81 protein-coding genes and 3 tRNA genes are annotated in these 89,224 nt (G+C 64.0%); 27 read left to right on the top strand and 57 right to left on the bottom strand.

The genetic code is table 11. The annotated features are described in order from the left end of the window. Positions 1–73: 73 nt before the first annotated feature. From QXZ85_RS32025 to QXZ85_RS31985, 9 genes are all read right to left on the bottom strand, one after another. Positions 74–775 (bottom strand): ABC transporter ATP-binding protein, encoded by a 702-nt coding sequence (locus tag QXZ85_RS32025; protein WP_315703483.1) that lies wholly within the window; start codon positions 773–775, stop codon positions 74–76. Between the two features lie 7 nt (positions 776–782). Then, positions 783–2,063, bottom strand: a complete 1,281-nt coding sequence (locus tag QXZ85_RS32020; RefSeq protein ID WP_315703482.1) for a lipoprotein-releasing ABC transporter permease subunit — start codon at positions 2,061–2,063, stop codon at positions 783–785. A gap of 97 nt (positions 2,064–2,160) precedes the next feature. Further along, on the bottom strand, positions 2,161–3,480 hold the full coding sequence (gene proS / locus QXZ85_RS32015) for a proline--tRNA ligase (protein WP_315703481.1): 1,320 nt from the start codon (positions 3,478–3,480) through the stop codon (positions 2,161–2,163). 187 nt (positions 3,481–3,667) lie between these two features. After that, complete coding sequence (locus tag QXZ85_RS32010; protein WP_316175517.1) at positions 3,668–4,177, bottom strand: TlpA disulfide reductase family protein; 510 nt, start codon at positions 4,175–4,177, stop codon at positions 3,668–3,670. After that, positions 4,174–5,397, bottom strand: coding sequence for a sialidase family protein (locus QXZ85_RS32005; RefSeq protein ID WP_315703479.1), 1,224 nt, complete (start codon positions 5,395–5,397; stop codon positions 4,174–4,176). The genes QXZ85_RS32010 and QXZ85_RS32005 overlap by 4 nt, the downstream gene beginning before the upstream one ends. 11 nt (positions 5,398–5,408) lie before the next feature. Beyond that, a complete protein-coding gene (locus tag QXZ85_RS32000; protein ID WP_316166709.1) occupies positions 5,409–7,811 on the bottom strand; it encodes a TonB-dependent receptor in 2,403 nt (800 codons plus the stop codon). 97 nt (positions 7,812–7,908) lie between these two features. Then, positions 7,909–8,361 (bottom strand): DUF2946 family protein, encoded by a 453-nt coding sequence (locus QXZ85_RS31995; RefSeq protein ID WP_315703477.1) that lies wholly within the window; start codon positions 8,359–8,361, stop codon positions 7,909–7,911. Between the two features lie 34 nt (positions 8,362–8,395). After that, positions 8,396–8,917: a copper chaperone PCu(A)C gene (locus QXZ85_RS31990; protein WP_316175519.1), complete on the bottom strand. Its 522-nt coding sequence runs from the start codon at positions 8,915–8,917 to the stop codon at positions 8,396–8,398. 129 nt (positions 8,918–9,046) lie between these two features. Continuing rightward, complete coding sequence (locus tag QXZ85_RS31985) at positions 9,047–9,421, bottom strand: DUF2946 family protein (protein ID WP_316175521.1); 375 nt, start codon at positions 9,419–9,421, stop codon at positions 9,047–9,049. A gap of 886 nt (positions 9,422–10,307) precedes the next feature. On the opposite strand from QXZ85_RS31985, the gene QXZ85_RS31980 reads away from it, so the two are divergent. The 3 genes from QXZ85_RS31980 to QXZ85_RS31970 are packed head-to-tail and all read left to right on the top strand — an operon-like array spanning position 10,308 to position 13,903. Continuing rightward, a complete protein-coding gene (locus QXZ85_RS31980; RefSeq protein WP_315703474.1) occupies positions 10,308–11,330 on the top strand; it encodes a sugar ABC transporter substrate-binding protein in 1,023 nt (340 codons plus the stop codon). 10 nt (positions 11,331–11,340) lie between these two features. After that, a complete protein-coding gene (locus QXZ85_RS31975; protein ID WP_316175523.1) occupies positions 11,341–12,858 on the top strand; it encodes a sugar ABC transporter ATP-binding protein in 1,518 nt (505 codons plus the stop codon). Between the two features lie 10 nt (positions 12,859–12,868). Further along, on the top strand, positions 12,869–13,903 hold the full coding sequence (locus QXZ85_RS31970) for an ABC transporter permease (RefSeq protein ID WP_410052723.1): 1,035 nt from the start codon (positions 12,869–12,871) through the stop codon (positions 13,901–13,903). A 154-nt stretch (positions 13,904–14,057) separates the two neighbouring features. On the opposite strand, the gene mtnK is transcribed toward QXZ85_RS31970, so the two are convergent. The 22 genes from mtnK to QXZ85_RS31860 form a co-directional block, all read right to left on the bottom strand. After that, on the bottom strand, positions 14,058–15,356 hold the full coding sequence (mtnK, locus tag QXZ85_RS31965) for an S-methyl-5-thioribose kinase (protein ID WP_316175525.1): 1,299 nt from the start codon (positions 15,354–15,356) through the stop codon (positions 14,058–14,060). Positions 15,357–15,454: 98 nt separating this feature from the next. Next, complete coding sequence (locus QXZ85_RS31960; RefSeq protein ID WP_315703471.1) at positions 15,455–15,730, bottom strand: DUF1467 family protein; 276 nt, start codon at positions 15,728–15,730, stop codon at positions 15,455–15,457. Between the two features lie 13 nt (positions 15,731–15,743). Further along, on the bottom strand, positions 15,744–16,148 hold the full coding sequence (mce, locus tag QXZ85_RS31955; RefSeq protein WP_316175527.1) for a methylmalonyl-CoA epimerase: 405 nt from the start codon (positions 16,146–16,148) through the stop codon (positions 15,744–15,746). A gap of 101 nt (positions 16,149–16,249) precedes the next feature. Then, on the bottom strand, positions 16,250–17,920 hold the full coding sequence (locus tag QXZ85_RS31950) for a ribonuclease J (RefSeq protein WP_315703469.1): 1,671 nt from the start codon (positions 17,918–17,920) through the stop codon (positions 16,250–16,252). Next, positions 17,921–18,727 carry a biotin--[acetyl-CoA-carboxylase] ligase gene (locus QXZ85_RS31945; RefSeq protein ID WP_315703468.1) on the bottom strand — a complete coding sequence of 269 codons (807 nt, stop codon included), beginning with the start codon at positions 18,725–18,727 and terminating at the stop codon, positions 17,921–17,923. It lies immediately after the preceding gene. After that, complete coding sequence (gene nuoN, locus QXZ85_RS31940; protein ID WP_315703467.1) at positions 18,728–20,155, bottom strand: NADH-quinone oxidoreductase subunit NuoN; 1,428 nt, start codon at positions 20,153–20,155, stop codon at positions 18,728–18,730. A 30-nt stretch (positions 20,156–20,185) separates the two neighbouring features. Next, on the bottom strand, positions 20,186–21,694 hold the full coding sequence (locus QXZ85_RS31935) for an NADH-quinone oxidoreductase subunit M (RefSeq protein WP_315703466.1): 1,509 nt from the start codon (positions 21,692–21,694) through the stop codon (positions 20,186–20,188). Then, positions 21,691–23,805, bottom strand: a complete 2,115-nt coding sequence (nuoL, locus tag QXZ85_RS31930) for an NADH-quinone oxidoreductase subunit L (protein ID WP_315743331.1) — start codon at positions 23,803–23,805, stop codon at positions 21,691–21,693. Before nuoL ends, QXZ85_RS31935 begins: the two co-directional genes overlap by 4 nt. Positions 23,806–23,868: 63 nt before the next feature. Next, positions 23,869–24,177, bottom strand: coding sequence for an NADH-quinone oxidoreductase subunit NuoK (gene nuoK, locus QXZ85_RS31925; RefSeq protein ID WP_231324758.1), 309 nt, complete (start codon positions 24,175–24,177; stop codon positions 23,869–23,871). Beyond that, on the bottom strand, positions 24,174–24,812 hold the full coding sequence (locus tag QXZ85_RS31920) for an NADH-quinone oxidoreductase subunit J (protein WP_315703464.1): 639 nt from the start codon (positions 24,810–24,812) through the stop codon (positions 24,174–24,176). The genes nuoK and QXZ85_RS31920 overlap by 4 nt, the downstream gene beginning before the upstream one ends. A gap of 9 nt (positions 24,813–24,821) precedes the next feature. Continuing rightward, the gene (gene nuoI, locus QXZ85_RS31915; protein WP_315703463.1) at positions 24,822–25,310 is read right to left on the bottom strand and encodes an NADH-quinone oxidoreductase subunit NuoI; all 489 of its coding nucleotides are present in this window, start codon (positions 25,308–25,310) and stop codon (positions 24,822–24,824) included. A 7-nt stretch (positions 25,311–25,317) separates the two neighbouring features. Continuing rightward, the gene (nuoH, locus tag QXZ85_RS31910) at positions 25,318–26,388 is read right to left on the bottom strand and encodes an NADH-quinone oxidoreductase subunit NuoH (RefSeq protein ID WP_315703462.1); all 1,071 of its coding nucleotides are present in this window, start codon (positions 26,386–26,388) and stop codon (positions 25,318–25,320) included. Between the two features lie 10 nt (positions 26,389–26,398). After that, entirely contained in the window at positions 26,399–27,118 is a 720-nt protein-coding gene (locus QXZ85_RS31905; protein ID WP_315703461.1) for an aspartate/glutamate racemase family protein, read from the bottom strand. A gap of 4 nt (positions 27,119–27,122) precedes the next feature. Continuing rightward, positions 27,123–29,192 (bottom strand): NADH-quinone oxidoreductase subunit NuoG, encoded by a 2,070-nt coding sequence (gene nuoG, locus QXZ85_RS31900; RefSeq protein ID WP_316175530.1) that lies wholly within the window; start codon positions 29,190–29,192, stop codon positions 27,123–27,125. Positions 29,193–29,288: 96 nt separating this feature from the next. Next, entirely contained in the window at positions 29,289–30,614 is a 1,326-nt protein-coding gene (gene nuoF / locus QXZ85_RS31895) for an NADH-quinone oxidoreductase subunit NuoF (RefSeq protein WP_316175532.1), read from the bottom strand. 22 nt (positions 30,615–30,636) lie between these two features. Continuing rightward, the gene (locus QXZ85_RS31890; RefSeq protein ID WP_315703458.1) at positions 30,637–30,849 is read right to left on the bottom strand and encodes a hypothetical protein; all 213 of its coding nucleotides are present in this window, start codon (positions 30,847–30,849) and stop codon (positions 30,637–30,639) included. Next, positions 30,846–31,457, bottom strand: a complete 612-nt coding sequence (gene nuoE, locus QXZ85_RS31885; RefSeq protein WP_315703457.1) for an NADH-quinone oxidoreductase subunit NuoE — start codon at positions 31,455–31,457, stop codon at positions 30,846–30,848. Before nuoE ends, QXZ85_RS31890 begins: the two co-directional genes overlap by 4 nt. Before the next feature lie 14 nt (positions 31,458–31,471). Then, positions 31,472–32,431: an FkbM family methyltransferase gene (locus QXZ85_RS31880; RefSeq protein WP_315743458.1), complete on the bottom strand. Its 960-nt coding sequence runs from the start codon at positions 32,429–32,431 to the stop codon at positions 31,472–31,474. Continuing rightward, a complete protein-coding gene (locus tag QXZ85_RS31875; RefSeq protein ID WP_315703456.1) occupies positions 32,431–33,627 on the bottom strand; it encodes an NADH-quinone oxidoreductase subunit D in 1,197 nt (398 codons plus the stop codon). Before QXZ85_RS31875 ends, QXZ85_RS31880 begins: the two co-directional genes overlap by 1 nt. A gap of 14 nt (positions 33,628–33,641) precedes the next feature. Beyond that, entirely contained in the window at positions 33,642–34,247 is a 606-nt protein-coding gene (locus QXZ85_RS31870) for an NADH-quinone oxidoreductase subunit C (protein ID WP_315703455.1), read from the bottom strand. Between the two features lie 11 nt (positions 34,248–34,258). Next, entirely contained in the window at positions 34,259–34,843 is a 585-nt protein-coding gene (locus QXZ85_RS31865; RefSeq protein WP_315806621.1) for an NADH-quinone oxidoreductase subunit B family protein, read from the bottom strand. Next, a complete protein-coding gene (locus QXZ85_RS31860; protein WP_315703454.1) occupies positions 34,840–35,205 on the bottom strand; it encodes an NADH-quinone oxidoreductase subunit A in 366 nt (121 codons plus the stop codon). The genes QXZ85_RS31865 and QXZ85_RS31860 overlap by 4 nt, the downstream gene beginning before the upstream one ends. Positions 35,206–35,823: 618 nt before the next feature. On the opposite strand from QXZ85_RS31860, the gene QXZ85_RS31855 reads away from it, so the two are divergent. Further along, positions 35,824–36,021, top strand: coding sequence for a hypothetical protein (locus QXZ85_RS31855; protein ID WP_315769195.1), 198 nt, complete (start codon positions 35,824–35,826; stop codon positions 36,019–36,021). A 195-nt stretch (positions 36,022–36,216) separates the two neighbouring features. On the opposite strand, the gene QXZ85_RS31850 is transcribed toward QXZ85_RS31855, so the two are convergent. Further along, positions 36,217–36,293 (bottom strand) — tRNA-Asp (locus QXZ85_RS31850). Positions 36,294–36,639: 346 nt separating this feature from the next. Between QXZ85_RS31850 and pepT the strand changes: the two genes are divergently transcribed. Together pepT and QXZ85_RS31840 are read left to right on the top strand one after the other, a co-directional pair. After that, positions 36,640–37,896, top strand: a complete 1,257-nt coding sequence (gene pepT, locus QXZ85_RS31845; protein WP_315762950.1) for a peptidase T — start codon at positions 36,640–36,642, stop codon at positions 37,894–37,896. Positions 37,897–37,988: 92 nt separating this feature from the next. Further along, positions 37,989–38,150, top strand: a complete 162-nt coding sequence (locus QXZ85_RS31840) for a hypothetical protein (protein ID WP_316175533.1) — start codon at positions 37,989–37,991, stop codon at positions 38,148–38,150. A 47-nt stretch (positions 38,151–38,197) separates the two neighbouring features. Here the strand turns inward: QXZ85_RS31840 and QXZ85_RS31835 are convergent, their stop codons facing one another. After that, a complete protein-coding gene (locus QXZ85_RS31835; RefSeq protein WP_316184934.1) occupies positions 38,198–39,217 on the bottom strand; it encodes an FUSC family protein in 1,020 nt (339 codons plus the stop codon). A 210-nt stretch (positions 39,218–39,427) separates the two neighbouring features. On the opposite strand from QXZ85_RS31835, the gene QXZ85_RS31830 reads away from it, so the two are divergent. Beyond that, positions 39,428–40,330 carry a LysR family transcriptional regulator gene (locus QXZ85_RS31830; protein WP_315703449.1) on the top strand — a complete coding sequence of 301 codons (903 nt, stop codon included), beginning with the start codon at positions 39,428–39,430 and terminating at the stop codon, positions 40,328–40,330. Positions 40,331–40,422: 92 nt separating this feature from the next. Further along, entirely contained in the window at positions 40,423–41,613 is a 1,191-nt protein-coding gene (gene lldD / locus QXZ85_RS31825) for an FMN-dependent L-lactate dehydrogenase LldD (RefSeq protein ID WP_316175536.1), read from the top strand. Positions 41,614–41,691: 78 nt separating this feature from the next. Here lldD and QXZ85_RS31820 read toward each other — a convergent pair whose 3' ends face one another. Both QXZ85_RS31820 and QXZ85_RS31815 read right to left on the bottom strand, forming a co-directional pair. Beyond that, complete coding sequence (locus QXZ85_RS31820) at positions 41,692–42,549, bottom strand: class I SAM-dependent methyltransferase (RefSeq protein ID WP_315769189.1); 858 nt, start codon at positions 42,547–42,549, stop codon at positions 41,692–41,694. A 96-nt stretch (positions 42,550–42,645) separates the two neighbouring features. Further along, on the bottom strand, positions 42,646–43,896 hold the full coding sequence (locus QXZ85_RS31815; RefSeq protein ID WP_315769187.1) for a cytochrome P450: 1,251 nt from the start codon (positions 43,894–43,896) through the stop codon (positions 42,646–42,648). Between the two features lie 323 nt (positions 43,897–44,219). Here QXZ85_RS31815 and QXZ85_RS31810 point away from each other — a divergent pair, with 323 nt between their 5' ends. After that, complete coding sequence (locus QXZ85_RS31810) at positions 44,220–44,666, top strand: hypothetical protein (protein ID WP_315703445.1); 447 nt, start codon at positions 44,220–44,222, stop codon at positions 44,664–44,666. 81 nt (positions 44,667–44,747) lie between these two features. On the opposite strand, the gene QXZ85_RS31805 is transcribed toward QXZ85_RS31810, so the two are convergent. The 6 genes from QXZ85_RS31805 to QXZ85_RS31780 form a co-directional block, all read right to left on the bottom strand. Then, positions 44,748–44,824, bottom strand: a tRNA-Val gene (locus QXZ85_RS31805). 141 nt (positions 44,825–44,965) lie between these two features. Continuing rightward, positions 44,966–47,392, bottom strand: coding sequence for an endopeptidase La (gene lon, locus QXZ85_RS31800; protein ID WP_315703444.1), 2,427 nt, complete (start codon positions 47,390–47,392; stop codon positions 44,966–44,968). 324 nt (positions 47,393–47,716) lie between these two features. Then, a complete protein-coding gene (gene clpX / locus QXZ85_RS31795; RefSeq protein ID WP_315703443.1) occupies positions 47,717–48,991 on the bottom strand; it encodes an ATP-dependent Clp protease ATP-binding subunit ClpX in 1,275 nt (424 codons plus the stop codon). Between the two features lie 383 nt (positions 48,992–49,374). Beyond that, positions 49,375–50,013, bottom strand: coding sequence for an ATP-dependent Clp protease proteolytic subunit (locus QXZ85_RS31790; protein ID WP_315703442.1), 639 nt, complete (start codon positions 50,011–50,013; stop codon positions 49,375–49,377). A 329-nt stretch (positions 50,014–50,342) separates the two neighbouring features. Continuing rightward, on the bottom strand, positions 50,343–51,701 hold the full coding sequence (gene tig, locus QXZ85_RS31785; protein ID WP_315703441.1) for a trigger factor: 1,359 nt from the start codon (positions 51,699–51,701) through the stop codon (positions 50,343–50,345). Positions 51,702–51,867: 166 nt separating this feature from the next. Next, positions 51,868–51,952: transfer RNA gene (locus QXZ85_RS31780), tRNA-Leu, on the bottom strand. A gap of 261 nt (positions 51,953–52,213) precedes the next feature. Here QXZ85_RS31780 and QXZ85_RS31775 point away from each other — a divergent pair. After that, the gene (locus QXZ85_RS31775) at positions 52,214–53,461 is read left to right on the top strand and encodes a multicopper oxidase domain-containing protein (RefSeq protein WP_315769185.1); all 1,248 of its coding nucleotides are present in this window, start codon (positions 52,214–52,216) and stop codon (positions 53,459–53,461) included. Between the two features lie 37 nt (positions 53,462–53,498). Then, the gene (locus QXZ85_RS31770; protein ID WP_315769183.1) at positions 53,499–54,581 is read left to right on the top strand and encodes an enolase C-terminal domain-like protein; all 1,083 of its coding nucleotides are present in this window, start codon (positions 53,499–53,501) and stop codon (positions 54,579–54,581) included. 4 nt (positions 54,582–54,585) lie between these two features. Here the strand turns inward: QXZ85_RS31770 and QXZ85_RS31765 are convergent, their stop codons facing one another. After that, complete coding sequence (locus tag QXZ85_RS31765) at positions 54,586–54,996, bottom strand: GNAT family N-acetyltransferase (RefSeq protein WP_315730954.1); 411 nt, start codon at positions 54,994–54,996, stop codon at positions 54,586–54,588. 35 nt (positions 54,997–55,031) lie between these two features. Beyond that, a complete protein-coding gene (locus QXZ85_RS31760; protein WP_315769181.1) occupies positions 55,032–56,531 on the bottom strand; it encodes an NAD(P)H-hydrate dehydratase in 1,500 nt (499 codons plus the stop codon). Between the two features lie 516 nt (positions 56,532–57,047). On the opposite strand from QXZ85_RS31760, the gene QXZ85_RS31755 reads away from it, so the two are divergent. The 3 genes from QXZ85_RS31755 to QXZ85_RS31745 all read left to right on the top strand — a co-directional run bounded on the left by QXZ85_RS31755 (position 57,048) and on the right by QXZ85_RS31745 (position 59,720). Next, the gene (locus QXZ85_RS31755) at positions 57,048–57,386 is read left to right on the top strand and encodes a P-II family nitrogen regulator (protein ID WP_009027873.1); all 339 of its coding nucleotides are present in this window, start codon (positions 57,048–57,050) and stop codon (positions 57,384–57,386) included. A gap of 327 nt (positions 57,387–57,713) precedes the next feature. Further along, entirely contained in the window at positions 57,714–59,123 is a 1,410-nt protein-coding gene (gene glnA / locus QXZ85_RS31750; protein WP_315703435.1) for a type I glutamate--ammonia ligase, read from the top strand. A 207-nt stretch (positions 59,124–59,330) separates the two neighbouring features. Beyond that, on the top strand, positions 59,331–59,720 hold the full coding sequence (locus QXZ85_RS31745) for a hypothetical protein (RefSeq protein WP_315703434.1): 390 nt from the start codon (positions 59,331–59,333) through the stop codon (positions 59,718–59,720). 194 nt (positions 59,721–59,914) lie between these two features. Here the strand turns inward: QXZ85_RS31745 and QXZ85_RS31740 are convergent, their stop codons facing one another. Both QXZ85_RS31740 and QXZ85_RS31735 read right to left on the bottom strand, forming a co-directional pair. After that, positions 59,915–60,532 (bottom strand): hypothetical protein, encoded by a 618-nt coding sequence (locus tag QXZ85_RS31740; RefSeq protein WP_315769179.1) that lies wholly within the window; start codon positions 60,530–60,532, stop codon positions 59,915–59,917. Between the two features lie 231 nt (positions 60,533–60,763). After that, complete coding sequence (locus QXZ85_RS31735) at positions 60,764–61,540, bottom strand: gamma-glutamyl-gamma-aminobutyrate hydrolase family protein (protein ID WP_315769177.1); 777 nt, start codon at positions 61,538–61,540, stop codon at positions 60,764–60,766. Positions 61,541–61,747: 207 nt separating this feature from the next. Between QXZ85_RS31735 and QXZ85_RS31730 the strand changes: the two genes are divergently transcribed. Next, a complete protein-coding gene (locus QXZ85_RS31730; RefSeq protein WP_315769175.1) occupies positions 61,748–62,884 on the top strand; it encodes an AI-2E family transporter in 1,137 nt (378 codons plus the stop codon). 12 nt (positions 62,885–62,896) lie between these two features. Here the strand turns inward: QXZ85_RS31730 and QXZ85_RS31725 are convergent, their stop codons facing one another. From QXZ85_RS31725 to QXZ85_RS31715, 3 genes are all read right to left on the bottom strand, one after another. Continuing rightward, on the bottom strand, positions 62,897–63,199 hold the full coding sequence (locus QXZ85_RS31725; protein WP_316175540.1) for an antibiotic biosynthesis monooxygenase family protein: 303 nt from the start codon (positions 63,197–63,199) through the stop codon (positions 62,897–62,899). Positions 63,200–63,284: 85 nt separating this feature from the next. Further along, entirely contained in the window at positions 63,285–63,509 is a 225-nt protein-coding gene (locus QXZ85_RS31720) for a hypothetical protein (RefSeq protein ID WP_315703429.1), read from the bottom strand. 59 nt (positions 63,510–63,568) lie between these two features. Further along, a complete protein-coding gene (locus QXZ85_RS31715; protein ID WP_315769171.1) occupies positions 63,569–64,789 on the bottom strand; it encodes a GGDEF domain-containing protein in 1,221 nt (406 codons plus the stop codon). 389 nt (positions 64,790–65,178) lie between these two features. Between QXZ85_RS31715 and QXZ85_RS31710 the strand changes: the two genes are divergently transcribed. After that, positions 65,179–67,314 (top strand): LamG-like jellyroll fold domain-containing protein, encoded by a 2,136-nt coding sequence (locus tag QXZ85_RS31710; RefSeq protein ID WP_316175542.1) that lies wholly within the window; start codon positions 65,179–65,181, stop codon positions 67,312–67,314. Positions 67,315–67,410: 96 nt separating this feature from the next. Here QXZ85_RS31710 and rpsI read toward each other — a convergent pair whose 3' ends face one another. The 3 genes from rpsI to QXZ85_RS31695 all read right to left on the bottom strand — a co-directional run bounded on the left by rpsI (position 67,411) and on the right by QXZ85_RS31695 (position 68,957). Continuing rightward, positions 67,411–67,899 (bottom strand): 30S ribosomal protein S9, encoded by a 489-nt coding sequence (gene rpsI, locus QXZ85_RS31705; protein WP_315703426.1) that lies wholly within the window; start codon positions 67,897–67,899, stop codon positions 67,411–67,413. 1 nt (position 67,900) lies between these two features. Continuing rightward, positions 67,901–68,365 carry a 50S ribosomal protein L13 gene (gene rplM / locus QXZ85_RS31700; protein ID WP_315703425.1) on the bottom strand — a complete coding sequence of 155 codons (465 nt, stop codon included), beginning with the start codon at positions 68,363–68,365 and terminating at the stop codon, positions 67,901–67,903. A 160-nt stretch (positions 68,366–68,525) separates the two neighbouring features. Next, the gene (locus QXZ85_RS31695) at positions 68,526–68,957 is read right to left on the bottom strand and encodes a PaaI family thioesterase (RefSeq protein WP_316175544.1); all 432 of its coding nucleotides are present in this window, start codon (positions 68,955–68,957) and stop codon (positions 68,526–68,528) included. Positions 68,958–69,025: 68 nt separating this feature from the next. On the opposite strand from QXZ85_RS31695, the gene QXZ85_RS31690 reads away from it, so the two are divergent. The 5 genes from QXZ85_RS31690 to QXZ85_RS31670 all read left to right on the top strand — a co-directional run bounded on the left by QXZ85_RS31690 (position 69,026) and on the right by QXZ85_RS31670 (position 73,329). Beyond that, entirely contained in the window at positions 69,026–69,862 is an 837-nt protein-coding gene (locus tag QXZ85_RS31690) for an enoyl-CoA hydratase (protein ID WP_316175546.1), read from the top strand. A 142-nt stretch (positions 69,863–70,004) separates the two neighbouring features. Next, the gene (locus QXZ85_RS31685) at positions 70,005–70,589 is read left to right on the top strand and encodes a CoA-binding protein (protein ID WP_316175548.1); all 585 of its coding nucleotides are present in this window, start codon (positions 70,005–70,007) and stop codon (positions 70,587–70,589) included. Positions 70,590–70,817: 228 nt separating this feature from the next. After that, positions 70,818–72,101 (top strand): O-acetylhomoserine aminocarboxypropyltransferase, encoded by a 1,284-nt coding sequence (locus tag QXZ85_RS31680; RefSeq protein WP_315766244.1) that lies wholly within the window; start codon positions 70,818–70,820, stop codon positions 72,099–72,101. A 279-nt stretch (positions 72,102–72,380) separates the two neighbouring features. After that, entirely contained in the window at positions 72,381–72,710 is a 330-nt protein-coding gene (locus QXZ85_RS31675; protein WP_316175551.1) for a hypothetical protein, read from the top strand. Between the two features lie 268 nt (positions 72,711–72,978). Then, positions 72,979–73,329 (top strand): DUF3147 family protein, encoded by a 351-nt coding sequence (locus tag QXZ85_RS31670; protein ID WP_315703419.1) that lies wholly within the window; start codon positions 72,979–72,981, stop codon positions 73,327–73,329. Positions 73,330–74,075: 746 nt separating this feature from the next. Here the strand turns inward: QXZ85_RS31670 and QXZ85_RS31665 are convergent. Then, complete coding sequence (locus tag QXZ85_RS31665) at positions 74,076–75,161, bottom strand: COX15/CtaA family protein (protein WP_316175552.1); 1,086 nt, start codon at positions 75,159–75,161, stop codon at positions 74,076–74,078. Positions 75,162–75,262: 101 nt separating this feature from the next. Between QXZ85_RS31665 and QXZ85_RS31660 the strand changes: the two genes are divergently transcribed. Next, complete coding sequence (locus QXZ85_RS31660; RefSeq protein ID WP_315703417.1) at positions 75,263–75,481, top strand: DUF2842 domain-containing protein; 219 nt, start codon at positions 75,263–75,265, stop codon at positions 75,479–75,481. Here the strand turns inward: QXZ85_RS31660 and QXZ85_RS31655 are convergent. Beyond that, entirely contained in the window at positions 75,478–76,539 is a 1,062-nt protein-coding gene (locus QXZ85_RS31655; protein WP_315806603.1) for a polysaccharide deacetylase family protein, read from the bottom strand. The genes QXZ85_RS31660 and QXZ85_RS31655 overlap by 4 nt on opposite strands. A 254-nt stretch (positions 76,540–76,793) precedes the next feature. Between QXZ85_RS31655 and QXZ85_RS31650 the strand changes: the two genes are divergently transcribed. Next, positions 76,794–77,981 (top strand): GNAT family N-acetyltransferase, encoded by a 1,188-nt coding sequence (locus QXZ85_RS31650; RefSeq protein WP_315730192.1) that lies wholly within the window; start codon positions 76,794–76,796, stop codon positions 77,979–77,981. A gap of 16 nt (positions 77,982–77,997) precedes the next feature. On the opposite strand, the gene QXZ85_RS31645 is transcribed toward QXZ85_RS31650, so the two are convergent. After that, entirely contained in the window at positions 77,998–80,274 is a 2,277-nt protein-coding gene (locus QXZ85_RS31645) for a lipopolysaccharide biosynthesis protein (RefSeq protein WP_316175555.1), read from the bottom strand. A gap of 338 nt (positions 80,275–80,612) precedes the next feature. On the opposite strand from QXZ85_RS31645, the gene QXZ85_RS31640 reads away from it, so the two are divergent. The 3 genes from QXZ85_RS31640 to QXZ85_RS31630 all read left to right on the top strand — a co-directional run bounded on the left by QXZ85_RS31640 (position 80,613) and on the right by QXZ85_RS31630 (position 84,746). Continuing rightward, positions 80,613–81,743, top strand: coding sequence for a glycosyltransferase (locus QXZ85_RS31640; protein WP_315704257.1), 1,131 nt, complete (start codon positions 80,613–80,615; stop codon positions 81,741–81,743). A 144-nt stretch (positions 81,744–81,887) separates the two neighbouring features. After that, a complete protein-coding gene (locus QXZ85_RS31635; RefSeq protein ID WP_315703413.1) occupies positions 81,888–83,414 on the top strand; it encodes an undecaprenyl-phosphate glucose phosphotransferase in 1,527 nt (508 codons plus the stop codon). A 66-nt stretch (positions 83,415–83,480) separates the two neighbouring features. Then, positions 83,481–84,746 (top strand): O-antigen ligase family protein, encoded by a 1,266-nt coding sequence (locus QXZ85_RS31630; protein ID WP_316175557.1) that lies wholly within the window; start codon positions 83,481–83,483, stop codon positions 84,744–84,746. A 7-nt stretch (positions 84,747–84,753) separates the two neighbouring features. Here QXZ85_RS31630 and QXZ85_RS31625 read toward each other — a convergent pair whose 3' ends face one another. The 3 genes from QXZ85_RS31625 to QXZ85_RS31615 all read right to left on the bottom strand — a co-directional run bounded on the left by QXZ85_RS31625 (position 84,754) and on the right by QXZ85_RS31615 (position 87,765). Further along, positions 84,754–85,935 (bottom strand): saccharopine dehydrogenase family protein, encoded by a 1,182-nt coding sequence (locus QXZ85_RS31625; protein ID WP_315703411.1) that lies wholly within the window; start codon positions 85,933–85,935, stop codon positions 84,754–84,756. Between the two features lie 117 nt (positions 85,936–86,052). Then, a complete protein-coding gene (locus tag QXZ85_RS31620) occupies positions 86,053–86,838 on the bottom strand; it encodes a DUF169 domain-containing protein (protein ID WP_315769156.1) in 786 nt (261 codons plus the stop codon). A 123-nt stretch (positions 86,839–86,961) separates the two neighbouring features. After that, positions 86,962–87,765 carry a YdcF family protein gene (locus tag QXZ85_RS31615; RefSeq protein ID WP_315769154.1) on the bottom strand — a complete coding sequence of 268 codons (804 nt, stop codon included), beginning with the start codon at positions 87,763–87,765 and terminating at the stop codon, positions 86,962–86,964. Between the two features lie 154 nt (positions 87,766–87,919). Here QXZ85_RS31615 and QXZ85_RS31610 point away from each other — a divergent pair, with 154 nt between their 5' ends. Then, a complete protein-coding gene (locus QXZ85_RS31610) occupies positions 87,920–88,861 on the top strand; it encodes an acetamidase/formamidase family protein (RefSeq protein ID WP_315703408.1) in 942 nt (313 codons plus the stop codon). The last annotated feature ends 363 nt before the right edge of the window (positions 88,862–89,224 follow it).

Here is an 89,224-nt window from a genome sequence, read left to right as displayed (position 1 = left end):
TCCCACCCCCCAAATCTCTGCGGGAGTGAATCACTGTTCGCCAGCTAACGGAATCCCTTTATGAGTACAGAACCTAGTCCAGCTCGACCACCTTGCCGCCGACCAGCGAAACGCGGCGGTCCATCCGACCGGCAAGCTCCATATTGTGGGTCGCGATCAGCATCGCGACCCGGGTCGCCTTGATCAGCTGCATCAGGGCTTTGAAGACGTGATCGGCGGTGGCGGGATCGAGATTGCCGGTCGGCTCGTCCGCGAGCAGGACGCGCGGCGCGTTTGCAACCGCACGCGCGATCGCGACGCGCTGCTGCTCACCGCCCGACAGCTCGGCCGGACGATGCTTGATGCGATCGCCAAGCCCGAGATAAGCGAGAATTTCCGTGGCGCGCTTCACCGTCTCGGCCCGCTTCAGGCCGCGGATCATCTGCGGCAGCATCACGTTCTCGAGCGCCGAGAACTCCGGCAACAGCCGATGCGACTGATAGACGAAGCCGATATCGGTGCGGCGAAGCTGCGTCCGCTCGACGTCGGTGAGCTGCGAGGTCGGCGTGCCCGCGACGTAGACCTCGCCTTCGTCGGGACTCTCGAGCAAGCCGGCGATGTGGAGCAGCGTCGACTTGCCCGAGCCGGATGGCGCCACCAGCGCCACCGATTGTCCGGCCCAGAGCGCGAGCTTGGCGCCGTCGAGAATGGTCAGCGGCACCTCTCCCTGCATGTACCGACGCTTGATCTCATGCAGATAGATGACCGGAACATCCTGCGCCCCCTCTTCAGCCATCGGCGCCTCACTCGTAGCGGAGCGCTTCGACCGGGTCTAACCGTGCGGCGCGCCAAGAGGGATAAAGTGTCGCCAGAAAAGACAAGGTCAGCGCCATGATGACGACGGCCGCGGTCTCGCCGAAATCCACCTCGGCCGGCAGCTTGGAAAGAAAATAGAGCGTGGGATCGAACAGTTCGGTGGCGGTGATCCAGGACAGGAACTGCCGGATCGACTCGATATTCGCGCAGATCACCAATCCCACCGCAAACCCCGTCAGGGTACCGACCACGCCGATCGAGGCGCCCGTGATCAGGAAGATGCGCATGATCGCGCCTTGCGAGGCGCCCATCGTACGCAGGATGGCGATATCCTGGCCCTTGTCCTTCACCAGCATGATCAGGCCGGAGACGATGTTGAGCGCGGCGACCAGCACGATCAAGGTGAGGATCAAAAACATCACATTGCGTTCGACCTGCAGCGCATTGAAGAAGGTCGAATTACGCTGCCGCCAGTCGACCAGGAACACCGGCCGGCCGGCGGCTTCGGTGACGGTCTTGCGAAACGCTTCGATGCGATCGGGGTTGCTGGTGAACACCTCGATCGCCGTGACGTCGCTGTTGCGGTTGAAATACGCCTGCGCTTCGGTGAGCGGCATGAACACGAAACCGGAGTCGTATTCGGACATGCCGATCTCGAACACGGCCGCGATCCGGTAGGGCTTGATGCGCGGCGTCGTCCCCATCGGGGTCACGGCGCCCTTCGGCGACACCAGCGTGATCATGTCGCCGGCATGCAACGAGAGCTGGTCGGCAAGGCGCCGGCCGATCGCAACCCCCTGCCCCTCGTCAAAACCTTCCAGCGAGCCCTGCTTGATGTTCTTGGCGATGGAAGGAAGATTGGCGAGGTCCTGGGCGCGGATGCCCCGGATGAACACCCCGGCGGCGTTGAACGGCGAGGAGCCGAGCCCTTGCCCGTCCACCACGGGCACGGCGAGGCGCACGCCCTGAACCTGGCTGATGCGGTCGGACACGTCCTTCCAGTCGGTGAGCGGCGACTCCAAGGGCTGCACCAGAAGATGCCCGTTGAGCCCGAGGATCTTGTCCAGCAGCTCCTTGCGGAAGCCGTTCATGACCGCCATGACGATGATCAGCGTGGCGACCCCCAGCATGATGCCGAGGAACGAGAAGCCCGCGATCACGGAGATGAAGCCTTCGCGCCGCCGCGCGCGCAAGTATCGCCCCGACAGCATCCATTCGAATGGCGCAAAGGGCGGCGTTTGCGAGAGTTGGGTCATGGTCTCATCCATCGCTCGATAATCCCATGATTCGGGCCAATTGTGGCTGGATTGGCCTGAGGTTTGGCGGCACCCTGGTGGATATCTCCAAGCCTCGGATCCAGCCCGCTCAGCCGGCCAACCGCCCCACCAGCTCGGCTGGCGACATCATCTCGCGCGATCCGTCGCTGCGCTTCTTGACCTCGACCTTGCCCTCGGCGAGGCTTTTCGGCCCAACCATGATCTGCCAGGGAATGCCGATCAGATCGGCGGTCGCGAATTTCGCGCCGGCGCGCTGCTCGGTGTCGTCGTAGAGCACGTCGACCCCCTTGGCCGAAAGTTCCCGATAGAGCTGCTCGCAGGCCGCATCGGTATCGGTGCCACCCTGCTTCAGATTCAGGATCACCGCCCGGAACGGCGCCACCGCCTCCGGCCATTTGATGCCGGCCTCGTCATGGCAGGCCTCGATGATCGCACCCACGAGGCGCGACACGCCAACCCCGTACGAGCCGCCATGGATCGGCACCTCGGCGCCATCGGGTCCGGCCACGAGCGCCTGCATCGCTTCCGAATATTTGGTGCCGAAATAGAAGATCTGGCCGACCTCGATGCCGCGGGTGTGCACGCGACGCTCGGCCGGCACCTCGCTCTCGAACCGCGCCCCGTCGTGCACGTCTTCGGTGGCCGCATAAAGCGAGGTCCACTCCTTGATGATCGGCGTCAGGTCGCCTTCGTAGTCCACGTCCTCGGGCGGGATCGGCAGGTCGAGCACGTTGCGGTCGCAATAGACCCCGGACTCCCCGGTCTCGGCGAGCACGATGAACTCATGGCTGAGATCGCCGCCGATCGGCCCGGTCTCAGCGCGCATCGGAATGCCCTTCAAACCCATCCGCGCAAAGGTGCGCAAATAGGCGACGAACATCTTGTTGTAAGCGCGCCGCGCCCCCGCCTCGTCGAGATCGAACGAATAGGCATCCTTCATCAAGAATTCGCGGCCGCGCATCACGCCGAAGCGCGGACGCTGCTCGTCGCGGAATTTCCACTGAATGTGATAGAGATTGAGCGGCAGGTTACGGTAAGACTTCACATAGGCACGGAAGATCTCCGTGATCATTTCCTCGTTGGTCGGCCCGTACAGGAGCTCGCGCTTGTGCCGGTCGCTGATGCGCAGCATCTCCGGGCCGTAGGCATCGTAGCGGCCGCTCTCGCGCCAGAGGTCGGCAAGCTGCAGCGTCGGCATCAACAGTTCCAGCGCACCGGCGCGGTTCTGCTCCTCGCGCACGATCTGCTCGATCTTCTTCAGCACACGAAAACCGAGCGGCAGCCACGCATAGATGCCGGCCGCCTCCTGCCGCAACATGCCGGCGCGCAGCATCAGCCGGTGCGAGACGATCTCCGCTTCCTTCGGATTCTCTTTCAGGATGGGCAGGAAGAACCGCGTCAGACGCATGGGATCAAGCCTTGAAGATTCGCTTTGGGCCCGCGCAGTCAAACCGGATCACGCGGCAAAACACAAGGCCACACCCGAGAAAATCCGGCTAAGACACCGGATTTTCAATCATTTTACCGGTTTGCCTGAGGCGAAGGTTCAGCTCCCGTTCAGGACCCCGCGCTGCCGCAATGCCACCCGGCTCACGCTAATGGCGCGAGGCGGCCGTCGATTGCTCCGCCGACCACTGGTCCAATTCTGTGACGTCCGCAGCCCCCTCGATCGTGGAAATCTTGCCGTCGCGGCCGATCAACATCGTGCGCGGAATGTCGCCCTGCCAGGAGGGATCGATCTCGAAGCGCAGGCGCTCGGCATAGCCATCGTTGAAGATGAAATTCTCGGCCGCCGCCAGGCCGGCTTTGTCGAGCATGGCTTCCGTTGCCGCCGGCAGGTTGGGAACAAGGTCGGCGCTGACCGTCACCACGTCGATCCCTGGATGCGCCTTCATGAACTCGCCGAGTTGCGGCAGCTCCACCTTGCAGGGGCCGCAGGTGACGCCCCAGAAATGAACCAGCGTCGGGCGGCCGGCATGTGCGCGCAACATCTCCCGCCAGCTGCCGCGCTCGAACGGCTTCAACGGGGATGGTGCGGCGATGATTGCGGACAGGCCGAGCAGCGTGCCGCCCAGCACGAGAAGTCCCACAATGATGCGCTTCATGACTGATCTCCGATCGCCTGAAAGCGATAGCCATCCGCCTTCGTCATCCAGGACAGAAAGACGTGCTCGCCGTCGGCGACGAGCAGCGGATGATCCGACGTATCCTTGGTGCTGGCGATGGCGCTCGGCTTCGACCACGTCTCACCGTCATCCCGGGACTGCATGACCATCACCGTCGTGGTCTCGCCGTCGAACTCCTTCCAGACCAGCGTCGTCGCGGCCCTTGTCGCCAGGACGTAGGGGCGCGTCGGACTTCTGTCCGCCTGCCCGACCGGCATCGGGTCGGAGAAGGTGCGGCCGCCATCGCGCGAATGGGCGTAGAACAATCCTTTGCGCGCCTTGCCGTTCGTGTACCAGGCGACGTGATAGGCGCCGGCCGGCGAGACCGACAGGCTCGGGCCGTGATGCGGGCAGGCCTTGATCTGCCAGTCGTCGTTGCTGACGCGGTAGACCTCCCCGGGCGTCGAAAGATCGTTGAAGGTCACGATCGCATGGTCGCGGACGCCGCCATCGAAGATGTTGCGGAACACCACCACCGGCCGGCCCGGGCCGGCAAAGGCGAGGCCGAGCCGGCAGCATTCGCAGGTGTTGTCCTGGGCGAGCTTGGCTTCGCTGTAGCTCGCACCGCCGTCGCGCGAGGATGCGAAGAACAGCCCTGCCCCGTCATAGCTCTTGCCGGCCTCCTTGGCGGGGACGCGGTTGCGCTTGTCGAGCCAGGCCGCGAACACCGTCCCGTCCTGGTCGAGCGCCAGCGCTTCGAAACGCTGGCTCTCTTGGTTGGAGGTGATCGGCTTCACCGGCGCAAATGTCTTCCCGCCGTCGTCGGAGCGCGTATAAAACACCTCGCCGTTGAAGGCCTGGTCGCGGAAAGTCGCGAACGCGACTGCGATCCCGCCCTTGCGGTCGACGACCAGCGCCGGGCGAGCATCCGGCCCCCAGTCGAGGTTGAGCTGCTGCGTCGTTACCGGCACCGGCGGAGAGAGCGTGCGGCCGGCATCCTTGGAGTTCGCGACGGAGACGAGCCCGCCCGCCATCCAGGTCAGCCACAGCGTCCCGTCGGCCGCGAAGAACGGCGTCACCTTGGTGGCGCATCGCAGCTCGGTCCCCTCGCAGGCGGCTTCGGAGGCATGCTGGTGGCTCATCTGTGCCGAAGCCGGCGATGGCCACGTCGCGGCAGTGATGGCGCCAGCGAATCCTGCAGCAAGGATCGTTCGGATCATGGGAAGCGTCCTCATCTGAATGCCACCTTCATGCCCGCTACGAAGGCGCGCGGCGAGCCTGCGTAGATCGACCCCGTCGTGTAGGCGAGAACGCTTGCGGAGTTCTGCACGCCGGCCTTGGCGACGGAGTCCGTGATGTTGTTCGCTGAAGCGATGTAGGTGCGGTCGAACAAATTCCTGACCTCGAAGAATAGGTCGAGCGACCTGAACGTGTCGGACGCGAGCTCGGTCTTGTAGTGAACATTGAGATTGACCAGTTCGTAACCCGGTGCCTTCAGCAAATTCGCGTTATCCATGTAGAAGGCGTCCTTCCACTGAACCTCGACAAAGCCGCCGAGGCCGGCGAATGGACCGCCCTCCTGATCATAACCTGCACGTGCGGTCAGCTCGTTCGGCGAGATGCCGGGAATCTTGTTGCCGGCGCGGTTGAAGTTGGACAGCGTCGCACCGCTGCCAAGGCTCTCAGTGTATTCCGTATAGACCTCATCCAGATAGGTGTAGGCGGCCGTGAAGCGCCAGCCGGGCAGGAAATTCCAATCCGCCGCCAATTCAACACCACGATGCTCGGAGCGAGGAGCATTGAACCAATAGGTCACGCCGGCGATCGGGGTTGCCTGGGTGAGCAGCTCATTACGGAAGAACTCGTAGAAGCCGGTGGCGCTCAGGGTCAGCGTGCGGTTCGGAGTCCAGTCGACTCCGAGGTCGTAGCCGAGGTTGGTCTGGCTCTGCAGCTGAGTGTTGTTGCCCGACAAGCCGGTCGGCAGGACGAACAGGTTGGAGACCTGCGGCGTGCCGTAGCCGGTGGCGACGCGGGCATGCAACAGCCAATCGCTGTTCACCTTGTAGAGCAGCGCCAGCTCGGGTGCGGTGTTCTGGAATTCGCGGTCGGCCGACGTCAGCGCAGTCGTGGTGATCCCAGCCAGTCCGGTGTAGGTGTAGGCCGTGTTGGTCCCGCGCAGATGCGTGGTTTCCCAGCCGATGCCTGCAACGGCGGTCAGCGCCTCCGTCAGCTTGAGCTCCTCGCGGGCGCGCAGGCCGTAATTCGTGGTCACGCTGAACAGGTTGCTCGACAGGCTCCCGAGCGTAGCGTTGCCGCCTGGCATCACGTTGCGGTTGTCGCCGGATGACGTCAGCGTATTGTAGAAGGCGCCGAACAACGCCGTCGACTCCAAGCCGAAGATCTCACCGCGCTTGGTAACGTCGCTCATGTAGTTGTAGGATGGATAATCGCCGATCGCACTGGTTTGGCCAGTGGGCTGACTGATATTGCGATCGTCGAATACGAACTGGTTGCGCCAGGTCGTGTTGTTGTCGAAATCATGCTCCCAGCGACCGCCGACGATGGTGCGGCGATCGTTGCGGCCAAGCCCCGCTTGCAGCGCGGTCTCCGTGTCGGTGCCGGCGGATGCGTTGAATCCGTTGTTGAACAGCTTGACGGTGCCGCAGCCGGCTGCGAGCGACGTTCCGGTCGTACAGCCCTGCTGATAGGGATTCTGATAATATTGATTTAGTGACACGCGGAGCGGCAACCGTGAGACCAGATCATTGTTGATGATCTTCACGGTGAAGCGGTCGTCCGGCGTCGCCTTGTAGGTCCCGAGGAAATTGACCGTCTGGGTGTTGAACCAGCTGTTGCCGAGAAATCCGTCGCCCCGGGCGTCGCTGGCGAACAGCGAGGCCTCGAAATTGCCGATCTTCTTGCCGGCTGTGAGGTAATTGGTGAGATAGCCGAAGCTGCCGCCCTCGCTGCCGATCTCGACACCGTCGATGCTGCCGCCCGGCCGGGTGCGGAAATTGATCGCGCCCCCGGTGGCATAGTTGCCGTACAGCGCCGAGGACGGTCCCCTGATCACGTCGATCGCGCCATAAGCGTGCGGGTCGATCAGGTCGGTCCGCGACAGGCCGTCGGGCTGGGTGACAGGAAAGCCGTCGTCGAACACGACGATGTTGCGGATGGCAAATCCGTTGCGCGCATTGGAGCCGCGGATCGAGATGCCGAAGTCGCGCGGGCCATTGCCCTGCTTCAACGAGACGCCGGGGCTGTCGCGCAGGATATCGTTCACCGAGAACACCGGCCTGTCCTCGAAACGGCTGCGGTCGATCGTGGTTGCGGTCTGGCCGGATGGAGCCTGATCGAGCCTGGCGCGCGCGGCACTCGCCGTTTCCGGCTCGCCACGGCTCGAAGCCCCAGCATTGGAGGCGGCAACGGCCGGCTGTGCCGGTCGGCGGCCGACGCTTGCTTGCAGCCGCGGTTGCGCCGGCTTGCGCGCGGCACGCTGCGATGCCGCGCGCGGCGCATCGACGGTGACCGCCGGCAGCTCCCTATTGTCCTGAGCGAACACCGCGGCCGACGGCAGGAGCACGAGCTCCATGGCAATGACGCTCGCGCCACCGAGCGCATGACGACGAAACATAATAGAACCTTCCCCGATGCCGGCACGACGGCCGGTCTTCCTGTTCAACGATTGATGAGAGTGACAGCGCGGGCCGAGCCTGCGCCGCCGACAACGATCAAATCAGGAAGGGGATTGGAGGCCCGCGTGCCTGGGCACCCGAGCCGGGCTTGCCAAGGACGAGACCGAGATCGGCGTCATGCCATAAGACAGGGATCGTCTGCCGCCACGGTGCAGCGACAGCAGCCGTGCCCGGCATGTCGATGGCGCTGCCGGCGTGCAGCACGCAACACAACAAACAACTGATGCCGCAGGCATCACGGTCGCTACCCTGACCGGGCGCGACAGGACCAGCGTCGGAATGGCAGATTTCCACGCCGACGAGTGGATCGGCAGCGGCGGCTGCCGCCATCCAGGATGCCCCGACGGGCGCGAGCAGTTGCAGCAGCAGCGCAAGCAACGCAACCGGCAGCAGGCGCTCGGCATATCGGCGCATCGTGGCAACGCCGCCCACGCGACGACGACTGCCATGGGCAGCATCGGCAGTACGCGCGGCGACGTTGAGTTTCATGGAGCCCTCGGTTCTCGAGGAGAGAACGGACGAGCTACATTTTCATTCCCGAATGGTCCGGCATTTTCTTCATCATGCTGCCGCCCTCGCCGCCCGGGCCCTTCGCACCCACGCCCTGAACGTCGAGCGTGACCGAGACCTTGCCGGCCTTCTCGAATTGCAGCGTAAGCGGCACCTTGTCGCCCTGCTTCAGCGGGCTGTTCAGATCCATCAGCATCAGGTGATAGCCGCCGGGCGCCAGCGCCACCGTCTTGCCGGGCTCGATCGCGAGCCCCTGATCCAGCGGCCGCATCGTCATGACGCCGTTGGTGACCGCCATCTCGTGGATTTCGACCTTGCCGGCGATATCGCCCGAGACTGCGACCAGCCGATCGGGCGCGCTGCCCTTGTTCTCGATGGTGAGATAGCCGCCGCCGATCTTGGCGCCGCCGGGTGTCGCCCGGCTCCACGCCTGGCTGATCACGAGATCGCCGGCCTTCACCTCGGCGGCGAAGCAACCCGATGCACTACTGATGGCGACAACGACGGCAAGCAGCGCCTGCTTGAAAACGGTCATAAGTGATTCCTTTCAATGATGGTTGCGCCAGCAACAGGTCTGGCGTGTTCGCGAGATGAAGCGGCGGCAGCGGTCGGCCATCCGGCAATTCGATCAGGAGATTTGCAAAGGCGTCTTGCGCCGGTGCAATCAGATTGCTGACGGCGGCGCGCGGGCCTGCGTGTTCGAGCCTGCGCGCAGCACGGCCAGGACGAGCGCAGGCCGGTGCCACGTCACGCTCGCGGCTGGACGACACGGCAGATCGAGCAGCATGGGCTGCGGCGTATCGAGCGCCGCAGCGGCCTGCCCCACGCAGCAGAGTGTACAGGCGTCGTGAACGCCCTGGCTGGTCGAATCATCTTGTTGGGAGGGGAAGCCCGCCGGGGCGCTGTGGCAGATCTCGACCGAACGCAACGGGTCCGATGCGGCAATGGCGGCCGCCCAGCTCGCACCAATGGGTGCCAGGATCTGCACCGTCAATGCGATCAGCAGAATCGGAACATACGCCTGCAGCCGCTGCCGCATCAAAGCCCACCAAATCAACGCTGGGACTATCCCGCAGCAGCGGCCGGAAGTCGAGGTCACAGCGCCGCGACAGCGCACATTTCATTGGCGACGAAACGGCCCGCCCGGTCTCGACCGGCCGGGAATGCACCATCCGGCCCAGCACAAATCTGGCATCTAAATACCACCAATTGAAATTTATGCTTGCATCTGCAGGAAGATGCAGAAGTTCTCAATCGTTTCGCCAAGTGCGTGAAATTTGAACAATCGTTGCCGAAAAGGGTGACAAAGGCTCAAAGATCGTCTACGAATTTGGGCTCAGGCTGACGGTTACGGAAGTCTGGTGGTCCAAGTCTCGGGAGGAGCCCTGGCGCGCAACAAGCTGCGTCAACCCGCCAATAAGATCAAATCTGAGTTTGCGGGATACGAAAGGGTCGACACAATTCCGAGCAGGGCCCGTGCCCTGCTCATTTTTTTGAGCAGACGTAAGCCACACGGCATGAACGCAGTCTGAATGAGCTATCCTCTCGTTCCCGCTCTTGCATTCTCAGGTCGGTGCCAAGGCCGCTGATTAGCCCTTCACCACTACGATCATTCTCTCACCGTCCATCCAGGAAACATTGATCTCGATCATATCCTTGATCTTGATCTCATCGGGCAGCTCTGGCGCCATGAATAGAGATGCATGATCGAGATGAGGGTCTCAACGCGATCTCGCTTTTGACGACCATGCTGATTGAACACCGCCTCGACACGGCCGGCATTGCCGTACGTGCATTGCGGCGAACTCACGAATGCACCGCACAACATCCGGCTGTAGCGGGATGCTCTCGGTTGTGAAACACTCCCCATCCTGGCAGCGCGATCAATGACGCTGCCGAGCAAACAATGGGACAGGGAGTGAGTGATGTCCGGGACTACAAAATCCTCCACGACCAGACGCGATCTCCTGCAGACGGCAGCCGCTGCGGGCTCGGCGGCGGCGTTGCTCGCCGGCTTCGGCATCGACCCGGCCATGGCCGCGGAAATGGGACGTTCGGAGAAGCCGCTGAAAGCGGCCTTCTCCAATGCCGGCCTGCAGGCCACCTGGTGCGCGCAAGGCAAGCAGGCCGCGGAATGGTGGGGCAAGCTGTTCAACGTCGAAGTCACCTGGTTCGATGGTCAGCTCGATGCGGTGAAACAGCGCGCGGCCATCGACAACATGGCATCGCAAAAATGGGACTTCGTCGCGATCCAGGCGTTCGGCATCGGCACCTTGACCCAGCCGGTGCAGAAGATGATCGACGCGGGCATCCCCGTGATCGACATGGACACGCTGATCGCGCCGCTCGATCAGATCAACGTGCACTCCTTCCTTGCGCCCGACAATGAGTTCATGGGCGCCTCCGTCACGCAGGCGCTGGTGAATGCGCTGGGCGGCAAGGGCAAGATCATCATGACCCAGGGCGCGCTCGGCCATACCGGTGCGCAAGGCCGCGCCAAGGGCTTCAACTCCGTGATCAAGCAGTATCCGAACATCGAAGTGCTCGACACCCAGCCCGCGGACTGGGACGTCTCAAAGACCGCACGGTTGTGGGAGACCTATCTCACCAAATATCCGCAGATCGATGCGGCGTTCTTCCACAATGACGATATGGCGCTCGCCGCCTACAACATCATGAAGGCGCGCAACCGCACCAACATCCTGATCGGCGGGGTCGACGCGATGCCGCCGGCGATCCAGGCCGTCAGCGAGGGGCGGATGTTCGCCACCGTCCGCAATCCGTCCTGCCGCATCCATGGCGGCGCCATCGTGGCCGGTGTCGCCGCCGTGACCGCGGGTGAGAAGAGCGGCAAGGGCATTCCAAAAAGCGTTGTGACCGACGGCCCTGTCGTGACGAAGAATAATGCCGCGGGCATGCAGTGGATGGAGGATCACTTCCTGATCTGAGTCTGCTCCAATGTCGGACAGCCGCCGTCCCCTTCTCGAATTGCAGGACATCACTAAGTCGTTCGGCGGCGTCACCGCGCTGCGCGGCGTCGACTTCACGCTTCTCCCCGGCGAGATCCACGGTCTCGTCGGGGAGAACGGCGCCGGCAAGAGCACGCTGATGAAGATCATCGCCGGCGTACACCCGGAGTTCTCCGGCCGTTTCCTGCTCGACGGACACGAGGTGCACTTCCGCTCCGCGCGTGACGCACGGGCCGCCGGCATCGCTATGGTGCATCAGGAGCTCAGTGTCGCGCCGGACCTCACAGTCGCGGAGAACGTGTTCTTCGGCACCCAGCCGACCAACCGCTTTGGCCTGGTGCAATGGCGGCGGATGGCACGCGATGCCGCCGAGCAACTCAGGAAGCTCGGCATCCATGCCGACCCGATGGCACGGCTCGGGGACCTGCCGATCGGCCTGCAGCAGCTGATCGAGATTGCCCGCGTCCTGTTCTCCGGGGCGCGCATCATCATCCTGGACGAGCCGACCTCGGCGCTGTCGCCGCCCGAGGTCGAGCGCCTGTTTGCGACCCTGCGCCGGCTCCGCAGCCAGGGCACGGGCATCATCTTCATTTCGCATTTCATCGAGGACATTCTCCTGATCTCCGACGAGGTCACCGTGTTCCGCAACGGCCGCAAGGTCATGCAGACGAGTGCCGCCGAGACCGACAAGGCCGCGCTGATCGAGGCCATGATCGGAAAAGGACTCGGCAAGGGACGCGAGGCGTTGGAAGAGACCTACATACACGACATCACCCTTCCGGCGCCGGCACTGGAAAATCCGGTCGTGGTCGAAGCCGATGGCCTCTCTCTGGCGCGCAGCCTGACCCGCGTGTCGTTCGCGGTGCGCGCCGGCGAAGTGCTCGGCGTGTACGGCTTCATGGGTTGCGGACAATTGGAGCTGGCGCGGATCCTGTTCGGCAAGCTCGCGCCCGACGCCGGCGAACTGCGCGTGGCGGGACATCGCAAGACGTTCGGCAACACCGCCGATGCTCGCCGGGCCGGCATCGCTTTCGTGCCCGAGAGCCGCCGCGACATGCTGTTCCACCAGGAGCCGGTCTACAAGAATGTCTCGGTCAGCATTCTCGACCGCATCGGCGCCGTGCTCTTGAAGCCCGCGCGTGAACGCGTCCTGGCCCAGCGCCAGGTCGAGCAGCTGCAGATTCGCCCCGCTGACGTCGAGATCGATCTCGGTCTCTTATCCGGCGGCAACCAGCAAAAGGTGGCGCTGGCGAAATGGCTCAGCCATCCGCCCCGGCTGCTCGTGCTGTGCGAGCCGACCCGCGGCATGGATGTGGGCGCCAAGAGCGACGTGATCCAGATCGTCCGTCAGCTACGCGAGCGCGGCATCGCCGTGATCGTGCTCTCGACCGAGCCCGAAACCGTGCTGTCGCTCGCCGACCGCATCATCGTGCTCAAGCGCGGCGAAGTCGTGCGCGAATTCGCCGGTGAAACCATCAGCAAGGACCGCCTGCTCGAAGCGGCTTAAGGAGACGGCGATGGCGAGTAAAGGCGTCCCGATGTCCGAGACCCATGTGCGCCATGGCGGCGGCACTGTCGCGCTGCTGCGCTCACAGATGCGCAACATTGCACCGTTCCTGACCCTGATCTTCCTCACCGTCTTCTTCGCCGTCGCAAGCCCGTCATTTGCGACCGTCGACAATCTCGGCAACATCCTGACCCAGGTCTCGGTCACCGGGATCATCGCGGTCGGGCTGACCTTCGTGATCCTGTGCGCCGAGATCGATCTGTCGATCGCCAGCATCGCCAATGTGACGGGCATCGCGGTCGCCTATTTCACGATGCAGGAGTCCTACGTCAACATCGCCAATCTGCCCTTGCCGGGATGGGCGGCGATCCTGCTTGCGCTCGCGCTGTGCGCGCTGCTCGGCCTGGTCAACGCCTTCGGCCTGACGGTGATCGGCATCCCCTCGTTCATCATGACCTTGGCGATGATGCAGATCGCGGCCGGCATCTCCGCGCTCCTGGTGCGCGGCCAAATCGCCTACAAGGTGCCGGACCTCATTGCGACGCTCGGCTCGAATTCGGTGGCTGGCGTGCCCTGGATCGTGATCGTGGCCGCCCTGATGCTGCTCGCCGGTCATCTGGTGCTGACCTACACGCGGTTCGGCCGCTACGTCTATATGGTCGGCGGCAACCGCGAGGCGGCGGAATATTCCGGACTGAACGTCAAGCTGATCCTCGGCAGCGTCATGGTGATCTCGGCCGTATGTTCGGGAATCGGCGGCATGCTCGGCGTGGCGCATTTCGGCAGCGCGCAGCAGAACGAGTTCGATACCTATCTGCTCGACTCGATCGCCGCCGTCGTGGTCGGCGGCACCAGCCTGTTCGGCGGCCGCGGCGGCATCGGCAACACCATCATCGGCCTGTTCGTGCTCGGCGTCCTCAACAACGGCCTCGATCACGTCAACATCGACAGCTTCCTGAAGATCCTGATCCGCGGCCTGATCCTGCTCGCCGCGCTGGTCATCAATGTCTACGCGCAGCGGTTGCGCGCCAAGGCGGCGGATTGAGGCCGCCGCCGTAGGGAAAGCAAAGCGCCGCCGCAGGCGGCGCGTGCCCACCATGGTCGACGCAGTCCATATCGGTGGGCACGGCGCATCTGCCAGCGTGAACGCAGAAGCAGCCTTGGACGCGCCTCTGCCCCCTACGCTCGTCGCAGCGGCTTCAAAACTCCGGCTGCCAGTCGCGGAAGCGCCGCGCAGCTTCCGTGACTGCGGCGATCGACCGAAACGACTCTGTCTCCACCATCATTGCTCGCGCCAGCCGCAGGCTGCGTGCCTCGCAGGTCGCCCGCACTCTGGAATCCTCGATCAGCTCGAAATCGATATTGTGGGCGAGCCCGAGGATGCGGCGGATGATCTTCGCGGCCGTAAAGTCGATCGTATCCTGAAACAGCCGGGCCATGTAGGCTTGGCGCTCCGCCTCCAGTCGCGCCGCGCCCGCCTGCCCCTCGAACAACGAAAGCGGATAGGCATCGCCCGTCGCGTTCTCCCGCCACAGATCTACGAACTTGCGCGCGAACTCGGTCCACACCTGCTCGACGGTCGCCAGCACCCAGGCCTCGAAATCGCGCCGCTCGCCAGGCGTCCGTTCATGGCCGGCTGACGCCAGGTAGGCCATCAGGAGGTTGGCGATGACAGCGCCGATATCGAACCCCATCGGACCGTAGAAGGCGAATTCGGGATCGATCACCTTGGTGTCGTCAGCAGTCACCATGATCGATCCGGTATGCAGGTCACCATGGATCAGCGCCTCGGCGCTGCTCAGGAACTCCAGCTTGAGCCTGGAGATCGCAACATGCAAATCGAGATCGGCGCGGATGTCGGCCGCTGTCAGGTCCAGCCATGGGGTGGTCCAACGGTTCTGCTCGGCAACGCGATAGGGATCGGTGAAGATCAGGTCCTCGGTGATCTTGCAGAGCGCATGATTGCCGGCGAATGCGGCAATCCGCTCCTTCTTCTCGGCGGCCGTCAGCGCCAGGTCGGAGGAGAAGAACAGGGTGCGCGCCAGGAAGGTCGTGATGTGATCGACGAAGCCGGGATAGATGGTCCCGGCCACCAGCCCCTTGCGCATGATGATATGCGGCTCGAGCAGATCCATCGCTGTCAGCGCAAGCTGCTCGTCGTGATGCAGCACCGCAGGCACCAGCTCCGGCGCGAGGCGCGCCTGATGGGTTAGCGCCAGATATTCGTAATGGGCGCGCGACAACGGCAGCGGCCAGCTCTCGCCGACCAGCCGCACGTAAGGCAGGGCCTGCTTCACCGCGAGGCCACCGGTCGCGCCGCGCACGATGAAGACCAGGTTGAGATTGCCGTCGCCGACCTCGTCGATCGTCCATGATTGCGGCGAACCGCCGAGCCGGGCCGCAACGGCAGGTACGCCGGCGAGATAATCGCGCAGATCGGCTTCCCTCAAGATGCGATAGCCTGACGACGCCTGCTGCGGCGTCTGGAGCGCGGTCATGCGCAACCTCCCCTGCTGATTTTGTTTATGATCCTCTCATAGCAAAAAAGCCGATGCACGTCCGCGCATCGGCTCGAAAGTCAGCGCTGCAGCGCAAACTAGAACGGCACGCCCATCAGCTTGGACAGCCGCTCGATGCTGAAATAGCCGGCGTGGTACGCGGCTAGCCCTGCCACGAAGATCACCGCCGACAGCAGCGTATTCCAGAGCAGCCGGCGCCCCATCAGGCTCACGGTGGGGGCACCGGGATCGGTGCCGGGCGGGCCGCCGCCGTCTTCATGCTGGCTGCGCACGCCGAACGGAAGCGTCACGAACAGCGTGACCCACCACAATACGAAATAGATCGCAAGCCAGGTCGAGATTATATAGGCCATCGCCTGCCCGCCCTTACGCCTGCTCGATCTCGACCAGCGCGCCCGAAAAATCCTTCGGATGCAGGAACAGCACCGGCTTGCCGTGCGCGCCGATCTTGGGCTGGCCATCGCCAAGCACGCGCGCGCCTTCCTTGATCAGGGTGTCGCGAGAGGCGATGATGTCGGGCACTTCATAGCAGACGTGATGGATGCCGCCGTCGGCGTTGCGATCGAGGAATTTGGCGATCGGCGAGGCGTCGCCGATCGGCTGGATGAACTCGATCTTGGTGTTCGGCAAGGTGACGAACACGGTGATGACGCCGTGGTCGGGCAGCGCCACCGGGGAGGAGATCTCGGCACCGAAGGCGGCACCGTAGATCTTGGCCGCCTTCTCAGCATCCTTGACGGCGATGGCGACGTGATTGAGCCGGCCAAGCATTGCGTCCTCCAGATCTTATCTATTACGGCGTCTCGTCTATCGCCGCGACTTATCTAATTCGTTGTCTTGTCTCTTCCGTCGCGACCGCGTCGGGCCGCGCTCTACACTTCCAGAACGTGCACGATGCAGATCGGCTTCTTGCCCCAATGCTCGTTAACGACAGCGCGCACCGCGCGCCGCACCGACTCCGCCGCGGCATCCGGATCGCGCCGGCGCGCGCGCGGCAGGCTTTCGAACGTCGACATCACCGTGTCGAACACGATGTCGTCGATCTCCTCGCCGGCCGCATTCTTTTCGGGGATGCCGACCATCTCGACGTCCGGATCGTCGGCGAGCTCGCCTTTTTCGGTCATCGCGAGCGCGACGAAGACACAGCCCGCAAAGGCCAGCTTGCGCCGCTCCACCACCGCGCGCGACTTGGCCTCCTCGATGATGGTGCCGTCCTTGTAGAAGCGGCCCGTAGGCAGCTCGTCGATGATGCCGGGCTCGCCGGGCCCAAGCTTGACGAGGTCGCCATTGCGGCAGGTGATCACCTTCGGCACGCCGCAGGCCCGCGCCAGCCTGGCATGCTCATGCAGGTGCAGCGCCTCGCCATGGACCGGAATCAACAGCTGCGGCCGGGTCCACGCGATCATGTCGCGCAGCTCGTCGCGGCGTGGGTGGCCGGAGACATGGACGAGATGGGTGCGGTCGGTGATGATCTCGACGCCCTGGTCGACCAGCCCGTTGATGATCGCGCCGACCGCCTTTTCGTTGCCCGGAATGGTGCGGGAGGAAAAGATCACGGTGTCACCGCGGTTCAACGTCACCAGCGGATGGTCATCATTGGCGATGCGCGCGAGCGCGGCGCGCTGCTCGCCCTGGCTGCCGGTACACAGCGCCAGCACCTTGTCCGGCGGGAAATGGCCGTAAAGGTCCATGCCGCGAAAATTCTGCACGCCGTCGAGATAGCCGGTCTCGCGCGCCACCTGCACCACGCGGTCCATCGCGCGGCCAACGACGACCACCTCGCGATCGGCCTCGCGCGCGGCGTCCGCGACTGCGCGAATGCGCGCGACGTTGGAGGCAAAGGTTGTCACCGCGACACGGCCCCTCGCGCCCTTGACCAGTTCGGCGATGGTCTTGGCGACCTCGGCTTCGGAGGGCGAGCGCCCCTCGCGCACTGCGTTGGTGGAATCGCCGATCAGCGCCAGCAGGCCGGCATCGCCGAGCTCACGCAGGCGGCGCTCATCGGTCGGCGCACCGAGGATCGGGGTGGTGTCGATCTTCCAGTCGCCGGTATGCAGGACCGTGCCGACCTCGGTGTGGATGGCCAGCGCATGCGATTCCGGAATCGAATGCGCCACCGGGATGAATTCGACGTTGAACGGTCCGATATCGACGCGACCGCCCGATGGGATCACCGTGACCGGGATTTTCGGCGGGTTGCGCTCGGCTTCGCATTTGGCTTCGAACAGTGCAGCGCTGAACTTGGTGGCGTAGATCGGGCATTTGAGCCGCGGCCACAGATCGATGATGGCCCCGAAGTGGTCTTCGTGGGCATGGGTCAGCACCAGGCCGACCAGATTGTGGCGTTCCTTCTCCAGGAAGCTGATATCCGGCATAATCAGATCGATGCCCGGCAGATGCTCCTCGTCTCCGAAGGAGACGCCGAGATCGACCGCGAGCCAGGAGCGCTGGTGCCGGTTGCCGAGCCCATAGATCGACAGGTTCATGCCGATCTCGCCGACGCCGCCGAGCGGCGCAAAGGTCAGTTCATCGGGGCGCGCCATCTACACCGCCCCCGCCGAGGCGGTCGCGCCGAAATGAACGTCACCCGCCGTGATCGGCACCAATTGCCCTTCCGTGGTCCGGACTACCATGCACCCCTGCTCGTCGATGGTATCAAAAGTTCCCTCGATCATAGCATGTCCGGACCTGATGGCGACCGCTTGGCCGAGGCCGGCAGCCCGCTCGAGCCAGAGCTTGCGGATCTCGGCAAAACCACGGCCATTGTTCCAGATGCCGCGGAATTCGACCCAGCCATCCGACAACGCTGTGAACAGGTCTTCCGCAGCGATCTCGATCCCCATCGCTCTGAGCGAGGTTGCAGGGGTCGGCGTTCCCGTGGGAGCCGCAATCACATTGGTGCCGATGCCCACGACGACTGCAAGGCCGGCTGGCACCTGCTCGGCCTCCAACAGGATCCCGCACAGCTTCTGGCCGTTGGCCAGCACGTCATTGGGCCATTTCAAGGCGAAGTTGAACTGGCCGCCGCCAGACCGAAGTACCGCCTCCAGGCTCACCCGGCGGAGCGCATGTTCGATCGCGAGCCCTGCGGCAAAACCGAGCGTCGCCGCGACCGCCGGCGCCGCATCCATCACCTCGATCACGCTCGAGGCGAGATTGCCTTTAGGTGCGACCCATGGCCGGCTGCGGCGGCCGCGGCCGGCGGTCTGTTCGGATGTGACGAACCAGCACGGTCGGCGCTCGCCTCGACGGGCGTACGCGAGTGCCTCCGCGTTGGTCGAGCCGACCTGCTCGAATACGACGAGCCCGTAACCTGCCTGTGCTGCGCGCGATCCGAGAGCAAACGTCATCTAGAACAGCGACTTCGCCGCAGCCGCGGCCGCGCTCACCAGCGGGCCGGGATAGGCGAAGAACAGGATGTTGAAGAGGCCGGACACCGCGAGCACGGTGCGCAGCTCGACCCTGACGGGATCGAGCGCCGGCAGCGGCTCGTCGAAATACATCGTCTTGACGATCAGCAGATAATAATAGGCGCCGACCACGCTGGTCAGCACGCCGATCACCGACAGCGCGAACAGCCCGGCCTTGATCGCGGCAACGAACACGTACCACTTGGCGAAGAAGCCGGCGAGCGGCGGAACGCCGGCGAGCGAGAACAGCAGCATCGCGAAGAAGAAGGCGAGCAGCGGGTTGGTGCGCGACAGGCCGGCGAAATCGCTGATCTTCTCGAACGGCTGGCCGTTGCGCTTGATCGCTATGATCACGGCGAACGAGCCCAGCGTCATCGCCACATAGATCGCGATGTACATCAGCACGCCCTGCGCGCCCTCGACCGTGCCGGCTGCGAGCCCGACCAGCGCAAAGCCCATATGACCGATCGAGGAATAGGCCATCAGGCGCTTGATGTTGGTCTGGCCGATCGCAGCGAACGAACCCAGCGCCATCGAGGCGATCGACACGAACACCACGATCTGCTGCCACTGGAAGGTGATGCCGGGGAACGCGGTCAGCGCGACGCGCGTGAACACCGCAAGCGCGGCGACCTTCGGCGCGGAGGCGAAGAACGCGGTCACCGGCGTCGGCGCGCCCTCATAGACGTCAGGCGTCCACATGTGGAACGGCACCGCCGATATCTTAAAGCAGAGGCCGGCGAACAGGAACACGAGGCCGAAGATCACGCCGACGCTGCCAGCCTTGGTCGCCGTCGCAATGCCGGCGAAGGCGACCGTGCCGGTGAAGCCATAGATCAGCGAGGCGCCATAGAGCAGCATGCCCGACGACAGCGCACCGAGAACGAAATATTTCAGGCCGGCTTCGGTCGACTTGACGTTATCGCGATGGCTCGCCGCTACGACATAGAGCGCGAGCGACATCAGTTCGAGGCCGAGATAGAGCAAGATCAGGTCGCCGGCCGAGATCAGCACCATCATGCCAAGCGTCGAGAGCAGGACCAGAATAGCGTATTCGAAGATCCGCCGGTCGGGCGAAGACAGGAACTCCGCCGACATGATCAGGGTCGCGAGCGAGCCGATCAGCGCCAGGATCTTCAAAAAGCGGGCGTAATCATCGACAATGAAGCTGCCGCCGAAAGCCTGGCCGGTCGGCTGGCGCAGCTCCAACAGACCGACGACGACCAGCAGGCACGCCGCCAGCCCGGTGACGATCGCCGTCGTCCCCTGCCCACGGAATGCGCCCAGCATCAACAGCGCCATCGCCCCCAAGGCCAGCACCAGCTCCGGCAGCACCACCCCAAGCTGAGCCCCAAGATTCTCGATCATCGTCTTTGTCCCGACCGCCTGAGGGTCATTTCATGGCAGCAGCGCGGCCGCTTTCACGGCCGTCACTGCTGTGTTGTAGTTGTTGACGAGCTGCTGCACCGAGGCCGCCGACATGTCGAGGATCGGCTTCGGATAGACACCGAACAGGATGGTCAACGCGAGCAGCGGAAACAGCGTCAGGCACTCGCGCGCCGTCAGATCCTTGATGGTCATCAGCGACGGCTTGACCAGCGCACCGAACACCACCTTGCGGTACAACCACAGCGCATAGGCCGCCGACAGAATCACGCCGAAGGTGGCGAAGAAGGTCGTCGACGTCGACACCTTGAAGGTGCCGAGCAGCGTCATGAACTCGCCGACGAAGCCGGAGGTGCCGGGCAGACCGACATTGGCCATCGTGAACACCATGAACACGAAGGCATAGAGCGGCATCCGATTGACCAGACCGCCATAGGCCGCGATCTCGCGGGTGTGCATGCGATCGTAGACGATGCCGACGCAAAGGAACAGCGCGCCCGAGACGATGCCGTGCGAGATCATCTGGAATACGCCGCCGGCCACACCCTGCAGGGTGCCGGCGAAGATGCCCATGGTGACGAAGCCCATATGCGCGACCGAGGAGTACGCAATCAGCTTCTTCATGTCCTCCTGCATCAGCGCGACCAGCGAGGTGTAGATGATCGCGATCGCCGACAGCGTCCAGACCAAGGGGGCGAAGTCATGCGAGGCCAGCGGGAACATCGGCAGCGAGAAGCGCAGGAAGCCGTAGCCGCCCATCTTCAGCAGGATCGCCGCCAGGATCACCGAACCGGCTGTGGGCGCCTCCACGTGAGCATCCGGCAGCCAGGTATGCACCGGCCACATCGGCATCTTCACCGCGAAGGAAGCGAAGAAGGCGAGCCAGGCCCAGGTCTGCAAGGAGCGCGGCACGGCGGTGTGCATCAACGTCGCGATGTCGGTGGTGCCGCCGTTCCAATACAGCGCCATGATGGCGAGCAGCATCAGCACCGAGCCGAGCAGCGTGTAGAGGAAGAACTTGAACGAGGCGTAGACCCGCCGCGGACCGCCCCAGACACCGATGATCAGGAACATCGGGATCAGGCCGCCCTCGAAGAACAGGTAGAACAGCACGAGGTCGAGCGCGGAGAAGGTGCCGACCATCAGCGTTTCCAGGACCAGGAAGGCCATCATGTATTCGCGGACCCGGACCGTCACCGACTTCCAGCTGGCGATGATGCAGAACGGCATCAGGGCCGTGGTCAGGATCACGAACGGAAGCGAGATGCCGTCGACGCCCATGTGGTAGCTGATTCCGCTCGCGAGCCAGTTCGCCTTCTCGACGAATTGGAAATCCGTCTGCGCGGGATCGAAGCGCAGCACCAGGATCACCGACACCGCGAAGGTGATCAGCGTGGTCCACAGCGCGATCCAGCGCGCGTTACGGCGCGCGGCTTCGTCCTCCCCCGGGACGAGATAGATCATGAGCGCCCCGACGAGGGGCAGGAAAGTGACGACCGACAGAATTGGCCAGGTGGTCATTGCTGGCCCCCCATGAACATGAACCAGGTGATCAGGCCGGCAACGCCGATCAGCATGGCAAAGGCATAATGATAGAGATAACCGGTCTGGATCTTGACGACGTTGCGCGTGATGTCGAGCACCCGCGCCGAGACGCCGTCCGGCCCGAAACCGTCGATGACGAAACCATCGCCCTTCTTCCAGAGGAAGCGGCCGAGCCACTTCGCCGGACGGACGAAGATGAAGTCATAGAGCTCGTCGAAGTACCACTTGTTGAGCAGGAAGTTGTAGAGCAGCGGCTGCTGGCTGGCCAACTCCTCCGGCAGATACGGCCGGCTGATGTAGAAGACGTAGGACACGGCGAAGCCCCCGATCATCATCACCAGCGGCAGCTGACCCAGCCAGAACGGCATGTGCTCCATGTCCGCCAGGATGTGCGGGTTCATCTTCAGCGACTCGCGGAAGAACTCCTCGACGCCGTGCTCGCCGACGAACAGCTCCTTGAACGGGAAGCCCGCCAGGATCGAGCCCGCCGCCAGGACGCCGATCGGGATCAGCATCCAGACCGGACTCTCATGCGCAGCCTCATAATGGTGCTGATCATGCGGCGTACCGAAGAAGGTCTTCCAGATCAGGCGCCAGGAATAGAACGAGGTCAGGCCCGCTGCGACGACCGTCAGGAAATAGGCGTAGGTCGCGAACGGATTATGCGAGGCGTAAGCCGACTCGATGATGGCGTCCTTGGAGAAGAAGCCGGCAAAGCCGGGAACGCCGGTCAGCGCCATCGTGCCCACGCACATCACCGCGAAGGTGTAGGGGATCTTGCGCCACAGCCCACCCATGTTGCGGATGTCCTGCTCGTGGTGCATCGCGTAGATCACCGAGCCCGCGCCCAAGAACAGCAGCGCCTTGAAGAATGCGTGGGTGAACAGGTGGAACATGCCGACCGAATAGGCCCCTGCTCCCATCGCCACGAACATGTAGCCGAGCTGCGAACAGGTCGAATAGGCCACGATGCGCTTGATGTCGTTCTGCACGAGGCCGACGGTGGCGGCGAAGAAGGCGGTGGTGGCGCCGACGAACATCACCACGGCCTGCGCATTCGGCGCCAGCTCGAACAGCGGCGACAGCCGCGCCACCATGAACACGCCGGCGGTCACCATGGTCGCGGCGTGGATCAGCGCCGAGACCGGGGTCGGGCCTTCCATCGCATCCGGCAGCCAGGTGTGCAGCAGGAACTGTGCCGACTTGCCCATCGCGCCCATGAACAGCAGCAGGCAGGTGAGCGTCAGCGCGTCGGCGTGCCAGCCGAGCAGGTTGATGGTCTGGCCCGTCAAGCTCGGTGCGGCATGGAAGACGGCTTCGAAATCCGTTGACTTGGTCAGCCAGAAAACCGCGAAGATGCCGAGCGAAAACCCGAAATCGCCGACGCGATTGACCACGAACGCCTTGATCGCCGCGGCGTTGGCCGATGGCTTCTGGAACCAGAAGCCGATCAGCAGGTAGCTGGCGAGACCCACGCCTTCCCAGCCGAAGAACAGCTGGACCAAATTGTTGGCGGTGACCAGCATCAGCATCGCGAAGGTGAACAGGCTGAGATAGGCGAAGAACCGCGGCTGGTTCGGATCCTCGTCCATGTAGCCGATCGAATAGAGGTGCACGAGCGAGGACACGCTGGTGACCACCACCAGCATGACCGCTGTCAGCGTATCCACCCGCAGCGACCAGGACAGCTGCAGCTCGCCGGAATTGATCCAGGGCAGCAATTCCTGAACGCCGCCCTCATGGTGCATGAAGCCGACATTGATCAGCGTGGCCCAGGACAGCGCCGCTGACACGAACAGCAGCGCGGTCGTGATGAGCTCTGCGGCGCGCGAGCCCGCCGCCGGCGGCTCGGTGACGTGATGGTCGTCATGGCCGTGGCCATGGTCATCATGCGCGAGCGGCTCGTCGTGGCTGACATGCACCACGGCCGCATCGCCATGGACATGGGCCGCTCCGCCGTGGTGGTGGCCCTCGTCATGATGCTCGACCGTGTCGCCGCTCGGATTACGCGCATGCGCCCCGAACAACGCGACCAGGCCGGCGAGGATCGCGCCGATCAGCGGCAGAAAGACAATGGCCTGGATCATTCGCCCGTTCCCTTACGCATGACCATGCCGGCAAGCCGGCCCCCACTCTTGCGGACCATGCGCTTAGCCCTTCATCAGATTGACGTCTTCGACCGCGATCGAGCCGCGGTTGCGGAAATAGACCACCAGCACCGCAAGGCCGATCGCGGCCTCCGCCGCCGCGACCGTGAGCACCAGCAACGCGAACACCTGCCCGACGATGTCGCCGAGGAAGGTCGAGAACGCCACCAGGTTGATGTTGACCGCGAGCAGGATCAGCTCGATCGACATCAGGATGACGATGATGTTCTTGCGGTTCAGGAAGATGCCGAGGATGCCAAGCGTGAACAGCATCGCCGCGACCGAGAGATAATGTCCGAGCCCGATGGTCATTTCACCCACTCCGCCGCGTCAGCGTCCTGCAGCCCCTGCCCGACCGCGACCTTGCGTATCGCCATCGCCATCTCAGGCGTGCGCGCATTCTGCGCCTCGATGCTCTGCCGCTTGACGTTCGCCTTGTGGCGCAGCGTCAGCACGATCGCGCCGATCATCGCCACCAGAAGCACCATGCCCGCAAGCTGGAAGTACTGGATATACTTCGTATAGAGCACGAGCCCGAGCGCCTCGGTATTGCTCACATTGGTCGGGATCGCGGCCGTGATGGCCCTGGGCTTGGCGGGATCGATCACCCAGTACGAGACGGTCAGCAGCAGTTCGAACAGGAAGATGCCGCCGATCACGAGCCCGATCGGCATGTACTGCAGGAAGCCCTCACGCAGTTCGGTGAAGTCGACGTCGAGCATCATGATCACGAACAGGAACAACACCGCGACCGCGCCGACATAGACCACGACCAGGATCATCGCCAGGAACTCGGCCCCCATCAGCACGAACAGGCCGGAGGCGTTGACGAAGGTAAGGATGAGGTAGAGCACCGAGTGCACGGGGTTCTTCGAGACGATCACCATCACGGCGGACGCCACGCAGACCGCCGCGAACAGGTAGAAGAAAAGCGCTGGCAGGATCATCGAACGACCTCAGCGATACGGCGCGTCGAGCGCGATGGCTTTGGAGATTTCGCGCTCCCAGCGGTCGCCATTGGCGAGCAGCTTGGCCTTGTCATAATAGAGCTCCTCGCGGGTCTCGGTCGCGAATTCGAAGTTCGGCCCTTCGACGATCGCATCCACCGGGCAGGCCTCCTGGCACAGGCCGCAATAGATGCACTTCACCATGTCGATGTCGTAGCGCACGGTGCGGCGGGTGCCGTCGTTGCGGCGGGGACCGGCCTCGATGGTGATCGCCTGTGCGGGACAGACCGCCTCGCAGAGCTTGCAGGCGATGCAGCGCTCCTCGCCGTTCGGATAGCGGCGCAGCGCGTGCTCGCCGCGGAAGCGCGGGGAGATCGGATTCTTCTCGAACGGATAGTTGATGGTCGGCTTCGGCTGGAAGAAGTAGCGCATGGCGAGGAAGAACGCCGAAACGAACTCCGACAGCAGCAGCGAGCGGGCGGTGGCGTTGATGTTCATGAAAGCCTCATTGTGGGGCGATGCCGGCGAAATGCAGCACGCCCGCCACCAGCACCACCATCGCCAGGGAGAGCGGCAGGAACACTTTCCAGCCAAGCCGCATCAACTGGTCGTAGCGGTAGCGCGGCACGATCGCTTTCGCCATCGCGAACAGGAAGAACATGAAGAAGAGTTTCAGCGCGAACCAGATCACGCCGGGAATCCAGGTGAAGGGCGGCAGCGCCACCGGCGGCAGCCAGCCCCCTAAGAAGAGGATCGTCGCCAACGCGCACATCGTTGTGATCGCGACATACTCGCCGAGCATGAACAGCAGATACGGCGTCGAGCCGTATTCGACCATGAAGCCGGCGACCAGTTCCGATTCCGCCTCGACCAGATCGAACGGCGGCCGGTTGGTCTCGGCCAGCGCCGAGACATAGAACACCACGAACATCGGAAACAGCGGCCAGACATACCAGTTCAGGATGGTCAGCTGCGGCAGGCCGATCAGGCTGGCGAGCCCGCGGGTGTTCTGCGCTTCGACCACGGCCGAGAGGTTCAAGGTGCCGGCGCAGAGCAGCACGGTGATGATGACGAAGCCGATCGAGACCTCATAGGACACCATCTGCGCCGCCGAGCGCAGCGCGGCCAGGAACGGGTATTTCGAGTTCGACGACCAGCCGGCCATGATGATGCCGTAGATCGACAGCGACGAGATCGCGAAGATGAAGAGAATGCCGACATTGATGTCGGCGATCGCCCAACCGAGATTGGTCGGGATCACCGCCCAGGCGGCCAGCGCCAGCACGCAGGAGACCAGCGGCGCCAGCAGGAAAACACCCTTGTTGGCGCCGGCCGGGATGATCGGCTCCTTCAGCACGAACTTGAGCAGGTCGGCGAAAGACTGCAGCAGTCCCCACGGCCCGACCACGTTGGGACCGCGCCGGATCTGCACCGCCGCCCAGATCTTGCGGTCGGCCAGCAGGATGTAGGCGATCGCGATCAGGAGCACGACGAGCAGCAGCACGCTCTCGGCGACCATGATGATCAAGGGCCAGAGAAAGCCGGTCCAGAACGCGCTTGCAAAGAAATCAGCCATCAGGTCACGCTCACTCCGCTGCTTGGGCGGTGGGGACGACGCCGAGTGCGACGTCGACCGCGGCATCGGCATGGATCAGGGTGGTGTCGAATACCGGAAGCGGCGTGTTGCGCTCGTCGAGCAGCATACCGACCTCCGTGCAGCCAAGGATCAAGCAATCGGCGCCCTTGTCCTTTAGCCGGCGGGCGACGTCAACGTAAGCCTGCCGCGAAGTCTCGCAGACTCGGCCGACGCACAGTTCATCATAGATGATCCGATGGACCTGCGCCCGATCGGCCTCATCGGGGATAACGCTATCCAGACCAAACTTGTCGCGCAGCCGGCCGGTGTAAAAATCCTGCTCCATCGTGAAGCGCGTCGCCATGATCGCAGGCCGGCGCAGGCCGATCTCGCGGATCTTCTGCCCCGTCGCGTCGGCGATGTGCAGGAACGGCACGTTGGTCGCAGCCTCGATCGCGTCCGCCACCTTGTGCATGGTATTGGTCGCGAGAACCAGCACCTCCGCGCCGGCCGCTTCGAGACGCCTGGCGACCCCGGCGAGGCGGGCGCCCGCCTCGTCCCAGCGCCCCTCCGCCTGCATCTGGGCGATCGGGGCGAAATCGACCGACCACATCAGGATCTCGGCCGAATGCAATCCGCCCAGCACGGCACGCACGCGCGCGTTCAACCGCGCATAATAATGCGCAGTCGATTCGCAGCTCATGCCGCCGATCAGGCCGATCACCTTCACGAACTTACTCCGCTGCCACGAGCACGCGCCCCGCGGCGAGACGGGAGCATTCCGCCATCACCGCCGAAGCCCGCGCGATCGGGTTGGTCAGATAGAAGTCTTGGACCAGAGGCTTGAACGCCGCCTTTTCCAGGCTGCCGCCCTTGCCTGCCAGGGTCTTGATATCAGCAATCAGGCCCGATTCGATCTGATCGATGCGAGCGAGACGGGGCACCGCCTTGAAGATCGCAGCGCGCAGCGCCGCCAGCGAGTCGTAAGGCAGCTTCTTGGCCAGCGCGTCCGACAGCGCGCGGATGATCGCCCAGTCCTCGCGCGCCTCACCCGGCGGAAATGACGCCCGGCCCGTCATCTGGACCCGGCCTTCCGTGTTGACGTAGATGGCGGATTTCTCGGTGTAGGCCGCGCCAGGCAGGATGACGTCGGCGCGATGCGCCCCGCGGTCGCCATGCGTTCCGACATAGACCGTGAACACGCCTTCGGGCACATCGACCTCATCGGCCCCGAGCAGGAACAGCACGTCCATCGTGCCGAAAGTCGTCATCTGGGCCACCGTCAGGCCGGTGCCGACGAAGCCGATGTCGAGCGCGCCGACGCGCGAAGCGGTGTCGTGCAGCACCGCGAACCCATTCCAATCGTCCCGCACGGCATTGGCATCGAGCGCCAGCTTCGCCGCCTGCGCCAGAATCGCTGCGCCGTCATGGCGCGCGGCAGCGCCGGCGCCGACCAGCACGATCGGGTTCTTGGCGTTCTTGAGGACGGAGGCAAAGGAGTGCTTGCCGGAGATGACACTGCTCAAGGAATCGGTGCCGGCGCCGATATGCTCGTAAGGATAGGTGAGACCGGCCTGCGGGCCGATCAGGCCGACCTTGAGCTGGCCGGAACGCCAGCGCTTGCGGATGCGCGCATTGAGCACTGCGGCTTCCTTGCGCGGGTTGGCGCCGACGATCAGGATCGCATCGGCCTGCTCGATGCCGGCGATGGTCGGATTGAAAATATAGGACGCGCGGCCCGCTTTCGGATCGAAGCTGTCGCCGCCCTGCACGGCGACGTTGGTCGAACCGAGCTTGGCAAGCAGCTCCTTCAGCGCGAACATCTCTTCGACCGCGGCAAGATCGCCGGCGATGGCGCCGATCCGCTTGCCGTCGATACGCGCAAGCTTGCTGGCGATCGCGTTGAAGGCCTCCGGCCAGGTCGCCGCGCGCAGCTTGCCGCCCTCGCGGACATAGGGCCGATCGAGACGCTGGGTGCGCAGCCCGTCGACGACATGGCGCGCCTTGTCGGAGATCCACTCCTCGTTCACGGCATCGTTGATACGCGGCAGGATCCGCATCACCTCGCGGCCGCGGGTGTCGACGCGGATCGCCGAGCCGAGCCCGTCCATCACGTCGATCGACTGGGTCTTGCCGAGCTCCCAGGGACGCGCCGCAAAAGCATAGGGCTTCGACGTCAGCGCGCCGACCGGGCAAATGTCGACCAGATTGCCCTGCAGCTCGGAGCTCAGCGCCTGCTCCAGATAGGTCGTGATCTCCATGTCCTCGCCACGGCCGATCGCGCCCATCTCCGGCACGCCGCACACTTCCGCCGAGAAGCGGACGCAGCGCGTGCACTGGATGCAGCGGTTCATCGAGGTCTTGACCAGCGCGCCGAGATATTTGTCCTCGACTGCGCGCTTGTTCTCGGCGAAGCGGCTGGTGTCGACACCATAGCCCATCGCTTGGTCCTGCAGGTCGCACTCGCCGCCCTGGTCGCAGATCGGACAGTCCAGCGGATGGTTGATGAGAAGGAACTCCATCACGCCTTCGCGCGCCTTCTTCACCATCGGCGAACGGGTGGAAACCTCCGGCGGCTCGCCGTTTGGCCCTGGACGGCAGTCGCGCACGCCCCAGGCGCAGCTCGCGACCGGCTTCGGGCCGCCCTTCACCTCGACCAGGCACATGCGGCAATTGCCGGCGATCGACAGCCGCTCGTGATAGCAGAAGCGCGGGATTTCAGCGCCGGCCGCCTCGCACGCCTGAAGCAGCGTGTACTCCGGCGGAACATCGATCTCTTTGCCGTCGATGATGATCTTGGTCATCGCCTCACATCTCTCTCAATGCGTGTCCGCGCGGGCCGCGCGCCTGTCCGGCGCGGTGCACGTACGAATGTTCTGCTGCGGCTCCGCGTGCATCGCCTACTCCGCAGCGACCATCTGCTCGGGATCGCGCACGCCAACGTCGTCGATATCAGCCTTATGCGAATACTGGTCGATCCGCGCTTCGATCTCGTGCCGGAAATGCGTGATCAGGCCCTGGATCGGCCAGGCCGCGGCATCGCCGAGCGCGCAGATGGTGTGGCCCTCGATCTGCTTGGTGACCTCCAGCAGCATGTCGATCTCGCGCTTGTGCGCGCGGCCCTCGGCCATGCGCGTCAGCACCCGCCACATCCAGCCTGTGCCTTCGCGGCACGGCGTGCACTGGCCGCAGCTCTCATGCTTGTAGAAATAGGAGATGCGCGCGATCGCGCGGATCAGGTCGGTCGACTTGTCCATCACGATCACGGCGGCAGTGCCGAGGCCCGAGCGCAGCTTGGAGAGGCTGTCGAAGTCCATCGGCGTGTCGATGATCTGCTCGGCCGGCACCATGCGCACCGACGAGCCGCCGGGAATGACGGCCTTCAGATTGTCCCAGCCGCCGCGGATGCCGCCGCAATGCTTCTCGATCAGCTCGCGGAACGGAATGCCCATCGCCTCTTCGACGTTGCAGGGCCGCTCGACATGGCCGGAGATGCAGAACAGCTTGGTGCCGACATTGTTCGGGCGGCCGATCCCGGCGAACCAAGCTGCGCCGCGGCGCAGGATGGTCGGCGCCACCGCGATCGACTCGACATTATTCACCGTGGTCGGGCAGCCATAGAGGCCGACATTGGCCGGGAATGGCGGCTTCAGCCGCGGCTGTCCCTTCTTACCCTCCAGGCTTTCCAGCAGCGCCGTCTCCTCGCCGCAGATATAGGCGCCGGCGCCGTGCGCGACGTAGAGATCGAACGGCCAGCCATGGATGTTGTTCTTGCCGATCAGGTTGGCCTCATAGGCTTGGTCGATCGCCGCCTGCAGCCGCTCGCGCTCGCGAATGAATTCGCCGCGCACATAGATGTAGCAGGCATGCGCGCCCATCGCGAAGCTCGCGATCAGGCAGCCCTCCACCAGATGATGCGGATCGTGCCGCATGATCTCGCGGTCCTTGCAGGTGCCCGGCTCGGACTCGTCGGCGTTGACCACCAGATAGCTCGGCCGGCCATCCTTCGATTCCTTCGGCATGAAGGACCACTTCAAGCCGGTCGGGAAGCCGGCGCCGCCGCGTCCGCGCAGGCCGGAGGCTTTCATCTCGTTGATGATCCAATCGCGGCCCTTCTCGATCAGCGCCTTGGTGCCGTCCCAGCTGCCGCGCCGGCGTGCGCCTTCGAGCCCCCAGTCCTGGAGGCCGTAGAGGTTGGTGAAGATGCGGTCCTTGTCGGCGAGCATGATCAGACAGCTTCCTCAAATATCAGCGGTTGGATTGCATGTAGGCGAGGCCGGCGGCGCAGCCGCCGAACACAACAACCCACAGCAGGCTGGTTTCAAGCGATGCGTTGAGCACGAAGCGCTGCAGCGCGAACATGAAGACGGCGGCGGTCCCCGTGTGCAGGGCAATGGTGCGCCAGCTCTTCATCGCGCCGTTCCCCGCTTCGGCTGAGCGTGATGTCGGAAGACGGCTCATGTCGTCTCCTTCAGCGTGGTCGGACCGCCCGCCGGGGCCGAGAACTGCCGCCCGTTCTGCGGTCCTGGCTGCGGCGGATTGCCGGTCGCGAAGCCGTCCAGCACCTTGCCGAAGCTCTCGGGCGTCAGATCCTCGTAGGTATCCTTCCAGATCTGCACCATCGGCGCGTTCACGCAGGCACCGAGGCACTCGACCTCCTCCCAGCTGAAGTCGCCGTCCTTGGAGACGTGGAAAGGATCGTGATGGATGCGGTGCTTGCAGACTTCGATCAGCTCTTCGGCGCCGCGCAGCCGGCACGGCGTGGTACCGCAGACCTGAACGTGCGCCTTCTTGCCGACCGGCTGCAGCTGGAACATCGTGTAGAAGGTCGCGATCTCCAGCATGCGGATGTAGGGCATGTCGAGCATGTCGGCGACGGCGCGGATCGCCGCTTCCGAGACCCAGCCCTCGTTCTGCTCCTGCGCCCGCCACAGGATCGCGATCGCAGCCGAAGCCTGCCGGCCTTCGGGATATTTCGCGATCTGGGCCTTGGCGAATGCAAGGTTCTCGTCCGTGAACGTGAAGCTCTCGGGCTGCAATTCCTTGGGGGCAAGACGGCGGACGGACATGGCGCTTCAGTCTTTCATTGCATGCGGCGCGCAGCACCGGCATTGAGCGCATCGATGCGCTCCTGCCAGAAGGCGCTCGCGGTGCCGAACACGTTGTAGCCAACGTGGGTGGAAACCTTGATGCGGTCGAGAATCGAGAGCTCCCTGACCGTCTCGAGCCGGCCGCTATCGGGATCATAGACGATCAGCTGCAGCGGCGTCTGATCGAGGATGTAGCGCGACACCGTGTGGTTGCGGTCTTGGCCGTGCTCCTCGCACAGGATCATGCTGTCGGTGGCGAGCAGCCGCGCGCCGCCCTTGATCGCCTCGATCTCGACGCCCTCGACGTCGAGCTTGATCAGGTACTTGCCCGAGGCTGCAATCTTGCCGTCGTCGATGAGATCATCGAGCGCGATCACCGGTACCTGCTCGCCGCCGCCGGCATGGCCGGCGATGCTGAACGCTTCGTGCTTGGTGCCGGTGAGGTTTGCAGTGCCGCGCGCGGCTCCGATCGCACACGGCATCACCTCGAAGCGGTCGCCGTTGACGCGGGCATTGTTGGCGAGCTTGGCGAAGTTCTTAGACGATGGCTCGATCGCGATCACCCGATGAGACCCGAACGGCGCGCTCGACACCAGGACCGACCAGTAGCCGTAATTGGCGCCGCAATCGATGAAGGTGTAGTCGACGTCGACAGCGCCGAGAAACAACAGTTCGAGCTCGTCCTCGTAAGTGTAGGACCGGTTGAGCAGCTTGCTCCAATAGCCATCGCCATAGGGAAACTCGAACACCGCGTCCGAGTTGAGCTTGATGGCGATGTTGCGCTCGGGCAGCGTCTTGCGCAGGAGATTGGCGCAGGAATTGTAGCCGCGATGCGAGAAATGCGAGGAGATCTTCGAGCCGGTCGCCAGCGCCAGCGCAGCCGTGCGTTCCCACAGGTTCGCTCCATCGAGCGCTCCTGAGGCACGATCGAACTGGATCGGCGCAGGACCCATCACCGATCGACCTCTCCGAACACGATGTCGAGCGAGCCGAGAATGGCCGAGACGTCGGCGAGCAGATGCCCGCGGCAGATGAAATCCATCGCCTGCAGATGGGCAAAGCCCGGCGCGCGGATCTTGCACTTGTAGGGCTTGTTGCTGCCGTCCGAGACCAGGAACACGCCGAACTCGCCCTTCGGCGCTTCGACCGCGACATAGACCTCGCCGGCCGGCACGTGCACGCCCTCGGTGTAGAGCTTGAAATGATGGATCAGCGCTTCCATCGAGCGCTTCATCTCGCCGCGGCGCGGCGGCGAGATCTTGTTGTCGGTGATCAGCACCGGCCCCTGCCCGTCCGGCGCGCGCAGTTTCGCGATGCACTGCTTCATGATGCGCACGGACTGCCGCATCTCTTCCATGCGGATCAGATAGCGGTCGTAGCAGTCGCCGTTCTTGCCGATCGGGATGTCGAAATCCATCTCGGCATAGCATTCATAGGGCTGCGCCTTGCGCAGGTCCCAGGCCGCGCCCGAACCTCGCACCATGACGCCGGAGAAGCCCCATTCCCAGGCCTGCTTCAGGCTCACCACGCCGATATCGACGTTGCGCTGCTTGAAGATGCGGTTGCCAGTGAGCAGACGGTCGAGATCGTCGACCACCTTGAGGAACGGATCGCACCAGGCATCGATGTCGTCGATCAGCTTCGGCGGCAGGTCCTGATGCACGCCGCCGATGCGGAAATAGGCCGCGTGCATGCGCGAGCCGGAGGCGCGCTCATAGAACACCATCAGCTTCTCGCGCTCTTCGAACCCCCACAGCGGCGGGGTCAGCGCGCCGACGTCCATCGCCTGGGTCGTGACGTTCAACAGGTGCGACAGGATACGGCCGATCTCGCAATAGAGCACGCGGATCAATTGCCCGCGGCGCGGCACCTCGATGCCGAGCAACTTCTCCGCCGCAAGGCAGAAGGCATGCTCCTGATTCATCGGCGCGACGTAGTCGAGCCGGTCGAAATAGGGAATCGCCTGCAGGTAGGTCTTGGCCTCGATCAGCTTCTCGGTGCCGCGGTGCAGAAGGCCGATATGCGGATCGACGCGCTCGACCACCTCGCCGTCGAGTTCGAGCACCAAGCGCAGCACGCCGTGCGCGGCCGGATGCTGCGGCCCGAAATTGATGGTGAAGTTGCGAAGGGCGGGGCTCTGCTCATTCATGCTCGCACTCCCACTCACTTCGTTGCCTTCTCGTCGCCCGGCAGCGGATAGTCCGCACCTTCCCAGGGCGACAGGAAATCGAACTTGCGGAATTCCTGATTGAGCCGCACCGGCTCGTAGATCACCCGCTTCTCCGCGTCGTCGTAGCGGACCTCGACGAAGCCGGTCATCGGGAAGTCCTTGCGCAGCGGATGGCCGTCGAAGCCGTAATCCGTCAGCAGCCGGCGCATGTCGGGATGGCCGATGAAGATCACGCCGTAGAGGTCGTAGGCCTCGCGCTCGAACCAGTCGGCACCCGGGAACACTTCGATGATCGAAGGCACCTGCGTAGTCTCATCGGCCTGCGCCTTGAGGCGGATGCGGGCGTTCAGCGTCGGCGACAGCAGATGATAGACCACGTCGAAACGCTTCTCGCGCTCGGGATAGTCGACGGCGGTGACGTCGGTGAGGTTGACGAAGCGGCAGGCTGGATCGTCGCGCAGATAGGTCACGACCTCGACGATCCGGCTCGGCTCCACATCGATTGTGAGCTGATTGAACGCGATCGAATGTCCCGTCGCCGCGCCCGGGAGCGCGCTAACGATCGTCTGCCCAAGGGCGTCGAGCTTGCCGTCGTCCATGCGAAAAACCTTCAGCGTTCGATCGTGCCGGTGCGCCGGATCTTCTTCTGCAGGAGCAGAACACCATAGAGCAGCGCTTCCGCGGTCGGCGGGCACCCGGGCACGTAGATGTCGATGGGAACGATGCGATCGCAGCCGCGGACCACCGAATACGAATAGTGATAGTAGCCCCCGCCATTGGCGCAGGAGCCCATCGAGATGACGTAGCGTGGCTCAGGCATCTGGTCGTAGACCTTGCGCAGCGCCGGCGCCATCTTGTTGGTCAAGGTGCCCGCGACGATCATCACGTCGGACTGGCGCGGCGAAGCGCGCGGTGCAAAGCCGAAGCGCTCCACATCGTAGCGCGGCATCGAGACCTGCATCATCTCGACCGCGCAGCAGGCCAGGCCGAACGTCATCCACATCAACGACCCGGTGCGGGCCCAGGTGATGAGATCGTCAGCGGCGGCGACGAAAAATCCCTTGTCCGACAGCTCGTGGTTGACCTCGAGGAAATACGGGTCGTTGGCACCAATCGGCTTGCCGGTCGCGGGATCGAGAATGCCCTTGGGGGCCGGAGCGATCACCGGCCCGGTTCCGGACGTGGTCGGGCTCAATCCCATTCAAGCGCGCCTTTCTTCCACTCGTAGGCAAACCCGACCGTCAGCACGGCCAGGAACACCAGCATCGACCAGAAGCCGGTGGCGCCGAGCTTGCCGAAGGCCACCGCCCACGGGAACAGAAAAGCCACTTCGAGGTCGAAGATGATGAAAAGGATGGCAACCAGGTAGAAGCGAACGTCGAACTTCATCCGGGCGTCATCGAATGCATTGAAACCGCATTCATAGGCCGACAGCTTTTCCGGATCCGGCTGCTGGAAGGCCACCAGGAACGGGGCGATCAACAGCGCCAGCCCGATCAGGGTCGCGACACCTATGAACACGACAAGAGGAAGATAATTCTGGAGGATGCCGGTCATCGGCGTGACTTTCCTCTGCGGTTTTCGGGACCGGACCGCAGACTCGCTGCATTGGAATTGTTCTGAGCCTTAGCGCAGCGCACCAAGCCGCGCAAGACAAGCTATCTTGACGCCGTCATGCCTTCCCCACATTGCGGCTCGCCCACACGATCCAGCTACGACAGACGGCCCGGCCACGTGTCTCGCGCAACGCGGCACGCAGCACCAACTGCAACCGGAAGGCCCTCGACACTGGAGCGGGCGAGTGCCCCGTCCTCCAAGAGCTGACAAGTGCCGAGGCCACGTTGCGACGGGATGCTACGCACTCCAATCGGCTGAGGATTGCGCCAGATCGGGGGGGATCAATGATGGCCCGCGGAGGGGCGCTCAAAAAGCCAGCCCGTCCGCGACAGGGAGTAACGTGGTAGCGACGGACGCGTAATCAAGATCGGCGCGGATTACAAACCGGCCCCCTCTGTCCGCGGCCTGCGGCCGCCGCGCGTGGCTGTCCGCGACAGCCTGTGACGAATTGGAAAGGCAGATGAAATCATTTTGAGGGAGCGAAGAAACCGGTTCGAAACAAGCGGGCGGTAAGTGTCTAGCCAATAAATCGGCGCTGCAAGACGCCGGGAGGCTGAGATGAACCACTCCATCCATTCCGCCGATCGTGCGACCCACCTGAAGATCGTGGTAGTGGCGCTGGTGGCGGCCGTCGCGGTGACGGCGTTCGGCATCGCCGCCCGTTCCACCGTCGACAACAGCCAGACCGCCGCCCGCGTCATCAAGGCCGGCAAGCCGGTCGTGATCACCAGCTCGGAGAGCGCGATGATGCGCTAAGCGCCCGGCGCACGGCATCAGATTCGCAACAAGAGATTCGCAAAATGGCCGCCGCTCGGGCGGCCTTTTTCATGCCTGACCGCTTCCAACATTGAAGCCGAGGCGGCACAGCGGACGCGCAAAGGCCAGCGCCAAACAGCGTTCGCGCACAAACGAGACGACAGGACGGATGGGATTGCTAAGCCATTGAAAACATGGCGCGAGAGACGGGGCTCGAACCCGCGACCTCCGGCGTGACAGGCCGGCGCTCTAACCAACTGAGCTACTCCCGCGCGATCGCGAAACCCCGCGGAGAGCCGGGACTTAAAGGGGCGATCTATCGAAGTCAAGGACAATGACACGCCCTGTGGGAAGCTTGCCCAACCTGGCGTCCCGCACGCGCCGTAAGCCGGTCAGCCAGGTCCCCAATCGTCCGGAACGCGCGCCGCCTCCCTTGCTTGAGGCGAACCGGTTCCGGTCACGGCAGCGAGAAGATCGCCTTCCGCGCCGCCCGGGGAGCCTGCCGGACCGATCTGGCGGAGCCCCGATTCCACCCAGACCCAAGTGTCTCGGCGACATACCGGCCAGCAGACTGCTATACCGCCAGCCCCGCTCCCTTTCACTCCGCCGTGGTTCAGCATGCCCAGCCCTTCCCTCGCCTTCACCCACACCGTCACCGAACGCCTGCTGCGTTATGTCGTGATCGATACTCAGTCCGACCCGAACTCGCCGACCTGCCCGTCCACGGCGAAGCAAAAGGATCTCGGGCGCGTGCTCGCCGCCGAATTGCAGGCGATGGGGCTCGCCGATGCCCATCTCGACGCGCACGGCTATGTTTATGCGACGATCCCCGCCAACACCGACAAGCGCGTTCCGGTCATCTGCTTCTGCTCACATATGGACACCGCGCCGGACTGCACCGGCGCCAACGTCAGGCCGCAGCTCGTGCGCAACTACCAGGGCGCCGATATCGTGCTGCCGGGCGATCCGAGCCAGGTGATCCGCGCCGCCGATCATCCAGCGCTCAAGGACCAGATCGGCCATGACATCATCACCACCGACGGCACCACGCTGCTCGGCGCCGACAACAAGGCCGGGATCGCCGAGATCATGGATGCGGCCCATTTCCTGGTGAACAATCCGCAGGTGAAGCACGGCACCATCAAGATCCTGTTCACGCCGGACGAGGAAATCGGCCGCGGCGTCGACAAGGTCGACCTGAAGAAGCTCGGAGCCGATTTCGGCTACACCATGGACGGCGAGACCGCCGGCACCGTCGAGGACGAGACCTTCTCCGCCGACGGGGCCAGCATCACCATCACCGGCGTCAGCGCCCATCCCGGCTTCGCCAAGGGCAAGATGGAGCACGCGATCAAGATCGCCGCCGACATCGTCGCGCGCCTGCCGAAAGAGACCTGCTCGCCCGAGACGACCGAGGGCAAGGAGGGCTTCCTGCATCCGGTCGCCATTTCCGGCGCTCTCGAACAGGCGCGGCTGGACTTCATCGTGCGCGACTTCACCACGGAGGGCCTCAAGCAGAAGGAGGCGCTGCTCGAGGACATCGTCAGAGGCGTGATGAAGGACTATCCGCGCTCCAGCTACCGGATGGAGATCAAGGAGCAGTATCGCAACATGAAGCAGGTGATCGATCGCCATCCCGAGATCGTCACCTATGCCGAAGACGCGATCCGGCGCGCCGGGCTCGAACCTGTCCGGACGTCGATCCGCGGCGGCACCGACGGTTCGCGGCTGTCCTTCATGGGGCTGCCCTGCCCGAACATCTTCGCCGGCGAGCACGCCTTCCACTCCCGCCAGGAATGGGTCAGCGTGCAAGACATGGAGAAAGCGGTCCAGACCATCGTCCATCTGGCGATGATCTGGGAAGAGCGGGCCTGAGCGGAAGCCGGCGCCAGCTCGCGCCGCGGCAGAAGTCGAAGCCGGAACTATCACGTCCTCCGCGTTGTTGCCTCAACAACGCGGAGGACATCATGCCCAAGGAGAATGACCTCGAGGGACCGCAGGACGTGGGCGGCAAGCATGGCGGCCAGGCTGGCATGCCGAAACCGACGGAGCGGCCCGATCCACGCAAGACCGAGCGGTCTAGCGACGTCCCCGAACAGGAAGGGTCGAAGAAAGCAGACCGGACCTGAGCCGTTTGTCGTGACGGGATGGGTCGAGACCGTTCCCGATCAGCGGATCAGCGTCGGCGCGCAGTCCTGATCCGCTTCCGGCTTGCAGCCGCCAACAGGAAAGACAGGCAGGCCGCGAGCGCAACAAGGCTGCCGACAATGTTGTCCGCAGTCCGCGCCCCGGCCGCCCAGCGCGCAGCCTCCGGGAAGACAAGCTCCGTCACGACGACGAAGAGCGGCGTCAGAAACACGACGAACAGCGTGTAATTGACCGCGCGCAAGGCAATCGTGGCCGTCGCCAGCGGGAGCACCAGCCAGATCAATGCCGTCGGCTGGCTCAGCTTCGCGCTGACCAGGAAGGCGACAGCGCCGCCAAAGATGCTGCCGAGCACACGTTCCAGCGTGCGCGGCCAGGAAGTCCGCGCATCCATGTTGGTGACGACAACGGCAGCCATGGTCGCCCATTGCGGAAACAGCAACGAGGCGCCATGTGCGGCCATGTAAGTGATGAGGACGGTTGCCCCTGATAGGCCGGCATGGGCCATCGATCCCTTGCGCCAGCCGTGACTTCGCTGATGAGCTGAATTTGTCGCCAGTGAGTTCGTCGTCAGGTCGGCCTTTTCCAGCACATGCAGGCTGGCCATTCGCAGCAGCAGTGCGAGACCGCCGCCACAAACAAAAGCCATCGCGACGCCGGGAGCATCGGAAATTCGGGCCGGTTGCTCGGCGGCAACGACCGCCACGACGGCGGTCAGCACGCCGACATTCGCCATCCCGGGCCACAGCGAGCCGAGATAGATGCAGAGCGAGACAAGCGCAGCTATCATGATCCCGGTGCCGAGCGACCCCGGCACGGCACTGGCGGCGACGAGCACGGCTATGAATGTGCCGGAGAGCGCGAAGATCGCCATGGCACACAGCCGCGATCTCGGCGCGGCGCGGTTGTCGGCCAGGCATGTCCAGAACGCGGCATAGGCTCCCCAAGCCGCTTGAGGCTCGGGCGACACGAGCGCCAGGACGACCATCAACGTCACCGCAAGCCCGCCGGACGCGCCGTCGAGCAGCGCGAACTCGCCGGGCCGGATCAAGAAGCCTCGCCGGTGCAAGAACCGCACGGCTTGCCGTGTCCGAGTGCGTGTGCGCCCGCGCCATGACCGGCGGCTGGCTCGCCGTGTCAGCGACGTCTGAAGAGAGGCCATGGTCGTTCTCGATCCGGGTTCCGGTGGACCATGTAGCCTTGATGGCATCAACGCCAAACTGACTTGTATGACTAGATTCTATTCTATATTGGAATGCTCATGGAGTTCAGAACCCTCCGAGCCTTTGTCGAAGTGGTCCGCCAGGGTGGCTTCTCCCATGCGGCCAAGACGGTGTTCGCGACTCAATCCACCGTCAGCAAAGCAGTGAAACAACTGGAAGAGGAACTCGGCGCTCCGCTGCTCGACCGGATTGGCCACAAGGTCCGGCTTACCGCGTTCGGAGAGATCGTTTATCCGCGCGCAGTACGGCTGCTGACGGAGCGAAGCGACCTTTTGGCCGAGCTGGAGGAATTGCGCGGTCTCAAGCGCGGAACTCTGCGCATCGGACTTCCGCCGGTTGGGAGCAGCCGCATCTTCGCTCCCCTCCTCGCGCGCTATCGGAGCGCCTATCCGGACATCGACGTGCAACTGGCGGAGCATGGCGGCGACCGTCTGGCCGACCTTGTTCGCGGCGGCGAGCTGGAGCTGGCGGCGACCGTTTATCCGGAGGAATCGGAGTTCGAGTTTCTGGACGTGCGGCGGGAGCCGCTGGTCGCGCTCCTTGCCTGCGACCACCCGCTGGCCGGCGCCGGCGCGATCGACCTCGGCGCGCTCAAGCACGAGCCCTTCATCCTGTTCGCCGAAGGATTCGCGATCAGCCGCATGATCATGGATGGCTGCCTGCGGCATGGGTTCGAACCCGTGATCGCCGCGCGCAGCAGCGAGGTACAGTTTCTGATCGAGTTGGCCGCTGCCCGATTGGGCATCGCGTTCCTGCCGCGCCTTCTGGCGGAGCAGGCCGACGCGCGCCGCGTGAGCGCGGTGCTGCTGGCCGAGCCGAACACGGAATGGCGGCTGGCCATGATCTGGCGACGAGGCGCCTTCCTCTCGCACGCAGCGCGCGCGTGGCTCGAGATGCTGCGGTCGGCGGTCCATCGGGCTGACTATTCTGAACGCGACTAGAGCGTAGTCGTACGTTTCATTTCTCATTGGGTTCGCCAGTCCCCTATCTTTCGCGTCGCGGGCATGGGCTCGCAATCAGCGAGGATTGGCGGATGATCATCTCGTCACCAACCGATTATCGAGAAGCCGCGCGCCGGCGACTGCCGCGATTCCTGTTCGACTATATCGATGGCGGCGCGGTCACTGAGCGCACGATGGCGAGCAACGTCGAGGCGTTGCAGTCGATCGCGCTACGCCAGCGCGTGCTGCAAGGCGCCGGCGCCCCTACCCTCGCCACGGAGATCCTCGGCAGCAAGTGGTCCATGCCTGTCGGGTTGGGCCCCGTCGGCGCGACCGGCATGTATGCCCGGCGCGGCGAGGTACAGGCCGCGCGCTCCGCCGCAGCGTTCGGCATCCCCTATGCCCTGTCGACCGTATCGGTCTGCCCGATCGAGGAGGTCGCGACCGGCGCCGATGGGGAGCTATGGTCGCAGCTCTACGTTCTCAAAGATCGCGGCTATATGCGCAACGCGCTGGAGCGGTCCTGGGCCGCCGGAATGAAGACACTCCTATTCACGGTCGACATGCCGACCCCCGGCTCTCGCTACCGTGACCGCCACTCGGGAATGTCGGGCCCCGTCGCGCGGCTCCGGCAGTATATCCAGGCGACCGCACATCCGCGCTGGGCAATGAGTGTCGGCCTCTTCGGCCGGCCGCTCTCGTTCGGCAATATCGAAGCATATACCGGCCGGCACATGAGCATGGCCGATTACATGGGCTTCCTGGGCCAGAATTTCGACCCGGCAATCAGCTGGAAGGATCTTGAATGGATCCGCGACAGCTGGAAGGGCAAGCTCATCCTCAAGGGCATACTCGATCCCCACGATGCGCGCGATGCGGTGCGTTTCGGCGCTGACGCAATCGTTGTCTCGAACCATGGCGGCCGTCAGCTTGACGGTGCAATGCCGAGCGCGCGTGCGCTGCCGGCCGTGGCGCAAGCGGTCGGGAGCGAGCTCGCCGTGCTGGCCGATTCCGGTGTGCGCTCTGGCCTGGATGTGGTCCGCATGCTTGCGCTGGGAGCAAAAGGTGTGCTTCTCGGGCGCGCCTACATCTATGCCCTGGCGGCAGACGGTCAGCGCGGGGTCGCCAATCTGCTCGAACTGTTCGCTGCGGACATGCGGGTGACGATGACGCTGACCGGGGCGAAGTCGCCAGACGAGATCACGCGAGACAGCCTCGCCGAAGCCGACCGCCACATCAAAGATGAGCTTGAGCGGGTCCGAGCGCTCAGGCCAGTCGCTTGATCCCTTCGGTCTCCTGGTGAGCGCCCGGTCGCCAGCCGCCCACGCGGCGAGAACTGCCGTCGCTGGCGTCAAGCTCATTTACGCCCGCGCCGTGACCAGCCAGATCGAGCCCGGCAGCATCACGCTGGCGCCGCGCAGATGAGGCGCGAGCGTCTCTCGAACCGACTGCCGCGCCGCCTCGCGCAAGTCGTCGGGCTGCCCCTGCAAGGCCCGGCTCGCCGGGCCGATCTCGAGCGCCGATTGCACCGCGGCGTCCAGTCCCTGGCCGATTGCCACATCCAGCGAGAGCGGACACGCCTCCATCGTCACGTCGGCAAAGCCGGCTTCCCCAAGGATACGCCTGACGCGCTCTTCCGACGCGAACGCAAATGGACCGGGATCCTCCGGCGCCACCTCAGGCATTTTGGGCACATGGCGGTAGACGGCGTGTAGTGGCGCCATCATCCAGGGATTTTGCTTCGGCTCGCGCCAGCACGCAAAGACCATACGGCCCGAGGGCTTGAGCGCCCGGCGCAGATTGGCGAACGAGACGACGGGCTCGGCGAAGAACATCACGCCGAAACGCGACACCAAGAGATCGAAGCTTTCAGGCGCAAACGGGTAGACCGTCGCATCCGCCAATTCGAACTGCACCGGCAGCCCGGCCGGCGCAGCCTCCTGCGCACGGGCCAGCATCGGCGCCGAAATGTCGATCCCGAGCACGAGGCCATCCGGCACAACCTGCTTGGCGAGCGCGATCGCGAGTCCGCCGCAGCCGCAACCGATATCGAGGATGCGATCTCCCGACTTGGCCCGGATGCGCTCGATCAGGATCTGCGACACCGGCGCGAGCAGGATGTCCTGCGCGGCCTGGCGATCGGACCAGCGCTGGCCGCCCGGACCGTTCCAATAGGCGATCTGATCGGCGTTGCGTTCGTGACCAGAGGGAAGTTGCATGGCGTATAATCCGCGCGCTTGTGACGAAGGCCCTCCAATCGCGCATGTGCGGCCCGGTCATGTCAAGCCGCATGCCGGGCAGACGACAACTCGCGATCAGCGCGGCGCAATCAGCATCGGCAGGCCGTTCGCGGGGCGTAACGTGATCTTCTGCTGCGGCCACACCTTGGCGCCGGGGGCCAGCTTCAGATCGAAATGCTGCACGATGGTCGCCAGAACCAGCGTGGCTTCCTGCAGCGCGAAGGATGCGCCGATGCAGGTGCGCGGGCCGGCGCCGAACGGCAGATAAGCGTAGCGGGTGATCCTTGCTTTCGCCTCGGGCAAGAAGCGCGTCGGATCGAACTCGTCCGCCCTCTCCCATAATGTACGATGGCGATGCAGCACGTAGGGCGAGATCACGGCCAGTGCCCGCCTTGGCAAAACATCTGGTCCGACCTGGTCGGCCTGCTCCGCCGACCGGCTGAGCGCGGCAATCGGCGGATAGAGCCGCAAGGCCTCCTCGATCACCGCGCGGGTCACCACCAGCCGGTCGACGAGCCCCTCATGGGGGCCGCCAAATTCACGATCCGCCTCCCGGCGCACCTTGCCCTTCCATTCGGGGGATTGGGAGAGCAGGAGCAGGAACAGGGACCAAGCCAACGTGTTGGCGGTGGTTTCGTGGCCCGCCGACAGAAAGGTCAGGATGTTCGAGCGTACCTCGGCGCGGCTCATGGGCCGCCCGGTCGATGGATCGAGTGCGCGCAACAACAACGTCAGCAGGTCGGCAGCCGGTCCGGGCCGTTGGGAAAAGCCGAGGCGTCGCCGCCGTGCCGCGATGATCTGGTCGATGACGCCCTCGAAATAGCCCATGGCCTGCTTGAGCCGCTTCCGCCCCGGCCGCGGCACGACATCCGGCACACCGAACAGATCGAGCGCGCCGATCCGGCCGATCGTTGCAAAATAGGTGTTCATCGCCAGTCGGAATTCGTCGATGTCGCTGGACAGACCGTCCGAGAAGATCGTCAGCGCCAGCACGTTCAGGGTGAGCAGCGTCATCTCCGCCGCGACATCGATGACCTCGCCCGGCGCAAGAGCGCGCCAGCGTTCCACCAATCCCCTGCCCGCCGACAGCATGGCGGCGGTGAGGCCGATCACGGTGCGGCGTGCAAATAAGGGTGCTAGCGTGCGGCGCTGGATGTCCCAGCGCTCGCCTTCGACGCTCAAGAGGCCGTCGCCGAGTCCGACAGCAAGGATGCGGCGCTGGATCGGGTCCTTGCGATAATTGGCGGGGTTGTCGACCAGCACATGCTTGATCGCGGCAGGATCGTGCACCAGCCACGCATCCGCGAAGGGCAGCTTGACCCGCACGATCGGCTACTCGAAGAAATCCGCACTCCAGCATTCCAACGGGTTGCGCTTGAGCGTGGCCAGGAGCCTGAACAGCCCCAACCGGGCCGCGGGCGGCACTGGCGCCGGCGGCCGAAACGCCCCCGCGACGGCTTCTGACACGAACGACATACGCAAACAAAGCCCCAGCCAAACGACCGGGCAAACGCAAAACTGTAACGGAAGTTCCAGTTCGCAAACCTTCCCGCGAGATTGGATGAAACGAAAATATGCGCGATGGAATCGCGGTACGTATCTGATTGCGGTAGAGGGGAATCGTTTTTTGATTTTGAAGGGGGATTAAAGTGAGGGACCTTGCTCGAATTGGTGCAATTGCCGTCTTGCTGGCCCTGACGTCCAACGCAGGCGCTCAATATCTCGGCAATTATTCGGCGAACCGCTACGACCCAAACTCTACGGGAAACCGCTTTGGCGCAGGCAATCCTTACAATCCCAACAGTATAAACAACCCGTACGGACAGTATGGCAGTCCATATGGCAACAGATCTGCAAATAATCCTTACGCCACCGACGCCCCTAAACTCTACGACAACGATGGAAATTACCGAGGACGCCTGAGCAGCAACCCTTACGACCCCGACTCGGTCTCAAATCCGTATGGTCGTTACGGGAGCCCGTATTCTCCCGACAGCATCAATAACAAGTTCGGTTCCGGCAATCCTTACTCTCCCGACAGCCCGACCAACCCGTATGGACAGGGTCTCCGGATCCAGGGTGGTGATGACGACTAGTTCCTAGACGGGCAGGCCGGCCAGCGCTTGCCCCGATGCTCTGGTCCGTTGCGGAGATTTTGCGCCGTGTAACCGAGACAGTGGTGGGCGGTGAGAGATTCGAACTCCCGACCCTCTCGGTGTAAACGAGATGCTCTAACCAGCTGAGCTAACCGCCCGAACGACCGCCTCTTTACCCTCTGCCCGCGGCCCGATCAATCGTCAGGCCCGACGATCGGCCCCCTTATCTCGTCGATGCGGCGCCCTCGCTGAAACAAAAACGGCGCCCGGAGGCGCCGTTTCGTTCATCTCGTTCGATCTTAGTGTGCGGTCAGGCCACCGGCGGCTTCGTCGCCCTCAGCGGCATTCACCGGCACCTTGGCATCCTCTTCCCAGACGATCGGCACCGGCTTGCGCACCAGGGCGCGAGCGACGACGTCGTCGAGGCGGGCGACCGGAACGATCTCCATACCGCCCTTGATCGCATCGGAAATCTCCGTGAGATCCTTGGCGTTGTCTTCGGGGATCAGCACCGTCTTGATGCCGCCGCGGGCAGCAGCCAACAGCTTCTCCTTCAGGCCGCCGATCGGCAGCACCCGTCCGCGCAGCGTGATCTCACCGGTCATCGCGACATCGTGGCGGACCGGGATGCCGGTCATGACCGAGATGATCGCGGTGGCCATCGCCACGCCGGCCGAGGGGCCGTCCTTCGGGGTCGCCCCCTCCGGCACGTGGACGTGGATGTCACGCCGATCGAACATCGGCGGCTCGATGCCGTAGTTGATCGCACGCGACCGGACGTAAGACGCCGCCGCCGAGATCGACTCCTTCATGACGTCGCGCAAATTGCCCGTCACCGTCATCTTGCCTTTGCCGGGCATCATGACGCCTTCGATGGTGAGCAGTTCGCCGCCGACATCGGTCCAGGCCAGGCCTGTAACGATTCCGACCTGATCGTCCTGTTCGATCTCGCCGAAGCGATATTTCGGAACACCCAGGAAGTCCTCAAGGGTCTTCTCGGTGACCTTCACCGACTTCTTCTTCGAGATCATCAGCTCCTTCACCGCCTTGCGGGCCAGTGTCGAGAGCTCACGCTCGAGGTTGCGCACGCCCGCTTCGCGGGTGTAGCGGCGGATCATCAGCAGCAACGCGTCGTCGTCGATCGACCATTCCTTGGAGTCCAGGCCATGCTTCGACAGCGCGCTCGGGATCAGATGCTTGCGCGCGATCTCCACCTTCTCATTCTCGGTGTAGCCCGCGATCCGGATGATCTCCATGCGGTCCATCAGCGGCCCCGGAATATTCAGCGTATTCGCGGTCGTGATGAACATCACGTTGGACAGATCGTAGTCGACCTCGAGATAGTGATCGTTGAAGGTCGTGTTCTGCTCGGGGTCGAGGACCTCCAGCAGCGCGGATGACGGGTCACCCCGGAAATCTGAGCCCATCTTGTCGATCTCGTCCAAGAGGAACAGCGGATTCGAGGTCTTCGCCTTCCGCATCGACTGGATGATCTTGCCGGGCATCGAACCGATATAGGTCCGGCGGTGACCGCGGATCTCGGCCTCGTCACGCACGCCGCCCAGCGAGACACGCACGAACTCGCGCCCCGTGGCCTTGGCGATCGATTTGCCGAGCGAGGTCTTGCCGACGCCGGGAGGGCCGACCAGGCACAGGATCGGGCCGGTCAGCTTGTTGGCGCGCGACTGCACCGCCAGGTACTCGACGATGCGGTCCTTGACCTTCTCCAGCCCATAGTGGTCCGCATCCAGCACCGCCTGGGCGGCCTCCAGATCCTTCTTCACCTTGGACTTCTTGTTCCACGGGATCGACAACAGCCAATCCAGGTAGTTGCGCACGACGGTCGCTTCCGCGGACATCGGCGACATCTGACGCAGCTTCTTCAATTCGTGCTGCGCCTTCTCGCGCGCTTCCTTGGAGAGCTTGGTCTTGTTGATGCGCTCTTCCAGATCGGCGAGCTCGTCGCGGCCGTCCTCGTCGCCCAGCTCCTTCTGAATGGCCTTCATCTGCTCATTCAGGTAGTACTCGCGCTGGGTCTTCTCCATCTGGCGCTTGACGCGCGAACGAATCCGCTTCTCGACCTGCAGCACCGAGATCTCGCTCTCCATCAGACCCAGCACCTTCTCCAGGCGCGTGGTGACGGACAGCGTCTCCAGGATGCCCTGGCGATCGGCGATCTTGACGGCGAGGTGCGAAGCGACGGTATCGGCCAGCTTGCCGAAATCGGTGATCGACTGAACGACGCCGACGACCTCAGCCGAGATCTTCTTGTTCAGCTTCACATAGCTCTCGAAATCCGAGACCACGGACCGCGCCAGCGCTTCGGCCTCCACCGACTTAGCGTCGGTATCCTCAAGCGCGACGGCGGTCGCTTCATAATAATCGGCCCGGTCGGTGTACTTCTCGACGCGCGCGCGCTCCAGGCCTTCGACCAGGACCTTCACGGTGCCATCGGGCAGCTTCAGCAGCTGCAGAACGCTTGCAAGCGTACCGGTCTCGTAGATCGCATCCGCAGCTGGATCGTCATCGGACGCATTCTTCTGCGTCGCCAGCATGACCAGCGCGTCGTTCTTCATCACCTCTTCGAGCGCGCGAATCGATTTCTCGCGGCCAACGAACAGCGGCACGATGTTGTGCGGGAAGACGACGATGTCGCGGAGCGGAAGCACCGGATAGGCGTGGCTTTCGCCATAGACGATGGTTGGCCGGGGTTTAGGGGTGGTCATGGCCTGTTCCTTTTGTTTTGCCCCCTTGCACGCAGCCCGCTCGCTCGCGCAACCGCCACAAGGTGCGATCTGATCCGGACTTCACTGACGCTTTGGAGTCGCCCGCTTGTTTCGGATCGTTGTTGAGGCGAATCCCAGGATCGAGAATTTTTCCGCCACGCACATTAGGTGGCTATCGACCCAGGGGGAGTCAAGTGTCGGAAAACACCCGCCAATTAAGGCTTACGCGGCGGGACGCTGAGCAAATATGTCGCCGCGGACATCGTCCGCAGCGACTCATATTCCGAAAAAAATCGCGACGTCAGGTCTTGCAGCCAGCGCGCATCACGCGCTGGCGCTGCTTTCCACGGCGCGATCGGACCGATCGGCGTAGATGTAGAGCGGACGCGCGGTGCCCTCGACCACCTCGCGCGAGATCACCACTTCCTCGACGCCTTCCAGGCCGGGCAGGTCGAACATCGTCTCCAGCAGGATGCTCTCGAGGATCGACCGCAGACCGCGTGCACCGGTCTTGCGTTCGATGGCCTTGCGGGCAACCGCACCCAGCGCCTCGTCGGCGAAGGTGAGCTCGATGTTCTCCATCTCGAACAGCCGCTGGTACTGTTTCACCAGCGCGTTCTTCGGGTCGGTCAGGATCTTCTTCAGCGAGTTCTCGTCCAGATCCTCGAGCGTCGCCACGACCGGCAGACGGCCGACGAATTCGGGGATCAGGCCGTACTTCAGGAGATCCTCCGGCTCGACGTGACGGAAGATCTCGCCGGTACGGCGATCTTCCGGCGCCAGCACCTGGGCCGCGAAGCCGATCGAGGTCGCCCGACCGCGCGCGGAAATGATCTTCTCGAGTCCAGAGAACGCACCACCGCAAATGAACAGGATGTTGGTGGTGTCGACCTGCAGGAACTCCTGCTGCGGATGCTTGCGCCCGCCCTGCGGCGGCACCGAGGCCACCGTGCCTTCCATGATCTTGAGCAGCGCCTGCTGGACGCCCTCGCCCGACACGTCGCGCGTGATCGAGGGGTTGTCCGACTTGCGGCTGATCTTGTCGATCTCGTCGATATAGACGATGCCGCGCTGCGCGCGCTCGACATTGTAGTCGGCCGCCTGCAGCAGCTTCAGGATGATGTTCTCGACGTCCTCGCCGACATAGCCGGCTTCGGTCAGCGTCGTCGCATCCGCCATCGTGAACGGCACGTCGAGGATGCGCGCCAGCGTCTGCGCGAGCAGCGTCTTGCCCGAGCCGGTGGGGCCGATCAGCAGGATGTTCGACTTCGCGAGTTCGACGTCGGAGTGCTTGGTCTGGTGGTTCAGCCGCTTGTAGTGATTGTGCACGGCGACCGAGAGCACCTTCTTCGCATGGCTCTGGCCGATCACGTAATCGTCGAGAACCTTGCAGATCTCCTTCGGGGTCGGAATGCCGTCACGCGACTTCACCAGCGAGGACTTGTTCTCCTCGCGAATGATGTCCATGCAGAGCTCGACGCATTCGTCGCAGATGAAGACGGTGGGACCCGCGATCAGTTTGCGGACTTCGTGCTGGCTCTTGCCGCAGAACGAGCAATATAGCGTGTTCTTGGAGTCGCCCGTGCCGACCTTACTCATTCCTGTCTCCGTCCGCGGTTCGATCTTGTCCGCTCGTTCGTACCAATCCGGCAATCGCCGGACCGGAATGGTGAAAGAGCAAATTCCGTACCAAAACTAAACCCTTGCCATTTACGTGCCGTGTGACTCACGGCCTGCGCGAATCCCCCGCGATGCATAAACGCTGACTCTAGCCAACCATGCTGTCATCCGACTATCAAGAATTCGCTAATTGGATGACACGCCTCAAACCGTGACATTACCGTGATTTTCGGCCTTGACACGGGTCAATACGCACGAAATCGGCCGATCGTTGCGCCCTTGCCACTGCGACATGCATCAAGGGCAAGGCTCCGGCGGCAGATGTGCCGCCGTGCCATAATACCGCTCTCGCCTGGCTCGGCTTAGAGCGCCTTGGCCAACGGCGCCGGATCCTCCGGCCGCTTGTCGAGAACCTTGTCGATCAGACCGAATTCCATGGCCGCTTCCGCCGTGAGGAATTTGTCGCGTTCCAACGCATCCTCGATCGCTTTGTAGGTCTGGCCGGTATGCCTGACGTAGATCTCGTTCAGCCGCTTCTTCAGGTTCAGGATCTCCTGGGCGTGCAGCATGATGTCGGTCGCCTGCCCCTGGAACCCGCCGGAGGGCTGATGCACCATGATCCGCGAGTTCGGCAGCGAAAAGCGCATGTCCTTGTGGCCGGCGGCCAGCAGCAGCGAGCCCATCGAGGCCGCCTGCCCGGTGCAGAGCGTCGACACGGCGGGCCGGATGAACTGCATCGTGTCGTAGATCGCCAGACCCGACGTCACCACCCCGCCCGGCGAGTTGATGTACATCGCGATTTCCTTCTTCGGGTTCTCTGCTTCCAGGAACAACAGCTGCGCGACGATCAGCGTCGACATGCCGTCCTCGACCGGACCGGTCACGAAGATGATGCGCTCCTTCAGGAGGCGGGAGAAGATGTCGTAGGCGCGCTCACCGCGGTTGGTCTGTTCGACCACCATAGGCACCAGGTTCATGTAGGTTTCGACGGGATCGCGCATGTTTCACCCAAAAGTTGGACCAGCCGTTTGGGATCCCTGCCGCCGCGAAAAATGTGCTCCTGCTCCGAGAACCGATGGATGAGAGAGCGAGCGGCGGGCAGACATCCCGTGATGCAGAACTTCAAAGACCGCGTTCACAGATATAGACCAAATTCCCGGTGACAAGACCAGGAACGAAAGGTCCCCTGCGACCAGGGCCGATGAACGTTGAACAACGTTGAAGCCGATTCCCGCAGCCCCGCCTAGCGGCTGGAATGGCGAAGACCGGCGGTTTCGCCGGTCAACGTTAATTGAAAGCTGATGCGCAATCGTCGCGAGAGAGCGGCCGATCAGGCCGCCTTCTCGTCCTCGTCTTCCTTGAACAGCTCGTCCTTGGAGACCTTCTTCTCGGCCACGTTGGCGAGCTCGAGGATGAAGTCGACGACCTTCTCCTCATAGATCGGGGCACGCAATTGGGCGAGCGCCTGGGCGTTGCTGCGATAGTAATCCCAGACCTCCTTCTCACGGCCCGGCATCGAGCGTGCACGCTCGATCACGGCGCGGCCGACCTCGTCGTCCGTCACGGTGATCTTGTTCTTCTCGCCGATCTCCGACAGCACGAGGCCGAGCCGCACGCGGCGGTCGGCGATGGTGCGGTATTCGTCCCGCGCCTTCTCCTCGGTCGTGTTTTCGTCGGCGAAGGACTTGCCGGAGGATTCCATCTCGGCCTTGATCGAGTTCCACATCAGGTTGAACTCTTCATCGACCAGCGACGGCGGCGCCTCGAACTTGTGCGCCTCGTCGAGCTTGTCGAGCAGCGCGCGCTTGACGCGCTGGCGCGATGCCGCGTTGAACTCGCTCGTGAGCCGGTCGCGCATCATCTGCTTCAGCTTCTCGAGCGATTCGACGCCGAGCGTCTTGGCGAATTCGTCGTCGATGGCGGTCTCCTGCGGAGCCGAGATCGCCGTCGCGGTGGTCTCGAATTCCGCGGCCTTGCCGGCCAGCTTGTCGTTCAGATAGTTCGCCGGGAACGTCACCTTCAGGGTGCGGGTCTCGCCGGCGCCGACGCCAGTCAGCTGATCCTCGAAGCCGGGAATGAAGGTGTTGGAGCCGATGACGACGTCAATGCCCTCGCCGGTGCCGCCTTCGAACGGCGTCCCGTCGATGGTTCCCTTGAAATTGACCGTGACCCGATCGCCGTTCTCGGCCTTGGCGCCCTCCGCCTTGGGCGTGTAGCTGCGGTTGCTGTCGGCCAGGCGCTTGACCGCCTCATCGACCTCGGCATCGGTAACTTCGGCCACCGGCTTTTCGACCGAGAAGCTCTTGAAGTCCGCCAGCGTGATCGCGGGCACCACTTCGACCGAGACGGTATAGGTCAGGTCCGATTTGCCGGAGAGGATGTTCTCGACCTCGGCCTCCTCGGTCGGCATCGTCACCTTGGGCTCGGTCGCGAGGCGAAAGCCGCGCTCGGTGAAGATCTGCGTGTTGGTGTCGCGGATCGTCTCGTCGACCGTCTCGGCCATCACCGACTTGCCGTAGATCTTCTTGAGGTGCGCGACCGGCACCTTGCCGGGACGGAAGCCATTGAGGCGCACCTTGTCCTTCAGATCGAACAGCTTGGCGCCCGCCTTGGCGTCGAGATCGGCGGCGGGAACGCTGACCTGGAACTCGTGCTTCAACCCTTGCGACAAGGTTTCTGTGACCTGCATGGCGTCAATCTTCTTCCGCTTCGGCTCCGGCTCGTCCGGCCGGGGCACTCTCAATTATGATCGACGCGCGGCCGAATGGCCTTGCGCCGGTGGATGGCGAACCCGATTCCCTTGGCCAGAGAACGAGTTCGGCCGCAAATCTCAGGGCAAACGCCAGGATAGCGCTTGGTGCGGGCGGAGGGACTCGAACCCCCACAACTTTCGTCACTGGAACCTAAATCCAGCGCGTCTACCAGTTCCGCCACGCCCGCGTGAACTGCGTCGTAAGCCCGGCCGCGATGCCGCGGGCGGCGCGGCTTATACCACGCGCGAACCTCGCCGCAGCAAAAAAATGGACCGTCAACAGCGCTTTGGCCCCGGCCGGACGTTGAAGCAGCGCAGTAAAGATAGGGAGATAAAGATGGCTTGCATCCCCCTCAATGTGCGATGTTTTCGCGATGAAGGCTAGTCTGGGCGCACTGAGCCGGCGCAGCCTGCTGGCGGGATTTGGCACAGGGCTTGGCATCGGCTTGATGCCGCCGCTCGTCCTTGCTCGCGCTGCGGCGGCGCCCCCCCCTCCGCTTCGCCTGCGCGCCCGGGCCGAATCCTTGCCCCTAATGTCCGGTCAGCCCGCAGCATCGGCCTGGGGGCTGGCAAGTTCCGAGCCCCAGTTGCGGACACGGCAAGGCAGCGTGACGCCGCTGGCTTTGGTCAACGATTTGCCGGTCCCCACCACTTTGACCTTTCGCGGCCCGAGCCCGGTCATGGATTTCGAGCCCCTGCTCGGACAGCCGGCGCTGGCGCCGGCCGCCAGCGCGAACTTCAAGATCGGGGGCCCGAGCGCCGGCACCGGCATTCTGGACCTCCGTCTGCTGTTGGATGGCGCTCGGGCGCCCGGGCGGGCCCTCCCTGTCATCGTCGATGAAGCGCAACCGCTAACGGTCGATCGGGACGAGATTTTCCTGATCGAAGACTGGCGCCTGACGCCCGACGGGACGGCGCTAGCCCCCGGCCGCGACCCGCACGACGCGCAAACGGCCTTCACCGTCAACGGTCAATCGCTGCCGGAGCTTCGCGCCCGGGCGCATGACCGGATCAGGCTCCGCTTCATCAATGGCTGCCAACGCGCTGTGATCGCGGTAAAAATCGCCGATCTCGAGGTCCGCGTCATGGCCATCGACAGCCAGCCGGCCGAACCGTTCCTCGCCCGCAATGGCGCGGTGGTGCTGCCGCCGGGCGGCCGCACCGATGTCTTGATCGACATGCCGGCCGCCACCACGGCGCCGCTGCCGATCCTGCTGCACGACGGCAGCACCGCCCGTCCGATCGGCCGCCTGGTGCGATCCGAGGAGCCGCCGTTGCGCACCGCGCCGCTGCCAGCGGCGCCGGCGCTGCCGTCCAACGGCCTGCCCGAGAAGCTGGACCTCAAGAATGCGGTCAGGGCCGAGTTCGCGCTCGACGGGGCTGAATGGCTAGCGCCAGCCAATTTCACGGCCGCCAGCAGCCCCGCTTTCCACGCCAAAGCCGGTCGAACCGTGGTGCTGGCGCTGACCAACCGCGCCGCGATCGCGACGACGGTTCATCTCCATGGTCACCATTTCCGGCTGCTCGACCGGCTCGACGACGGCTGGAAGCCCTATTGGCTGGATACGCTGGCGTTCCAACCCGCGCAGACCCAGCGCATCGCCTTCGCCGCCGACACCGCCGGGCGCTTCCTGATCGAGAGCATGGGAGCCGACTGGGCCGCGCCCCGACTTGTGCGTTGGTATGAGATCAGCTGAGGCAACCGGCCCGACGACCGGAACAAGGACAAAAACAATGACCGTCCCCGCCATTACCGGCGTCACGGCCCGCGCCGTCGTCGCCCCGCTCAAGCGTCCCGTCCGCAATGCCTTCGGTGTGATCGAGGCGGGGCCCCTGGTGCTGATCGACGTCGCGACCGATCAGGGCGTCACCGGGCACTCATATGTTTTTGCCTACACCCGGCAGGTGTTGAAACCCCTCGTCCTGCTGGTCGAGGAGATCGGCCGTGACCTTGTCGGCAAGCCGGTCGCACCGTTCGATCTGCAGCACATGCTCGATGCCAAATTCCGTCTGCTCGGCTGGCAGGGCTTGGTCGGCATGGCCGTGTCCGGCCTCGACATGGCGTTCTGGGATGCGCGCGGCAAGGTCGCGGGCAAGCCGGTCGCCGAACTGCTCGGCGGCACGGCACGGCCGATCCGCGCCTATGACAGTTATGGCGTGCTCGATCCCGTCGCCGACGCGCGCCTGCTGCGTCAATCGATTGCGGAGCAGGGCTTTCACGGCGTCAAGACCAAGGGCGGCCACGGCGACCTCGCGGTCGACGAACAGATGGTCAAGGGCTTGCGCGCCCTGCTCGGCCCCGACGTCGCGCTGATGCTCGACTTCAACCAGTCGCTCGATCCGACCGAGGCGATCAGGCGGATCGCGCGGCTGGAAGCCTACGATCTGACCTGGATCGAGGAGCCGGTGCCGCAGGAGAACCTCTCCGGCCACGCCAGGGTGCGCGAGCGTTCGACCGTCCCGATCCAGGCCGGCGAGAACTGGTGGTTTCCGCGCGGCTTTGCCGAGGCGATCGCCGCCGGTGCGTCCGACTTCATCATGCCCGACCTGATGAAGGTCGGCGGCATCACCGGCTGGCTCAATGTGGCCGGCCAGGCGGATGGCGCCTCGATCCCGATGTCGAGCCATCTGCTGCCTGAGGCGAGTGCGCATGTTCTGGCGGTGACGCCGACTGCGCATTGGCTGGAGCTGCTGGATATCGCGGGCGCGATCCTGCTGAACCCGGTTCAGGTCACGGACGGCACGGTGACCGCGCGCGGTCCGGGATTGGGCCTGGCCTGGAACGAGACGGCGGTAGCGAAACATCAGGTGCAGTGATCGATCAATCACGCGTCCAGCGATAGAGGGCGTCCGGCTCGCGCTCTTCGTTGCGCGCGCCGTCGGTCTCCTGCGAAAGCTGAAAGCCGCGTCGCTCGTAGAAGCGGCGTGCCACGCTGTTGCGCTGGAAGGTCCACAGCAGCAGCCGATCGAATGCATGCTTGGCAATGTCCAGCAGCCCAGTGCCGCTTCCCTGCCCCTGCGCCTGCGGAAGCACATAGAGCTGCTCGATCCAACCTTCGCGAAAGGCGATGATGCCGGTCAGCTCATCACCTGCGAATGTTCCCCAAGCTTCGCAGGTGGGAAAGATGCGCTCGCGATAGAACCAGCGATCCTCGTCTGGCGTATGCAAGCCAGCAAGCCAGGGTAGCGCCGCATCGAAGGCCGCGCGATGCACACGGGCGGCGGCGTCCATGTCGGACAGCGCAAGCCGACGCGGCGGAAGCAAGCTCAATACTCGATCCCGAACGTATCATAGATGCGCCGGAACACGGCCGGCAGCGTCTCGGTGAGATCCTCGGCGATCAGGCCCGGCCCGGCCTCGGTGCCGGCCTCCCCATGCATCCACACGCCGATGCTGGCGGCTTCGAATGCGGGCACGCCCTGGGCGAGCAGCCCTGCGATGATGCCGGACAGCACGTCCCCGGCGCCCGCGGTGGCCAGCCAGGGCGGCGCATTGGCGGCGATGGTGGCGCGTCCGTCGGGCGCGGCCACCGTGGTGTCGGCGCCCTTCAACAGCACCACCGCGCCGCAGCGCGCGGCCGCGTCGCGCACGCGCTCGAGCTTGGAGCGGCCGGGATGCTTGTTGCTGAGATCGGAGAACAGGCGTGGAAACTCGCCTTCATGCGGCGTCAGCACCACTTCCGGCGCCGAGCTGCCGCGGATCTGCTCGAACAGCCGCTCCGGCGCATCGGCAAAGCTCGTCAGGGCATCGGCATCCAGCACGAGGTGGCGCTGCGCCGACAGCGCGGTGTGAACGAGGTCGCGGGTACGCTCGCCGATCCCGGCTCCCGGACCGATGATGCAGGTGTTGTAACGCTTGTCGCCGAGCAGTTCGGCGAATTCGATCGGGGTATCGACGGCGCGCACCATCACCGCCGTCAGCGCCGCCGCATTCACGGCGAGCGCATCGCGCGGGGACGCCAGCGTGGCGAGCCCGGCGCCGGCCCGCAGCGCGCCGCGCGCTGCCATGCGGGCAGCACCGGTGGCCGTCATGTCGCCGGAGACCGCGAGCACATGCCCTCGCACGTATTTGTGTCCGTCCATGTGCGGGACCGGAAACTGCGCCTGCCAGATCTCCGGCCTGTTCTCGAAAGCCTGCGGCTTGATCTCGGCCAGCACCCGCGGGTCGATGCCGATATCGGCGACGCGGACGCGCCCACAATGCATCCGCCCGGGCAGGAGCAGATGCGCAGGCTTCTTGCGGAAAAAAGTCACGGTCTCGGTGGCGCGGACCGCAATCCCCATCACTGCGGCCGTCGTGCCATTGATGCCGCTCGGCAGATCGACCGCAAGCACCTTGGCACCATTGGCGTTGATCGCCTCGATCATCTCATGCGGCTCGCCGGTCACGGGACGGCTCAAGCCCGCACCGAACAGCGCGTCGATGATCAGCGCGGGCTTGCCGATCGCCTGCGGAGTGAACGGCAGCACCGGGTATTTCCAGCCCTTGGCGGCCGAGGCCGCATCGCCGTGCAGCGCATCGCGCTCGCACATTAGGATGACCGAGACCTCGCGGCCTTGGGCGGCCAGCTCGGCCGCCGCAACGAAGCCGTCACCGCCATTGTTGCCGGGACCGCAGACCACGAGGATCGGCCCCTCCTCCACGAGGTCCATGGCGGCCTGCGCGACGGCCTGGCCCGCGCTCAGCATCAGCGAGAAGCCGGGGGTACCGGCGGCGATGGTGAGCCGATCGGCGCGCTCCATCTCACTCGTGGTCAAAACTTCCATCGGCTTACGTCCCCGCTTAGGCCAGGCTACCCGTCCCCTCTCGCCGCCCCAACGGCGAGGTCGTGGGCTCAGGCGCCCGACCGTCCTCAATGCCTCTATTGCCGTGGCCGCGGCGAAGTTCCAAGCAGGCATTGCACGCAAGATAGCGGCGAACGGGCCATCCAGTCGCCTTATCCTGAGGCAATTCGGCGGCACCGCCCGCGCAGCCGCCCGCCCTGCACATCATTTCATCTGTTTGCCTATTCCGCAGGCTTCGGTATTCTGACTTTCCCAAAAGGGAATCGTCGGGCTTGTGCTAAGAGCCTGATTATCATTCGATTTGGGCCTGTTAACGGTTTGGCATAGACCCTGCTTTTGTGGAGCAGCTTTGGCGCGGGCGACACGGGCAGTGACGAGCCGGGCTCCCACCGAAGCATGTCAGGCCCTGTACCCGAGTGATTGCACGATCTGCGCTGCGTCGCGCAGCCTGACGATGACCTTGCTGTTCTTTATGTCGGAATGCCCGGGAGGCGCTCAGTGAAGAAGATTGAAGCCATCATCAAGCCATTCAAGCTCGACGAGGTGAAGGAAGCGCTTCAGGAAGTGGGACTGCAGGGTATTACCGTGACGGAAGCCAAGGGCTTCGGCCGTCAAAAGGGCCATGCCGAACTCTATCGCGGCGCGGAATATATCGTCGACTTCCTGCCGAAGGTGAAGATCGAGATCGTGATCGGCGATGATCTGGTCGAACGCGCGATTGAGGCGATCCGCCGCGCGGCCCAGACCGGCCGCATCGGCGACGGCAAGATTTTCGTCTCCAACATCGAGGAAGCCATCCGCATCCGAACCGGAGAATCCGGGCTCGACGCAATCTAGCGTCACTGGAAGCCAGGGCTTGGACTCAGCTCGGTCCGAGCCCTTTACAGAATATTTGCAGCGCAAGCAGCTTGCAGGCAGCTCGGGTGTCTCATGCAAGACACTCGCAGGCGGCTATTTTGGCGTTTTACGATATTGTCTTGCGCCCCGCCCGACGCTATGGAGCATGACCCGCAGTCGCCGTCCCGCGGCCGGGCCGTGACAAGAGATTGAGGGCGCGATACGGCCAGGAGAACGCCGTCGCGCTCTAGATTTTTGATTGGGCATGGCCTTTTCGGAAGGCCGTCGGCACTCGTCCGGATCATGCTCTAGCCAAGAGGGGTATTCATGAAGACCGCCAAAGACGTCTTGAAATCGATCAAGGACAACGACGTCAAATACGTCGACCTGCGCTTCACCGATCCGCGCGGCAAATGGCAGCACGTGACGTTCGACGTCAGCATGATCGAAGAGGATACTTTCGCTGAAGGCGTCATGTTCGACGGCTCCTCGATCGCCGGCTGGAAGGCGATCAACGAATCCGACATGTGCCTGATGCCCGACCCGGTCACGGCCACGATCGACCCGTTCTTTGCCGAAACCACCATGATCATCACCTGCGACGTGCTCGAGCCGACCACCGGCGAGCCCTACAACCGCGACCCCCGCGGCATCGCCAAGAAGGCGGAAGCCATGGTGAAGTCGATGGGCATCGGCGACGCCGTCTATGTCGGCCCCGAGGCCGAGTTCTTCGTGTTCGACGACGTCCGCTACCAGACCACCCCCTACAACACCGGCTTCCGCCTCGATTCGTCGGAGCTGCCGATCAACTCCGACACCGAATATGAGGGCGGCAATCTCGGCCACCGCATCCGCACCAAGGCCGGCTACTTCCCGGTCCCGCCGCAGGACTCGGTGCAGGACATGCGCTCGGAGATGCTCGGCGCCATGGCCAAGATGGGCGTCAAGGTCGAGAAGCATCACCACGAGGTCGCTTCCGCCCAGCACGAGCTCGGCATGAAGTTCGACACGCTGACGCTGATGGCCGACCAGATGCAGATCTACAAGTACTGCATCCAGCAGGTCGCGCACATCTACGGCAAGACCGCCACCTTCATGCCGAAGCCGGTCTACGGCGACAACGGCTCGGGCATGCACGTCCACCAGTCGATCTGGAAGGACGGCAAGCCGGTGTTCGCGGGCAACAAGTATTCCGACCTGTCGGAGACCTGCCTGTCCTACATCGCCGGCATCATCAAGCACGCCAAGGCGATCAACGCCTTCACCAACCCGTCGACCAACTCCTACAAGCGTCTGGTCCCGGGCTATGAGGCGCCGGTGCTGCTCGCCTATTCCGCGCGCAACCGTTCGGCGTCCTGCCGCATCCCCTACACCGCTTCGCCGAAGGCCAAGCGTGTCGAGGTGCGCTTCCCCGATCCGCTCGCCAACCCGTATCTCGGCTTTGCCGCGATGCTGATGGCCGGTCTCGACGGCGTGAAGAACAAGCTCGATCCGGGCCCGGCGATGGACAAGGACCTCTATGACCTGCCGAAGGAAGAGCTGAAGCAGATCCCGACCGTCTGCGGCTCGCTCCGCGAGGCGCTGGAAAATCTCGACAAGGACCGCGCCTTCCTGAAGGCCGGTGGCGTGTTCGACGACGACTTCATCGACAGCTACATCGCGCTGAAGATGACCGAGGTCGAGCGGTTCGAAATGACCCCGCACCCGGTCGAGTTCGACATGTACTACTCGGGCTAACGCCCGAACAAAATCGGCGGATCATCGCGACTGCAAAGGCGCCCCTCGCGGGGCGCCTTTTTCATTTGCCCACACCTTCGGGCGATCGCGCCGGTTCCCAGGCTGACGGCTGCGCGGTTTCGCGCGCGAAAGAAGAAGGCTGCTACGGAATAGAAGCCCCCGCCAAGCGTCCTTATCTCTGCGATCCACCTCATGAGGGGAGTTGAAATGACCAGGATTTCGATAGCTAGTCTTTTCGTGGCCGCGATATCGCTCGCGGTGATCTCCAGCGCCAACGCGGCGCCTCCGACCAAGAGCGGCAGCAGCGCAAAGGGTCAGATCCTGACCGACGCCAGCGGCATGTCGCTTTACACCTTCGACAAGGATAGTGGCGGCAAGTCGGCCTGCAACGGCCCCTGCGCCACCAACTGGCCGGTCCTGAAGGCGAGCGCTAGCGATCAGCCCAGCGGTGATTACACGATCATCACCCGCGACGACGGTTCCAAGCAGTGGGCCTACAAGGGCAAACCGCTTTATACCTTCGCCAAGGACCAGAAGGCCGGCGACGTCAGCGGCGACGGCTTCCTCAACGGCGCCTGGCACCTGGCGAAGCCGTGATCGGTCGCAGCTCGCAGAGCGGATGAACGACTTGTCCGTCTCCGCGAGCGGGGCCATTACTCTTGGAGAGCGCAAAGCTTGCCATCGCCTACGCCTGGGCCGCAAGCGTAGCGATGGCGACTACGGTGATCGGCGCGGGGATCATATCTTCCCGTCGCCGGTACCGATCGGGCACAGCCGGCAAGACGATCCAGTTATCTGCCCTGCCCTACCGTGGAGATCGATTTATCGGCCAGCACCTGAGTACCGATCGACGAACAGATACGTGGAACGGGAAATTCAGGCGAACCCGAGAAGGTGATCTTCTCGACGTAAGGCTTCGCAATCCCGAATGTTATTTGTCTGCGATCGTCCGAAACCCGCAGCACCCTGCTGCCGACATCGATGGAAAATTGCTGGCCGGCATTGGGCCCGGCGTCGAGCCTTCCTTGAAAGGAGTCGGGTTTCAGAGTCATGCGATATGAGCGATCCGACTCATGAGCGTAGGTGAAGGAGTACGAGACCGTGCCCGCACTTATTGCCGCTCCATAAGGATTGGGTGGCGGAACGGTAGTCACAAACGTCTGCATGACCTTGCCGGTTCCATCGCCGTTGTAAACGATCTCACCCTCGCTGGTCGTCTGGCTGACGTTGGTCTCACCAACAGGGATCGTGAAGTTTCCGTTGGTGTCTCGCTTAAACCCGGCCGGTGAACTCAGACATACCTGACTGCCGACAAACGAGTAGGTCCCCTTCAGGGTATCTTCAGCTGCAGCAACTCCTGATGACAACGACGTGAGAGCAATGACCGCACAATACGGCAGATATCGCATGGGATATCCTCCTCAAAAAAAGGTAAGGCCCCCTCGTATGTAGGCTAGGATCGCTGGTTCCTGCTGGGTTGATTTAGATCAAGAGCGAAGGTCGACAACCTGGGCGGGCGTGCCGGTTCTGATCAGAATGCGATCTGATGCCTGAACGAAAAGCGACGACGAGTCGCAAATTGCCGCCGCCAACTTCGAACCTGGCCCGCTGTCCATTCAGAACTACCAGGCTAGGGCACGTTATCCGATTGCGCGCGGACGATGCCCCCGCAGCGCCTGCCCGAACGCCTCGAACAGCTTGCGATTGATCGGGTTCTTCTGCGGGTCGTACTCGGCATGCCATTGCACGCCGAGCGCAAAGCTCGGCGCATCCGCGATCCGGATAGCCTCGATCGTGCCGTCCTCGGCAACGCCCTCGATCACCACCCGTGCGCCGGGCTCCAGGATGCCCTGCCCGTGCAGCGAATTGACCTTGATCGCGTCGCAGCCGAGGATCGCGGCAAAGGCGCCGCCCGGCGTCAGCTTGACCTCATGGCGGTCGGCAAAGATCACGGTCGGGTCGGGATGGATTTCGCCATTCTCCAGCCGCGGCATCCGATGATTCATCCGGCCGGGCAGTTCGCGGATCTCCGGATGCAAGGAGCCGCCGAAGGCGACGTTCATCTCCTGCAGGCCGCGGCAGATGCCGAACAGCGGGATGCCGCGCGCGACACACGCTTCCGAAAGCCTCAAGGCGACCTCATCGCGGTGGATGTCATAGGGCTCGTGCTTGAGGCTCGGCTCGGCATTGAAGCGGCTCGGATGGACATTGGCGCGAGCACCTGTCAACACGATACCGTCGACGACGTCGAGCAACGCCCCGATATCCGTGATCTCAGGCATCCCGGCGAACATCAGCGGCAATGCGCCCGCCACCTCGGCTACGGCGCTTAGGTTGCGCTCGCCGACCATCTGCACCGTAAACCTGTTCTCGACGCGATAGGCATTGCCGATCACGCCGACCACCGGACGTTTCATTCCTCTTGTCCACTTCTCCTGGCGGTTAAGCACAAATCATGCCTTCGTCGCAGACGGGGATCAACATCTGAACCTGCGCAGCCGCAATGCCGTTTCAAGGCAGCCCAAGCCGCGGCATCGCGGCAAACCGGCGCGGCCATACCGCTTGATCCCGGCCCGGTTTTCGCCCATGTCTGCCAGCCGCCCCTTAGGAGTTAAGAACGCCCCATGCTCGTTCCGCCCGAACCGCGTCTGCAGGCCCGCAGCGACCTGGCCTGGGCGATCGCCGTCGGCGGCATCGGCGTCGTGCTGTTCATCGCGATGCTCGCATTCACCTGGTACTACGCCGCGGCCGTATTCCTGATGTTCGCAGGCATGCTGCTCGGCGTCGGGCTGAACGCGATGACCAACCGGCTCGGCCACGTGCTGCATTGGCCGCACGCGATCAGGCTGATCATCGTCTGTCTCGCCCTGGCGGCCTTGCTCGCCGGCGTCGTGTTCCTGTTCGGCGCCACCATCGCCGACCAGACCAAGGTGTTGAGCGACACGATCAAATCGCAGCTCGGCAATGTCAAAGCCTTCCTCGAGGGACACGGCATCGACACCAGCTATTTCGACTTCAGCAGTTCGACGACCTCCGGCTCGGAGCGAACGGCTCCCGCAGCGACGCAATCGCACAGCCTGCCGAGCAGCCTGCCCTCCCCCAGTGCGCTGGCCTCGAGCGGCGGCGCGATCGTGACGCAGACGCTGAAGGTCCTGCTCGGCACGGTGAGCGCCGTCGGCAACATCTTCATCGTGCTGTTCCTGGGACTTGCGTTCGCCGCGCAGCCGTCGGTCTATCGCAGCGGCCTGTTGTTCCTGGCCCCCGCCAAGTATCGGGAACAGGCCACCGTGATCGTCGATCGCATCAGCGACACGCTGGAGCGCTGGCTCATCGCCCAGATGATCACGATGTTCGCGGTGTTCCTGGTCACCTGGATCGGGCTTTCGATCATCGGCATCCAGGCCGCCTTCATCCTTGGCATCCAGGCCGGATTGCTGGCGTTCGTGCCGACGGTCGGCGCCATCATCGCCGGCGTGATCGTGGTCCTGGCGAGCCTCGCCTCGGGCTGGGTCGCAGCCGCCAGCGCCGCGGTGCTGTTCCTGGGCGTGCACGCGATGGAAAGCTATGTGCTGACGCCTCTGATCCAGCGCCAGGCACTCGATATCCCGCCGGCGACGCTGTTCGCGTCTCAGATCCTGCTCGGCATCGTGTTCGGCATCTGGGGCCTGACCCTGGCGCTACCGCTGCTGGCGATCGCCAAGGTCGTCATCGACTATTTCAAGACCGATCACACGGTCGAAGATCCGGCTACGGCGATCTGAGCCATATCCGTCTCACTCGGCCGAGGTCAGCACCGTCGCCGTGTGCTCGACCTCGGGAGGAGCGGCAAAATACTGCCCGACCAGGCCGCGCCATTCGGTGAAATTCTCCGAGCCGCGGAAATCGACGGTGTGGCTCTCCAGCGTCTCCCATTTCACCATCAGCCGGTAACGCTGCGGCTTCTCGATCGACTTGTGCAGTTCGAAGCCGTGGAAGCCCTTGGAACGGCCGAAGGCGGCGCGCGCTTTCGCGACCGCGGCCTCGAAATCCTTCTCCGAGCCGGGCTTGACGTCGATCTGGGCGATTTCGGTGATCATGCTGCTTGCCTCCCGCTGTGCGCCCGGTGTCTAGCGCAAATGCGCGCGCAGGACAAAGGCGCCTCGCGCCGGCGGAGCGGAGCGATCAGTGGAACAGCAGCACCACGCCCGCGACCGCCATGGCGCATCCGACAAACATCAGCACCGGCCAATGACGGAACGACTGGCGATAACGGCCCTCGGCGCGGCGGCGCACGATGAGGGCCTGCTCGAACTCGTCCGAGTTCGAGAACAGGCAGGCAAAGCCGCCACGCGCGGCCGCGGCCTCCACCTCAAGCGAGGTTAGCGCGGTATGGTTCTGAGCTTCCATGATGGAGCCATCATCGGAGCCGTCGGTTAATCAGACCTTACCGCAACGCGCGCAATGCTTCACGTTGGCGCGACCAGTTGAGCCGGCTGCGCGGAGGCGGACAGCCCTGCCTTCTGCCGCCGGAAGTGATCGAGCGACAGCGGTAACTCGGTGGCGGTCTCGACGCGATTGCGCCCCGTGCGCTTGGCCTTGTAGAGCGCGGTATCGGCGGCCGCGAGCAGCACTTCGAGCTCGGTCCCGGCGGGACCGCCGGCGACGCCGATCGAGACGGTGGTATCGACCGGACCCTCGTCGCAGACGATCCCGGATGTCGCGAACACCTCGCGCACACGCTCCGCCGCCACCACGCCCTCACCGAGCGAGCACGGCAAGAGCGCCGCGAACTCCTCACCGCCGATCCGCCCCGAGAGATCGGTGATGCGCAGGTTGTTGACCACCACCGCCGAAAACAGTTTCAGGACCTCGTCGCCGGCGGGATGGCCGAAGCGATCGTTGATCGCCTTGAAATGATCGATGTCGAAGATCAGCACCGTCACCGGCCGGCCCTCGCGCGCCTCACGCTCGATCAGCCGCGCGCAGGCATCCGCAAAACCGCGGCGATTCAGCAGGCCGGTCAGGGGATCGATCGAAGCAGCGCGCTTGTGCGCACTGACGACGCGCTCATTGACCAGCATGAAGATCACGAACACGGTGCCGACGGCATAGAGCACGAGTTCGATGGCGAAGACGGTCACCCAGGTGGCGGCGAAGGCGCCGCTGGAATCGCGCAGCATGTTGCCGAGCAGGATCGGCAGCATCAGCACGAAGCCGTGCAGCGCTGGGACGGCCAAGGCCGGCCAGCGCCGCTGCAGGCTGGCGCGGCGCTCCTGCCATAATTGCGCGGCGGTGAGCGTCGCATAGATTACGACGAGTCCGGCCCCGATCGTGAGCCGCAGCACGTGCGCGGCCGGATCGAGCAGCGTTCCGCTCGCGATCCAGACCACGGCGCCGAGCGCAAGGCCGGCGACGCTCGGGCTCTTGCCGTGGAACACGCGGGCGGCGTTCCACACCATGGCCGAGGCGATGAGGCCGACTGCGCTCAGGAGCAGCGGCACGACCTCGCCAAAGCGCTCGCCGACCAGCGTCCACAGCGCGACCGACACCGAGCCGAGCACATAGGCGGCGCCCCACCAGCGCAACGCCGGGATGTTCTGCTCCCGGCCGAAGAACAGCAGCATGGCGCCGAGCAGCGCCGCAACCATCGTCGCCACGATATAAAGCGTGAGGCTGTCGAGCACCATCGTCTCACCCCGGTTGCTGTTGCGGCGCAATGTTCGGTTAGCGCCGCCTTTCCGCGATCAAACTACCGAGCGGTCTGTTCGAAAGAGGTTTGTGAGCGGGTTCAAGTTTTCTGGAAAAATCCGGCTCAACTCGGCGGCAATTTGTTCGCACAAAAAGCGACAAACAGGGCTCAAAAACGAAGCGGCGCGCCCGGTGAGATGCGCGCCTTGATTGACCGAGATGATCCGGCATTCATGAAAGTTGTGACTGGCTACGATGGGGATCGGCGAAATTCTCTCTCGGTCGCAAAGGGCTCACGGAAACGAAACGAAACATTCTCAAATCTGAGATCATGTCTAATTAACACTCCCCGCCGCGGCACGACGCGCCGCTGAGGTTGGGGACGAGAATGTCTTTCGAAGACGAAACATCAAACGACAAGCAGGCCACGGGGCACCATTCATCGCGGCAGTCGATCGGCTCGGAGCCGAGCGGCGTGGACCGCCGCACGCTGCTGCGCAATGCGGGTGCCTCGGCACTCGGTCTTGGCGCAGGGTTGCTGCCGGCCGGGGCCGCCCACGCGCACGGATTTGGGCGATGGCCCTGGTCCTGGCCTTTTCCCTGGCGCGGGCACTTCCGCCACCCGGTGACGACCAGCTTCGCGCTCGCGGTCCTGCCGGACACGCAATTCTACTCGCGCTATGCGACGTCGGAAGAAGGCCAGTCCTACCAGCGCCAATATGGCAGCACGCCCTATCCGGCGCAGACGCAGTTCATCGTCGACAACGCCGCGAAGTATCACATCCCATTCACGATCCATCTCGGTGACGTGGTGGATCAGGTGAAACACCCGCAGCAATGGGCGGTCGCCGACGCCGCGATGAAGCTGCTCGAGACCGCCGACAAGCCCTATTCGGTGCTGGCGGGCAATCACGACGTCTTGTCGGCCCTGGAATTCGAGGGTGCGTGGAGCCAGAGTTCGGGTACCGATGCGCAGCGCAGCGCGTCCGAGCCTTATCTGTCGTGGTTTCCCACCAGCCGCGCGGCGAAGCAGCGGACCTTCATGGAGCGCCATCCGAGCGGCTGGCACGAAGCGCATAAATTCCATGCCTGCGGGATCAGCTTCATGGTGCTGTCGCTGTCGTGGCGCGCCTCGGACGATGCCATCGCCTGGGCGCAAAGCATGATCGCGCGCCATCCGATGCTGCCGGTGATCCTGGTCAATCACCAACTGCTCAACATCGCCAATGACGGCGTCAGCCCGCTCGAAGTCGCCTATGGCCAGTATCTCTGGGACAAGCTGATCCGCAACAACGACCAGATCTTCATGACCTTGAATGGCCACTATCATGGTGGCGCAACGCTGACGAAGGTCAACGACTTCCACAACCCGGTCTTCCAGATGGTCGTCGACTATCAGATGGCCTATCAGGGCGGCAACGGCCTGATGCGGCTCTACGAGTTCGACTTCACCAAGAACAAGATCGACGTCGCCTCGTTCTCGCCCTGGGTGGTGGAGAAGCCGAAGGCCAGCCTGAAGCAGTTCGACCGCGCCTGGCTGTCCGAGCCCAATCACGAATTCTCCATCGATATCCATTTCGAGCGGCGCTTCGCCCGCTTCACCGATTTCTGCCCTCTTCCGGCACTTGTCGGCTCGCCGATCCTGCCGCGGGTCAAGCAGGACCTCTACGCCAACTACACGGAAGCGCCCGAGCCGGTGGTGGTGCCGCCCACGAACGAGCAGGACTATCCGCTCATCGCCGAGACGGTCGCGCATTGGCGGATCGACGCCGGCACGATCGGCAAGGCCGTCCCCGCCGGCACTTCGCTTACGGACCTCACCGCCGCCAACCCGATGCAACGCGCATCGCTCGCCGGCGCGGCGCAGATCGCCGACGTGACCTTCACCGCCGACAAGCATCGGCTGTCGTCGGCCGCGGGCAGCGTGCAGTTCCTGAACACCACCAAGCAGGGCGGCGGCCGCTTCAGCTTCTTCACCACCGCTGCCAACGCGCCGATCAACGCGGCGACCTTCGCCGCCGGCTACACGGTCGAAACCTTCGTCAAGATCGATCCGAACTGGAAGGCCAGCGATCACGCCTGGTGCAACATCCTGACCCGCTTCGGCAACCGTGGCTGGCTTCCCGGCTATGCCGGCGGCGATCCGGAATCCCCGCCGATCCTGTTTGCGATCTCGAATCTGCGCGAGGTGCAGTGGGAGATCGTGCCGTCGAGTTCGACCAAGCAGCCGCAGACCGACTGGTCCGGCGAGATCATGCTCGGCACCTGGTATCACCTCGCCATCGTCAACGATCCCAGCGACAACTCGACCGTGCTCTACATCGAGGGCGCGCCGGTGGTGCGCAGCGTGATCGGCGGTAACGGCATCGCGAGCACGGCGGCGTCTCAGCCATGGGCGCTGGGCTGCGGCTGGTGGGATCGTGCGCCGTCGGACGGCTTCATCGGCAGCATCGGCGAGGTGCGGGTGGTGGCAAAGCCGCTGGCGCCGAACCAATGGCTGACGGCGCGCCGCGCCAGCGCCTGATCCGCACAAGCTTTCACGCAAAGCAAAACGGGCGCCCGCGAGGGCGCCCGTTCGTATTGGAGGCTGACGAGTCCTTTGATCGCCGGAACCGGCAGATCAGCGCTTCGAGAACTGGAAGGAGCGGCGGGCCTTGGCCTTGCCGTACTTCTTGCGCTCGACCACGCGGGAGTCGCGGGTCAGGAAGCCGCCCTTCTTGAGCACGCTGCGCAGCTCCGGCTCGAAATTGGTCAAAGCCTTGGAGAGGCCGTGACGGACCGCACCGGCCTGGCCGGAGAGACCGCCGCCGGCGACCGTGCAGATCACGTCATACTGGCCGGCACGAGCGGCAGCGACCAGCGGCTGCTGGATCATCATGCGCAACACCGGACGGGCGAAGTAGATCTCGATGTCGCGGGTGTTGACGGTGACCTTGCCGGAGCCCGGCTTGATCCAGACGCGGGCGACCGCGTCCTTGCGCTTGCCGGTGGCATAGGCGCGGCCGAACTTGTCGACCTTCTTCTCATATTTCGGCGCTTCCCCGGTGGTGGCACCGACCGAGGTCTTCAGCTGCGAGAGCTGATCGAGAGACTGGATGCTTTCGGCCATCTTATGCGGCCCTCATGTTCTTGCGGTTCATCTTGGCGACGTCGACCTTCTCGGGGTTCTGCGCCTCGTGCGGATGATCGGGGCCGCCATAGACACGCAAATTGCCCATCTGCACGCGGCCGAGCGGCCCGCGCGGGATCATGCGCTCGATCGCCTTCTCGAGCACGCGCTCGGGGAAACGGCCTTCGAGGATCTGGCGCGCGGTGTGGGTCTTCACATGACCGACATAGCCGGTGTGCTTGTGATAGACCTTCTGCTCGCGCTTGCGGCCGGTGAGCACGGCATGCGCGGCGTTGACGATGATGACGTTGTCGCCGCAATCGACGTGGGGCGTATAGGTCGGGAGGTGCTTGCCGCGCAGCCGCATCGCGACCAGCGTGGCGAGACGGCCGACCACCAGACCCTTGGCGTCGATCACGACCCACTTCTTCTGGACCTCGGCCGGCTTTGCCGAAAAGGTTTTCATGAGAGCTATCCGTGACAGGGAGTTTGCGGCGCGAAGGAACCGCGCTGACTTGGCCGGAGGTTCTAGAGAAGCGGGGCATTCGCGTCAACGTCCAAACGCGAAATTTATCTTAGATAAAACAATGACTTATAAATATGGTGTAATATTACCTGCAAAAACCTCACATGTTCGGAATGGAATAGGTCGCCGTCACGTGGGCGATCGGATCGGGCTCGCCGCCCGACAGCAGCGTCACCTCGCCGACCGCGAGCCGCTTGCCGAGCTTCAGCAGCTTGGCCTCCGCCAGCACGTCCTGCCCCGGCGCGCCCTTGCGCAGAAAGTTGATGTTGAGGTTGGTGGTGACCGCAAGTCCGACCGGGCCGATCGCCGACAACAGCACCACGTACATCGCGAAATCGGCCAGCGCCATCAGCGTCGGCCCCGACACCGTGCCGCCGGGCCGCAACATTCTGTCGTGGAAGCGCTGGCGCAGACGGCAGCTCTTGCCGTCGGCATGCTCGATGGTGATATCGCCACCTTGCGTGAAGGCCTGCGGGAATTCCGCGTGCAGGAACGCCTCCAGTTCCGCAACGCTCATCTTCGCTTCCGCCATGCGCCCCCCTGCTCTGTCGATTGGCATTCTGTTACATTAGCCTCCGACTGACACCACGGGAATTTCCGATGCCTGCTCGAGCTGCCCGCGATGCCACCGCTCGGCCCGCCACATCCGACGCGATCCTGTTGCGCGAGATGGCGGGCCCGGTCGCCGTGCTGACTCTGAATCGTCCGGCCCAGCGCAACAGCCTGTCGGAAGCCATGATCGCGCATCTGCATGGGGCGCTCGCGGAGATCGCCGCCGACAAGGCGGTGCGTGCGGTGGTGATTGCCGCCAACGGCCCGGCCTTCTGCGCCGGGCATGACCTCAAAGAGATCACGGCGCATCGCACCGGCCCCGACCGTGGCCGCGCCTATTTCGCCAAGCTGATGACCGCGTGCAGCGCGATGATGCAGACGATCGTGCAGCTGCCGAAGCCGATGGTGGCCGCCGTGCAGGGCATCGCCACCGCGGCCGGCTGCCAGCTGGTCGCGAGCTGCGATCTCGCCGTGGCCTCCGAAGCCGCGTCGTTCGCGACGCCCGGCGTCGATATCGGGCTGTTCTGCTCGACTCCGATGGTGGCGCTGTCGCGCAACGTCTCGCGCAAGCAGGCCATGGAGATGCTGCTGACCGGCGAGCCGGTGCCGGCCGCGCGCGCCCGCGAGATCGGGCTAATCAACCGCGTGGTGCCGGCGGGAACCGAACGCGATGCCGCGATTGCGCTGGCCCAGCAGGTCGCCCGCAAATCCGCCTACACCGTCAAGCTCGGCAAGGAGGCGTTCTATCGCCAGGCCGAGATGAGCCTTGCCGACGCCTATCGCTATGCGGCCGAAGTGATGACCGAGAACATGCTGGCCCGCGACGCCGAGGAAGGCATCGGCGCCTTCATCGAGAAGCGGCCCCCGACATGGCGGGATGAGTGATCTCTTGCCTCCCCACCGCCGTCATTCCGGGGCGACGCGTCGGCGTCGAACCCGGAATCTCGCGATTGTTGACCTCAGCTCTAGATTCCGGGTTCGCCCTTCGGGCGCCCCGGAATGACGACAACGAACAGACTCATAAATCATGAATCACGACAGCTACCCCGACGACTACATCCGCGGCATTCTCAACGGCGTGAAGGTGATCGCAATGGTCGGCGCCTCGCCGTCCGAGGTGCGGCCGAGCTTCTTCGCGTTCAAATATCTGGCGCAGCGCGGCTACGACATGATCCCGGTGAATCCCGGTCACATCGGCAAGAGCCTGATGGGCCGCCCGTTCGTCGCTTCGCTGTCCGACATCGGCCGCCCGATCGACATGGTCGACATCTTCCGGAGCTCGGCGCACATCATGCCGGTGGTCGACGAGGCGCTCAAACTCTCGCCGCTGCCGAAGGTGGTCTGGATGCAGCTCGGCGCCCGCGACGATGCCGCGGCGGCGAAGGCGGAAGCCGCAGGCCTCAAGGTCGTGATGAACCGCTGCCCCAAGATCGAATATGGCCGGCTGTCGTCCGAGATATCCTGGATGGGCGTCAACTCCCGCACCATCAGTTCCAAACGCGCGCCGATCCCGACCCAGGGCATGCGATTGTCACTCGATCGCACCAGTCTCGGGGGCGCTGCGACCTCGGCCTCCGACCGCGCCGCCAAAAACAGGAACGAACCCTCCTGATCCGTTTCGTGAAAGAACCTGTCGCCCGCATGGCGCGACACAGCAACGCATTTCAAATCTGGCCGATTGTCACCAGCTGCCTTGACGCCACCATCAGCCGAGGCAAATGTCCTCCCAAGGAGAATGCGGGAGCGGACCTCCATCGCGCTGTCGTCGCGTGTCCCGTGCAATCCTCCGTCATGTGCGCGCCAGCGCCAGCTGTAGGCGGATCAACATCGAGGAAACAGAATGACCGACCGTACTCCGGGATTTTCCACCCTCGCCATTCATGCCGGCGCCCAGCCCGACCCGACCACGGGCGCGCGCGCAACGCCGATCTACCAGACCACCTCATTCGTCTTCAATGACGCCGATCACGCCGCCTCGCTGTTCGGGCTGCAGGCCTTCGGCAACATCTATACGCGCATCGGCAACCCGACCAACGCGGTGCTGGAGGAGCGCGTGGCCGCGCTCGAAGGCGGCACCGCCGCGCTCGCGGTGGCTTCTGGCCACGCCGCGCAGGTGGTCGCGCTGCACCAGCTGCTGCGGCCCGGCGACGAATTCATCGCCGCGCGAAAACTTTATGGCGGCTCGATCAACCAGTTCACCCATTCGTTCAAGAGCTTCGGCTGGAACGTGGTGTGGGCCGATACCGACGACATCAAGAGCTTCGAGGCCGCGGTCAGCCCGCGCACCAAGGCCATCTTCATCGAGTCGCTCGCCAATCCCGGCGGCACCGTCACCGACATCGAGGCGATCGCGCAGGTCGCCCGCAGCGCAGGGGTGCCGCTGATCGTCGACAACACGCTGGCGACGCCCTACCTCATTCGCCCGATCGATCACGGCGCCGACATCGTCGTGCATTCGCTGACCAAATTCTTGGGGGGACATGGCAACTCGATCGGCGGCGTCATCGTCGATGCCGGCACCTTCGATTGGGCCGCGAGCGGCGACAAATATCCGATGCTGACGGAGCCGCGGCCCGAATATCACGGCATCAAGATCCAGGAGACGTTCGGCAATTTCGCTTTCGCGATCGCCTGCCGCGTGCTCGGCCTGCGCGATCTCGGGCCGGCGCTGTCGCCGTTCAATGCCTTCATGATCCTGACCGGCATCGAGACCTTGCCGCTGCGCATGCAGAAGCATTGCGACAATGCCAAAGCGGTCGCCGAATATCTGAGCCGCCATCCCGCGGTGGCGTCGGTGAGCTATGCCGGCCTGCCGGAGGACAAGGGCCACACGCTGGCGCGCAAATACTGCCCGAAAGGCGCCGGCGCAGTCTTCACCTTCTCGCTCAAGGGCGGCTACGACGCCGGCGTGAAACTGGTGTCGAACCTGAAACTGTTCTCGCATCTGGCCAATGTCGGCGACACCCGTTCGCTGGTGATTCACCCGGCCTCGACCACGCACAGCCAGCTCGACGACGCCGCCAAGATCCGGGCCGGCGCCGGCCCGGACATCGTGCGACTCTCGATCGGCATCGAGGACAAGGAGGATCTGATCGCCGACCTCGAACAGGCGCTGGGCGCCTGAGACTTGGTTCGACGACCGCAGAGATGCCGCTCACTGCTCCCCGCAGCAGCAATGCTACCTTGGCCAGCTCGTATGAGGTGATCTGGCTCGGGCATAGACGCCCATCGTCGTCATGGCCGGGCTTGTCCCGGCCATCCACGTCTTTGCGGCCCCCCAAAAGACGTGGATGCGCGGGCCAAGCCCGCGCATGACGAAAACCATTGGAGCCCCGGTCACCTTCCGTTAACCATACCCAGCCCATCCTCCGCGCCAGCGAGATTCAACCGCGCGAGAGATCCGATGCGCACGACCATCATCCTGTCGCTCCTGGCAGCGATCGCCGCCAATGGCGCGACGCTCGCCGCCGACCTGCCGAACGTGCACTACAAGGCCCGTCGCGTGGTGAAGGCGCTACCGCCCTCGCCTCCTCCCGCGGTGGTCGTCCAAGACGAATCCCTGATCTCGCCGATGTGGCCCTCGACGCCGATCCTGCTCGGCCGCCAGGAACTGCCCGGCTATTACGGCCGCGCCTTCGACTACGATTACCAGGGCCCCTATTACGGCGGCGGAGGCTATCCGAGCTACATCTGGCGCCTGCCTTACGCCTGCGGCGTGTACGGATATTGCTGAGCAAGCTAACGCGACCGGCTCGCATTGGCAGTCAGTCCGAAAGCCGGCCGAGTTGGGGAATCCTCGATCCGATATCCGCTCAAGCCGATTTGAGCAGATGAATTGATGGTCAGTGCGACCGGACTGCGTCCCGGATCTCGGGATGGATTGCAGCATCGCTGGCGTTCCGCTGAATCATAGGCGTTGTCGGAACTCGTAAGATAGACATCCGCGACTGCCGGATGCAGGGTTAGAGCTGCGCGGCGGGCGGATGCTCGAGGAATGTCCGATGCTGTACTTCGTGCTTAAGGCGGCGCTTTCAGGATTGATCATTGCCGTCGTCTCCGAAGTCGCCAGACGTAGCGCAGCCTTTGGCGCGCTGGTGGCGTCGCTCCCGCTGATCTCCATTCTGGCCGTCATCTGGTTGTGGCGTGACACAGGCGACAAAATCCGGATCGCCTCGCAACTGGAAACCACACTCTGGTACGTGCTGCCCTCGCTGCCAATGTTCCTGATGATACCAGCGTTATTGCGCAGCGGCGTCGACTTCTGGCCCGCACTCGCTGCGGGCTGCATTCTGACCTTTGTCCTTTACCTTATCACCGCCTGGATTCTCGCCCGCTTCGGCGTCCAACTCTGAACTGAGGTCCGTGCATTCCTGAACGCATTGCCGAACCGCCGAAGATGGCGGCGACATCGAATGCGACCAGCTCTGCCCGTCGGGTCAACTTGCCGCAGGCAATTTCTAACCGCACCATTTGCCCGCCTCCGCAAATCAGCTTATGTTCGCCTTTTGTTCTTGTTCACTCGAGGGGCGCATCCGGATCGTCAGTTGCGTGGGACAGGAATGCGGTGGACGTGGCGGGCTGTGCGCGAACCTGGTTTGCGCGGACGAGCGGCGCGTCGCGGACGGTGAAATCGCGTGGTTCTGGCGCCTCGGTGCTGGCGCTAAGTTTGCGACGACGCTTGTGCGTCGCGCAGATGACGGGGGCAAAAGAGCCGATCCCCGGGAAGATCGCGTATAAGCCGCTAACCCATCGCGCAGGGAAGGCCGGGTGTTTTCGGCCGTACCTGTGGTGACCGCCGCGTGCTTTTTCTTTTGCACGCGGGCCATGGGTGCCGGCCAGGCATCCGGCCTTCCCTGCGCCCTCGATCGTTTCGGGGGACGAACGACCGGCAGAGCTCGGGCGCGAAGCGTCGCGGGAACACAGATGCTCGTCTTCGAGAGGGCAATGACGTCTCATCACAATCGATCGTCATCCCCGCGAAGGCGGGGATCTGATCCAGTACACCGCGGCCTATCGAGGAATCACTCCTGTCTCTGGAATATTGGGTCGTCCGGTCGAGCCGGACGACGACGGCGGAGATAGCGGCGCACGCTTCGCTCTACCCGGCCTGCCCAACCGTCACGGCCCCGTCAGGCACTGCAACCAGCACCCGTCGCGGCGACATGCGCTCGGCCTGCAGCACGGCCAGGGTCAGCACCACGATGGCGACAGCCTGATGCGTCAGCGCAAGATGGATCGGCACCACCAACAGCAGCGTCGAGATGCCGAGCACGGCCTGCACGAGAATGGCCGCGAGCAGCCGGTGCGCGCCGCGCACCGCCTCGCGCCCCGCCCCCGCGCGCATCACGTCGAAGGCATAAAAGCCAGCGAGGAGCAGCAGCGCATAGGCCGTCATGCGATGCTCGAACTGCACGGTGAGGCTGTTGTCGAACAGATTGCGCCACCACGGACTCTCGAACCACAGCGCACGGCCATCGGGAATGAAGCTGCCGTCGATCAGCGGCCAGGTATTGTAGATGCGGCCCGCACGCAGGCCCGCGACCAGCGCGCCGAAATAGAGCTGCACGAAGGTAACGACGACGATCAGCCTCGCAGTCCAGCGCAGCCGCGCCGGCGCCTCGATCTCCGCGCGCGGCCGCAGCCGGCGCAAGGTCCAGACGATGGCCGCATAGATCAACAGCGCCAGCGACAGATGAGTGGCCAGCCGCACCTGCGACACCTCCGTGCGGTCGACCAGGCCCGAGGCGACCATCCACCAGCCGACCGCGCCCTGCAGCGCACCGAGGCCGAAGATGATCCACAGCCGCCGACCGAGCGGACCGCTGACGGCGCCGCGCCACAGAAACCACAGGAACGGCAGCAGATAGACCATGCCGATGACGCGGCCGAGCAGCCGGTGGCTCCACTCCCACCAGAAGATGGTCTTGAACTGCGACAGCGTCATGCCGTCGTTCATCTGGCGGTACTGCGGAATGGCCTTGTAGCCCTCGAACGCATCGGCCCAGGCCTGCTCCGAGAGCGGCGGCAAGGTGCCGGTGACCGGCTTCCATTCCACGATCGACAGCCCGGACTCCGTCAGCCGCGTGGCGCCGCCGACCAGCACCATCAGCGCGATCAGGCCGGCCACGACCAGCAGCCAGAGGCGGATCGCGGCGAGATCTTGCGTGCGGGGAACACTGGCCATGGATGCTGAACGCTCGATTGAACCGGGGCTGACAAGCCCTTATAATCTCGCGAAGAACGTGCGCAAGCCGCGCCCGTCCCGGCCTCCTTTACAATCGCGTCATGACCCTCCGCACCCGCAAATTCTTCGGCGCGATCGCGCTTTTGCTGCTCGCCTTCGTCTGGTCGATGATGGGCATGGTGGTCGCGCAGTTCCCGGTGATCGCCAACTCCGGCATGCTGCAATGGATCTATTACATCGTGGTCGGGATGGGCTGGGTGCTGCCGGCGATGCCGATCGTGAGCTGGATGCTGCGTCCCGATCCGGAGCCGCGCGGCTAATCCATCCCGATCCTGGCATGGGGCGTCGGCGCCGTCGGCGGAAAGGTCGCCCCCGACATCAGCACGCGCAGCGCCCGCAACGAGCGCGAGCGGCCGTCCCAGGCGATCCGCGGCAACGCGTGCAGGTTGGTGCGCCCTTCCGTCTGCACCACGCCGGGGATCGTCGAGACGGCGCTGACGAAGCCCGCCTGTTCGGCCATGACGACGTGCGCACGGCGGAACGTCGAGGGATCGCCGAATGGGAATGCAAGGTGTCTGACCGGACGCCGCAACGCCGTCTCCAGCACCGCCTTGCCCATCGTGATCTCGCGCTGCGCGTCGGCATCCTTCATGTTGGACAGCATCGGATAATGCACGGTGGCGCTGCCGATCGTCACCTTGGGATCCGCTGCAAGCCTGGCGATATCGGCCCAATCCATCGCCGCCGCGCGCGACAGCGCGGCGAGATCGACCGCATGGCGTGTGCAGAGATCCCGGATCGCGGCCGAGAGCTCTGCGGGCGACAAGCCGCGCAGCCAGGCAGCGAGATAGGCGAACAGCTCGTATTTCTCGGCCGATTTGAAGACGGTAAAGCGCTGCTCCCGTCCATCGATGACCAGGCTGATCCGCGCCTCGCGGGCGATCACGGCCTCCAGTCCGAGCCACCACGCCTCGCCCAGCCCATCCGGGAACGCGCTCGGCACATAGACCGCGAACGGCATCCCGTGGCGCGTCAGCACCGGATAGCCGTGGGTGATCACGTCCTTGGACGCGCCATCGAAGGTGAGGCAGGCAAAACGCCGCGGCGCGGCCAGCCGCACCGCGCGTTCGCAGGCTTCGTCGATGGAGACGATGTCATAGCCCCAGCGTTTGATTGCCCGGATGATGCGATCGAGGACATCAGGCGTGATCTCCTGCGCCTTCAGCGGCTGAAAGGCATCGCGGCGCTGCGGCCTCACCCGCTCGAAGCGCAGGATCACGCCGGCACCGCCGGCCGCGCTCGACGCCCACACGGTGCGGCCGGAAAAATAGGCCAGTTCGAGCTTGAGGCTGGTCAGCCACGCATTGTCCGACGACAAATCCCCAAGCCCCTCATCATGCGGCCACTTGAATCAAAATTCTCCAGGCCCACCTGATCGGGATTGAAAGCGGCGCGACCGTGTCGAAAGCGTTTAATTTTGGCAAGACGACCTTTTGCGATCACTCGGCCCGATGACGGGTCACATCATGCTCTCCAGGGAGCACAGCGGTTGTCATTACCTTTTGTTGATACTTCTTTGCAAAGCTCGGCCGACGCGCAAGCAGCAAAATTCCCGACCACACAGGTTTTGCGATGACCATGGCGGCCCTGATCGACAGCCGGGCGGCGCGGGCGCCCGCGCAGCCGCTGGCGTCAGGCATCGCGCGCGTCGACGTTCTGTCCGACTTCGCCGCCGCCGAGCCGGCTTGGCGCGCGCTGGAAGCCTCCGGTCTGTCCACTCCCTATCAGCGTTTCGATTTTCTCAAGCCCTGGCAGCGCCACGCCGCCGCGCAGGATAACGCGGCCCCGTTCATCGTCGTCGCCATGGATGCGGAGCAGCGGCCGCTCCTGCTGTTGCCGTTGGCATTGAGACAGATTTGCGGCCTGCGCATCGCATGCTTCATGGGCGGCAAGCACACCACCTTCAACATGGCCCTGTGGGACCGCGGCTTCGCTGCATCGGCGACTGCTGCCGATCTCGACGATCTGCTAAAAGGCCTCCGAGCGCGAGGCCTCGCCGACGTGCTGGCGCTGACCCAGCAGCCTGCGCGCTGGGGCGAGCAGGCCAATCCCCTCGCGCTCCTGCCGCACCAGCGATCTGTCAATGACTGCCCCGTGCTGGCGATGCCGGTCGGGACCGATCCCACCGCGCTCGTCTCGAACTCGTTCCGCCGCAAGCTGAAAGCCAAGGAAAAAAAGCTGCAGGCGCTGCCCGGCTATCGCTATCGGATTGCCAACACCGATGCCGAGATCGCCCGCCTGCTCGACTGGTTCTTCAGGGTGAAGCCGATCCGGATGGCGGAGCAGAAGCTACCGAACGTGTTTGCCGAGCCCGGCGTCGCAGCCTTTGTGCGCGAGGCCTGCATGACGCGGCTTGCGTCGGGCCGTCGCGCCATCGAGATCCATGCGCTGGAGTGTGACGAGGAGATCATCGCACTGTTTGCGGGGGTAGCAGACGACCAGCGCTTCTCGATGATGTTCAACACCTACACGCTGTCAGAACATGCACGCTGGAGTCCCGGCTTGATCCTGATGCGACACATCATCGATCATCATTCGGCACGCGGCTGTCGCGGACTCGATCTCGGTATCGGCGCCGACGATTATAAACGGATGTTCTGCAAGGACGACGAGCCGATCTTCGACAGCTTCGTTCCGCTGAGCGGGCGCGGCCAGCTCGCCGCTTCGGCGCTGGCGGCGCTTCACCGCGGCAAGCATCTCGTCAAACACAATCCGACGCTATTCGCGCTCGCGCGACGGCTCCGCGGAGCCTGGCATTAGCCAGGCACGGAGATCGTCAGGCGGCCACGCCGCGATGACCTTGGTCGGCAGCCTTGGAAGTCTCGACCGGCTTCTGCAGCATCGTCACCGCGCCGAAACCGACCGCACGCAGTTGTTTGCACATCTGGGTGCGGGCGCCCGCCGCTATTTTAGCATCCGGCACGACGACGGCGTGCGCGCCGGTCGTGAGCAGTTCGGCCGGAAGGTCGGCGGCGTTGCCCGCGTCGAGAAGCACATGGGCGTAGACCCGTTGCAAGGCATCGATCGCGAGCGTCAGGCGCGGCGATTGCAGCTCGGTGCGGTCGCCACCGGGACGTCCGGCGAGAACGAGGTGGAGTTTGGACAGCCGATCCTTGGTGATGATGCTGGAAAACGACGCCTCGCCCCGCATCAGCTCGATCAAGCCGGGCGCGGCAGGATCGACGGAAGCGGCTGCGAGAGCCTGGGAGGGGCCGGCGAGATCGATGAGCACCACCCGGCTCTGCCGCGCCAGCGCGCGGGCGAGCGCCAGTGCGCTGGCGGTGATCGCTTCGCCTCCGGCCGTGCCGAGCACGGTGATCCTGCAGGCGCCGTCAGCTGCGCCGAGCAGGTCGGCGGCGATCTGCTCGACCTCGGTGAGGACGGGTGCGGATTCGATGGGCCCGGACGCATCTGTTGGCGCAGCCGCGACCGTCAATACAGGTGCAGCCGAAGGTGCCGGGGCGACCTGCGGCACCGCGACCGGCGCTGCGGGCGCCGTCGATGGCAGCACCGGCTCGATCCGCGCAATGACGGCAGTCTGCACAACTGGTGCGGCGGGAGCCAAAGCGGACGGCATGGTGATGCGCAGCAATTCGCCGGTGATCACCAGGCCGGAGGTCAGCATCAAGGTCGCAAGGGTCGCAATCAGGACGATCGGCAGCTTCTTGGGATAGGCCGGCGTGTTGGAGACGATCGCCTGCGAAATGATCCGCCCCTCTGCCGGCGCGGTGTCGATGCTCTCGCGCGTGTTCGCCTCGCGGTATTTCGCAAGATACGATTCCAGGAGATCGCGTTGCGCCTTGGCTTCCCGCTCCAGCGCCCGCAATTGAACATCCTGGCCGTTGCTCGACGTGGCTTGTTTCTTGAGCTGATCAAGGCTCGCGGTCAGCGAATCCACGCGGCCGCTGGCGATCCGCGCGTCGTTATCCAGGGAACGCGAGACCTTGCCAGCCTCGTCCCGGATCTGGCGGTCGAGATCGGCGAGTTGGGCCTTCAACTCCTTGATGCGCGGGTGGTTGTCGAGCAGGGTCGAAGACTGTTCCGCAAGCTGCGCGCGCAATGTCACCCGTTGTTCGGACAGGCGCCGCACCAGCTCGGAGTTCAAGACCTCCGACGCCTCGATCGGCTGTCCGCTCTGCAGCATTTCACGGATCAACCGCGCCTTGGTTTCGGCATCCGATTTCAGCGCTCGGGCATTGTTCAGTTGAGTGGTAATCTCGCCCATCTGTTGGTTGGAGAGCGTGGTGTTGTTGGTGCCGACGAACAGGCTCGATTTGGAGCGGAATGCCTCGACCCGCGCCTCAGCCTCCTCGACTTTCTTGCGCAGGGTGTCAATCTCGCCGGCGAGCCATTGGCTCGCCGTTTTGGCCTGATTCTGCCGCGCATTTTGCTGCAGCGTCAGGTAACCGTCGGCGATCGAGTTGGCGACGCGGACCGCGAGCTCAGGATCCTGCGATTGAAACTCGATGACGATGACACGCGACTTGTCGACGGCATAAACCGTCAACCGCTCGTAATAGGCATCCATCACCCGCTCTTCCGGTGTCATGGAAAGCGGGTCGCGCACGAGACCGATCATTGCCGCCAGGGACTTCAACGGCGACACGCCGCGCAGCACCGAATCGAATTCCGGCAAATCGGCAAGCTTGTTTTTCTTGATGATGTCGCGCGCAAGATCGCGCGACAGCACGAGCTGAACCTGACTGGTCACGGCTTCGGGGTCGAGCGCGGTCCGTTCTTCGCTGCGCTCGCTGTTCGGACGCAAAAACACGTTTTCACGACCGTCGATCAATATTCTCGATTCGGATTTGTAGCGCGGCGTAACAAGGTTGACGCCGAAGATCGAGAGAGCCAATGCCGACAGTGTTGGAAGGATGATGAAGAGACGCTTGCGCGACAGGGCGCGGCCGAGCAGCCGCAGATCGAGATCTCCGGCCGGCAAGGCCGCCTCCGCTGCAGCCGATACAGGCGCAGACTGCACGATCTCCTCGGCGGCCCGGGTTGCGGCGACCTTCGCCTTCTCCCTGCCGGCACGCCAAAACGCCAAACGCATCGCTCACTCCCGCGAAGCCAACGCCACATTGCTACTCTACATGGTAGAATTACACTCTATTAAGGTTGCCACCGGGTTAATCTGGAGGCGACACGCTGCATGTGAGAGGTACGTCCTGCGATGACATCGTTAGCCCACGCCGATCCAGCGTCTTCGTCTCCAGACAGTTTCTGCATTGGCTCATCACACTTCGTTAACCACACAAGCCTTATCGCAATCTGGACTTCTCCGATGATCGCCGCAATGAAACGCGCCCGCGCTTTCCTTTTGTGCCAACTGCCACGTCTGCGCAGTTGCACGTGCTCGGCCGGATGCGGGGCATCGAACCACGTGTGACGATGACTGTGTCCGAACGACGATTTCGTATTCTGCACGCCGTTCGTGCGCCGGTCGGCGGCATCTTCCGTCACATTCTGGACCTCGCCAACGGCCAGATCGATCGCGGTCACGAGGTCGGCATCATTGCAGACAGCCTGACGGGCGGCGAGCGCGCCGACAAAGCCTTGGCCGAGATCGCACCGCGACTGAAGCTCGGAGTCCACCGCATCGCGATCCAACGTGAGCCGCGACTGACCGACGCCATCGCCTTCGCCAGGTTCGCGCGTTTGGTCCGACAATTGAACCCCGAGGTGCTGCATGGCCACGGCGCCAAAGCCGGCGCCTTTCTCCGCATGCTTGCACGCCGCCCCGGAACCATCCGGGTCTACACGCCGCATGGTGGCTCGCTGCATTACCCGCTCAGTACGACGAAAGGCGCCTTTTACGCCCGCCTCGAACGCGCGCTGATGAACCGAACCGAGCTTTTCCTGTTCGAAAGCGCCTTCGCGCGGGACACTTATCAACGCACGATCGGGACGCCGAAGGGCCTCGTGCGATGCGTGTTCAACGGCGTGACTGCCGGAGAGTTTGATCCCGTCAGCAGGGCCGCAGATGCGACCGACATCGTCTATGTCGGCGAGTTCAGAGCCATCAAAGGCGCCGACGTTCTCGTCGACGCACTCGCCCGCTTGCATGCCGATGGTAAGCCGTTGACGCTGACACTCGCCGGGGACGGCGAGGAGATGGAGCGACTCAAGGCGCAGGTCGAAAGATTTGCACTCACGCACGCGGTGCGCTTCATCGGTCATGTCCAAGCTCGCCATGGTTTCGCGCAAGGACGGCTTCTCGTCGTTCCATCGCGCGGCGACTCGATGCCTTATGTGGTGATCGAGGCGGGTGCCGCGGGAATTCCGATGATCGCCGCCAAGGTCGGCGGTATCCCGGAGATTTTCGGGCCGTATGGCGATGCTCTATTTGCGCCGAACAGCGCCGGCGCGCTGGCGGATGCGATCGAGACCGCGCTGGAGAATCCGGATGTGCTCCGAAATCGCGCCCAGGCATTGCGCGAGCGGATTTTCCAGCATTTCTCCCAGAACGCCATGGTCGAAGGCGTGCTGGCAGGATACCGCGAAGCATTTACCAAGACCTGACACCATTTACCATCGCTAACAGTTTCTTCCGAATTGCCGCCTAATCCGGCGCATGGGGATTTTCCCTATGCGTTCTCGGCGCATTACATCACCAAAAGCGCTTTACGGGCTTGTACGACTGTGGAACCCATCAACGCACGCTCGATGTTGGACGCTGCAGCGGCGGCGGCGGCCACCTCCTCAGTCGGCACCCCAGCCGTCGAGCGCCGGCGCCGCCTGTCGCCTGCGGCCCTTGCGGTCGCTAACCAAAAAGTCCGCCGCGCCTATTCGCCGATCGTCATCGCTGGCGTCGTCCGCATCGCCGACTTTCTTCTGCTCAGCCTTGTCGGCAGTGCGATCTATGTCGGCTACGTGATCCCGCTGAGCGGCTTTCATTGGGAATATCTGGGAGCGATCCTCGGCGTAGCCGCAACCATGGTGGTCTGCTTCCAGGCCGCAGACATCTATCAAATCCAGGTCTTCCGAGGCCAGGTGAGTCAGATGACGCGGATGATCTCGTCTTATTCTTTCGTGTTTCTGCTCTTCATCGGCATCTCCTTCTTCGCCAAGGTCGGCAATGAGCTTTCGCGCCTGTGGCTCGGCGCGTTCTTCTTCACTGGTCTCGGCACGCTGATCGCTACCCGTGTCTTTCTGCGCAGCCTGATCCGCGGCTGGGCGCGCGAAGGCCGGCTCGACCGGCGCACCGTGATCGTCGGCGCCGATCAGAACGGCGAACAACTCGTTCGCGCTCTGGAGACCCAAGAGGATTCCGACATCGAAATTCTCGGCGTGTTCGATGATCGCAACGACAGCCGCGCGCTCGAGACCTGCGCCGGCGTTGCCAAGCTCGGCAAAGTCGACGACATCCTGGAGTTTGCGCGCCGCACCCGCGTCGACCTCGTGCTGTTCGCGCTGCCGATCTCGGCCGAAACCCGCATCCTGGACATGCTGAAGAAGCTGTGGGTACTCCCCGTCGACATTCGCCTCTCGGCGCACACCAACAAGCTGCGCTTCCGCCCGCGCTCCTACTCCTATCTCGGCGAAGTGCCGACGCTCGACATGTTCGAGGCGCCGATCACCGATTGGGACCTCGTGATGAAATGGCTGTTCGACCGCCTGGTCGGGAGTCTGATCCTGCTGCTCGCCTTGCCGATCATGGCTCTCGTGGCGCTCGCGATCAAGCTGGATAGTCCCGGCCCCGTGCTGTTTCGGCAAAAGCGTTTCGGCTTCAACAACGAGCGGATCGACGTCTTCAAATTCCGCTCGCTCTATCATCACCATGCCGATCTGACGGCATCGAAGGTCGTGACCAAGAACGATCCGCGCGTGACCCGCGTCGGCCGCTTCATCCGCAGGACGAGCCTGGACGAGCTGCCGCAGCTGTTCAACGTCGTCTTCAAGGGCAATCTGTCGCTGGTGGGACCGCGCCCGCACGCAGTCCTGGGCAAGCTGCAGAACCGCCTGTTCGACGAGGCCGTCGACGGCTATTTCGCGCGGCACCGCGTCAAACCGGGCATCACCGGCTGGGCGCAGATCAACGGCTGGCGCGGCGAGATCGACAACGAAGAAAAGATCCAGAAGCGCGTCGAGTTCGACCTCTATTACATCGAGAACTGGTCGGTCTTGTTCGACATGTACATCCTGTTGAAGACGCCGATCGCGCTGATGACCAAGAACGAGAACGCGTATTGAACCTCGGGTCCGAGCCGGGCGGCGCGTCGTCCAGCCCGACCTCCGAGGCCGAGTTGCGAGTGTGTGATGGCGTATGCGGCGACAGCCGGAGAGTTCGCGTCGCGGCCGATAGCCCCTCCGGGCATCGTCGCGTTGCAACGCGCGCTGATCTGGATGGTCGGAGCCTCCAGCGCGATCGTCTTCATCGAGCCCAGCCCCTATGAGCTCGTGACGCTGGCTTCGGCCTCCGTCTTCATCGCGACCGGCGTCCGGCTCAGACTGGTCCTCGTGCCGTTGCTGCTGCTCTTGTTCCTGCTCAATCTCGGCTACACGATCAGCGCGATCCCGCTGCTTGGTGACTCCACGGTCGCGACGTGGATCGCGACCTCCTGGTACATGGCGGTGACGGTGGTCTTCTTCGCGCTGGTCAGCGCCGACGACACCGCAGCCCGTCTCGACATGTTGCGCCGCGGCCTCCTGGTCGGCGGTCTCATCGCCGCGCTCGCGGGCGTGGCCGGCTACTTCCACCTCGTGCCCGGCGGCTACGATCTCCTGACGCTTTACGGTCGCGCGCGCGGCACCTTCAAAGACCCGAACGTGCTCGGCGCGTATCTGATCTTGCCGGCGCTGTTTGCCCTGCAGAACGTTGTGACCGCACATCTGGCCAAGGCGCTGCGCGGCATCCTTGTGCTCGGGGTGATCGCGCTTGCGATCCTGCTGGCATTCTCGCGTGCCGCCTGGGGCGGCCTGATCCTGACCGCGGCCTTCATGCTCAGCCTGATGGTTCTCACCAGCCGGTCGCGCGGCGAACGCTCGCGCGTCATCGTCACGACCATCGCCGCTGTGCTCGCCGTCGCGCTGCTGATCGCGGTGCTGTTGTCGTTCGATTCCATCGCGGAGATGTTCCGGCAAAGGGCGAGCTTCGACCAGAGCTATGACGAAGGCCGCTTCGGCCGCTTCGGCCGGCACATCCTGGGCGCGGCGATGGCGCTCGACCTGCCGTTCGGCATCGGCCCGCTGCAGTTCCACCGCTACTTTCCCGAAGACACCCATAACTCCTATCTGAATGCCTTCATGTCCGGCGGCTGGCTGTCAGGCATCTGCTATCCGACCCTGGTCTTCACCACCGTGATCCTCGGCTTCCGCCACATCTTCATCCGCGTCCCCTGGCAGCGCACCTATATCGCGATCTTCGCCGCCTTCGTCGGCATCGTCGGCGAGAGCTTCATCATCGACACCGACCATTGGCGGCACTTCTTCATGATGCTGGGCACGATGTGGGGGATGTTCGTCGCGGCACAACCCTACAAGCGCGAGGAACGATCGGTGATCGTCGTCCCTCGCGACCTCTAAGCGCCCATCAGCCTTCGGCCTCGAACGTCAATCCGGCGTTCTCGACCAGCCGCTTGATCAAGCGGTCGCCCATCGCCGCACCCGGGGTCCAGAAGCCGCCTTTCACTTCCGGCGCGTCGCGCAGCAGACAAAGCGCGCATTCGGAGATCATCTTCGCCGTCAAGCCGTAGCCGGGATCGCCCTTGCCCTTCACGCCCGCGCGAACGCGTCGCCCGTCGGGAGCAACCGCGACGTAGAGCAGGTCGAAATACCCATTGTCGCGCTTCTCCTTCGAGGGCCCCTCGCCCACCTTTGGCGCGTTAGGGCCGGTCTTCTCGGCATTCGCCGCCATCACCAGCTTCGCGTTGGCCTGGCCCTGCTCACCGTCTCCGGTAAGCACCATCTCGTCGTAGATGAAGTCCTGACCGTAGGGAAAGCCCATCAGCATGTTGGAGCGATGGACGTTGCGCGTGTTGACCAGCGCCATCGCAAACGGCGCCGCCCAGGACTGGAAGTCCTCTTCGTAGAGCGGCCTGTTGCCCGGCGGCTGCTTCGGTCCCTTGAAGCCCGGCGTCAGCGCGAACGGATCCTTCATGATCGCAACCAGGCTCAAATCACTGGTCAGCGCGGCGGCTGTCGCCTTGGCGCTGGCCGCCGTGCCGCCCGAGAGCGAGCCGCTCATTCCGCGGATACGTCCCTTGACCCGCGCCGCCGGCGCGCCCAGCACTTTCCTCGCCTGCTCCTGCACGAAGAAAACGCCGAGCTCGAACGGCACCGAGTCGAAGCCGCAGGAGAAGAGGATGCGCGCGCCGGTCTTTTCCGCCTCCGCCTGATGCTGCCCGATCATCTGATGCATCCACAGCGGCTCGCCGCAGAGATCGGCATAGTCAGTGCCCGATGCAACGCAAGCCGCAAGCACATCGGCGCCATAGAGCTGATAGGGACCGACCGTGGTCAGCACGAGCTTTGCCCGATCGACCATCGCACGAATGGACGAGGGATCGCTCGAGTCGGCCACGATCAGCGGCGTGTCGGCAGGCGCGCCGATCGCATCGCGCACCGACGCCAGCTTGTCGCGGCTGCGGCCGGCCATCGCCCATGTCAGCGCTTTGTCGCCGCGATAATGCGAAGCCAGATATTCGGCGACGAGCTGGCCGGTGAACCCGGTCGCGCCGTAGACGACGATGTCGAACTTGGATGAAGCACTCATTCTCAGATCCTTGCTACATCCGTCATTGCGAGCGCAGCGAAGCAATCCAGTATCACGCAAAGATTCTGGATTGCTTCGTCGCCTTCGGCTCCTCGCAATGACGGCAACTTCAAAATTTCATTTCTTCCCATACGACACGCTCATGCCGGCGCGGACATCGTTCTGGATCCCGTAAGGCGCGATCGGATAGCGCAGGCCGTTCCTGGCGAGCTGCTTCATCCCGGCGATCGCCTTGCCAAGATCAGAAGGCTTCAACGCCATCAACATCTCCTCGTCCGGCACGCCGCCATACCGCCGCTCGGCAAAGCACGGCAGCGACAGGCTTGGCTCGCCGGTCTTCAGCGCCCGCCCCCACGAATCCGCGCAGGCGGTCTCGCCGACCACGCCCCATTCGAACTTCTTGTAGCCCGTATATTGCAGGCCGTTGATCAGGATGATCATCTGACCGGGTGTCGCGTAAACCAGGCAGATGTCGGGCGGATTGAGGCGTCCGCTGGCCAGCGGACTCACCGCCATGGCCTGATAGCGGCCGAACGGAACCACGTCCAGCGCCTCCTGGCGCTTGCGGGCGTCCTCGGCGGTGCCGTGCCACACCCCGACATAATTGGTACCGGCAAGCCAGGCCTCGTCCTGCGGACCAAGCCCGATCACGGCGCGGCACTGCGCGCCGACGAGATCATCGCCGGTGACGCCGACCGTCCAGCCGAGGCGCGAGGCCATGCTGACGATCTGGTCGGTCGTATGCACCGCGTTCGGACGACGGATCTTCTCGACCGCTTCCATCTCATCGACGCGGGTGAACATCTTGATGCCGATCACCGTCGTCTTCAGCCGCAACAGCGCGTTGAGGTCGGCGGCCATGCCGGCCACATCCAGTCCGTCCTGCGCGCTCGCCTGTGGCATGGCAATCACTCCCTCGCTTGGGCATCGATGGCCCGCTTTTTGGCTCTGTCCAGCGAGCGTGTGTTAGACCGTCGCGTGCCACGAGGCCAGCCCCCGCCTCACAAGCTCGCAGGCTTCGCCAGGCTAGCGACTGTCCGGCCCCGGCAGCAGCTGGTCGGTGCGATCGCGCAGCCGATAGGCCAGAAGTCCCAGCCATTCGCGTACCGCGGCATCGGTGCGTCCCAATCCGACCAGTGCGACGTTCTCGAAGCTGAACAGATCGGCCCAATGGCCGACGCGCCAGTCGACCGGGTAAGGCTCGACCGGAAAGCCGGCCTTGCGAAACAGTCCGACCGAGCGCGGCATGTGATAGGCCGAGGTGACGAGCAGCCAGCGCTCGCCGGGCTTCGGCGCCACCAGCTGCTTGGAGAAGATCGCGTTCTCGTAGGTGTTGCGCGACAGCCGCTCGATGATCAGGCGATCTTTGGCTACGCCAAGGCTGGTCAGAATGTCCGAGGCGAAGTCGCCCTCCTTCGCATCGTTGGAGATCAGATTGGCGCTGCCGCCCGTGAACAGAACCCGTGCGTTGGGATAGCGGCGCGCCAGCGCTGCCGCGGCGATAAGACGATCTGCCGCCGAGCGCGTAATCGGCGTGTTGTGGATCACGGACATGTCGGCATCGACCGGACCGCCGAGCACGACGATGCCGTCCGGAGCCCCTTTGCTCGCGTCCCATTTCGGAAAGCGGCTCTCCAGCGGATACAAAAGGTAGTTGCCGAGCGGCGAGAAGGCGCAGACCGCGAGCAGCACGATCACGAGGACGAAGAGCCTGCGGCCCCATCTCGCCCAGCGCGTCGCCAGGAGAACCGCTGCGATGACACCCAGCTCGATCAGGAAATTGGTCGGCAGCAGCATCGTGCCGAGCGTTTTCGACAAGACAAAGAACATTCGGGACTCCGCGCGCGCCGCCCTGAATCGGCGCTCCCGACCTCTTACACGACAGCCGTGCCTTGCGTATCCGCCTATCTGCAGGGCGGCTGCGATTTGCTATGGATCGAGGGCACATCTTTTCCGAGCCGGATACCGGAGGCGCCAGACCGTCATGACTCACCATCATCTGCACGCAAGCCCCGAAACCTGTCACTGGGGCTTCTTCGAAGCCAAGCTGAAGCCGGTGCTCGCGATCGAGAGCGGCGACGAGGTGACGATCGACAGCATCAGCGGCGGGCCCGATGTCCTGCCGGACAGAACCAAGTTTCACGTCCCGCCGGAGTTGCTCGATGTTCACGCCAGAAGCGAGCGGATGGTGCCCGGCCATATCCTGACCGGTCCGATCGCGGTCAAGGGGGCCGAGGTCGGGGACGTGCTGGAAGTCGACATCCTCGATGTGCAGCTGCGGCAGGATTGGGGCTACAACTTCATTCGCCCGCTCGCCGGCACCCTGCCCGATGATTTCCACGAGAGCCGGCTGCTCAATATCCCCTTGGACAAGGCACGGATGGTCGGGAAACTGCCCTGGGGCCTCGAACTGCCGCTGGCGCCCTTCTTCGGCGTGATGGGCGTGGCGCCGCCGCCGGCCTGGGGCCGCATCACCTCGCTGATCCCGCGCGCGATGGGCGGCAATCTGGATAACAAAGAACTCGGCGCCGGCGCCAAGCTCTATCTGCCGGTGTTCGTGCCCGGCGCGCTGTTCTCCTGCGGCGACGGCCACGGCGCCCAGGGCGATGGCGAGGTCTGCGTCACCGCGATCGAGACCGCGCTGCAAGGCCGCTTCCGCCTGACCGTGCGCAAGGATCTCAAGCTCGACTACCCCCGCGCCGAGACCGCCACCCATTACATGACGATGGCCATGGACCCCGATCTCGACCAATGCGTGGTGCGCGCGTTGCGCGACATGATCGTGCTGCTCGGGGAAAAGCGCAACCTGTCGCGCGAGGACGCCTATACGCTCTGCAGTCTCGCCGCCGACCTGCGGGTGACGCAGACCGTCAACGGCTCCAAGGGCATTCACTGCATGATCGCCAAATCGGTCGTGCACGGGTAATCCGACTTGAGGGGCCTTACATCATTGCGAGCCACCGGGGCCGCGCGAATGCGCGGCCGGATGACAGGCAAAGCAATCCAGACCTTTCGCGGCAAGATTCTGGATTGCTTCGTCGCCGGAGCCTGCCATCGGGCTCGCCGGAGGCGAGACCCGGTGGGCTCCTCGCAATGACGTCGGGGGCATCTCGCATCCCAAACTTGTTCCCAGGCCGACCGAGACACACGTTCGCTGTCCCGCGGCACATCATGCCCGAGTTCTGCTGCAACAGTTGCCCTCTGAAAGGTCGGAGGGCGCAGGGAAGGCCAGGCGTCGGCTGACGCCTGCGGCCCGCCTGCGAAAAAAATGCAGGCGGCAGGTACCACA

Origin of the sequence: Bradyrhizobium sp. SZCCHNGR1005, assembly GCF_032489995.1 — a bacterium.
In the GTDB taxonomy this organism is placed as follows: domain Bacteria; phylum Pseudomonadota; class Alphaproteobacteria; order Rhizobiales; family Xanthobacteraceae; genus Bradyrhizobium.
Note: the sequence above shows the minus strand (reverse complement) of the source record. Positions and strands in the feature narration are given on the sequence as shown.

Coding starts and splice junctions, on each gene's coding strand:
- QXZ85_RS31660 (WP_315703417.1), top strand. CDS start 75,263: ATGACCCTCCGCACCCGCAAATTCTTCGGCGCGATCGCGCTTTTGCTG.
- QXZ85_RS31720 (WP_315703429.1), bottom strand. CDS start 63,509: ATGGAAGCTCAGAACCATACCGCGCTAACCTCGCTTGAGGTGGAGGCC.
- QXZ85_RS31890 (WP_315703458.1), bottom strand. CDS start 30,849: ATGAGCCGTCTTCCGACATCACGCTCAGCCGAAGCGGGGAACGGCGCG.
- QXZ85_RS31710 (WP_316175542.1), top strand. CDS start 65,179: ATGTCTTTCGAAGACGAAACATCAAACGACAAGCAGGCCACGGGGCAC.
- QXZ85_RS31730 (WP_315769175.1), top strand. CDS start 61,748: ATGCTCGTTCCGCCCGAACCGCGTCTGCAGGCCCGCAGCGACCTGGCC.
- QXZ85_RS31650 (WP_315730192.1), top strand. CDS start 76,794: ATGACCATGGCGGCCCTGATCGACAGCCGGGCGGCGCGGGCGCCCGCG.
- nuoK (WP_231324758.1), bottom strand. CDS start 24,177: ATGACCATCGGGCTCGGACATTATCTCTCGGTCGCGGCGATGCTGTTC.
- clpX (WP_315703443.1), bottom strand. CDS start 48,991: ATGAGTAAGGTCGGCACGGGCGACTCCAAGAACACGCTATATTGCTCG.
- QXZ85_RS31690 (WP_316175546.1), top strand. CDS start 69,026: ATGCCTGCTCGAGCTGCCCGCGATGCCACCGCTCGGCCCGCCACATCC.
- QXZ85_RS31870 (WP_315703455.1), bottom strand. CDS start 34,247: ATGGACGACGGCAAGCTCGACGCCCTTGGGCAGACGATCGTTAGCGCG.
- QXZ85_RS32010 (WP_316175517.1), bottom strand. CDS start 4,177: ATGAAGCGCATCATTGTGGGACTTCTCGTGCTGGGCGGCACGCTGCTC.
- QXZ85_RS31775 (WP_315769185.1), top strand. CDS start 52,214: ATGCCGCCGCTCGTCCTTGCTCGCGCTGCGGCGGCGCCCCCCCCTCCG.
- QXZ85_RS31675 (WP_316175551.1), top strand. CDS start 72,381: ATGCGCACGACCATCATCCTGTCGCTCCTGGCAGCGATCGCCGCCAAT.
- lon (WP_315703444.1), bottom strand. CDS start 47,392: ATGACCACCCCTAAACCCCGGCCAACCATCGTCTATGGCGAAAGCCAC.
- QXZ85_RS31880 (WP_315743458.1), bottom strand. CDS start 32,431: ATGGGTCCTGCGCCGATCCAGTTCGATCGTGCCTCAGGAGCGCTCGAT.
- nuoL (WP_315743331.1), bottom strand. CDS start 23,805: ATGATCCAGGCCATTGTCTTTCTGCCGCTGATCGGCGCGATCCTCGCC.
- rpsI (WP_315703426.1), bottom strand. CDS start 67,899: ATGGCCGAAAGCATCCAGTCTCTCGATCAGCTCTCGCAGCTGAAGACC.
- nuoG (WP_316175530.1), bottom strand. CDS start 29,192: ATGACCAAGATCATCATCGACGGCAAAGAGATCGATGTTCCGCCGGAG.
- QXZ85_RS31820 (WP_315769189.1), bottom strand. CDS start 42,549: ATGCAACTTCCCTCTGGTCACGAACGCAACGCCGATCAGATCGCCTAT.
- QXZ85_RS31715 (WP_315769171.1), bottom strand. CDS start 64,789: ATGGTGCTCGACAGCCTCACGCTTTATATCGTGGCGACGATGGTTGCG.
- QXZ85_RS31855 (WP_315769195.1), top strand. CDS start 35,824: ATGAACCACTCCATCCATTCCGCCGATCGTGCGACCCACCTGAAGATC.
- QXZ85_RS32025 (WP_315703483.1), bottom strand. CDS start 775: ATGGCTGAAGAGGGGGCGCAGGATGTTCCGGTCATCTATCTGCATGAG.
- QXZ85_RS31790 (WP_315703442.1), bottom strand. CDS start 50,013: ATGCGCGATCCCGTCGAAACCTACATGAACCTGGTGCCTATGGTGGTC.
- QXZ85_RS31670 (WP_315703419.1), top strand. CDS start 72,979: ATGCTGTACTTCGTGCTTAAGGCGGCGCTTTCAGGATTGATCATTGCC.
- QXZ85_RS31960 (WP_315703471.1), bottom strand. CDS start 15,730: ATGGCCTATATAATCTCGACCTGGCTTGCGATCTATTTCGTATTGTGG.
- QXZ85_RS32005 (WP_315703479.1), bottom strand. CDS start 5,397: ATGATCCGAACGATCCTTGCTGCAGGATTCGCTGGCGCCATCACTGCC.
- QXZ85_RS31615 (WP_315769154.1), bottom strand. CDS start 87,765: ATGTTCTTTGTCTTGTCGAAAACGCTCGGCACGATGCTGCTGCCGACC.
- QXZ85_RS31745 (WP_315703434.1), top strand. CDS start 59,331: ATGACCAGGATTTCGATAGCTAGTCTTTTCGTGGCCGCGATATCGCTC.
- mtnK (WP_316175525.1), bottom strand. CDS start 15,356: ATGACCGCGCTCCAGACGCCGCAGCAGGCGTCGTCAGGCTATCGCATC.
- QXZ85_RS31725 (WP_316175540.1), bottom strand. CDS start 63,199: ATGATCACCGAAATCGCCCAGATCGACGTCAAGCCCGGCTCGGAGAAG.
- QXZ85_RS31620 (WP_315769156.1), bottom strand. CDS start 86,838: ATGCCACAGGCGAGCGCGCAGGACGGACTGGATGTGGCCGGCATGGCC.
- QXZ85_RS31945 (WP_315703468.1), bottom strand. CDS start 18,727: ATGACGTTTGCTCTCGGATCGCGCGCAGCACAGGCAGGTTACGGGCTC.
- nuoH (WP_315703462.1), bottom strand. CDS start 26,388: ATGGCTGATTTCTTTGCAAGCGCGTTCTGGACCGGCTTTCTCTGGCCC.
- QXZ85_RS31840 (WP_316175533.1), top strand. CDS start 37,989: ATGCCCAAGGAGAATGACCTCGAGGGACCGCAGGACGTGGGCGGCAAG.
- QXZ85_RS31975 (WP_316175523.1), top strand. CDS start 11,341: ATGTCGGACAGCCGCCGTCCCCTTCTCGAATTGCAGGACATCACTAAG.
- nuoF (WP_316175532.1), bottom strand. CDS start 30,614: ATGCTCGCCGACAAGGACCGCATCTTCACCAACCTCTACGGCCTCCAG.
- mce (WP_316175527.1), bottom strand. CDS start 16,148: ATGCTTGGCCGGCTCAATCACGTCGCCATCGCCGTCAAGGATGCTGAG.
- rplM (WP_315703425.1), bottom strand. CDS start 68,365: ATGAAAACCTTTTCGGCAAAGCCGGCCGAGGTCCAGAAGAAGTGGGTC.
- QXZ85_RS31685 (WP_316175548.1), top strand. CDS start 70,005: ATGAATCACGACAGCTACCCCGACGACTACATCCGCGGCATTCTCAAC.
- QXZ85_RS31735 (WP_315769177.1), bottom strand. CDS start 61,540: ATGAAACGTCCGGTGGTCGGCGTGATCGGCAATGCCTATCGCGTCGAG.
- QXZ85_RS31625 (WP_315703411.1), bottom strand. CDS start 85,935: ATGAGTGCTTCATCCAAGTTCGACATCGTCGTCTACGGCGCGACCGGG.
- QXZ85_RS31995 (WP_315703477.1), bottom strand. CDS start 8,361: ATGAAACTCAACGTCGCCGCGCGTACTGCCGATGCTGCCCATGGCAGT.
- QXZ85_RS31980 (WP_315703474.1), top strand. CDS start 10,308: ATGTCCGGGACTACAAAATCCTCCACGACCAGACGCGATCTCCTGCAG.
- QXZ85_RS31935 (WP_315703466.1), bottom strand. CDS start 21,694: ATGACCACCTGGCCAATTCTGTCGGTCGTCACTTTCCTGCCCCTCGTC.
- QXZ85_RS31695 (WP_316175544.1), bottom strand. CDS start 68,957: ATGGCGGAAGCGAAGATGAGCGTTGCGGAACTGGAGGCGTTCCTGCAC.
- QXZ85_RS31950 (WP_315703469.1), bottom strand. CDS start 17,920: ATGGCGCGCCCCGATGAACTGACCTTTGCGCCGCTCGGCGGCGTCGGC.
- pepT (WP_315762950.1), top strand. CDS start 36,640: ATGCCCAGCCCTTCCCTCGCCTTCACCCACACCGTCACCGAACGCCTG.
- QXZ85_RS31630 (WP_316175557.1), top strand. CDS start 83,481: ATGGCGTATGCGGCGACAGCCGGAGAGTTCGCGTCGCGGCCGATAGCC.
- QXZ85_RS31860 (WP_315703454.1), bottom strand. CDS start 35,205: ATGACCGGCATCCTCCAGAATTATCTTCCTCTTGTCGTGTTCATAGGT.
- QXZ85_RS31740 (WP_315769179.1), bottom strand. CDS start 60,532: ATGCGATATCTGCCGTATTGTGCGGTCATTGCTCTCACGTCGTTGTCA.
- nuoE (WP_315703457.1), bottom strand. CDS start 31,457: ATGTCCGTCCGCCGTCTTGCCCCCAAGGAATTGCAGCCCGAGAGCTTC.
- QXZ85_RS31990 (WP_316175519.1), bottom strand. CDS start 8,917: ATGACCGTTTTCAAGCAGGCGCTGCTTGCCGTCGTTGTCGCCATCAGT.
- QXZ85_RS31920 (WP_315703464.1), bottom strand. CDS start 24,812: ATGATCCTGCCAGCGCTTTTCTTCTACCTGTTCGCGGCGGTCTGCGTG.
- QXZ85_RS31610 (WP_315703408.1), top strand. CDS start 87,920: ATGACTCACCATCATCTGCACGCAAGCCCCGAAACCTGTCACTGGGGC.
- QXZ85_RS31680 (WP_315766244.1), top strand. CDS start 70,818: ATGACCGACCGTACTCCGGGATTTTCCACCCTCGCCATTCATGCCGGC.
- QXZ85_RS31830 (WP_315703449.1), top strand. CDS start 39,428: ATGGAGTTCAGAACCCTCCGAGCCTTTGTCGAAGTGGTCCGCCAGGGT.
- QXZ85_RS32000 (WP_316166709.1), bottom strand. CDS start 7,811: ATGTTTCGTCGTCATGCGCTCGGTGGCGCGAGCGTCATTGCCATGGAG.
- nuoN (WP_315703467.1), bottom strand. CDS start 20,155: ATGATCGAGAATCTTGGGGCTCAGCTTGGGGTGGTGCTGCCGGAGCTG.
- QXZ85_RS31985 (WP_316175521.1), bottom strand. CDS start 9,421: ATGCGGCAGCGGCTGCAGGCGTATGTTCCGATTCTGCTGATCGCATTG.
- QXZ85_RS32020 (WP_315703482.1), bottom strand. CDS start 2,063: ATGGATGAGACCATGACCCAACTCTCGCAAACGCCGCCCTTTGCGCCA.
- nuoI (WP_315703463.1), bottom strand. CDS start 25,310: ATGAACATCAACGCCACCGCCCGCTCGCTGCTGCTGTCGGAGTTCGTT.
- QXZ85_RS31645 (WP_316175555.1), bottom strand. CDS start 80,274: ATGCGTTTGGCGTTTTGGCGTGCCGGCAGGGAGAAGGCGAAGGTCGCC.
- QXZ85_RS31760 (WP_315769181.1), bottom strand. CDS start 56,531: ATGGAAGTTTTGACCACGAGTGAGATGGAGCGCGCCGATCGGCTCACC.
- QXZ85_RS31770 (WP_315769183.1), top strand. CDS start 53,499: ATGACCGTCCCCGCCATTACCGGCGTCACGGCCCGCGCCGTCGTCGCC.
- QXZ85_RS31665 (WP_316175552.1), bottom strand. CDS start 75,161: ATGGCCAGTGTTCCCCGCACGCAAGATCTCGCCGCGATCCGCCTCTGG.
- tig (WP_315703441.1), bottom strand. CDS start 51,701: ATGCAGGTCACAGAAACCTTGTCGCAAGGGTTGAAGCACGAGTTCCAG.
- glnA (WP_315703435.1), top strand. CDS start 57,714: ATGAAGACCGCCAAAGACGTCTTGAAATCGATCAAGGACAACGACGTC.
- QXZ85_RS31635 (WP_315703413.1), top strand. CDS start 81,888: ATGTTGGACGCTGCAGCGGCGGCGGCGGCCACCTCCTCAGTCGGCACC.
- proS (WP_315703481.1), bottom strand. CDS start 3,480: ATGCGTCTGACGCGGTTCTTCCTGCCCATCCTGAAAGAGAATCCGAAG.
- QXZ85_RS31640 (WP_315704257.1), top strand. CDS start 80,613: ATGACTGTGTCCGAACGACGATTTCGTATTCTGCACGCCGTTCGTGCG.
- lldD (WP_316175536.1), top strand. CDS start 40,423: ATGATCATCTCGTCACCAACCGATTATCGAGAAGCCGCGCGCCGGCGA.
- QXZ85_RS31970 (WP_410052723.1), top strand. CDS start 12,869: ATGGCGAGTAAAGGCGTCCCGATGTCCGAGACCCATGTGCGCCATGGC.
- QXZ85_RS31875 (WP_315703456.1), bottom strand. CDS start 33,627: ATGAATGAGCAGAGCCCCGCCCTTCGCAACTTCACCATCAATTTCGGG.
- QXZ85_RS31765 (WP_315730954.1), bottom strand. CDS start 54,996: ATGGACGCCGCCGCCCGTGTGCATCGCGCGGCCTTCGATGCGGCGCTA.